The sequence below is a fragment of the Mesorhizobium sp. CNPSo 4670 genome, from assembly GCF_057784235.1.
This window is the reverse complement of the sequence record NZ_JBWJFQ010000006.1, coordinates 173,015-274,812: the sequence shown is the minus strand read 5'-3', so window position 1 is coordinate 274,812 and position 101,798 is coordinate 173,015. Positions and strand designations below refer to the sequence as shown.

General features: G+C 63.4%; 95 protein-coding genes, 1 pseudogene and 1 riboswitch (1 of these 97 cut by a window edge). Of the genes and pseudogenes, 41 read left to right on the top strand and 55 right to left on the bottom strand.

The features are described from left to right. Positions 1-113 precede the first annotated feature (113 nt). Positions 114-1,097, bottom strand: a complete 984-nt coding sequence (locus AC0ZT5_RS13785; protein WP_488496870.1) for an aldo/keto reductase — start codon at positions 1,095-1,097, stop codon at positions 114-116. Here AC0ZT5_RS13785 and AC0ZT5_RS13780 point away from each other — a divergent pair. The 8 genes from AC0ZT5_RS13780 to dapA all read left to right on the top strand — a co-directional run bounded on the left by AC0ZT5_RS13780 (position 1,001) and on the right by dapA (position 8,124). After that, positions 1,001-1,891, top strand: a complete 891-nt coding sequence (locus AC0ZT5_RS13780) for a LysR family transcriptional regulator (protein ID WP_488496869.1) — start codon at positions 1,001-1,003, stop codon at positions 1,889-1,891. The genes AC0ZT5_RS13785 and AC0ZT5_RS13780 overlap by 97 nt on opposite strands. Before the next feature lie 167 nt (positions 1,892-2,058). Beyond that, positions 2,059-2,628, top strand: coding sequence for a cytochrome b (locus tag AC0ZT5_RS13775; RefSeq protein ID WP_488496868.1), 570 nt, complete (start codon positions 2,059-2,061; stop codon positions 2,626-2,628). A gap of 71 nt (positions 2,629-2,699) precedes the next feature. After that, entirely contained in the window at positions 2,700-3,275 is a 576-nt protein-coding gene (locus AC0ZT5_RS13770; RefSeq protein WP_184873109.1) for a YceI family protein, read from the top strand. Between the two features lie 79 nt (positions 3,276-3,354). Then, the gene (locus AC0ZT5_RS13765) at positions 3,355-4,341 is read left to right on the top strand and encodes a Gfo/Idh/MocA family protein (RefSeq protein WP_488496867.1); all 987 of its coding nucleotides are present in this window, start codon (positions 3,355-3,357) and stop codon (positions 4,339-4,341) included. Between the two features lie 87 nt (positions 4,342-4,428). After that, the gene (locus AC0ZT5_RS13760) at positions 4,429-6,087 is read left to right on the top strand and encodes an FAD-binding dehydrogenase (protein ID WP_488496866.1); all 1,659 of its coding nucleotides are present in this window, start codon (positions 4,429-4,431) and stop codon (positions 6,085-6,087) included. 201 nt (positions 6,088-6,288) lie between these two features. Continuing rightward, positions 6,289-6,480 carry a hypothetical protein gene (locus AC0ZT5_RS13755; protein ID WP_488496865.1) on the top strand — a complete coding sequence of 64 codons (192 nt, stop codon included), beginning with the start codon at positions 6,289-6,291 and terminating at the stop codon, positions 6,478-6,480. Between the two features lie 20 nt (positions 6,481-6,500). Then, the gene (locus AC0ZT5_RS13750; RefSeq protein ID WP_488496864.1) at positions 6,501-6,722 is read left to right on the top strand and encodes a hypothetical protein; all 222 of its coding nucleotides are present in this window, start codon (positions 6,501-6,503) and stop codon (positions 6,720-6,722) included. A gap of 448 nt (positions 6,723-7,170) precedes the next feature. Continuing rightward, on the top strand, positions 7,171-8,124 hold the full coding sequence (gene dapA, locus AC0ZT5_RS13745) for a 4-hydroxy-tetrahydrodipicolinate synthase (protein WP_488496863.1): 954 nt from the start codon (positions 7,171-7,173) through the stop codon (positions 8,122-8,124). On the opposite strand, the gene AC0ZT5_RS13740 is transcribed toward dapA, so the two are convergent. The 8 genes from AC0ZT5_RS13740 to bcoG all read right to left on the bottom strand — a co-directional run bounded on the left by AC0ZT5_RS13740 (position 8,083) and on the right by bcoG (position 16,250). Continuing rightward, the gene (locus tag AC0ZT5_RS13740; protein ID WP_488496862.1) at positions 8,083-8,403 is read right to left on the bottom strand and encodes a hypothetical protein; all 321 of its coding nucleotides are present in this window, start codon (positions 8,401-8,403) and stop codon (positions 8,083-8,085) included. The genes dapA and AC0ZT5_RS13740 overlap by 42 nt on opposite strands. Before the next feature lie 132 nt (positions 8,404-8,535). Further along, entirely contained in the window at positions 8,536-9,465 is a 930-nt protein-coding gene (locus AC0ZT5_RS13735; protein WP_488496881.1) for an alpha/beta hydrolase, read from the bottom strand. Positions 9,466-9,496: 31 nt separating this feature from the next. Next, positions 9,497-10,279 carry a carnitinyl-CoA dehydratase gene (locus AC0ZT5_RS13730; RefSeq protein ID WP_258591248.1) on the bottom strand — a complete coding sequence of 261 codons (783 nt, stop codon included), beginning with the start codon at positions 10,277-10,279 and terminating at the stop codon, positions 9,497-9,499. Further along, positions 10,272-12,350 (bottom strand): acetate--CoA ligase family protein, encoded by a 2,079-nt coding sequence (locus AC0ZT5_RS13725; RefSeq protein ID WP_488496861.1) that lies wholly within the window; start codon positions 12,348-12,350, stop codon positions 10,272-10,274. Before AC0ZT5_RS13725 ends, AC0ZT5_RS13730 begins: the two co-directional genes overlap by 8 nt. A gap of 84 nt (positions 12,351-12,434) precedes the next feature. Continuing rightward, positions 12,435-13,598, bottom strand: a complete 1,164-nt coding sequence (locus AC0ZT5_RS13720; protein WP_457151090.1) for an acyl-CoA dehydrogenase family protein — start codon at positions 13,596-13,598, stop codon at positions 12,435-12,437. A gap of 4 nt (positions 13,599-13,602) precedes the next feature. After that, positions 13,603-14,685: a carnitine 3-dehydrogenase gene (locus AC0ZT5_RS13715; RefSeq protein WP_488496860.1), complete on the bottom strand. Its 1,083-nt coding sequence runs from the start codon at positions 14,683-14,685 to the stop codon at positions 13,603-13,605. Positions 14,686-14,687: 2 nt separating this feature from the next. Next, positions 14,688-15,311 carry an HD domain-containing protein gene (locus tag AC0ZT5_RS13710; protein ID WP_488496859.1) on the bottom strand — a complete coding sequence of 208 codons (624 nt, stop codon included), beginning with the start codon at positions 15,309-15,311 and terminating at the stop codon, positions 14,688-14,690. 21 nt (positions 15,312-15,332) lie between these two features. After that, positions 15,333-16,250: a 3-dehydrocarnitine:acetyl-CoA trimethylamine transferase BcoG gene (gene bcoG / locus AC0ZT5_RS13705; RefSeq protein WP_095084316.1), complete on the bottom strand. Its 918-nt coding sequence runs from the start codon at positions 16,248-16,250 to the stop codon at positions 15,333-15,335. A gap of 135 nt (positions 16,251-16,385) precedes the next feature. On the opposite strand from bcoG, the gene AC0ZT5_RS13700 reads away from it, so the two are divergent. After that, positions 16,386-17,369 carry a GlxA family transcriptional regulator gene (locus tag AC0ZT5_RS13700; protein ID WP_477302462.1) on the top strand — a complete coding sequence of 328 codons (984 nt, stop codon included), beginning with the start codon at positions 16,386-16,388 and terminating at the stop codon, positions 17,367-17,369. Here AC0ZT5_RS13700 and AC0ZT5_RS13695 read toward each other — a convergent pair. From AC0ZT5_RS13695 to xylA, 4 genes are all read right to left on the bottom strand, one after another. Next, entirely contained in the window at positions 17,347-18,111 is a 765-nt protein-coding gene (locus AC0ZT5_RS13695) for a TIGR01458 family HAD-type hydrolase (protein ID WP_488496858.1), read from the bottom strand. The two genes, AC0ZT5_RS13700 and AC0ZT5_RS13695, sit on opposite strands and share 23 nt — an antisense overlap. Positions 18,112-18,171: 60 nt before the next feature. Then, positions 18,172-18,375 (bottom strand): hypothetical protein, encoded by a 204-nt coding sequence (locus AC0ZT5_RS13690; protein ID WP_457151085.1) that lies wholly within the window; start codon positions 18,373-18,375, stop codon positions 18,172-18,174. Between the two features lie 174 nt (positions 18,376-18,549). Beyond that, positions 18,550-19,026, bottom strand: a complete 477-nt coding sequence (locus tag AC0ZT5_RS13685; protein ID WP_488496857.1) for a GNAT family N-acetyltransferase — start codon at positions 19,024-19,026, stop codon at positions 18,550-18,552. A 177-nt stretch (positions 19,027-19,203) separates the two neighbouring features. Beyond that, complete coding sequence (gene xylA / locus AC0ZT5_RS13680) at positions 19,204-20,529, bottom strand: xylose isomerase (RefSeq protein ID WP_477281472.1); 1,326 nt, start codon at positions 20,527-20,529, stop codon at positions 19,204-19,206. 113 nt (positions 20,530-20,642) lie between these two features. Here xylA and AC0ZT5_RS13675 point away from each other — a divergent pair, with 113 nt between their 5' ends. Then, positions 20,643-21,005, top strand: coding sequence for a nuclear transport factor 2 family protein (locus tag AC0ZT5_RS13675; protein ID WP_488496856.1), 363 nt, complete (start codon positions 20,643-20,645; stop codon positions 21,003-21,005). A 35-nt stretch (positions 21,006-21,040) separates the two neighbouring features. Here AC0ZT5_RS13675 and xylB read toward each other — a convergent pair whose 3' ends face one another. Continuing rightward, a complete protein-coding gene (gene xylB, locus AC0ZT5_RS13670) occupies positions 21,041-22,495 on the bottom strand; it encodes a xylulokinase (RefSeq protein ID WP_488496855.1) in 1,455 nt (484 codons plus the stop codon). A gap of 81 nt (positions 22,496-22,576) precedes the next feature. Continuing rightward, positions 22,577-23,899: a tetratricopeptide repeat protein gene (locus tag AC0ZT5_RS13665; protein WP_488496854.1), complete on the bottom strand. Its 1,323-nt coding sequence runs from the start codon at positions 23,897-23,899 to the stop codon at positions 22,577-22,579. Positions 23,900-24,125: 226 nt separating this feature from the next. On the opposite strand from AC0ZT5_RS13665, the pseudogene AC0ZT5_RS13660 reads away from it, so the two are divergent. After that, positions 24,126-26,982 (top strand): annotated as a pseudogene (locus tag AC0ZT5_RS13660) (autotransporter family protein). Between the two features lie 84 nt (positions 26,983-27,066). On the opposite strand, the gene AC0ZT5_RS13655 reads toward AC0ZT5_RS13660, so the two are convergent. After that, positions 27,067-27,690 (bottom strand): LysE family translocator, encoded by a 624-nt coding sequence (locus AC0ZT5_RS13655; protein ID WP_184873129.1) that lies wholly within the window; start codon positions 27,688-27,690, stop codon positions 27,067-27,069. 95 nt (positions 27,691-27,785) lie between these two features. Further along, positions 27,786-27,908, bottom strand: a complete 123-nt coding sequence (locus AC0ZT5_RS13650; RefSeq protein ID WP_488496853.1) for a hypothetical protein — start codon at positions 27,906-27,908, stop codon at positions 27,786-27,788. 240 nt (positions 27,909-28,148) lie between these two features. Here AC0ZT5_RS13650 and AC0ZT5_RS13645 point away from each other — a divergent pair, with 240 nt between their 5' ends. The 6 genes from AC0ZT5_RS13645 (at position 28,149) to AC0ZT5_RS13620 (ending at position 34,304) form a co-directional block, all read left to right on the top strand. Next, on the top strand, positions 28,149-28,913 hold the full coding sequence (locus AC0ZT5_RS13645) for a L,D-transpeptidase (protein ID WP_488496852.1): 765 nt from the start codon (positions 28,149-28,151) through the stop codon (positions 28,911-28,913). 186 nt (positions 28,914-29,099) lie between these two features. Beyond that, entirely contained in the window at positions 29,100-30,266 is a 1,167-nt protein-coding gene (locus AC0ZT5_RS13640; RefSeq protein WP_477225130.1) for a diphosphate--fructose-6-phosphate 1-phosphotransferase, read from the top strand. 33 nt (positions 30,267-30,299) lie between these two features. Continuing rightward, complete coding sequence (locus AC0ZT5_RS13635) at positions 30,300-31,019, top strand: MBL fold metallo-hydrolase (RefSeq protein ID WP_488496851.1); 720 nt, start codon at positions 30,300-30,302, stop codon at positions 31,017-31,019. Between the two features lie 257 nt (positions 31,020-31,276). Continuing rightward, positions 31,277-32,800: a DegQ family serine endoprotease gene (locus AC0ZT5_RS13630; protein WP_488496850.1), complete on the top strand. Its 1,524-nt coding sequence runs from the start codon at positions 31,277-31,279 to the stop codon at positions 32,798-32,800. 149 nt (positions 32,801-32,949) lie between these two features. Beyond that, a complete protein-coding gene (locus tag AC0ZT5_RS13625; protein WP_457151074.1) occupies positions 32,950-33,561 on the top strand; it encodes a sulfite oxidase-like oxidoreductase in 612 nt (203 codons plus the stop codon). Next, positions 33,558-34,304 (top strand): ferredoxin reductase, encoded by a 747-nt coding sequence (locus AC0ZT5_RS13620; RefSeq protein ID WP_488496849.1) that lies wholly within the window; start codon positions 33,558-33,560, stop codon positions 34,302-34,304. Before AC0ZT5_RS13625 ends, AC0ZT5_RS13620 begins: the two co-directional genes overlap by 4 nt. Before the next feature lie 63 nt (positions 34,305-34,367). On the opposite strand, the gene AC0ZT5_RS13615 is transcribed toward AC0ZT5_RS13620, so the two are convergent. Next, positions 34,368-35,468, bottom strand: a complete 1,101-nt coding sequence (locus AC0ZT5_RS13615; protein ID WP_488496880.1) for an FAD-binding oxidoreductase — start codon at positions 35,466-35,468, stop codon at positions 34,368-34,370. A gap of 80 nt (positions 35,469-35,548) precedes the next feature. After that, positions 35,549-36,796 carry an aromatic ring-hydroxylating oxygenase subunit alpha gene (locus AC0ZT5_RS13610; protein ID WP_488496848.1) on the bottom strand — a complete coding sequence of 416 codons (1,248 nt, stop codon included), beginning with the start codon at positions 36,794-36,796 and terminating at the stop codon, positions 35,549-35,551. Positions 36,797-36,910: 114 nt separating this feature from the next. Further along, a riboswitch (cobalamin riboswitch) is annotated at positions 36,911-37,112 on the bottom strand. A 511-nt stretch (positions 37,113-37,623) separates the two neighbouring features. Here AC0ZT5_RS13610 and AC0ZT5_RS13605 point away from each other — a divergent pair. Together AC0ZT5_RS13605 and AC0ZT5_RS13600 are read left to right on the top strand one after the other, a co-directional pair. Then, complete coding sequence (locus tag AC0ZT5_RS13605) at positions 37,624-37,824, top strand: DUF680 domain-containing protein (protein WP_095083078.1); 201 nt, start codon at positions 37,624-37,626, stop codon at positions 37,822-37,824. 68 nt (positions 37,825-37,892) lie between these two features. Continuing rightward, positions 37,893-38,132: a DUF680 domain-containing protein gene (locus AC0ZT5_RS13600; protein WP_488496847.1), complete on the top strand. Its 240-nt coding sequence runs from the start codon at positions 37,893-37,895 to the stop codon at positions 38,130-38,132. A gap of 75 nt (positions 38,133-38,207) precedes the next feature. Here the strand turns inward: AC0ZT5_RS13600 and AC0ZT5_RS13595 are convergent, their stop codons facing one another. The 5 genes from AC0ZT5_RS13595 to AC0ZT5_RS13575 all read right to left on the bottom strand — a co-directional run bounded on the left by AC0ZT5_RS13595 (position 38,208) and on the right by AC0ZT5_RS13575 (position 44,811). Beyond that, the gene (locus tag AC0ZT5_RS13595; RefSeq protein ID WP_488496846.1) at positions 38,208-39,320 is read right to left on the bottom strand and encodes an ABC transporter ATP-binding protein; all 1,113 of its coding nucleotides are present in this window, start codon (positions 39,318-39,320) and stop codon (positions 38,208-38,210) included. A gap of 41 nt (positions 39,321-39,361) precedes the next feature. Then, the gene (bglA, locus tag AC0ZT5_RS13590; RefSeq protein WP_488496845.1) at positions 39,362-41,026 is read right to left on the bottom strand and encodes a beta-galactosidase BglA; all 1,665 of its coding nucleotides are present in this window, start codon (positions 41,024-41,026) and stop codon (positions 39,362-39,364) included. A 4-nt stretch (positions 41,027-41,030) separates the two neighbouring features. Continuing rightward, positions 41,031-42,185, bottom strand: coding sequence for a carbohydrate ABC transporter permease (locus tag AC0ZT5_RS13585; RefSeq protein WP_488496844.1), 1,155 nt, complete (start codon positions 42,183-42,185; stop codon positions 41,031-41,033). Position 42,186: 1 nt separating this feature from the next. Further along, positions 42,187-43,200: a carbohydrate ABC transporter permease gene (locus tag AC0ZT5_RS13580; RefSeq protein ID WP_095083068.1), complete on the bottom strand. Its 1,014-nt coding sequence runs from the start codon at positions 43,198-43,200 to the stop codon at positions 42,187-42,189. Positions 43,201-43,455: 255 nt separating this feature from the next. Further along, positions 43,456-44,811, bottom strand: coding sequence for an ABC transporter substrate-binding protein (locus tag AC0ZT5_RS13575; RefSeq protein WP_477281506.1), 1,356 nt, complete (start codon positions 44,809-44,811; stop codon positions 43,456-43,458). A 363-nt stretch (positions 44,812-45,174) separates the two neighbouring features. Here AC0ZT5_RS13575 and AC0ZT5_RS13570 point away from each other — a divergent pair, with 363 nt between their 5' ends. Next, positions 45,175-46,206, top strand: coding sequence for a LacI family DNA-binding transcriptional regulator (locus AC0ZT5_RS13570; RefSeq protein WP_488496843.1), 1,032 nt, complete (start codon positions 45,175-45,177; stop codon positions 46,204-46,206). Positions 46,207-46,238: 32 nt separating this feature from the next. Here AC0ZT5_RS13570 and AC0ZT5_RS13565 read toward each other — a convergent pair whose 3' ends face one another. Further along, the gene (locus tag AC0ZT5_RS13565; RefSeq protein WP_488496842.1) at positions 46,239-47,147 is read right to left on the bottom strand and encodes a LysR family transcriptional regulator; all 909 of its coding nucleotides are present in this window, start codon (positions 47,145-47,147) and stop codon (positions 46,239-46,241) included. 78 nt (positions 47,148-47,225) lie between these two features. On the opposite strand from AC0ZT5_RS13565, the gene AC0ZT5_RS13560 reads away from it, so the two are divergent. Then, entirely contained in the window at positions 47,226-48,044 is an 819-nt protein-coding gene (locus AC0ZT5_RS13560; RefSeq protein ID WP_488496841.1) for a class I SAM-dependent methyltransferase, read from the top strand. A 23-nt stretch (positions 48,045-48,067) separates the two neighbouring features. Further along, entirely contained in the window at positions 48,068-48,598 is a 531-nt protein-coding gene (locus AC0ZT5_RS13555; protein WP_488496840.1) for a hypothetical protein, read from the top strand. Here AC0ZT5_RS13555 and AC0ZT5_RS13550 read toward each other — a convergent pair. The 13 genes from AC0ZT5_RS13550 to puuE form a co-directional block, all read right to left on the bottom strand. Continuing rightward, complete coding sequence (locus AC0ZT5_RS13550) at positions 48,570-50,009, bottom strand: S8 family serine peptidase (RefSeq protein ID WP_488496839.1); 1,440 nt, start codon at positions 50,007-50,009, stop codon at positions 48,570-48,572. The two genes, AC0ZT5_RS13555 and AC0ZT5_RS13550, sit on opposite strands and share 29 nt — an antisense overlap. Continuing rightward, on the bottom strand, positions 49,999-50,667 hold the full coding sequence (locus AC0ZT5_RS13545; protein ID WP_488496838.1) for an anti-sigma factor: 669 nt from the start codon (positions 50,665-50,667) through the stop codon (positions 49,999-50,001). The genes AC0ZT5_RS13550 and AC0ZT5_RS13545 overlap by 11 nt, the downstream gene beginning before the upstream one ends. Further along, positions 50,664-51,230: a sigma-70 family RNA polymerase sigma factor gene (locus tag AC0ZT5_RS13540; RefSeq protein WP_488496837.1), complete on the bottom strand. Its 567-nt coding sequence runs from the start codon at positions 51,228-51,230 to the stop codon at positions 50,664-50,666. Before AC0ZT5_RS13540 ends, AC0ZT5_RS13545 begins: the two co-directional genes overlap by 4 nt. Positions 51,231-51,359: 129 nt before the next feature. After that, a complete protein-coding gene (locus AC0ZT5_RS13535; protein WP_488496836.1) occupies positions 51,360-52,199 on the bottom strand; it encodes an alkaline phosphatase family protein in 840 nt (279 codons plus the stop codon). A gap of 208 nt (positions 52,200-52,407) precedes the next feature. After that, positions 52,408-54,063 carry an ABC transporter ATP-binding protein gene (locus AC0ZT5_RS13530; protein WP_488496835.1) on the bottom strand — a complete coding sequence of 552 codons (1,656 nt, stop codon included), beginning with the start codon at positions 54,061-54,063 and terminating at the stop codon, positions 52,408-52,410. Then, positions 54,063-54,887 (bottom strand): ABC transporter permease, encoded by an 825-nt coding sequence (locus tag AC0ZT5_RS13525; protein ID WP_488496834.1) that lies wholly within the window; start codon positions 54,885-54,887, stop codon positions 54,063-54,065. The genes AC0ZT5_RS13530 and AC0ZT5_RS13525 overlap by 1 nt, the downstream gene beginning before the upstream one ends. Before the next feature lie 9 nt (positions 54,888-54,896). Continuing rightward, positions 54,897-55,856: an ABC transporter permease gene (locus AC0ZT5_RS13520; RefSeq protein WP_184873155.1), complete on the bottom strand. Its 960-nt coding sequence runs from the start codon at positions 55,854-55,856 to the stop codon at positions 54,897-54,899. A gap of 16 nt (positions 55,857-55,872) precedes the next feature. Further along, complete coding sequence (locus tag AC0ZT5_RS13515; protein WP_477302420.1) at positions 55,873-57,459, bottom strand: ABC transporter substrate-binding protein; 1,587 nt, start codon at positions 57,457-57,459, stop codon at positions 55,873-55,875. A gap of 154 nt (positions 57,460-57,613) precedes the next feature. Beyond that, a complete protein-coding gene (locus tag AC0ZT5_RS13510; protein ID WP_488496833.1) occupies positions 57,614-59,599 on the bottom strand; it encodes a CocE/NonD family hydrolase in 1,986 nt (661 codons plus the stop codon). 82 nt (positions 59,600-59,681) lie between these two features. Further along, the gene (locus AC0ZT5_RS13505) at positions 59,682-60,275 is read right to left on the bottom strand and encodes a nucleoside deaminase (protein WP_488496832.1); all 594 of its coding nucleotides are present in this window, start codon (positions 60,273-60,275) and stop codon (positions 59,682-59,684) included. After that, the gene (locus AC0ZT5_RS13500) at positions 60,275-60,778 is read right to left on the bottom strand and encodes an ureidoglycolate lyase (RefSeq protein ID WP_488496831.1); all 504 of its coding nucleotides are present in this window, start codon (positions 60,776-60,778) and stop codon (positions 60,275-60,277) included. Before AC0ZT5_RS13500 ends, AC0ZT5_RS13505 begins: the two co-directional genes overlap by 1 nt. Further along, entirely contained in the window at positions 60,775-61,638 is an 864-nt protein-coding gene (locus tag AC0ZT5_RS13495) for a bifunctional allantoicase/(S)-ureidoglycine aminohydrolase (RefSeq protein WP_488496830.1), read from the bottom strand. The genes AC0ZT5_RS13500 and AC0ZT5_RS13495 overlap by 4 nt, the downstream gene beginning before the upstream one ends. 9 nt (positions 61,639-61,647) lie before the next feature. Continuing rightward, a complete protein-coding gene (puuE, locus tag AC0ZT5_RS13490) occupies positions 61,648-63,066 on the bottom strand; it encodes an allantoinase PuuE (RefSeq protein ID WP_488496829.1) in 1,419 nt (472 codons plus the stop codon). Between the two features lie 204 nt (positions 63,067-63,270). On the opposite strand from puuE, the gene uraH reads away from it, so the two are divergent. The 4 genes from uraH to xdhC all read left to right on the top strand — a co-directional run bounded on the left by uraH (position 63,271) and on the right by xdhC (position 68,434). After that, entirely contained in the window at positions 63,271-63,645 is a 375-nt protein-coding gene (gene uraH, locus AC0ZT5_RS13485; RefSeq protein ID WP_488496828.1) for a hydroxyisourate hydrolase, read from the top strand. Positions 63,646-63,648: 3 nt separating this feature from the next. Then, the gene (xdhA, locus tag AC0ZT5_RS13480; RefSeq protein ID WP_488496827.1) at positions 63,649-65,130 is read left to right on the top strand and encodes a xanthine dehydrogenase small subunit; all 1,482 of its coding nucleotides are present in this window, start codon (positions 63,649-63,651) and stop codon (positions 65,128-65,130) included. After that, on the top strand, positions 65,130-67,481 hold the full coding sequence (gene xdhB / locus AC0ZT5_RS13475) for a xanthine dehydrogenase molybdopterin binding subunit (protein ID WP_488496879.1): 2,352 nt from the start codon (positions 65,130-65,132) through the stop codon (positions 67,479-67,481). The genes xdhA and xdhB overlap by 1 nt, the downstream gene beginning before the upstream one ends. Positions 67,482-67,543: 62 nt before the next feature. Then, the gene (gene xdhC, locus AC0ZT5_RS13470) at positions 67,544-68,434 is read left to right on the top strand and encodes a xanthine dehydrogenase accessory protein XdhC (RefSeq protein ID WP_488496826.1); all 891 of its coding nucleotides are present in this window, start codon (positions 67,544-67,546) and stop codon (positions 68,432-68,434) included. Positions 68,435-68,447: 13 nt separating this feature from the next. On the opposite strand, the gene AC0ZT5_RS13465 is transcribed toward xdhC, so the two are convergent. The 3 genes from AC0ZT5_RS13465 to AC0ZT5_RS13455 form a co-directional block, all read right to left on the bottom strand. Then, positions 68,448-69,713 carry an LLM class flavin-dependent oxidoreductase gene (locus tag AC0ZT5_RS13465; RefSeq protein ID WP_488496825.1) on the bottom strand — a complete coding sequence of 422 codons (1,266 nt, stop codon included), beginning with the start codon at positions 69,711-69,713 and terminating at the stop codon, positions 68,448-68,450. Then, positions 69,710-70,723: an LLM class flavin-dependent oxidoreductase gene (locus tag AC0ZT5_RS13460; RefSeq protein WP_488496824.1), complete on the bottom strand. Its 1,014-nt coding sequence runs from the start codon at positions 70,721-70,723 to the stop codon at positions 69,710-69,712. The genes AC0ZT5_RS13465 and AC0ZT5_RS13460 overlap by 4 nt, the downstream gene beginning before the upstream one ends. 104 nt (positions 70,724-70,827) lie before the next feature. Further along, complete coding sequence (locus AC0ZT5_RS13455) at positions 70,828-71,748, bottom strand: LysR family transcriptional regulator (protein WP_488496823.1); 921 nt, start codon at positions 71,746-71,748, stop codon at positions 70,828-70,830. 137 nt (positions 71,749-71,885) lie between these two features. Here AC0ZT5_RS13455 and AC0ZT5_RS13450 point away from each other — a divergent pair, with 137 nt between their 5' ends. The 4 genes from AC0ZT5_RS13450 to AC0ZT5_RS13435 all read left to right on the top strand — a co-directional run bounded on the left by AC0ZT5_RS13450 (position 71,886) and on the right by AC0ZT5_RS13435 (position 76,273). After that, positions 71,886-73,103: a urate hydroxylase PuuD gene (locus AC0ZT5_RS13450; protein WP_488496822.1), complete on the top strand. Its 1,218-nt coding sequence runs from the start codon at positions 71,886-71,888 to the stop codon at positions 73,101-73,103. 1 nt (position 73,104) lies between these two features. Beyond that, a complete protein-coding gene (guaD, locus tag AC0ZT5_RS13445; protein ID WP_488496821.1) occupies positions 73,105-74,418 on the top strand; it encodes a guanine deaminase in 1,314 nt (437 codons plus the stop codon). 80 nt (positions 74,419-74,498) lie between these two features. Further along, positions 74,499-75,002, top strand: coding sequence for a heme-degrading domain-containing protein (locus AC0ZT5_RS13440; RefSeq protein ID WP_488496820.1), 504 nt, complete (start codon positions 74,499-74,501; stop codon positions 75,000-75,002). Further along, a complete protein-coding gene (locus AC0ZT5_RS13435; RefSeq protein WP_488496819.1) occupies positions 74,999-76,273 on the top strand; it encodes a glycerate kinase type-2 family protein in 1,275 nt (424 codons plus the stop codon). Before AC0ZT5_RS13440 ends, AC0ZT5_RS13435 begins: the two co-directional genes overlap by 4 nt. A gap of 2 nt (positions 76,274-76,275) precedes the next feature. Here AC0ZT5_RS13435 and AC0ZT5_RS13430 read toward each other — a convergent pair whose 3' ends face one another. The 4 genes from AC0ZT5_RS13430 to AC0ZT5_RS13415 form a co-directional block, all read right to left on the bottom strand. Beyond that, a complete protein-coding gene (locus AC0ZT5_RS13430; protein ID WP_488496818.1) occupies positions 76,276-77,739 on the bottom strand; it encodes a UdgX family uracil-DNA binding protein in 1,464 nt (487 codons plus the stop codon). 2 nt (positions 77,740-77,741) lie between these two features. Beyond that, positions 77,742-78,977 (bottom strand): putative DNA modification/repair radical SAM protein, encoded by a 1,236-nt coding sequence (locus AC0ZT5_RS13425; protein ID WP_488496817.1) that lies wholly within the window; start codon positions 78,975-78,977, stop codon positions 77,742-77,744. Positions 78,978-79,065: 88 nt separating this feature from the next. Next, positions 79,066-80,451, bottom strand: a complete 1,386-nt coding sequence (locus AC0ZT5_RS13420) for a glutamine synthetase family protein (RefSeq protein ID WP_488496816.1) — start codon at positions 80,449-80,451, stop codon at positions 79,066-79,068. A 46-nt stretch (positions 80,452-80,497) separates the two neighbouring features. Next, a complete protein-coding gene (locus tag AC0ZT5_RS13415; RefSeq protein WP_488496815.1) occupies positions 80,498-81,877 on the bottom strand; it encodes an aspartate aminotransferase family protein in 1,380 nt (459 codons plus the stop codon). Positions 81,878-82,036: 159 nt separating this feature from the next. Here AC0ZT5_RS13415 and AC0ZT5_RS13410 point away from each other — a divergent pair, with 159 nt between their 5' ends. Beyond that, complete coding sequence (locus AC0ZT5_RS13410) at positions 82,037-82,489, top strand: hypothetical protein (protein WP_488496814.1); 453 nt, start codon at positions 82,037-82,039, stop codon at positions 82,487-82,489. A 14-nt stretch (positions 82,490-82,503) separates the two neighbouring features. On the opposite strand, the gene AC0ZT5_RS13405 is transcribed toward AC0ZT5_RS13410, so the two are convergent. Continuing rightward, positions 82,504-83,478 (bottom strand): WD40 repeat domain-containing protein, encoded by a 975-nt coding sequence (locus AC0ZT5_RS13405; RefSeq protein ID WP_488496813.1) that lies wholly within the window; start codon positions 83,476-83,478, stop codon positions 82,504-82,506. A gap of 60 nt (positions 83,479-83,538) precedes the next feature. Here AC0ZT5_RS13405 and AC0ZT5_RS13400 point away from each other — a divergent pair, with 60 nt between their 5' ends. Beyond that, positions 83,539-83,838: a hypothetical protein gene (locus tag AC0ZT5_RS13400; protein WP_488496812.1), complete on the top strand. Its 300-nt coding sequence runs from the start codon at positions 83,539-83,541 to the stop codon at positions 83,836-83,838. Positions 83,839-83,890: 52 nt separating this feature from the next. On the opposite strand, the gene AC0ZT5_RS13395 is transcribed toward AC0ZT5_RS13400, so the two are convergent. Next, a complete protein-coding gene (locus AC0ZT5_RS13395) occupies positions 83,891-84,955 on the bottom strand; it encodes a CobW family GTP-binding protein (protein ID WP_488496811.1) in 1,065 nt (354 codons plus the stop codon). Positions 84,956-85,149: 194 nt separating this feature from the next. Between AC0ZT5_RS13395 and AC0ZT5_RS13390 the strand changes: the two genes are divergently transcribed. Together AC0ZT5_RS13390 and AC0ZT5_RS13385 are read left to right on the top strand one after the other, a co-directional pair. Continuing rightward, entirely contained in the window at positions 85,150-85,890 is a 741-nt protein-coding gene (locus tag AC0ZT5_RS13390; protein ID WP_488496810.1) for an intradiol ring-cleavage dioxygenase, read from the top strand. Between the two features lie 216 nt (positions 85,891-86,106). Beyond that, a complete protein-coding gene (locus AC0ZT5_RS13385; protein WP_488496809.1) occupies positions 86,107-86,577 on the top strand; it encodes a MarR family winged helix-turn-helix transcriptional regulator in 471 nt (156 codons plus the stop codon). Positions 86,578-86,599: 22 nt separating this feature from the next. Here the strand turns inward: AC0ZT5_RS13385 and AC0ZT5_RS13380 are convergent, their stop codons facing one another. After that, the gene (locus AC0ZT5_RS13380) at positions 86,600-87,472 is read right to left on the bottom strand and encodes an AraC family transcriptional regulator (protein WP_488496808.1); all 873 of its coding nucleotides are present in this window, start codon (positions 87,470-87,472) and stop codon (positions 86,600-86,602) included. Between the two features lie 49 nt (positions 87,473-87,521). Between AC0ZT5_RS13380 and AC0ZT5_RS13375 the strand changes: the two genes are divergently transcribed. The 5 genes from AC0ZT5_RS13375 (at position 87,522) to AC0ZT5_RS13355 (ending at position 91,699) form a co-directional block, all read left to right on the top strand. Beyond that, complete coding sequence (locus AC0ZT5_RS13375) at positions 87,522-87,929, top strand: DUF2000 family protein (RefSeq protein ID WP_488496807.1); 408 nt, start codon at positions 87,522-87,524, stop codon at positions 87,927-87,929. 240 nt (positions 87,930-88,169) lie between these two features. Continuing rightward, complete coding sequence (locus AC0ZT5_RS13370; RefSeq protein WP_488496806.1) at positions 88,170-89,054, top strand: DMT family transporter; 885 nt, start codon at positions 88,170-88,172, stop codon at positions 89,052-89,054. 124 nt (positions 89,055-89,178) lie between these two features. Beyond that, positions 89,179-90,201 carry a LacI family DNA-binding transcriptional regulator gene (locus AC0ZT5_RS13365; protein ID WP_184873355.1) on the top strand — a complete coding sequence of 341 codons (1,023 nt, stop codon included), beginning with the start codon at positions 89,179-89,181 and terminating at the stop codon, positions 90,199-90,201. Further along, the gene (locus tag AC0ZT5_RS13360; RefSeq protein ID WP_488496805.1) at positions 90,198-91,196 is read left to right on the top strand and encodes a 2-hydroxyacid dehydrogenase; all 999 of its coding nucleotides are present in this window, start codon (positions 90,198-90,200) and stop codon (positions 91,194-91,196) included. The genes AC0ZT5_RS13365 and AC0ZT5_RS13360 overlap by 4 nt, the downstream gene beginning before the upstream one ends. A 104-nt stretch (positions 91,197-91,300) precedes the next feature. Next, positions 91,301-91,699 carry a hypothetical protein gene (locus AC0ZT5_RS13355; protein ID WP_488496804.1) on the top strand — a complete coding sequence of 133 codons (399 nt, stop codon included), beginning with the start codon at positions 91,301-91,303 and terminating at the stop codon, positions 91,697-91,699. Here AC0ZT5_RS13355 and AC0ZT5_RS13350 read toward each other — a convergent pair whose 3' ends face one another. Further along, positions 91,700-92,473, bottom strand: a complete 774-nt coding sequence (locus AC0ZT5_RS13350; RefSeq protein ID WP_488496878.1) for a gamma-glutamyl-gamma-aminobutyrate hydrolase family protein — start codon at positions 92,471-92,473, stop codon at positions 91,700-91,702. It lies immediately after the preceding gene. Between the two features lie 264 nt (positions 92,474-92,737). Here AC0ZT5_RS13350 and AC0ZT5_RS13345 point away from each other — a divergent pair, with 264 nt between their 5' ends. Next, on the top strand, positions 92,738-93,847 hold the full coding sequence (locus AC0ZT5_RS13345) for a TRAP transporter substrate-binding protein (protein ID WP_477412385.1): 1,110 nt from the start codon (positions 92,738-92,740) through the stop codon (positions 93,845-93,847). Between the two features lie 66 nt (positions 93,848-93,913). On the opposite strand, the gene AC0ZT5_RS13340 is transcribed toward AC0ZT5_RS13345, so the two are convergent. From AC0ZT5_RS13340 to AC0ZT5_RS13330, 3 genes are all read right to left on the bottom strand, one after another. Beyond that, on the bottom strand, positions 93,914-94,288 hold the full coding sequence (locus tag AC0ZT5_RS13340) for a VOC family protein (protein ID WP_488496803.1): 375 nt from the start codon (positions 94,286-94,288) through the stop codon (positions 93,914-93,916). Positions 94,289-94,416: 128 nt separating this feature from the next. Continuing rightward, positions 94,417-95,325: a formylglycine-generating enzyme family protein gene (locus AC0ZT5_RS13335; RefSeq protein WP_488496802.1), complete on the bottom strand. Its 909-nt coding sequence runs from the start codon at positions 95,323-95,325 to the stop codon at positions 94,417-94,419. A gap of 128 nt (positions 95,326-95,453) precedes the next feature. Beyond that, entirely contained in the window at positions 95,454-96,959 is a 1,506-nt protein-coding gene (locus AC0ZT5_RS13330; RefSeq protein ID WP_488496801.1) for an arylsulfatase B, read from the bottom strand. 625 nt (positions 96,960-97,584) lie between these two features. Here AC0ZT5_RS13330 and AC0ZT5_RS13325 point away from each other — a divergent pair. Continuing rightward, positions 97,585-98,421 (top strand): AraC family transcriptional regulator, encoded by an 837-nt coding sequence (locus AC0ZT5_RS13325; RefSeq protein ID WP_488496800.1) that lies wholly within the window; start codon positions 97,585-97,587, stop codon positions 98,419-98,421. 134 nt (positions 98,422-98,555) lie between these two features. Here the strand turns inward: AC0ZT5_RS13325 and AC0ZT5_RS13320 are convergent, their stop codons facing one another. The 3 genes in view from AC0ZT5_RS13320 to AC0ZT5_RS13310 are tightly spaced (at most 19 nt apart) and all read right to left on the bottom strand, a layout consistent with a single transcriptional unit that may run on beyond the window. Continuing rightward, on the bottom strand, positions 98,556-99,584 hold the full coding sequence (locus tag AC0ZT5_RS13320; protein ID WP_488496877.1) for a zinc-dependent alcohol dehydrogenase family protein: 1,029 nt from the start codon (positions 99,582-99,584) through the stop codon (positions 98,556-98,558). A gap of 19 nt (positions 99,585-99,603) precedes the next feature. Beyond that, positions 99,604-101,379 (bottom strand): TRAP transporter large permease, encoded by a 1,776-nt coding sequence (locus tag AC0ZT5_RS13315; protein ID WP_488496799.1) that lies wholly within the window; start codon positions 101,377-101,379, stop codon positions 99,604-99,606. Then, positions 101,376-101,798: the 3' portion of a TRAP transporter small permease subunit gene (locus tag AC0ZT5_RS13310; protein ID WP_488496798.1), read on the bottom strand. Its footprint extends 162 nt past the window's final position; only the last 423 of its 585 coding nucleotides appear in the window; its start codon lies off the right edge, out of view; its stop codon occupies positions 101,376-101,378. The genes AC0ZT5_RS13315 and AC0ZT5_RS13310 overlap by 4 nt, the downstream gene beginning before the upstream one ends.

Genomic DNA, 101,798 nt, shown 5'->3' with positions numbered 1-101,798 from the left:
GCAGGACAGAGGGGGGTGTTTCGCGCCAACGTCTCACAACCTTTGCGTCGCACGGCGCTCAAAAAAAGAGGGCGCCGAAGGCGCCCCTTTCGAGTATCCGGCATGATCAGTTCTTACCCATTCACGAGCGCCAATAACTCCTCGGTGTAGCGCTTGCCGACAACCTTGTCGGGAGACAGCGCGTCGCCGATGGCTTGCACCTCGGCCGTGCTCAGCTCGATCCCGGCCGCCGCCGTGTTCTGCTCCAGATGGCGGATTTTTCGCGCGCCGGGGATCGGCACGATGAAATCGCCCTGGTGCAGCACCCAGGCCAGCGCCAGCTGCGCCGAGGTCACGCCCTTTTCAGCCGCCATCTTCTTCAGCGTGGCGATGACTGCGGCATTGGCCGCCATGGCGTCGACTTGGAAGCGCGGCAGGCCACGCCGCCAGTCGTCGTCACCCAAGGCTTCGGGCTTGGCGATCGTGCCGGTCAAAAGGCCACGGCCGAGCGGGCTGTAGGGGACGAAGCCGATGCCAAGTTCGCGGCAGACAGCGAGCACCTTGTCTTCCGGGTCACGGCTCCACAGCGAGTATTCGCTCTGCACGGCTGATATCGGATGCACGGCATGCGCCCGGCGGATGGTCGCGGCACTGGCCTCCGACAGGCCGAGTGCGCGCACCTTGCCCTCGCGCACCAGTTCGGCCATGGCGCCAACCGTATCCTCGATCGGCACGTTGGGGTCGACGCGGTGCTGGTAGTAGAGGTCGATGACATCGGTGCCCAACCGCTTCAGCGAGGCCTCGGCCACCGCCTTGACATGTTCGGGGCGGCTGTCGACGCCGGCCATGCGGTCGATGCCGGTGCCTTCCTCCAATATCTTGAAGCCGAACTTGGTGGCGATGGTCACCTTGTCACGCACCGACTTCAGCGCCTTGCCGAGCAATGCATGAGGAGATAGCGCCTTGCTTTCTGTTCGATAATCGTCTCTCATTTGCACGGGCTGTTCCAAAGAATAGATCAATGAACCGAGCGCATCTCTCCCAACTGGCCGTGCTGGCAACCGTTGCCCAATGCGGCAGCTTTCGCGGCGCGGCCAGGGAATTGGCCATCGCGCCATCGGCGGTCAGCCATGCGGTGTCCAGCCTGGAAGCGCGGCTCGGGGTGCGGCTGCTGGCGCGCAGCACCCGTAGCGTCGCGCCGACGGAAGAAGGCGCGCAACTCTTGGAGCGGCTGCGGCCGGCCCTTTCCGAGATCGACCTGGCTCTGGAGACGGCGGTCGAGTCGCGCGACCGGCCGGCCGGGAATCTGCGGCTCAGCGTGCCGCGCACGGCAGCACATCTGGTGCTGACGCCACGGCTCGGCGCCTTTGCCGCGGCCTATCCCGATATCGTGCTGGAGATCGTCATCGAGGACCGCTTCACCGATGTCGTCGAGGGCGGTTTCGATGCCGGCGTGCGGCTCGGCGAGAGCCTGCAGCGCGACATGATCGCCGTGCGCATAGGGCCGGACATTCGCGGCGCGGTGGTCGGCGCGCCAGCCTATTTCGCGGCCATGGCGAGACCGCATCATCCGCGCGACCTTGCCGATCATCGCTGCATCCGCTTCCGCTTCTCCAGTGGCATTCTCTACCGGTGGGAGTTCGAGAAGGGCGGCGAGGCGATCGAGATGGCCGTGCAGGGACCGCTTGTCCTCGACGAGGACCATCTGATCGCCCGGGCGGCCGTCGATGGCGCCGGGCTCGCCTTCGTCTTCGAGGAATATGTCGACACGCCGCTCGCCGACGGCCGACTGATCCGCGTGCTGGAGGACTGGTGCCCGCCTTTCGACGGGTTCTTCGTCTACTATCCCAGCCGCCGCCAGATGCGGCCGGCGCTGCGCGCCTTCGTCGATTTCTTCAAGGTGAGCGGATAACTTCACCCGCCCCCTTGTGGGAGGGTCGCGCAGCAAATGCCGCAAGGCGGCTTTTACGAAGCGGGGTGGCAGTCTCGTAGGGCGCACCCCCGTCTCGCAATCGCCGCTGCGAGCAAGGGGAGGGTGAAGCGAAGGAAGAAAGTCGCCCCGGCATTCGTTCACGTCCCATGCAGGCATCAATTACCAACAGCTATGGCTGGGGTGCGATCATTCTTCACTGGCTGATTGCGCTGATCTTCATCGGCCAGTTCGGGCTCGGCTTCATCATGGTGCGGTTGACCAGCCAGCGCACTGCCTTCGAACTGATCCAGCTGCACAAATCCTTCGGCTTTCTGCTGCTCGGACTGGTGATCCTGCGCATCGCCTGGCGCTTCGGCAATGCGGCGCCGGCGCTGCCGCGCTCGGTTGGAACCTTGGAGAGGCGGGCCGCGCCGGTCGCTCACATTGCGCTCTACACGTTTCAACTGGCCCTGCCCTTGTCCGGCTGGGCGCTGGTGTCGGTGTCGATGCTGGAGATCCCCAGCCTGCCGTTCAATCTTTTCCTCATGCCGAACCTGCCGCTGGCCGAATCCGATGCAGCCGAAAGCTTCTGGGTGTCAGCGCATTGGTATCTCGCCTATGCCGGCATGGCCCTGGTCGTGCTGCATGTCGCGGCGGCGCTGCGTCATCATTTCCAACTCAGGGATGGCGTGCTCACACGCATGATCACGCCTTCGTCAGAGGACAGTCCGGAATAGAGCGGCCGGGTCATTCGTTCATTGGGTGAGGGCGCGCAGGAAATGCGCTGCCTACAACAAGGAACACCTCAATGTACACGCGTATCCTCGGATTTGCGGCGGTCGCCGTTTGCCTTGCCATGCCGGCTTCAGCGGCAATAGCGCTTGGCGATGCCGCCGGCAGCTACGCGATCAGCCCGGCCAACTCCTCGATCCGCTTCTCCATCGGCAAGGTTGGTGGTGGCGGCCTCGATGGCGCCTTCGGCCGCTTCAAAGGCTCGATCCGCATTGACAACAGCGACGTCGCCCGCTCGCAGGTCAATTTCACCATATTTCCCGAAAGCGTCGGCACCGGCCAGGGCCGCATCGATGCCTTCCTGCGCTCCGACGCGGTGTTCGACGCCGCCGACAGCCCTGAGATCCAGTTCCGCTCGACCAGCGTGACCCGCACCAGCGACACCACGGCGCTCGTCAGCGGCCGGCTGACGGCGCGCGGCAAGACATTCCCGGAAAAGTTCACGGCCGAGCTTGGCGGTCTGAAGGCCGGCACGATAAAATTCCATGTCACCGGCCAGGTGCTCAGGTCACGCTACGGCATGGATGTCGGCACGCCGATCTATTCCAACATCGTCGACTTCGACATGACGCTGACGGGCAAACGGGGCTGAATCTAGGCAGCCCTGGTCATTGGCTTTTCCTGTGATTTCGGGCAAACCTCGTCGCCTGCAATCGCTATGGAGAAGCCTGATGTTCCGATGGGGTGTGTTGTCGACGGCCAAGATCGGCCGCGAGCAGTTGTTGCCGGCAATGGTCGACGCGGAGAACGGCGTTCTGTCGGCGATTGCCAGCCGCGATTTATCGAAAGCCAAGGCACTGGCAGAGCGCTTCGGCGCGCGCCATGCCTTCGGCTCCTATGAGGACCTGCTCGCCTCCAGCGAGGTCGACGGCGTCTACATCCCGCTGCCGACCTCCCAACACGTCGAATGGGCGGCCAAGGCGATCGAGGCCGGCAAGCACGTGCTGGTCGAAAAGCCGTTGGCGCTCGACGCCAAGGACATTCTGCCGCTGATCAAGCTGCGCGATGCCAAGAAGGTGCTGGTCTGCGAGGCCTTCATGGTCATCTACCACCCGCAATGGATCAAGGTGCGCGATCTCATCGCCAGCGGCGCCGTCGGCCGCCTGCGCCACGTCCAGGGCGCCTTCTCCTATTACAATGTCGATCCCAACAACATGCGCAACAAGCTCGATCTCGGCGGCGGCGCGCTGCCCGACATCGGCGTCTACCCCACCGTCTCGACGCGCTTTTCCACTGGCAAGGAGCCGTTGCGCGTCCAGGCGACGATCGAGCGCGACAAGACATTCGGCACCGACATCTATTCCTCGATCCGCGCCGATTTCGGCGACTTCGAGCTGTCCTTCTACCTGTCGACGCAGATGGCAGCGCGCCAGGTCATGGTGTTCCATGGCGAGGAGGGTTTCATCGAGGTGTTTTCGCCCTTCAACGCCGGGCTCTACGACCATCACCGCGTCGAACTGCACAACCAGAACCACACCGAGGCGCAGGTATTCCGCTTTCCCGGCACCCAGCAGTACCGGCTGGAGGTCGAGACCTTCGCGCGGGCCGCACAGGGCGGCAAGGAGCGAGTCTTCACGCTGGAAGAATCCGTGCTCAACCAGAAGGTCATCGACGCCATCTTCCGCGCCGGTAGCAAGGACGGTTGGGAGGCCGTCTAGCCAGCCCTTTGTTCGACGCAATTCCGGACGGAAGACCGTTTCAGGCTTTTCCCGGAATTGCTTTAGCCGGCTGATGGGAGGGGAAAGATGGCTGACGATGCGGACGTGATCATTGTCGGCGCCGGCCTCGCCGGGCTGGTCGCCGCCGCCGAGCTTGCCGAGGCCGGCAAGAAAACCGTCATCGTCGACCAGGAGCCGGAACAGTCGCTCGGCGGCCAGGCGTTCTGGTCGTTTGGCGGGCTCTTCCTCGTCGATTCGCCCGAGCAGCGGCGCATGCGCATCCGCGATTCCCATGACCTGGCGCTCGAGGACTGGCTGGGCACCGCCGCTTTCGACCGCCCGGAAGATCACTGGCCGCGCAAATGGGCCGAAGCCTATGTCGCCTTCGCCGCCGGCGAGAAGCGCTCATGGCTGATGCAGCGCGGCCTGAAATTCTTTCCCGTCGTCGGTTGGGCCGAGCGTGGCGGTGGCAATGCCATCGGCCACGGCAATTCGGTGCCGCGCTTTCACGTCACCTGGGGCACCGGCCCCGGCGTGCTTGAACCCTTCGTCCAGCGCGTCCGCGAAGCCGAGAAAAGCGGGCTGATCCGCTTCAAATTCCGCCACAGGGTCAACGAATTGACCCGCACGGGTGCCACCGTCGACGGCGTGCGCGGCGACATCCTGCAGCCAAGCGCCGTCGAGCGTGGCCACAAGAGCTCGCGCGACATATCAGGCGATTTCGAGCTTCATGCGCAAACGGTGATCGTTGCCTCCGGCGGCATCGGCGCCAACCACCAGCTTGTCCGGGAGAACTGGCCGCAGCGGTTGGGCGCGGCACCCAAGCGCATGATCACGGGCGTGCCCGACCATGTTGACGGCCGCATGCTGGCGATCACCGAAACGGCCGGCGGCAGCATCATCAACCGCGACCGCATGTGGCACTATGTCGAGGGCATCAAGAACTGGGCGCCGATCTGGACCGATCATGCGATCCGCATCCTGCCCGGCCCGTCATCCCTGTGGCTCGATGCCAGAGGCAAGCGGCTGCCGGTGCCGCTCTATCCCGGCTTCGACACGCTGGGCACGCTCAGCCACATCATGAGCACCGGCTTCGACTATTCCTGGTTCATCCTGACCAGGAAGATCATCCAGAAGGAGTTCGCACTGTCGGGCTCCGAACAGAATCCCGACCTGACCGGCAAGAGCTGGCGCCAGGTTCTCGGCCGCGCCACATCAGGCATTCCCGGCCCGGTCAAGGCGTTTATGGAAAAGGGCGAGGATTTCATCGTCGAGGCCGACCTGTCGACGCTGGTCGCCCGCATGAACGCGCTGGCCGGCGGCGAGCCGCTACTCGAACTCGCAAAGGTCGAACGCGAGATCCGCGCCCGCGACCGGCAGCTCGACAATCCGTTCTCCAAGGACATGCAGATCACCGCGTTGCGCGGTGCGCGTGCTTACCTTGGCGACAAACTGATCCGCACGGCCAAGCCGCACAAGATGCTTGACCCGGCAAACGGTCCGCTGATCGCGGTCCGCCTCAACATCCTGACCCGCAAGACGCTGGGCGGCCTGGAGACCGATCTCGACAGCCGCGTGCTGGGTGCCGACGGCCAGCCGGTGGTGGGGCTCTATGCCATCGGCGAGGCCGCCGGTTTCGGCGGCGGCGGCGTTCATGGATATGCGGCGCTTGAAGGCACATTCCTTGGCGGCTGCATCTTTTCCGGCCGCAGTGCCGGCCGGGCCGCGGCCGCCGCGGTGGCGTGAAACAGCGCAGTCGCGGTCCGATTTCCTGCTTGGGGGCCACATACGCCCAGGCGATAAACATATGACTTTTTTATATTTTTCAGTTTTTGGCCGCCTCGAATACAAATGCGGTTGCTTTTATCTTTCTGAGTGCAGCCGGTCCTGAGCCGCTGCAGGCAGTCGCCACCTCGTGGCGACAGTTAAGAAAGAAGGAAGTCTTCGATGTTCCTCTCGGACGGGCTCTATCTGCCCACCCATCGTCCGCTGCCGGCGTCGCAGCTCGAGCAAATCAGGCGGGCGGCCAACAACAATCGCCGGCCGGGCAGGCTGGTCGCGCCCTTCACTCCGACATGGTGGCTCCTGGTCGCCGGCGGCTTGCTGGTCGCGGCCACCATCGCTGCTCAAGTTTCCTGATCGCAAAGCAGAAGATTATCATGCAACGTTCTCATATCCCCCCTGACGGAAACGCCCTTCACCGCTTCGTGGTTGGGCGCGATGGCGAAGGCCACTGGATCGCGCGCGACGAAGAAGGCATGACCGGCGGTGTTTTCGCCGACAGGACCTCGGCTGTTCGTTTCGCCACGATGGAAAGCGGTCATCAGGCCGGCGCGATACGCTTCGCCCCGGCAAGCGTGTGCCTTTCCCTGTTCAACTGATCCTGTTTCCGGCTGCTTTCACCTTTCCGGAACGGTCTGACCATGGACACGTCCAACACTGCCGATCTGGCCGGATTGTTCGATCGTCTCCCGCATGTCGGCAGGCTGATCGAACACCAGCTGTGGGAGGCCGCACGCGGCCTGTCGCTCGACAGATCGTCCCGGCAAGGCCGGCGGTTTGCCGGCCTGGTCGAGGCCGGCGCCACACTCGACGCCGTCCTCCTGCTCGTCGCCCTGTCGAAACCGGAGCGCTCGGTTTCGTCGCTCAGCAGGATCGGCGAGCGATGGTTTTGCACCATTCAAACCCCGCCTGCAGGGACGCCGGGCAACGCCGGCAAAGTCGAAGCGGACCACACCGATCTGGCAGCAGCGGTGCTCTCGGCTTTGCTTCTTTCGCACCGTGAACAGGCGGCGTCCCCTAACAATCACCAAGGAGAATTTGATTCCCATGACACCCGAACAAGCACGAACGCGCCTGACCGGAGCGATGACCGCGCTGGTAACGCCATTCACCGACGGCGAGGTCGACCTGAAGCAACTGACCACGCTGCTGCGCTGGCAGATCGAACAAGGGATCAACGGGCTGGTGCCGTGCGGCACCACCGGTGAGTCCCCGACCTTATCGTGGGAGGAGCGCCTCGACATCATCGCGCTCTGCGTGAAAATTGCCGCGGGCACGGTGCCGATCATCGCCGGCACCGGGACGAACAGCACCGAGACGACGATTGCTCTTTCGACAGCCGCCGAGGCTTTCGGGGCCGACGCTGCCCTCATCGTCACGCCCTACTACAACAGGCCGAGCCAGGAGGGGATTTTCCGCCACTTCGAAGCCGTCGCCAGCAACGTCAAGATACCGATCATCGTCTACAATGTCCCGGCCCGGACGGGTGTCGACCTGTCGCTGGAGACGGTCGAGCGCCTGGCGCAGATTCCAACCATCGTCGGCATCAAGGACGCCACCGGCGATGTGAACCGCCTGTCCTCGCTTCCCGCTGTGCTGAGGCGTCGCTTCATCTGTCTGTCCGGTCACGACGCCACGTCGTTCGGCTTCAACACTATGGGCGGGCGTGGCACGATCTCCGTGGTCTCCAACGTCGTCCCTCGACTGTGCGTCGAGATGCATGATGCCTGCCGGCAAGACGACCACCATACCGCTCGGGCCATCCATCATAGGTTGCGGCCACTCATCGCGGCCCTCGAGCTGGAGAGCAATCCGGTGCCGGTCAAATACGCCCTGCACCTGGCGCTGGGGCTGAGCCCGGACGTCCGCTTGCCAATGACCGCTGTCCGTCCCGAAACCGCGACGGCAATTCGAGAGGCGATGGTGACTTTGAACGAGGGCGGATTCAGCGCAATGCAATCAGGACGGATCGCGGCCGCGCCTGCTCAGCAGCGGTTTTGACGGAGCGGCCTTGCCGTCAGCGGCATAAACCAGGCCCGGTTGGACGATCCATTCGCCAGCCCGCAGCGCTTCGACATCGAAGTGCCCATTGGCGTCGCGCGTTGCAACGCCGACATAGCGATATCGGGATCCGCTCGCATCGACGACCGTATCGGCGATCGGATGGCCGGCGAGCCGGCCGATGATCGCGCCCTGTTCTCTGATGTTTGCCAGGACAAAATATTCCGTCGGCACCCTGCGGCTGACCCTCGAGGTCAGCCAGACTGAATGTGATCTCATGTTTGAAGCCAGTCTGTCGTTCCGGCCGCCAGTCGAGCGGCCGTGAACTACATAGTCGCTGGCCGCATAGGAATTCGAGAGCAGGATCTGGCCTGAATTATATACGCCGCATATGGATGGCGCTCACGGGACCTATTCGCCCGTTCCCAAAGCGGCTACCGCATCGACGATCCGCGTAAAGCTGGCGCGGGCGCGGCCGACCGTGTGCCGGGCTCGCAGATAGCCATGCACCAGCCCAGGTTCCTCGAACCAATATGCCCGTCCGCCGGCGGCGGCGACGCGGTCGCGATAGGCCTTGCCGTCTGATGACAGGGGGTCGCACTCGGCAGTGATCAGCACCGTCGGCGGCAGATTGGCGAAGTCGGCGTCGGCGAGGGGCGACAGCGTGATGTCACCGGTCCCATCCACGCCGCCGGTGCGGATGTTCTTGTAGAACTCGAGATCGCGCATGGTCAGCATCGGTGCCTCGGCATGCGTCACATAAGAGCCGCGCGAGCGGTCGCCGCCGAGTCCGGGATAGATCAGCACCTGGCCGACCGGCTTGCGCGGATGGCCGCGTGTCGCATGGCTGACGGCAGCGGCAAGATTGCCGCCCCCGCTGTCGCCGCAAAGCACGATCGGATGCTCGCGATTGGCGGTGGCCCATTCGAAGGCGCTCATCACGTCGTCGAAGGCCGCCGGATGCAGGTGCTCCGGCGCCAGCCGGTAGTCGACCGAAACGACCTCATAGCCGGTGCGGGCGCAGAGCTCGGCGCAGACATCGTCATGGCTGTCCAGCCCGCCGAGGATGAAGCCGCCGCCGTGGAAGTAAAGCACCGTCGCCGCTGCCTGCGACGCGCTCCGGTAGATGCGGATCGGGATATCATGGGTGGGCGTTGAAATGGCAGAGGTCTCGACCACAACACCCTCGGGATAGCCGGCAAAGAATTCGCGGCACATGCGGTCATAGATCTCGCGCTGCTGCGCGATCGTGTAGTCGATCGTGTCAGGCGGATAATAGGAATTGGTCCGCTCGATGAAGGCCCAGGTCTCGGCGTCGATGAGGGTTTTGTAGTCGGTCATGGGGGCTTTGTAGTCGGCCATGGGGCCGCCACTACTTCCCCTTCCACACAGGCTCGCGCTTTTCGGCGAAAGCACGAAAACCCTCCATATTGTCTTCGGAGCCATAGAGGGCATCGACCGTCGGCAACTGGCGGCGCGTCACCTTGTTCATCGCGTCCTGGAAGGTGAGCGCCTCGGCTACCCGCGCCGTCTCCTTGATCGCGGCAAACACCAGTGGCGGGCCGCCGGCGAGCAGCCTGGCGATCTCCCAGACGCGGTCCTCGAGCTTCTCCTTGGGCAGCACCTCGTTGACCAGGCCCCAGCGATGCGCCTCCGCGACATCCATCCAGCGGCCGGTGAGCAAAAGGTCCATGGCGACATGATAGGGGATGCGCTTCGGCAGTTTGATCGTCGCCGCGTCAGCCAACGTCCCGGCGCGGATCTCGGGCAGCGCGAAAGACGAATGATCGGAGGCGTAGATGAGGTCGCACGATAGCGCCAGCTCGAAGCCGCCGCCCACCGCCATGCCGTTGACGCAGGCGATGACCGGCTTGTTGAGGTCGCGCAGTTCCTGCAGTCCGGCAAATCCGCCGACGCCATAGTCGCCGTCGACCGCATCGCCGCCGGCAGCCGCCTTCAGGTCCCAGCCGGCGCAGAAGAACTTGTCGCCGGCGGTCTTGACGATGGCGACGCGCAACTCCGGATCGTCGCGGAATGCTTTGAACGTTTCGCCCATCAGCCGCGAGGTCTTGAGGTCGATGGCGTTGGCCTTGGGGCGGTCGAGCGTGACCTCGAGGATGGTGCCTTCGCGGCGAGTCGAAATGACGTCAGACATTCTTCTTGTCTCCCAGCACCAGCAGCGCGTCGGCGATCCAGGCGCCCTTGCCCTCCGTGCAGACGATCAGCGGGTTGATGTCGAGTTCCTCGATCTCGCCGGCATTCTGTTGCACGAAGGCGGCAATACCCGAGATGGCCTCGATGGCCGCGGCGACGTCGGCCTTCGGCCGGCCACGATAGCCTGCGAGCAGCGGGAACAGTTTGAGGCCGCGCAACGCGGCCTCGATGTCGTCGCGGGTTGCCGGCAGCATCAGCGTGACGCTGTCGCGCAGCAGCTCGACCAGCACGCCGCCGGTGCCCAGCGTCATCACAGCGCCGAACATCGGGTCGCGGGTGAAGCCGACGATCAGTTCGGCGACGCCGTCGCGCACCATGCGCTCGACATAGAGGCCGGTGCCGAGCGGCAGCAGGTCATGCGCTGCCGTGCTGACCGATTCGGCGTCCTTGAGGTTGAGCCTGACAGCACCGACTTCGGACTTGTGGGTGACGCCCAGCGCCTTCAGCGCCACCGGAAAGCCGAGTGCCATCGACGAGATCACCGCCTCGACGGCATTGGCGGCGCGTTCGCCCTTGGGCACTGGCAGGCCGGCCTTGATCAGCCGCGATTTCGCCTCGGCCTCGTCGGGCGTGATGTGGTCGCCACCGGGCGCGCCGGAGGCGGATGTGTCGATCGGCTGCGCCTGTGGCTCGCGCCATGCCCAGCCGATGAAGGCTGCCGCCTGGGCGGCGTCCATGGCCTCGGAAATACCGAACAACGGCACCATGCCGCGCGCCATCAGCCCGGCCGTGTACTCCTCCGGCAGGTTCTCCGGCAGCGAGGAGACGATGGCGCCTTGCGCCTTGTTGGTCTTCAGCGCCGATTCGAAGGCGCGCAATGTCGCCCACCAGTCAGTGTCCGAGCAGCGGTCGGGGCGCGGAAAGTCCAGCACCAGCATGTTGAGGTCGAAACCGCCCGACACCATGGCGGTGAAGGTGGCGGTCATCGCCGGCTCGTTGTTCCAGATGAAGGTGTGGTAGTCGAGTGGGTTGGCCACCGCCACCAGCGGCCCGAGCGTCGATTTGACATGAGCGCGGTGCGAACCGGTCAGCTCAGGGAAATTGACCCAGCGGCCCTCGGCACTGTCGGCCATGACGGATGCCTCGCCGCCCGAGCAGCTCATCGACGACAGACGATAACCGGGCAGCGGACCGGTGACGTGCAGCAGCTTCAGCGCCTCGATAAAGGCGGGGATGGAATCGACGCGGGCAATGCCGAGCCGCCTCAGGAAGGCGCCCGAGGCCGCGTCCGAGCCGGCCAGCGAGGCGGTGTGCGAGACTGTCGCCTGCCGCGCCTGTTCGGAACGTCCGACCTTCATGGCGATGATCGGCTTCTTCAGTTCGCGAGCCCGGGCCGCCAGCCGTTCAAAGCCGGCCACCGAATCGAAGGCTTCGATGTGCAGGCCGAGCGACGTGACCCGCTCATCCTCGATCAGGCCAAGCGCCATTTCGGAAAGGCCGGTCTGCGCCTGGTTGCCGGCCGTCATCAGGAAGGCAATCGGCAGGCCGCGCTTCTGCATCGTCATGTTGATGGCGATGTTGGACGACTGGGTGATGATGGCGACGCCCTTGCCGCCCTCGGCCAGCCTGATGCCGCCATGCTGGTCGGGCCACAGGAGTGCGCCATCGGCATAATTGATCAGGCCATAGCAATTCGGCCCGATGATCGGCATCTGGCCCGCCGCCGAGACCAGCTCGGCCTGCAGCCGCTCGCCGTCGTCGTCATAGGCCTCGGTTTCGAGGAAGCCTGCGGCAAAGCAGACGGCGCCGCCGGCGCCGCGTTCGGCCAGCGCCTTGACCATCTCGATGGTCAGGTGGCGGTTGACACCGACAAAGGCGGCGTCAGGTGCGCCTGGCAGATCGGCCACCGAACGATAGGCCTTGCGGCCGGCCACCTCGTCCTTGGTCGGGTGTACCGGCCAGATCTCGCCGGCAAAGCCCATCTTGATCGATTGCGCGACGACGGCGGCAGCTTGCGCACCGCCGAAGACGGCGATCGACTTCGGCCGCAGGAGACGTTCGAGTTTATGCATGATGGTTTTCTCGTTGGAGCATGATCTCGGGACAAACGAGATCGTTTGTCCGAGAAAACCGGATACCACTTTTCGCGATCATGCTCAGGCTCCAAACGGGCGCAGCAGCGCCCGTGAAATGATGTGGCGCTGGATCTCGGACGTGCCTTCCCAGATACGCTCGACGCGCGCGTCTCGCCAGATACGCTCCAGCGGCAGGTCGTCCATCAGCCCCATGCCGCCATGGATCTGGATCGCTTCGTCGGCGACGAAGGCAAGCATTTCGGTGGCCTTCAGTTTGGCCATGGCCATGTCCTGGTCGGTGACGGTGCCCTGATCGTACTTCCAGCCGGCTTCGAACACCATCAGGTCGGCGGCTTTCAGTTCCGTCGCCATGTCGGCAAGCTTGAACGACACGCCCTGGAACTTGCCGATCTGCTGGCCGAACTGCTGGCGCTGGGCGGCATATTCGACGGCATGGCCAAGCGCCCGCTCGGCGCGGCCGAGACAGGTGGCGCCGACCTGGAGCCGGGTGGCGCCGAGCCATGAATTGGCGACGTCAAAACCCTTGTGGACTTCGCCGAGCACCTGGCTTGCGGGAAGCCGGCAATCGTCGAATTCGAGGATGGCGTTGGTGTAGCCGCGATGCGAGACGTTGCGGTAGCCGTCGCGCACGGCAAAACCCTTGGTGCCCTTGTCGACGAAGAAAGCGGTGATCTTCTTGCGCTTGCCGCGCGGCGAATCCTCTTCGCCCGAGGCCATGAAGACGATGGCGAAATCGGCGAGATCGGCATGGCTGATGAAGTGCTTGGTGCCGTTCAGCACCCAGTCGTCGCCATCCTGCACCGCGGTCGCCTTCATGCCGCGCAGATCGGAGCCGGCGCCCGGCTCGGTCATCGCCAGGCAGTCCCATTTCTCGCCACGGATGCAAGGGAACAGATATTTTTCGCGCTGCTCCGGCGTGCCGGCCAAGAGGATGTTGGACGGGCGCGCCACGCAGGTCCAGTGCAGCGCATAGTTGGCGCGGCCGAGCTCCTTTTCATAAAGCAGCCAGGTGACCGTATCGAGCCCGGCGCCACCGACATCCGCCGGCATGTTGGCGGCGTACAGGCCGGCTTCTATCGCCTTGACCTTGATCTCCTCGATCAGTTCGCGGCGCAGCACGCCGGTGCGCTCGACCTCGCGCTCATGCGGATAAAGCTCGTTCTCGACGAAGGCACGCGTCGTCTCGACGATGAGCTTCTGTTCCTCCGACAGCCCGAAATCCATGGGGTCAGCCCTTCTTCTTGCCGGTCTTCTTCTTCGGCTTGTTTGCCTTGGCCTTCTCTGCCGCCTTGGAGGCGGTCGGCTTCTTCGCCGCCAGTTTGGCCAACTGCTTGGTATAGTCCTTGTGCAAGGCGCCGGCGCCCCAGCCCTTGCCTTTGTTCTGCTTCGACAGCGCGTCCATGATCGCGACCAGATTGTCGTCGCGGATCTTTTCCAGCTCGCGGATCGACAGCCCATGCGCCTGGTCGTCCGACTGCGTTGCGATCAGGTCGACCAGCTCATCGTTGAACTCCGGCACGTCCATCAGCTTGGTCCACGGCCATTTCAGGCACGGGCCGAACTGCGCCATGAAGTGGCGCATGCCGGCCTCGCCGCCGGCGACGCGATAGACCTGGAACATGCCCATCTGCGCCCAGCGCAGGCCGAAGCCATAGCGCATGATGTCGTCGAGTTCCTCGACCGTGCAGATGCCGTCCTTGATCAGCCACAGCGCCTCGCGCCATGCCGCTTCGAGCAGGCGGTCGCCGACGAAGGCTTCGATTTCCTTGCGGATGACGACAGGTTTCATGCCGATCGAGGCGTAGATCTCCTTGGCGACTTCGATTGCTTCGGGAAAGGTCTGCTCGCCACCGACGATCTCGACCAGCGGCAGCAGATAGACCGGGTTGAACGGATGGCCGACGACCAACCGCTCAGGGTGCTTCTTCATCGCCACCTGCATGTCGGTCGGCTTGATGCCGGAGGTGGAGGAACCGACAATGGCATTGGCTGGTGCGTGGGCATCGATCTCGGCCAGCACGCGGTGCTTGAGGTCGAGCCGTTCCGGCACGCTTTCCTGGATGAAATCGGCGTCGGCCACCGCCTCGGCGATGGTCTTGGCAAAGGTCAGCCGGCCCTCTTTCGGCAGGCCCCCGGGCACCATCTGCTTGTAGGCGCGGCGCGCACCCTTCATCACTTCGCTGACCTTGCGCGACGCCTCCGGATCGGGATCGAAGATCGAAACGTCAATGCCGTTGAGCAGCAGGCGTGCCACCCAGCCGGCGCCGATGACACCGCCGCCGATGGCGGCCGCCTTGTTGATGATGCTCATGCTTAGGCTCCGGTTCTCTTGGTGGCAGTTTCGGGATCGAGGAGAGGCACGCGCTCGCCGGCGCGGATCACGGACGGGTCATAGGCCTCGCGGGCAAAGACTTCGAGCACGAACGGTCGGAAGAATTCGATCGGCAGCGTCTCATAGTCGGGGTCGAAACTCGACTGGTCCCAGCGTTCGCAAAACTGATCGCAATCGTCGAAATAGGCGTGGCCGGCGAAGCGGTCGCGGGCGTGGCGGTCGCCGCCAAGATGATGGGCATAGTAGAGCCGCTGGAAGTCGCCATGCTTCTCCACTACCCATGTGCATTGCTCGCGCACGAAGGGTTTCAGGATCGAAGCGGCGTATTCATCGTGATTGTAGGGTGCGTAGATGTCGCCGATGTCGTGCAGCAGCGCGCAGGCGATCCAGTCGGTGTCGGCGCCGTCGCGCCAGGCGCGCGTCGCCGCCTGCAGCGAATGGCCGAGCCGGGTGATCTTGTAGCCCGACAGGCCTTCATCGAGCTGGACCAGCGCGTCGAGCAGCCGCTCGCCGGTCTTCGCCGCATAGTCGATCTCATGCGCGTTTAGGAACTCGTAGTCTTGCCTGTCGCCATCCTTCATCGCCGTGAACTTGACGGTAGTCATGCCGACCTCCCAGCGATTGAGTTATGCCGCTATCGGCGCCCGCTTGGTCAGGTTCAGCTTCTTGCGCACTTCCTCGGGCCCGAGAATCCTGGCGCCCAGATTGGTGACGATGCTGGCGGCACGCTCTACCAGCTGTGCATTGGTTGCCAGCACGCCCTTGTCGAGCCAGAGATTGTCTTCCAGCCCGACGCGGACATTGCCGCCGGCAAGCACTGCTGCAGCTGCATAGGCCATCTGGTTGCGGCCGATGGCAAAGGCCGACCAGTTCCAGGTCGACGGCACATTGTTGACCATGGCCATGAAGGTGTTGAGGTCGTCAGGCGCACCCCACGGAACGCCCATGCAGAGCTGCACCAGGGCATCCGGGTTGAGAACTTTCTCTTCGACCAACTGCTTCGCGAACCACAGGTGGCCGGTGTCGAAGGCCTCGATCTCCGGCTTGACGCCGAGCGCCGTCATCATGCCGCCCATGGCGCGCAGCATGCCGGGCGTGTTGGTCATGACATAGTCGGCCTCGGCGAAATTCATGGTGCCGCAGTCGAGCGTACAGATTTCCGGCAGGCACTGGCGCACATGTTCCATGCGGTTGGTGGCGCCGCCCATGTCGGTGCCTTTTTCATTCAAAGGCAGCGGTGCTTCGGGCGAACCGAACACCATGTCGCCGCCCATGCCGGCGGTCAGGTTCAGGATGACGTCGACGTTTGCCGCGCGGATGCGCTCGGTCACTTCGCGGTAGAGATGCACGTCGCGACGAGGTTTGCCTGTTTCGGGGTCGCGCACATGGCAATGCACGATCGCGGCACCCGCCTTGGCCGCGTCGATGGCCGAATCGGCGATCTGCTTGGGCGAGCGCGGCACATGCGGGCTGCGGTCCTGCGAGCCACCGGACCCGGTCACGGCACAGGTAATGAAGACCTCACGGTTCATCGCGAGCGGCATCGAATTCTCCTCCCAATCGAAACAACCATGCATGCCGCCCAAAAGTGGCAACCGGTCTTGGGACACCGACATGCATAAGAACCAACCAACATTGCCTGACTTGCCGGAAACTGTTTTGCCTTTTACGAAGGACATATGATAAAAAGCGAAAAACCTGACATCTTTCGCGCCGAGCGCCTGCCGCTCAAGGTGACGCTGCTGGTGTTTTCCGGCTCGTCGATCATGTGCGTCGCGTCGGCTGTCGATCCCTTGCGCGCCGCCAACCGCATCTCCGGCGAGACCCTCTTCGATTTCAAGCTGGTCTCGGTGACTGGCGAGGCTCCAGTCACCACGTGCGGCCTGCCGGTGGCGGTCAGTGGCCGCTTCGACGCGGCCGATCCAACCGACGTCCTTGTCGTCGTCGCCGGCTTCGGCACCCAGAACTACGCAACGTCGGCTCTGCTTTCAGGCTTGCGACGGGCGGCACGGGCAGCGCGGGCCTGCGGCGGCGTCGAGGCCGGCACCTGGCTGGTGGCGCGCGCCGGCCTGCTGGAAGGGCGCAGTGCCACCACCCACTGGGAGGACATGGAGGATTTTTCGTCGGCCTTTCCCGGCGTCGATGTCCGCCCGGACCGCTATGTCATCGACGGACCGGTCTTCACCTCGGGCGGCGCGTCGCCGACCTTCGACCTGATGCTGCATCTCATTCGCACGCGCCTTGGCATGGCGGTGGCGCTCGATGTCGCCAGCGTTTTTATCTACGACCAGGCACGCGCGGCCACCGATGCCCAGCCGTTGGTCTCGCTCGGTCGGCTCGATGGCTACGATCCACGGCTGGCGCAAGCCATCCGATTGATGGAATCGCATGTCGACCAGCCGCTGACTATAGAAGCGGTGGCAAAACGCGCCGGAGTGACGGCACGAACCCTGGAAAGCATTTTCCGCAAGTCGATCGGCGAGACGCCGGGTGCCTACTATCTCAGGCTTAGGCTGGGGGCGGCCCGCCGGCTGGTGGTCGACACCCGGGTGGCGATGGCCGATATTGCCGGGCGGACCGGATTTTCGTCGGCCGCGGCGTTTTCCAGAGCGTTTTCGAGAGCTTTTGGCGAGGCGCCAGTCAGAGTACGGCGCGGTTGGTGAGTATCCAGTCGGTCGCGGCGGCGAGGTCATCTACAACAGCCGTGGGCGCCGGATTGAAACGTGTTTCGTCGTTTGGGCGATACTTGCCTGTCCGCACAAGCAGCGCCGCACCAAGCCCGGCGCGCAGCGCGCCGGCGACATCGCTCTCGGCATCGTCGCCGACCATGACCGCATCGGCGGCCGAGCAGTTCATACTGGCAAGCGCCGAAAGAAAGAAATCCGGTGACGGCTTGCCGAGCACGACAGGGCTTCGGCCACTGGCGAATTCGAGGGCGGCAACGAAGGCGCCCGTGTCGAGGCTGAGCAGACCGTCTGCATCCTTGAAGGTGCGATTGGTGGCGAGCGCCACAAAATCGGCGCCGGCCACCAGTTCGCGGAACGCCCGGTTGAGCCTGGCATGATCGAAGGCTTCGCCTGCATCTCCGACGATGACGGCCCGACCATTTGCACCGTCCAGTCCGGAAAACTCAGGCTCCAGGTTGGGATGGACGAGCAGATGCGGTGTGAGGCCGTGCCTGCGCAGCCATTCGACGGCGGCACGCGCTGGCGTCAGTAATTCCGCTTGTCCAACCTCGACGCCGAAAGCCGTAAGTTGCGCGATGATTGCCTTGTGTGGTGAGCGAGTAGTGTTGCTGACAAAGCGGAGCGGCAAGCCCGCATTGCGCAGGCGATCGATTGCCGAGACAGCGCCCGCTATCGGGGTGTCGCCATTGTAGACGACACCCAAAAGGTCCAGAAGCACCGCGCGTACCATCGGTGAAGGATGACGAAACAGGCTTCGTTCGTCAAACCACAGGGACCTTCAAGCGACATCGCGGTTTTCGTGGACAATGCGCGAGCGCATGCTCTTGGCCAGCACCGTTTCAAGTCGCGCTGCAACCGCGCGATCCCATTCGTTTGTGCGCTGCGTGCCGTCTTTCGGATGCGGCATTGCCATCAGCCGGTCGATGATCGATCCGGCCTCGCCAGGTGAGAGCAGGGCGTCGATTTCACGTTCGTTCTGCATATCGGTTCGCCTCCTTCTTCCTTCCCGCCACGAGCCAGTCTTATACGAGATACGTGACGGCAGTTTGAAGGCAAGAGCGAGGTCATTGAAGGGCGGGAAAGGGCCAAACCGTGCCGTCGGAGCCAGCCTTGCGCAAAGCCGTTCCTGCGTCTGGTTAGGCCAGGTCGGAGACTTCTACAGCCGCTTCTCGAACAGCACGGTGGTGAAGCCACTGTCCCATTCGTCGTCGGGGTAGCGATCTTTCTCGGCATAGCCGACCGCTTTGTAGAGCGTCTGGCTGCGCAGGTTGAACGTGTCGGTTTCCAGCCGCGCCTGCGCAAATCCGGCGGCAGCGATCGCCTGTTCGGCATGGGAAAGCAGCTTACGGCCAACGCCTTGGCCTTGGCGCGACGCCATGACGTGCAGGGCCTCGATGAAGTCCGCGCGCCAATGGATCAGGCCGGCAACGTTGCCATCGATCTCGGCAACGGCAAATTCCGGCCAGCTCTGGTCGACATAGCGCCCGCCAATATCCGATTCGACGTAGCGCTGCGCCGATTTCTCGGTGATGTTCGGCAGCCAGGTGCCTTCGAATGTTTCCTGCAGCACCTGCTTCAGCGCCGGGATATCGCTTGCCTGCGCCCGGCGCACGATGATTCGATCCTCTGCCATTTCCTCCTCCTGCCAGCCGCCGCGTCGCCTTTTCGGCGGGCGCGGCACTTTGAACTCGCACAGGCCAACAAAGATCCGTGCGATCTCTCGCGGCCCACGCGAAATGGGCTGACTAGCAGAAGGCGACCACGGCTGCTTTCAGCCAGAGGTGGTGGATGTCGGTCCAGAGATCAGGCTTCACACGTACCGGTTGACGATGTTTTCCAGCAGTTCCTGGCGGCCGGACCTTGGCTGCGGCTCAATCTTCTTCTTGACGACGCGCTCGGCGATCTCTTCCAGTGTGCGCTTGCCCGACAGCATCGCCTTACCCTCGGCCGTGTTCCAGCCGGCGTAGCGCTCTGCCAGCGGCGCCGACAGCGCCTTGTCCTCGACCATGCGAGCCGCGGCTTTCAGGCCGCGCGCGCACGAATCCATGCCGCCGATGTGGCCGATCAGCAGATCCTGGGGGTCGAGCGACTGGCGCCGCAGCTTGGCGTCGAAATTGGTGCCGCCGGTCTTGAAGCCGCCGGCCTGCAGGACCTGGTAATAGGCCAGCGCCATTTCCGGCACGTTGTTGGGGAACTGGTCGGTATCCCAGCCCGACTGGTAGTCGTTGCGGTTCATGTCGATCGAACCGAAAATACCGAGCGCATTGGCCAGCGCCAGCTCGTGCTCGAAGGAATGGCCAGCCAGGATGGCGTGGCCCTGCTCGATGTTGACCTTGACCTCCTTCTCCAGCCCGAAGCGCTTGAGGAAGCCATAGACCGTCGCGACATCATAGTCGTACTGGTGCTTGGTCGGCTCCTGCGGCTTCGGCTCGATCAGGATCGTGCCCTTGAAGCCTATCTTGTGCTTGTAGTCGACGACCAGGCTGAGGAAGCGGCCGGCCTGTTCCTGCTCGCGGGCAAGGTCGGTGTTGAGCAGTGTCTCATAGCCCTCGCGGCCGCCCCACAGCACGTAATTCTCGCCCTTCAGCCGCTTGGTGACGTCGATGCAGCTTTTCACCGTCGCCGCCGCATAGGCAAACACATCCGGATCGGGATTGGTGGCGGCGCCCGACATGAAGCGGCGATTGGAGAACAGGTTCGCCGTGCCCCACAAGAGCTTGACGCCGGTCTGCTTCATCTTGGTGGCGAAATAGTCCGCGATCTCGTCGAGGCGGGCAGCACTTTCGGAAAAGTCCTTGCCCTCCGGCCGCACGTCGGCGTCGTGGAAGCAGAAATAGGGCGCGCCGAGCAGCGAGAACATTTCGAAGGCGACATCGGCCTTGAGCTTCGCCAGTTCCATCGTGTCGACGCCACCCGCTTTCGGGAACCACGGACGGTCGAAGGTCTGGCCACCGAACGGGTCGCCGCCGGGCCAGGCGAAGGAATGCCAGTAGGCGACGGCGAAGCGCAGATGGTCTTCCAGCCGCTTGCCGGCCACCACCTCGTCGGGATTGTAGAACCGGTAGGCCAGCGGATTTGTCGAATCCGGCCCTTCATACTTGATCTGTTTGATGTCGCCGAAAAATCCGCTGCTCATGATCTTTGTCCTCTCTCGAATAGTTCGCGCTGATTACCTCAGGCGTAATTGGTTTCGTTCTTCCGCTGGTCGAAAAGGCTCATGTCAAAACCGTCAAACGAAGGAGACAGACCATGACCGACCTCATCAAGATCGCCGAAGGCTACATCAGCGCCTGGAACGAAAGCGACGCGGACCGCCGGACAGCCTTGCTCAAGGCGACCTTCACCGAGGACGTCAGCTATCGCGATCCGCTGATGCAGGGCGACGGCCATGCGGGTGTCGCGGCGCTGATCGACGGCGTGCAGCAGCGCTTTGCCGGCTTCCGGTTCTCGCTGAAGGGCACGCCGGACGGTTTTGCCGACAAGATCCGCTTTTCGTGGAATCTCGGCCCGGAGGGCACTCCTTCCGTCATCGAAGGCACCGATATCGGCGTCATCGAGAACGGCCGCCTGAAGAGCGTCACCGGCTTTCTCGACAAGGTGCCGGCGCAATAACGTCCTGACGGGCCGCGGCGTGGGCGAGAACGCACTCACTCCGTGGCGACCTTAATCGCCGGGTACAGCGCCCGGTAGCGTTCATAGGCATCGGCATAGACGCCGCCGAGTGCCGCATCCGGTTCGATCGTGGCATCCGTCCTGGGTGCGGTGCAGATGCTGAGCGGATCGGCACCTGTCGCAGCGATCAGGCCAAGCCGCGCCGCACCGAAAGCGGCGCCGAAATCGCCATCGGCGGGAATGTCGACAGGCAGGCCAAGCGCGGTTGCGATCGATTTCAGCCAATAGCGCGAGCGCGAACCGCCGCCGATCGCCGTCACCCGCGTCAAGGTGGTGCCGGCTGTAGCCAAGGCTTCGAGGCTGTCACGGAAGGCAAAGGCAACGCCCTCGAGCACGGCCTGCGTCAGCACCGCGCGGCTCGATTCATGCGCCAGTCCGCTGAACGCGCCGCGGATGGCAGCATCATTGTAGGGCGTGCGCTCGCCCGACAGATAGGGCAGGAAGGACACGCCGCTCGGCGCCTTCAGCGTATCGCCGAGTTCGGCGGTCAGTTCGCCTGCGCCTTTGCCCGTGATCTCCGCCAGCCAGTTCAGCGAATCGGTCGCCGACAGGATGACGCCCATCTGATGCCAGGTGTTCGGCAGCGCATGGCAGAAGGTGTGGACGGCGCTTGCCGGGTTGGGCAGATAGGAAGCATTGGCGGCAAACAGCACACCCGATGTGCCGAGCGAGACAAAGGCGTGGCCTGGACCGACCGTGCCCATGCCACATGCCGAAGCCGCGTTGTCGCCGGCGCCGCCGGCAATCGGTATGCCCGCCTGCATGCCCCATCTCGAAGCCAATTCGCTGCGCAATGCCCCGGCCTTCTCAGTACCCTCGACCAGCGACGGCATCTGCTTCTCGTCGAGCGATGTCGCCGCGAGCAGGTCAGCACTCCAGTGCCGCCTGCCGACATCGAGCCAGGAAGTGCCGGCCGAATCCGACATTTCCGAAATGTGTTCGCCTGAAAGCCAGAGCCGCAGGAAATCCTTGGGCAGCAGCACTTTGGCGACCTTGGCGAAGACCGCGGGCTCGTTGTTCTTCACCCAGGCAAGTTTCGGCGCGGTGAAGCCGGGAAAGACGATGTTGCCGGTCAGCTGGCGAAAGCGTGGGTCCGCGTCCAGCGCCGCCGCCTCGGCATGGCTGCGCGTGTCGTTCCACAGGATGCAGGGCCGCAGCACCTCGTCGGCGGAATCGAGCAACGTCGCGCCATGCATCTGTCCCGACAGGCCGATGCCCTTCACCGCGGCGAGCTGGCTTGGGTGGGAAGCCTTCAGTTCGGCAATTGCTTCTTCGCAGGCGCGTATCCAGTGAGACGGATCCTGTTCCGACCAGCCCGGATGCGGCCGCGATACGTCGAGCGATGCATGACCGGAGCCGATGACAGTCTGCCCGGCATCGATCAGCAGCGCCTTGACGCCCGATGTCCCGAGATCGAGGCCGAGATACATGATTTCCTCCCATGCCATTAATTTTTTCGGATCTCGAAAAAATCTGGCTTGGCCAGTTTTTAAGACAAGATCCGCTTCGGGTCAATTCTCTGACAAATCGGCGGCGCGCCGCGCAAGCAGCACTGAAAGCGGACTATCCGGCCGCGCCATCGAACGCTCGGCCGTGAGCGCCCTGGCGAGCGCGCCGTCGCCGGCCCGCAATGCCGCTTCGATCAGCGTCAGGTCGATGACGTCGCGCTGTGCGTGGCTGCCGCCGAAGCGGTTGGCGATCGCCCGGATCGGCCGTATCAGCTGCACGGTCTCGGTGTAGTTGGCCTCGCCGAATGCCTTGATTGCCAGCGTCAGCGGATGGCCGACATCCCGCGTGAAGGCGACGTTGTCGCCGCTGCCATCCATCGCCTCGCGCTGCGCCTCGAGCAAGGTCCGCGCCGGGGTGTCGAGCCCGGCGCCAACGAAGGCCATCATCGCATGCGCATCGTTGAAGGCATAATCGCCGGCCCCGGCCTTGGGCCAATTGGCGGCGAGCGCCGTCCAGCGGTCACCGACATCGATGCCGCCGAGATGCAGCCGCCACAGGATCGCCGACGCATCGACCATGTTCAGCGCCATGGCCGATGGCGTGCCATAGATCGGTCCATCATAGAGCGCCAGCACCTGGTCGGTCTCACCGAGATCGTAGTGGAACAGCGCCAGGTGCCACCAATTGTGCACCTGCAGGAAGCTCTCCCTTGTCCAGGCCTCGGGATTGGCGCGCATCCAGGCGATGCCGTCCCTTTGCCGGCTTTGCATTTCCATGACATGCGCGACCGCATGCTGCGCCCAGCCGTCGCGCGGCTCGATCTCGACCGCCGCGCGGCCAAGCTTTTCGGCCCTGGTGTAGTCGCCCATTTCCTCCAGCCCGAAGGCCTGCATGCCGAGAATGCCATGATAACCGGGCATATCGCTCCGCCAGGACGGCAAAGCGCGGGCGATGCGGTCACGCAACATGCGCGCATTGCCTGTGAAGAAGTCGATCTGGTGCCCGACCTGCAGCGCCAGCGCGTCGAGCGGGGTCTCGATGGCGATATCCTCGAGAATCCTGGCGGCGTCGTGCCAGCGCCCGTTGGCGAGGTGGCCGAGGGCCAAGACATGCGCCTCTTCGCGCGTCGTCGCGGCGAGCGGCAGCGCCGCCTGGTGGCAAGCCCTGGCTACCGCCGTCGCGTCGCGCTCGGTGGCGAGGCCGAAGAGATAGCCCTTGAAGACATGCGCCATGACGAAACCGGGATCCGCCGATATGGCACGGTCGATGGAGGCGACGGGATCGCCGATGAAGCACAGCAGTTCACGCACGGCCTGGCTGTAGGGCGTGAACCCCGCCTCCGTTGCGCCCGAAAGTGTTAGATCCAATGCGTCCCTGATGGCCATGCAATGTCCTTTGATCGGCTTGCGATGAGCGTCGAACCTTCGGCCCAAGGCGATCCTAAAGCATGGGCCACAGACTCGCCAACCACGCGCCGCGCCGGAACTATTCTAGTGGATTTTGCAGTTTATCAAACACGAGTCACAGATTAGGCTTTGTAAAAGCGAACGAATTGTGGCTTCATTGCGGCGCGGGTGGAGGGCTTGAAATCGCGATCTGAGAGGGGGCGCGATGCAGCATTTTGAAATTAAGCTTCCGAACAGCCGTTTGGAAGGGCGGGGCGACCCGATTGCTTTTCAACGGCGAAGGCAGCGCCACATTCATCCATGGTTTATTAGAGTTCTTGCAACTATAGCGCTGGCGTTGCTGCCCAATTCGGGAGCCTTCGCCGCGTGCGTGCTGGCGCCGACCCCCGGAAACGACACCTTCACTTGCGACAGTGGGGATTCAGGCGGCAGCCTCACCGACAATGGCGGCGACAACACGCTCAGTTTTCCCGCCGGCGGCACCGGGCAAATATCGGGCAATGTCACCTTTGGCGTCGGCACGGATCGCATCGACATGCAGTCCGGCACCATCACTGGCACTGTCGATCAGGGCGGCGGCACTGATTTCTTCACCGTCGGCGCCGGCACCGTCGCCGGCAATGTCCAGCAAGGCGCCGGCATCGACGACTTCAACATGAGCGGCGGCCAGATCGGCTCGCTCAACCAGGGCGACGGCCTCGACACCTTCACGATGACGGGTGGACGTATCGTTGATTTCTTCGACGATGGTGACCGTGCTGTCATGACCGGTGGCCGCATCGGCCGCGTCAACATGAAACTCGACAAGAACTATTTCAACATGTCGGGCGGCACCATCGACCGCAATCTTGTGACCGGCTTCGACCAGGACACGGTTATCCTGTCGGGCGGCATCATCGGCGGCAACATCAGCGTCAGCGGCGGCAATGACAGCGTCACGGTCACCGGCGGCACGGTCGGCGGCGATGTCCTGATGAGCTTTGGCGCCGACAGCTTCGTCTGGAACGGTGGCGGCATCATCTACGGCACCGTCGACCTCGGCGGCGACAACGACACCGCCAGGCTGGGCAACCTCACCAACGCCAATCTCGGCGCCACGGATGCAATAAGCGGTGGCCTCGGCACCGACGCACTGACCCTCGACAACGTCAAGCTGGATGGGATCAGCCGGCTCCAGAACTGGGAAAGCATCGGCGCCACCGACGATACCGAACTGACGCTGGACGGCAAGCTGGTGCTTGGCGACAGCGGCACCGGCACCGGCGCGCTCAACGTCGACGCGTCGAGCACCCTGTTTGGCGGCGGCGGCTTCAACGCCTCGATCCAGGCCTTTACCGCGGGCCAGTTGGCGCAGGTCACCAATGCCGGACGCATTGACCTGACCAACGGCGGCACCGGCGCGACCGATCGTCTGACGATCTCCGGCAACTACACCGGCGTGGGTGGCCTGCTGCTCATCCAGACCGAGCTTGGCGATGATTCCTCCGTATCGGACAGGCTGGTGCTGTCGGGCGGGACGGCGTCCGGCGCGACCGGCATCGCGGTATTCAATCTCGGCGGCGCCGGCGCGGAGACCACGCAGGACGGCATTATGGTCGTCCAGGCCGTCAACGGCGCCACCTCAGGCGCCACCGCCTTTGCCCTCGATACCCAGGTCGCGGCCGGCGCCTTCGAATATTATCTGTTCAAGGGCGGCGTCAGCGCCGGCAGCGAAGAGAACTGGTATCTGCGCTCGACGGTGACAACGCCGACCCCACCGGCACCGGCACCAGCGGCGGTCGAACCTGGGGTCGATCCCACGCCGCCGCCGGAACCCGAACCGCCCGCCGTCGAACCGCCGCCACCGCCACCCTTGGAGTTGCCCCCGACGCCACCGCCGACCGAGGGCAACATCAACACCCCGCCGGTCGATCCGACGCCGCCTGTGCAGGCCAGCGATCCTGCACCCACGCCGCCGCCACCGCCGCCACCGGCGCCGCCGGCGGACCCACCACCGCCCCCACCCGTGGTGCCAACGGCAGCCCCCGCGCTTCCAGTGCCGACGCTGCCTGGCCCGGCGCCTGCGCAGCCGGCGCCACCGACACCTGGAGCGAGCGCGGTGCAAGCCGCCGCGATCCCGCTCTATCGTGTCGAGGTTCCGGTCTATTCGGCCTTGCCGCCGGTGGCCGAGCATCTGGCGATGACGACGCTCGGCACCTTCCATGAACGGCGTGGCGAGCAGAGCCTGTTGTCGAATGCGGAGCTGTCGCCGGTCTGGGGCCGCGTTTTCGGCCAAGACACCAAGATGGGCTGGTCGGGAACGGTGTCGCCATCCTTCGACGGCACCCTGTTCGGCTTCCAGGCGGGTTTCGACCTGTTCGGCCGCGAGACCGCGTCAGGCCAGATCGACCGCGCTGGCCTGTTCGTTGCCTATGCCAGCATGAAGGGCGACGTGCGCGGCCAGGCGCTGGGATGGAACAATCTGTCCGTCGGCAGCATGGATCTCGACGGCACAAGTGTCGGCGGCTACTGGACCCGTATCGGCCAGGGCGGCTGGTATCTGGACGGCGTCGTCATGGCCACCTTCTTCGGCGGCAACGCAACATCGTCCCGCGACGTCGGCATCGACATCGACGGCACCGGCGTCACCGCCTCGCTGGAGGGTGGCTATCCCATTGCGCTGGCGCAAGGCTGGACGCTTGAACCGCAGGCGCAACTGGCCTGGCAGCATCTGTCGCTCGACGACACCAAAGACCTCGTCGGTTTCGTTCGATCCCGACGACAACGTAACCGGCAGGCTGGGCGTGCGGCTGCAGGGCGAGACCGCTGTCAACGGCATGGCGTTGCAGCCCTACCTTAATGCCAATATCTGGCACGATTTCGGCGGCACCAGCCATGTCAATTTCGACACCAACGACATCTCGACCGAGGGCAAATCAACCTTCTTCGAATTCGGCGGTGGTGTCGTCGCCAAGGTGACGGACAAGGTCAGCATCTTCGCCAGCGGCGACTACACCACCAATCTCGGTGGCGACAAGCGCCGCATCCTCGAGGGCAATCTCGGTTTCAGCGTCAAATGGTGACGCTGACAAAGGCCCCGAAACTGTCGTTCGGGACCTTGGTCAAAAAGAGAGAGCAATTCCGGACAACTTTTCCTGGAATTGCTTCTAATTGCCCGAACGCATCGCCACCGTGGCGATGCCGGCGCCGACCAGCAGCGTGCCGCCGGTACGGTTGAAGATACGGATCGCCTTGGGATTGCGCACGACGTTGCGCGCGCGCGCCGCGATCAGCGCATAGCCGAAGGCATTGGCGAAGGCGAGCGCCAGGAAGGTCGTCTCGAAGATCAGCATCTGCGTCCAGAAATCGGCATGCCGGTCGAGGAACTGCGGCAGGAAGGCGACGAAGAAGGTGATGCTTTTGGGGTTAAGCGCGGTGACCAGCCAGGCATGCGCCATCATCTTGGCCGAGGACACCACGTCGGTGCGCGGTTCGGCTTTCAGCGCGCCGCCGGCGCGAAACAGTTTCACGCCGAGATAGATCAGATAGCCGGCGCCGATCAGCTTCAGGACGGTGAAGACGGTCGCCGAAGCGGCCAGCAATGCGCCGATGCCCAGCATCGACAGCGTCATCGCGGTGAAGTCGCCGAGCGCCACGCCGACCGCCATCGGCAGAGCGGTACGCCAGCCTTGGCCCAGCGCGTAGGACACGACCAGAAGGATGGTCGGACCTGGAATGATGAGAAGGATCGTCGAGGCGGCAGCGAAGGCGGCCCAGTTTTCGAAGGACATGCTCGTCTCCTTTGAGCGTAAAGAAGAGGATAAATCCTTGGCGACGGGAGAATGTAAAGGGCGATTTCCCTAATTTCGCCAACGGCAGGTCGGTGTCAGTTCGCGCCGCTCAGCGTGCTCACGATATCGGCCAGGCGGACATTGGCACCGAGAACGATTGCTGCTGCGGCAATGGCCGCGGCAAAAAGCTTGATGTCGGTTTTTAAGGTCTTGCACATGGATCCCCCTCGGTAGCCGCCTGCTGGGGTAGGAAGCGCCGGCGCCGGGAATATGACCCGATGGAGGCCTTTTCGTGCAGCAGCCCTTCGGTCGACGGTCGGGCGGCGGCTCGAACGCCAGCAAGGCGACGCGCAAACGCAGGCAATGCAAGGCCTTCACGCTTTATCAACCATGAATGATGAAGATGAGTTCTATCCGGCCGGACCGTGCTTCCCGCCGACAGCGTAGGGTTTGGGTATATGCGTGAGTTGCCGCAAGGTCTGACGCCGCCGCGAAACGGCGACGCAATCGAAACCGATCATCATCTTTCCCGTCGCGCCATCCTGTCCGGCGCAGGGGCGCTGGCTTTGCTCAGCGCTGCCGGCTGCTCGACCTCGGGCGGCGGTCTTCCGGTGCTGGATCTCGACGACACGGTCACCAACTCAGTGCCGATCCGGCCGAGCATCAGCGTTGACAAGCACATCACCAGCCCCGACCTGATGTATGCCGGGCTGACCGATGGCGGCTTCAACGTGCCGGAAGTGCCCTATCTGAAGGTCAAGCCGGAGTTCCGCCGCCAGATCGTCGTCGACACGACCGGCGAGGCGCCCGGCACCATCGTCGTCCATCTGCAGGAGCGCATGCTCTATCTCGTCCAGCCGGGCGGTGATGCCATCCGCTACGGCGTCGGCATTGGTAAGGACGGCTTCCGCTGGTCTGGCCGCGCCAACATCCAGTACGGCCGGGAATGGCCGACCTGGACGCCGCCGCCCGAAATGATCGCCCGCAAACCGGAACTGGTGAAATGGCAGGCCGGCCAGCCCGGAGGCCTCACCAACCCGCTTGGCGCCCGGGCGCTCTATATCTATCAGGACGGCAAGGACACCGGCTATCGCATCCACGGTTCGCCCGAATGGTGGAGCATCGGCCAGGCGATGTCGTCGGGCTGCGTGCGCCTGATCAACCAGGACATCATCGACCTCTACAGCCGCGTCACCAAGAAAAATCCGGTCGTCGTCATGTGACCCTGCCGGCCGCCGGCGCGGCCGCTTCTCCTTATTGTTCGAGCATGATCTCTGGCGAAAGCCGGCACCCACCCTCGGGTTGAGCCCAGGGCGTGCTTTTCGGGATCATGCTCTGGTTCTCCCGTTGCGCGATGGCGAAAGACAGGCGAATGTGCCTGCGAATTCATCGCTCGGGAGACGTCAGGAATGGCCGGAACTTTCGTTATCGCACAAGGCGGCGGCCCGACCGCCGTCATCAACCAGACAGTGGTCGGGGCGACGCTGGAGATCCGCAAGCGGCATCCCGGTGCCAAGGTGCTGGGCTCCATCCACGGCGTGCGCGGCATTCGTGACGGCAACTATGTCGACCTCTCCGCCATCCCCGAGGACCGGCTGCGGCTGATCGCCGGAACGCCAAGTGCGGCCCTTGGCTCGACGCGCGACAAGCCGGACGCCGCCTATTGCGAGGTCATCCTCAACGGGCTGAAGAAGGCCGGCGCCGACGCCTTCATCTACATCGGCGGCAACGACACGTCCGGCACGCAGCAGATCCTGACCGACGCCGCCGGCGGCACGATCGCTTTCGTCCATGCGCCGAAAACCATCGACAATGATCTCGAGGAGAACGATCACACGCCGGGCTTCATCTCGGCGGCCGAGTTCGTGGCTGGCGCCTTCCTGTCCGTCGACCTCGATTTCCGCGCTCTGCCCGGCATCTATGTCGGCATCGTGATGGGCCGGCACGCCGGCTTCCTCACTGCTGCGGCCGCGGCCTGGCAACTCGACCCCGACAGCGGCCCACACCTCGTCTACGTGCCGGAACGGCCCTTCTCGGCGGCCGGCTTCATCGACGACGTGCGCGCCACGCTCGACCGCCACAAGCGCTGTATCGTCGCCGTGTCGGAAGGTGTCAGCACCGCCGATGGCAAGGCGCTGGTCGAAAGCCTGGTACCGCCGGAGAAGCTCGAGCGCGACGCGCATGGCAACGTCAAGCTGTCCGGCAGTGACCTGCCGGCCGCACTCGAGCGCGCGCTGGCCGAAGGCCTGCCCGGCAAGCGGGCCCGCGTCGATGCGCTCGGCTACATGCCTCGCGGCTATATCGGCGCCATCAGCGCGGTCGACGCGCAGGAGGCATTCGATGCCGGCGCCTTCGCCGTCAGCGTCGCCGAACAGGGCGGCGGCTCGGTGGCGCTGCAATATGACGGCGCCAAAACGGTGCTGAAGAAGGTGCCGCTGAAGAACGTCGCCGGCAAGACCCGCCATATGCCCGACGATTTCATGAAGCCCGATGTCAATCAATTGTCCGAGGCCGGCATGGCCTACCTCAAGCGGCTGGTGCCGGAAAAATACAAGGTCGGGAAGCCGTTCGTCTGATACAGGCTCACACGTGATGCGGGCGCACGCCTGATGCCGGGGTGGTTCAGTAAGAGCATCGTCGACGAGAAGACGACGATGCTGACCGAGCCGTTCGTGCATGACTACGTGCGCGCCAACATCTGGCATCTGCGCGGCCGCGATGTCGACCTGCTGGTCGATACCGGCATGGGCATCTGTCCGCTGGCGCCGGAGATCGAGTTGTCCGACGGCAAGCCGTTGCTGGTCGTCGCCACCCATATCCATCTCGACCATGTCGGTTCGCTGCACGAGTTCCCGTTGCGGGCCGGGCCAAGGATGAGTGCGGCGCAGTTCGACAGCATGGATGACGCCGCGACCTATGCTTACATGTTCCACGACCTCGAAGGTGCCGTCTCGAAACTGCCGGCACCAGGCTGGAAGGCAGCCGACTACAGGATCCCATCAGCGCCATTGACGCGGACCCTTGACGAGGGCGACGTGGTCGATCTCGGCGATCGTCAGTTTCGCGTGCTGCATCTGCCCGGGCATTCGCCGGATTCGATCGCGCTGCTCGACGAGGCCGATGGCCTGTTCTTCAGTGGCGACGCCATCTACGACGACACGCTGATCGACGACCTGCCGGACTCCGATCGAACAGCCTATCGCTGCACGATGCAGCGCCTGCTCGACATCCCGATCCGCATCGGCCATGGCGGCCACGGGCCGAGCTTCGACGGCAAACGCATGCACGAAATTGCAACGGCCTATCTAGCGCGAACCGGCGCGGACTGATGCCCCAGTGGGCTGGGAAGACCGCCTGGCCGCTCACCCCACGACATTGTGACCGGGCGCCGTCTGGATATTAAATCTTCGTAAGGTCGCCCGAAAACCCTAAATCGGGCCAATCCGCACCCTAGATGCAGGGCTGTCGATCCGGTCGGCTGCCATGCAAGGCGAGACGGGCAATCGCGACCCTCGACACGCGGGATGGCCAGTTTCCAAGAGAGGCGGCCACAGCGCAGGATCAACTCTCGCCCGGACAAACGACCATGTCAGATATCATTCGCAGACATCGCGTCGCGGCCTCGCTGGGCGCTGCGCTACTCATATCTCCCTTTGTCATCTCTTTCGCTCAAAGTGCGAGCAACGCCGTTCCGACAACCCAGACACCTGTCGCCGGCATCACGGCACCCAACGGCTCGTTCGCCCCCATCGTGGCCGCCGACAAGCCCGCGGTGGTGACAGTTACCACCGTCATGAAGGCACAGCCGGAAAGCACGGACGACGGCATGCCTCTCGGCAACTCGCCGTTCGACGAATATTTCCGTCAGTTCTTCGGCGACCAGGGCATGCCCGCTCCACAAACCCCGCCGCAGCAGGCTCCGCGAGCCGAGGCGCTTGGTTCGGGCTTCATCGTCGCTGCCGATGGCACCATCGTCACCAACAATCACGTCGTCGATGGCGCCTCTTCCATCAAGGTAACGCTCGACGATGGCACTGAGCTTCCCGCCAAGCTCGTCGGCCGCGATGCCAAGAACGATCTCGCCGTGCTCAAGATCAAATCCGACAAGCCCTTGCCGACCGTCAAATGGGGCGATTCCGACAGGCTGATGACCGGCGACCAGGTGCTGGCAATCGGCAATCCGTTCGGCATCGGCACCACGGTCACCGCAGGCATTGTCTCGGCGCGCGGCCGCGATCTGCACAGCGGGCCGTTCGACGACTTCATCCAGATCGACGCGCCGATCAATCACGGCAATTCCGGCGGTCCGCTGGTCGATGTCCGCGGCAATGTCGTCGGCATCAACACGGCGATCTATTCACCCAATGGCGGCAGTGTCGGCGTCGGCTTCGCCATCCCGTCCGACCAGGCCCAGAAGGTGGTCGCCAAGCTGATGAAGGACGGCTCCATCCAGTACGGCTACCTCGGTGTCGAGATACAGCCGGTGACGCCGGATGTGGCCAGCGCCATCGGGCTCGACCATCCTGGCGGCGCGCTGGTTTCGCAGGTCAATGAAGGTTCGCCGGCTGCCAAGGCCGGCGTCGAGACCGGCGACGTCATCACCAGCTTTGCCGGACAGGATGTGAAGGATCCCAAGGACCTGTCGCGGGCCGTCGCCGATGTCGCGCCGGGCGCCAGGGAGACGCTGGATATCTGGCGCAAGGGCAAGGCCATGAATGTTTCCGTCGATGTCGGGCGCAACGGCGACGACGTGAAGACCGCATCCGTGCCCGACGAATCCGGCGCGCCGAGTACCGAGCAGGGCTCGCGCGTCCCTGCAATCGGGCTTGGCCTGATGGACATCACCCCTGATGTCCGCCAGGAGTTGAACCTGGCGGCCAATCAGCATGGCGCCCTGGTCGCAAGCGTCAATCCCGACAAGCCGGCCTCGGCCTCGGGCATCCAGCCCGGCGACATCATCGTTGCCGTCAATCAGGCGCCGGTGAAAACTGCCAGGCAAGTGACGCAGGCGATCGCCCAGGCCGGCAAGTCCGGCCGCAAATCGGTGCTTCTGCTGGTCGAGCGCGACGGCAGCCAGATCTATGTCGCGGTGCCGTTTGCCAATGGCTGACGCAGGGGCGCTGACATGAAGGCAGCGATCGGCGGGCTCGGCGACGCGGGCCGCCGATCCCTGTCTATCAAGATTTTGGTTGCCCGCCACGGCATCTTCGAGAACATTGCATAAGGTCGATAGTGGTCTGATGCAGGGGGATTGCCGCGATGGTCACCCGAGGTTTTTCTTCAGGACGGCGCCCGCCGATCGACGGCGATGCGCGCATCCCGCCCGGGCAATATCTCGAGCAGGGATTTCCGGTCTTGTCAGCCGGCCCGACACCGCGGGTGCGCACCGAGGACTGGTCGTTCACGCTGAAGCACGGGCCGCGGCCGATCAAGAAATGGAACTGGGCCGAGTTCAACGCGCTGCCCTTGACCAAGATGACGCGCGACATCCATTGCGTGACCGCATGGACAAAATTCGACACGCCATGGCAAGGCGTGCTTGTTGACGACATCCTCGCCGATGCCGGCATCGAGCCGCCGACCGCCTTCACGCTGGCGCATTCCTTCGACGGCTATTCCACCAACGTGCCGACGAAGGACCTCACCGCCGGCAAGGCGATGGTGGCTCTGCTTTACGAAGGCAAGCCGATCACGCCTGACCATGGCGGCCCGGCGCGGCTGCTGGTGCCGCATCTCTATTTCTGGAAATCGGCCAAATGGCTGAACGGCCTGCAGTTCACCGAGCGCGATGAGCCGGGTTTCTGGGAATTGCGCGGCTATCACATCTATGGCGACCCTTGGCGCGAGCAGCGCTACACGAACGATCCATGAGCGACGCAGCGGCAGTACAATCGCCCTGGCAGACAGTCAGGATCGTCCGTGTCGAAAAGCGCACGCCGCGTGTCACCAGCTTCTTTTTCCAGCTATCGCGGCCTTTCACCTATCTTGCCGGTCAGCATGTAGACGTCAGGCTGACGGCGCCCGACGGCTATCAGGCTCGCCGCTCCTATTCCATTGCCTCCGCGCCCGGAGACGGCGGGGTGATCGAACTGGCGATCGAAAAACTCGACGATGGCGAGGTCTCGCCCTTTTTCCACGACGTCGCAGCAATTGGCGACGAGGTCGAACTTCGCGGGCCGCTCGGCGGGCATTTCATCTGGCCCGATGACGATGGCGGACCGGTCTTGCTGGTCGGGGGTGGTTCGGGCGTCGTGCCTTTGATGTCGATGGTCCGTCATCGCGCCAAGCGCAATTCGAGCGTGCCCGTCGCCCTGGTCTTTTCAGCGCGGGTCTGGGACGAAGTGATCTTTCGTGACGAACTGGTTGCCCTCGACGATCGCAAGGACGGCTTCGACCTGGTGCTGACCCTGACGCGCGAAGCCGCACGCCGTCCAGCCGATTATTCGCGGCGGGTGGACGTTGCCATGATGGTGCAATCCATGGCGCACCTGCCCGGACCGCCTGATATCGCCTTCGTCTGCGGCTCCAACGCCTTCGTTTCGGCCGCCGCCCAAGCACTGATCGATGCAGGCGTCGCAGCGGAGATCATCCGCACCGAGCGCTACGGGGTTTGAACGACACGGCCTTTCGAGGCGTTTCTCGTAGTCGTCGTTCTGAGGCCTGGCATCGCCCGCCGGTCACGCCTCGATTTCGAGCGCCGAAAGCGGCTTCGAGCAGCAGGCGAGGATAAAGCCGTCGTCGATTTCGTGATCGAGGATGCCACCATTGTGGCTCATCTCGGCATCGCCCGCGATCTTCTTCACCTTGCAGGTTCCGCAAAGGCCGAACTCGCAGGCGGCGGGAATCCGCACGCCCGAGGCGCGGGCCGTCTGCAGCACGGTCTGGCCGGCGACGCATTCGGCCTCGACATCCGAAAGCGAAAACCGGATCGGCGTCGCGGCTTCGACGACAACCGCGGCGCCGTCTTCCGCCGGCAAGGTGAACGGTGCCGGGATCTCCTCCACAACAGGCGCGGCAAAGCTCTCCTGGTGGTATTTCGTCATGTCGAAGCCGGCGGCGTCCAGCATGCCGCGCACGGCGCGCATGAAGGGATCGGGGCCGCAGCAGAAGATTTCGCGCTCGCGGAAATCGGGCGCCAGCAAGGGCAGCCGGATCGCGTCGATGCGGCCCATATGGCCGAACCAGCCCTCGCGGCTGGACCGCTCCTCGATCATGAAACCGAGCGACAGGCCCGGCATGCGGCTGCCGAGCAGTTCGAGCTCCTTGCGGAAAATGATCTCTTCCGGGCGCCGTGCGCAGTTGACGAAGCCGACATCGGTCCATGGCGCGCAGTCGTTCAGCCAGCGCAGCATCGACATCATCGGCGTCACTCCAGAGCCGGCTGAAATGAACAGGTACTTGGCCGCCGGGTGGCTGTGCAGCGAAAAGTCGCCGGTCGGCCCATAGGCCTTGACGTGCGAACCGGGCGTCAGATGGTCGAACATCCAGCGTGTGCCGATGCTGCCCGCTTGCGCCTTGATCGTCACTGCGATCGAGAACGGCCGCGATGGCGAAGACGACAGCGTATAGGTGCGCATCAGCGGTCCCTCGGCGGTCGGCAGTTCCAGCGTCACGAACTGGCCCGGCTTGTAGCGGAACCAGGTCTGGTTGTCGGAGCGGAAGGTGAAGGTCTTCACATCAGGCGCTTCGTCGCTGACGCCGATCACTTCCAGCACCTGGAGCCTGTCGTTCCAGGGCGTCATCTGGTCGAGATGGCGATAGAGGCCGAGATCCGTCATCGCATTCATCCTCTTGTCCTCACTCTTGCCCTGTGCTTGTCGAGGTCTCAAAACCGGTGCGCACTTTTGCGCGACATGCACTAGGCAACGCTGCGCAGCGCCGGCCGGCCGCCTTCGGCAAGGCGCGGACCTATGAACGACGCGTACCACTCGACGAACTGGATGACGCCGCCCTCATGCAGCTCCGAATAGGGGCCGGGCTCGTAGGCGGGCGACAGGATGCCGAAGGCGTTTTCCTCGACGATGCGGCGGTCCTGATCGTTGGTCTCGGTCCAGACATGGGTGAGTTCTTCGAGATCGTAATCGACGCCCTCGACCGCATCCTTGTGAACCAGCCATTTGGTCGTCACCGCGGTCTCCGTGGCGCTGATCGGCAACACCCGGAAGGTGACGGCGTGGTCGCCCAGAATGTGGTTCCAGGTCGTCGGATAGTGATAGAGCAGCAAGGAACCGATGCGGTCGGTTGAGACGTTGTCGGACAGGTTCTTCTTGACTGCACGCTTTCCCGTCATCGTGTAGCTGACGGCGTCGCGCAGCAGCGGCGCGCGGGTGGCGCGGTACTGTCCGGCCGGGTCGATGCGGAATTTGCTCGGCAGACCGGCTGCTTCGCATTTCGCCCAGTGCGCAAGCATTTCCGGGTCGCTGTCGGCGCCTTGCACGCCGGTCACCGTGGGTGCCTCCGGAAACGTCTTGCAGAGCTCCGGATGATTGCCGGCGCAATGATAGCACTCGCGGTTGTTTTCCCAGACCAGCTTCCAGTTGCCCTTCTCGACAATGGTCGACTCGAACGCCACCTTGGCCTCGCGCAGCTGGTGCGGCAAAAGGTAGGGCTCGATCATCGCGCGCATCGGTGCGAAATCCGCCGGCTCCTTGGCCAGGCAGATGAAAATGTAGCCACCGACGCTTTCGCAGGCGACTGGCTTCAAGCCGAACTGGCTCTTGTCGAAACCGTCGGCCATCTGCCTGGCAAACAACAGCCTTCCGTCCAGCTCATAGGTCCATTGGTGATAGGGGCAGACCAGCTTTGCCGCCGTGCCCTTGTCGGAATTGCAGACGCGGCTGCCGCGATGGCGGCAGGAATTGTGGAAGGCGTTGATATTGCCCTTTTGGTCGCGGACAAGCACGACTGGATAGTCGCCAATCTGCGCCGTGATGTAGCTGCCCGGCTTCGGCAACTCGCAATCATGACCGATGAACAGCCAGTCGCGATACCAGATCAGCTCCATGTCGAGCTTGAAATAATCTGGATCGGTGTAGAAGGGCTGTTCCAGCGAAAAGCCTTGCCGGCGCCCACTCAAGAGCCTCAGCATGTCGTTGCGAGCATCCATGTCCTGTCCTCGTTTCTAAGGACTGAACTGGTGGTGACGGAGGAAGGATTGGACGCAGGCCGGCGATCCGCCGGACATGCACTATCCACCTCTTGACCGCCCACCGCGATCAGTCGAGTCTAGACATCTCGGGCTGGTTTCCGGGCTCTGGAGTTGTCCTTGCGGACCATCGCGACACCTTCCCAGGCGATTGCCCAGTGGTCTCCCGTTGCGACTTGAACTCCACCACCGTTGCGGGGGCAGCGCCGGATTCTGACCGGCTTCCCAATTCTCCGCCTCGCCGTCACGAAGCGGCACCTGAGATGGCATGATCTAATCACGATCGCGGGCGCGCCATCGGCATGAAAACGACATCGTATCCATGCGGCGCGACACGTTTGAGAAACGTTCCGGTCGGCGATCGCGGAGCGGAAGCCCTATCTCTTGGGCAACCATAGCCGGCTGCAATATCGCCGAATCTGCCCGCTTGTCGGGAAGCAAAGAAGGCTATCGGTATCGAAAAGTGACTATTAGCAGCCTCTAAAATCGAACCGAACGGTTCGTTTCTGTTGACGGTGCGTGCAGGACGTGTGAACGCTGGGCCTCCGACACAGTTGGTGATCGGGGTGCCTGTTTTGTACAACTATTTGATATAACTAGAAAAACATTGAGTGTGGAAACCCCTGGCACAATTTCAAGTGGTGGATTCTTGGTCCACGCGGAACAACTTCGTGATTGGAAATGACTGGATGGCTCTCCCACATCGGGGCTGTCCGAACGACGCGATTTCTTCCCAAGACACGCCGCTAGACGGACGGCAAAAATAAGAAATACTGGAGTACCAAAAAATGAAAAAGATCATCCTCACTGCCGCCGCCCTTCTGGCCATTTCCGGCAGCGCCTTCGCGAACAGCGACCACTATGGTTCGAATGCCCCGGCAGCCACCGCTGCTGTCGACAGCTCGTACACCGCTTCGACCAAGAAGTCGGAGCCGGCTGCTCAGACGCCTGCCCAGGGTAGCAACCGTAACCTCTTCGGCAACAACTAACAGCCGATTCCCAGGGGCGGCGGGCTCTGCCGCCGTCCTGGCGAAAACCAGAATTCAGGAGACTTGAAATGAAGAAGATCATGCTTGCTGCTGCCGCCGTCCTGGCGATCTCCGGCAGCGCTTTCGCCGCCAGCGACAACTACGGTTCGAACGGCGCAAACCAGCCTGCGGTCGGTTCGGTTGACAACTCGCAGACGGGCTCGATCCGCAACAGCGGTGGGTTCGTCGGCAAGCTGCTCAATTTGTCGGGTGACGTAGAGAAGTCCGCCCCTCAGAGCGCCGACCGCGACCTCTTCGGCAATCGCTAACAGCCGAAGTTGATTTCCAAAAAAGAGCGGCGGGCCTGGCCCGCCGCTCTTTTCGTGTCGAGACTTGGTTCTGTCTCAAGCCGCCTTTACTTCCGGCTGACGGAGCGAGAAGGAGTGCCCGTCCGCGTCGAAGACGTGAAGGTCGTTCGCATCCGCGCTCAGCCGCAGCGTCGCACCGCGTTTGACCTCGACATTGCCAGGCAGCTTGGTCACCAGGGGCAGGTCGGCGCGGCCGATGTCGACATAGACAAGCTGGACCTCGCCGAGTTGCTCGACATAGTCGACCGTCCCCTCGAACAGATACTCCGTGCCGCTGGCGATGATCAGATCTTCCGGCCGCACGCCGAAACTCACCGCAGCACCCTTTGCCGAAGCCGGCGTCGCGATCGGCACGCTTGCCTTGCGCCCGCCGACATGGCTGACGACGGTCGGGTTTCCGGTCTTGTCGATGGTAGCCGGCAGAATGTTCATGGCCGGCGAGCCGATGAACTGGGCGACGAACAGGTTGCCGGGCTTCTTGTAGAGGTCCATCGGCGTGCCGACCTGCTCGATATGACCTTCCTTGAGCACCACGATGCGATCTGCCAGCGTCATCGCCTCGACCTGGTCGTGGGTGACGTAGATCATGGTCGTGTTGGGCATCGATTCCTTGAGCTTGGCGATCTCGATGCGGGTGGCGACCCGCAGTGCCGCGTCAAGGTTCGACAGCGGCTCGTCGAACAGGAACACTTTCGGATTGCGCACGATGGCGCGGCCGATGGCGACGCGCTGGCGCTGGCCACCTGACATCGCCTTGGGCAGGCGGTCGAGATATTTGGTCAACTGCAGGATTTCCGCCGCCTGCTTCACGCGGCGGTCGATCTCGGCCTTGTTCTCCTTGCCGATCTTCATCGAGAACGCCATGTTGTCGTAGACGGTCATGTGCGGGTAGAGCGCGTAGGACTGGAACACCATGGCGATGCCCCGCTTCGATGGCGGCACGTCGTTGACGACCTCGCCGGCGATCTTGAGTTCGCCGGAGGTGATTTCCTCCAGCCCGGCGATCGACCTCAGCAATGTCGACTTGCCGCAGCCCGACGGGCCGACAAAGACGATGAACTCGCCCGATTTGATATCGAGGTCGATGCCGTGGAGAATGTTCAGATTGCCGTAGGACTTCTTCACTTGTCTTAGCGTGACATCGGCCATTGGTTTCCTCCCAGTGATTTGAAATTCAAGTGATCTGAAATTCAGTCGATGCGCCCGAACCAGGCGCCGTAGCCGTCGAGCTGTATGGAGCCACTGCTCGCCTGCCCCGAAAATCCGTGTCCCGGCAAAGGGTGCAGCGATCGGTTGCCAAGGTCAATCTTGGTTGGCCTGGCTCCCAGATTGAAGACGCAGACGACCTGCTCATTGCCCGCTCGGCGTGTGAAGGCGACCGTATCGCCCTCACTTTCGATGAATGTGATGTCGCCCTTGGCCAGCGCCGGATGGGCGCGGCGGAAGGTGAGAAAGCGCCGGTAGTGCTCAAGCAGCGAGCTCTCGTCGCCCTGCTGGACATTGACCGCTTGCGACAGGTGCTTGGCCGGCACCGGCAGCCATGGCTTGGCCGAGGAGAAGCCGCCATTCCTGGCACTGCCGTCCCACACCATCGGTGTGCGGCAGCCGTCGCGGCCCTTGAATTCCGGCCAGAAGCGAATGCCGTAGGGGTCCTGCAAATCTTCGAAGCGGAGGTCGGCCTCACCGAGCCCAAGCTCCTCGCCCTGGTAGATGCAGACCGAGCCACGCAGCGACATCAGCAGCGCTGAGATGACCTTGAGATACGCGGTCGGGTCGGTTTCGCCTGCCGCCCAGCGCGAGGCCGGGCGCATCACGTCATGGTTGGAAAAGGCCCAGCACGACCAACCGTCGCTGGCAACCTTGCCGAACGATTCCAGCACAGAGCGGACCTTGGCTGCACTGATTTTCTCCGGCGCCAGGAAGTCGAACGAGTAGCACATGTGGACGCGCTTGCCGCCGGCCGTATAGGCCGCCACCACTTCCAGCCCACGCTGCGAATCGCCGACTTCGCCGACTGCGGCGGTAGCCGGATATTCATCGAGCAAGGCGCGGAAGCGTTCGAGGAAGCCGAGGTTTTCCGGACGGCTCTTGTCGTAGAGATGGTCCTGGTAGTTGTAGGGATTGACCGCGGGTGCGGTCTGGTCGTTGCGCTGCTCGGGCGGCAGCGGCGGATTGTTTTCCAGGCCCTGGCTGTGGAAGTAGAAATTGATGGTGTCGAGGCGGAAGCCGTCGACGCCGCGCTCCAGCCAGAAGCGGGTGACGTCGAGCAACGCGTCCTGGACTTCGTGGTTGTGGAAATTAAGATCGGGCTGCTCGGCCAGGAAGTTGTGCAGGTAATATTGCTGACGGCTGGTGTCCCATTGCCACGCCGAGCCGCCGAAGATCGACAGCCAGTTGTTGGGCGGCGTGCCGTCCGGCCTGGCGTCCGCCCAGACATACCAGTCCGCCTTCGGGTTGGTGCGGCTCGACCGGCTTTCCTTGAACCATGGGTGGTTGTCGGCAGTGTGCGACAGCACCTCGTCGATCATCACCTTCAAGCCCAGCCTGTGTGCCTCGGTGGTCAGCGCGTCGAAGTCGGCCAGCGTGCCGAACATTGGATCGACGTCACAGTAATCGGTGACGTCGTAGCCGAAATCCTTCATCGGCGATTTGAAGAATGGCGAGATCCAGATGGCATCCGCGCCGAGAGCCGCGATGTAGGGGAGTCGGCCGATAATGCCCTTCAGGTCGCCGATGCCGTCGCCGTTCGAGTCCTGGTAGCTGCGCGGATAGATCTGGTAGATCACCGCACCTCGCCACCAGTCGCGATCGACGGCGAGGTCAGGCTTCGAACTGGCCTTCAAAGCGGATTGCATGGTCTCAGCCTCCTTTCACCGAGCCGGCAAGCAGCCCGCGGACAAAATAGCGCTGCAGCGAGAAGAACACGATCAGCGGCACGATGATGGTCACGAAAGCCGATGTCGTCAGGATCTCCCAGTCGCCGCCACGTGAGCCAAGCAGCGCATTGAGCTTGGCGGTCAGCACGATCTGGTCTGCTTCCGTACCCAGGAAAACCATCGCGACCAGCAGATCGTTCCATACCCACAGGAATTGGAAGATGGCAAACGAGGCCAGCACCGGGAACGACAGCGGCAGCACGATCTTGACGAAGATCTCGAAATCGCTGGCGCCGTCGATACGCGCCGATTCCATGATTTCGCGTGGCAGGCCGGCAATGTAGCTGCGCAGCAGGTAGATGGCGAAGGGCAGGCCGAAGCCGGTATGCGCCAGCCAGATGCCGAGATAGGTTTTCGACGGCATGCCGAAGAAAGCGCCGACGCCGTTGTATAGCTTCAACAGAGGGATCAGCGACATCTGCAGCGGCACCACCAGCAGGCCGATGATGACCGCGATCAGCAGCGCCCGGCCGGGAAAGCGCATCCAGGCTAGGGCGTAGGCGGCAAAGGCGGCGATCAGGATCGGGATGACGGTCGCCGGTATGGTGACGGTCAGCGAGTTCATGAACGACCGTCCGATGCCTTCCGAAAACAGCACGGTCTTGTAGTTGTCGGTGGTGAATTTCGGCGGCGCCGAGGAAGCGTAGTAGATGCGCTGGCCGCGATCGCCTTCGAAGGCTTTGGGCGACTGCATGATGAAACTGCCGTCGGCATTGAGCTGCAGGGTGACGCCGTCGCCGAGATCGGCCGATGTGCCGGCGGGGTATTGCGTCGGTGCTGCCGACTTGACGCCGAAAGCGCTGATGTTGCGGACAGCGCTGTTGCCGAAGACGTTGCCCTGAAGGACGAACTTGCCGTCCTTTTCGACTTGCATCGAGGCAGCCGGCAGCCGGCCGGCTTCCGTCTGGGTGGAACTTGAGAACGAATTCCACCAGCCCGAGGCGATGATCTGGTCCTTGTCGCGCAGCGACGAGACCAGGATGCCGAGCGTCGGTATGGTCCAGATGGCGACGAAGATGAGGACGGCAATATGGACGCCGAAGCGGCTGGCGAAGGAATTTCCGGTCGCAACGGCCATCTCAATGTCCTCCCGTCTCTTTGTTCGCCTGGCGGATGTTCCAGACCATGATCGGAATGACCGCGATCATGATGATGATGGCGATGGTGGCGCCGCGGCCGAAATCGCCGCCGCCACGGAACATCCAGTCGAACATCAGATTGGCCAGCACCTGGCTGTTCCACTGGCCGTTGGTCATGGTCAGCACGATGTCGAACACTTTGAGCACCAGGATGGTGATCGTCGTCCAGACGACGGCGATCGTGCCCCAGATCTGCGGCACCATGATCTTCCAGAATATCTGGAACGGATTGGCGCCGTCGATGACGGCGGCTTCCAGCGTCTCTTCCGGGATGCCGCGCAAGGCCGAAGACAGGATGACCATGGCAAAGCCGGTCTGGATCCAGATCAGGATCACCATCAGGAAGAAATTGTTCCAGAACGGCAACGATATCCAGACCTGCGGCTGGCCGCCGAAATGCTGGATGATGGCATTGAGCAGGCCGATCTGGGTCTGGCCCTCGCCACGGTACTCGTAGATGAATTTCCAGATCACGCTGGCGCCGACGAAGGAGATCGCCAAAGGCAGGAAGATCAGGCTCTTGGCGACCGTGCCCCACCAGATCTTGTCGGTGAGCACGGCGATGATCAGCCCGAGGAAGGTGCAGGCGGCCGGCACCACCGCCAGCCAGACGATGTTGTTGAGGATCGAGTTGCGGAACTCGCGATCGCCGAAGGCCCATTCATAGTTGGCGAGGCCGACGAAGTTTATGCCGCCGCGATCGAGGAACGACAACCGCAGCGTCTCGACCACCGGATAGATGAGGTAGATGGTCAGGATGATCATCGCCGGACCGACGAACAGCCACGGCCTGACCAGCCCTTGCCGGCGCAGATTGTCGATGGCAGCGGCGCCGGCGACGCCGCGCGACGGGAATATCAGGTCGACCAGCTTGTTGGCGCCCCAGAAATAGGCGACGCAACCGCCGACCCCGACGATGATGACGAATATGGCCGAGAAAATCTGAGCCGCCATGGGTCCCTCTCCCTGCGCATGATCCGACAAGGAATGACCTTGGTGACGGGACCAGGCGCCGATTCAGTTGTTGGAGCGTCTTCGGCGGCGGAAACCTGCTCGCATGCCGATCGCGCTTTATGTCGATGCGCTCATGACGAAAGGCTGCAGCACGGGCCGCCGTCGGATCCGGGCCGGCAGGTCCGGATCCAGTGCGAGAATGGCAGGCTCGGCCGTTTGATCGCCGAGCCGGACGGGCCGCTACTTGACAGCCGCCTACTTGATCGCGTCCCAACTCTTCTGGATGTCGGTGGCGACATCCTGCGCGGACTTGCCGCCGACCAGGTCGATCATGCCGGTCCAGAAGGCGCCGGCGCCGATCTTGCCGGGCATCAGGTCGGAACCGTCGAAGCGGAAGGTCGAGGCATTGGCGAGGATTTCGCCTTGCTTCCTCAAAGCGTCGCTGGCATAGGCAGCCTTGTTGACGCCCTTGAACGGTGTCACGAAACCGCCCTCGGCCATCCAGATCTCGTGAGCGAGCGGCATCTTCAGGAATTCGATGAAGGCGCGCGCGGCCTTTGAGTCCTTGGTGATCATCGCCAGCGTACCGGCGCCGAGCACGGGCGTGCCCAGTTCAGGCTTGGAGGCATAGGGCGGGAAGTAGAAGAAGTCCGCGTCCTGGCCGACCTTGGTGCCTTCCGGGAAGAAGGTCGGGATGAACGACGCCTGATGGTGCAGGTAGCACTTCGGCGGCACTGAGAAGAGGCCCTTCGGGCTGTCGCGGAAATCGGTCGCCGCAACCGCCTTGGCGCCGCCGTCGACCATCTTGTCGTCGGTCGCGATCTTGCCGAAGATGTCGATGGCGTTCACCACGGCGGGATCGTTGAACGGGATCTCGTTCTTCACCCATTTGTCGTAGACGTCAGGCGCCTGGGTCCGCAGCATCAGGTCTTCGACCCAGTCGGTCGCCGGCCAGCCGGTGGCGCCGCCGGAGCCGAGGCCGATGCACCACGGCTTGCCGCCATCGGCGATGATCTTCTTCTCGAGATCGGCGAGTTCTTCCTGCGTCTTCGGTACCTTGTAGCCGGCTTCCTCGAAATTGTCCGGCGAGTACCAGACCAGCGACTTCACGTCGGCCTTGTAGGGGAAGGCGAAGAAGCCCGGCTTGCCGTCCTTGTCCTTGAAGGTGCCGAGATCGACCCATGACTGGCCGGCGCCGTAATTGTCCTTGACCCATTTGGCGGTGTCGTCGCCGAGCGGCGTCAGCAGGCCCTTCGATGCCAGGTCCTGGATCAGGCCGGGCTGCGGCAGCACTGCGATGTTGGGCGGGCTGCCGGCCTGCGTGTCGATGACGATCTGCTGTTCATAGTTCTCCGAGGAGGAGTATTTGATCTCGACGCCGGTGGCTTCCGAGAAATAGTCGAGAACGCCGCGCACCAGGCCTTCGTCCTCACCGCGCCACGGTCCGAAGATCGACAGCGTCTCACCCTTGAGATCGACTTTCTTGAGCTCTTCGTAATTCGCCCAGTTGAAGCGGGGATCCTCGCCCGGCTTGAACTTCAGTTCGGCATGCGCGGGCGCGTTCAGGGCGAGCGTGGCAAACGCAGCACCCAGCAAAAGCATTTTCTTCATCGGTATTCCTCCCAGTGGGCCACAAACACCGGACGGAACCTCCATTCCGCCCGCCGACGCCGCAGGACTGTGACTCAGTCAGAAAGGAACCGCAACCTTTCGAAGAGTCTTCCAAAGCGCTTTGGCTTTTTTGATCTCGCCATTGAATCCCTCGGAAGTCAAGAGGGTGGGCGGCTAATCGATTTAATTTTGGGCTTTCGACGCGTAAAAAGTGCGCTGCAGCATGTATTTATGGCGGTGCAGCAGCAAATTTTTGTTTCAAACTCACCCAAAGCGCGCCTATGCTTGTCTTCATATCGCTGCGTCCCACGTGGCGCTCGGATCCAATCGAATTAAAAGCGCTTTGAGGCGCGGAGGCCTCCTGTGAACCTCAAGCAGCTCGCCCATATGCTGGCGCTTTCGCAGACCACGGTAAGTCGTGCCTTGAACGGCTATCCCGAGGTCAACGAAGAGACGCGCCGGCGGGTGATGGACGCCGCCAAGCGCCACGGCTATCGTCCCAACCCCAGCGCACGCCGGCTGGCGACCGGCAAGACCGGCATGATCGGCTATGTCCTGCCGACCGGTGCGTCCGTCGACATCGATCCGCATTTCGTCGAGTTCCTGTCCGGCCTCGGCGACTATGCCCGCTCGCATGAATTGGACCTGGTGCTGTCGCCGGCCGACGCCGACGACCAGGAAACGACCTACCGGCGTATCGTCGCCAACCGGCAGGTCGACGCCGTCTATATCTCCTCGCCGAGACCCGCCGACCGCCGCGTGGCGCTGGTCAACACGCTCGGCATTCCCTTCATCGTCCATGGCCGCAGCGAAGGCTTCGATTTCGACTATCCCTTCACCGACATCGACAATGAAGGCGCCTTTCACGAGGCGTCGCGGCTGCTGATCCAGCTCGGCCACCGGCGGCTGGCCCTGATCAACGGTGACGACCGCGAGACCTTTGCCATCCATCGCGAGCGCGGCGTTCGCCGGGCGCTGGCGGCGAGCGGGCTGGCATTGGGCGAACGCTATGTCTGCTCGGTGGTCATGACCGAGGAGAACGGCTATCGCGCCACCAGGCGCTTGCTGGAGGCGGGCGATGCGCCGACGGCGATTGTCTGCTCCAGCCTGATCATGGCGCTGGGCGTCGTGCGCGCGGTGCGCGATCTCGGCCTGACCATTCCAGGCGACATGTCGCTGATCGCCCATGACGACGTTTTCCCTTGGCTCAGGCCGGAGAATTTTTCAGTGCCGCTGTCGACGACGCGCTCGTCGATCCGTCTGGCCGGCGCGCGTGTCGCCGAGCGGCTGGCAGCACGGATTTCAGGGCTGGAAGAGGGCGCTCGTGGCGAGGTCTGGCCCGTCGACCTTGTGGTCAGGGGTTCGGTCGCCGGCGCGCCTGCCTTAGGGGACTGAACAACTCCGAACGATGGTTGGCCGGCTGTTGTTCAGGCCGCGGATTTGAGGTGATCGATGAAGGCGCGCAGCTTCGGCAGGACCTGGCGCCTGCCGGGATGATAGAGGAAGACGCCCGGCGTCGAGCCGGCAACTCCGTCCAGCACCGGCTCGAGTTTTCCTTCGGCGATCGCACCTTCAGCGACAGGTCGAGGCGTCTGCGCCAACCCGACGCCCTGCATGGCGGCACCGAGCAACGTCGGATAGTCGTGCGCAATCAACGGGCCTGAGACCATCGCCTCGATCGCCTCGTTGCCGTCGACGAAGGACCAGGGCGCGATGGCGCCGTTCGAACGGCGCAAGCGCAAGCAGGCGTGGTGGCGCAAGTCGTCGACACGCTCGGGGCGGCCGTGGCGCTCGAGATAGTCAGGGCTGCCGACGACCACGAACGCGAACGGCGGCGTGAGCCGTACCGCCACCATGTCGACCGCGATGAACTGGCCAAGGCGGATGCCGGCATCGAACCCGCCGGTCGCCAGATCGACCATCTCGTCGCTCGCGGCTATCTCCAGCTCGATCTCGGGATAGGCTCGGCAGAACGACGCGATCATCGGCTCCAGGATCAACGGCACGACGGCGCGGGGTACGGACAGGCGCAGCAGCCCGGTCGGCCGCTGGCTGGCGTGGCGCACGGCCTCGCCGGCCGCAACGAGCTCCTGGAAGGCAGGGCCGGCACGGTCGAGGAAGCGCTGGCCAGGCTCGGTCAAGCCGACGCTGCGCGTCGTGCGCACGAACAGCGCCGTGCCCATACGCGCTTCCAGCGCGCGCACCGCCTGGCTCACGGCGGACGGTGTCACGCCGAGTTCGGCTGCGGCGCGGCGGAAGTTGCGGTGCCTGGCGACAGCCAGAAACGCCTCGACGCCCTCCAGCGCACCGTGTCGGACTGTGTAGTTCTGCTTCATGGGTTGTTGTGATTACAGCGGATAGTCGAATTATGGAAGCGGGCTTAGGTAGGAGGTGAAGCTAGGAGACATCTTGCAATGACCGATGAATTTGATGGGGTGCGCGACCACTATCGCGCGACCGGCCTGACTGAGCGGCTGAAGACGGTGCTGGCTGCCCTTGGCCCGGGTGATCAGCTTCTCACGCCCCAGCAATTGGGCGCCCTTGACCAATTTCACACCCGTGGGCTTGCCGCCACCTTCGAGCTTGCCCAATTGACGGGGATCGCTGCCGGCATGTCAGTACTGGACGTCGGCTCGGGCATCGGCGGGCCGGCGCGTTTTCTGGCCGCGACCTATGGTTGCCGGGTCACTGGCGTGGATATCAGCGAGCCTTTCGTGGATGCCGCGCGTTATCTGACCGACCGCACGGGACAGAGCGGACAGCTGTCGTTCCAGACCGCCAGTGCACTGGAGCTCCCATTCGATGATGGCCGTTTCGACATCGTGCTGCTGCAGCATGTGGCGATGAACATCTCCGACCGGGCGCAGCTCTATCGCGAGATTCGGCGCGTGCTGAAGCCAGGCGGCAGGTTTGCCACCTTCGACCTCGTGTCGGCCACGGGCGAGCCACACTACCCGCTCCCATGGGCGCGAACGCCGGCGACGAGCTTTCTCATGACCATCGGTGCGACGCGCGAGGCGATCGAATCAGCCGGCTTCCGCATACTGACATGGCAAGACGACACCGAGGTTGCCAAGGCGTGGTTCGCACAGCTCCGCGTTTCGGGACCGCCGCCTTCGCCAAATCTCGGCGTGGTGATGGGGCCTGACTTCGCGGAGCTTGCGAGCAACCTGGGACGAAATCTCGTGGAGGGCCGGCTCGGCGTCCTGACCGCGGTGTTTGAGGCTGCGTGAACCAATCGTTGAGAGGAGACCAAATGTCCACGGAAGTCCTGTTCCAAACCCATCTCGTTCTGGGCTATGTCGCGTGGCTGCTTTGCCTCAGTGCCTACGGTCTGCCGTGGCTGAGATCGATGGACCGGGTCGCGGCGCAACGCGCTATTGCTACCTTGCACAGCTTCCGCTTCTTCGGGCTCGTCTTCCTCGTCCCGGGCGTCGTCAGCCCCGATCTGCCGGCCAGCTTCGCCGTGTTCGCCGCCTATGGCGACTTCGCAACCGGGGTGCTGGCCATGCTGGCGCTGCTCACGGTGAGGATACCTCAGCTGTTCTGGGCGTTCGTCGTCGCCTTCAATCTCGTCGGGATAGTCGACCTCATCGTCGACTATTACCATGCCGTCCAGATCGACCTTCCCGCTCGCGCGGGGGAATTGGGCGCCACTTACGCGATCCCGGTCATCTACGTGCCGCTGCTGATGATCACGCACATCGCCGCATTCTATTTTCTGGCGCGTCCCAAACCGCGACTTGAGCCGTCGCGGACTACTCCTTCGCCGCCTCGGCGGCCTTGATGTCGAGCAGGCCGTAGCCGAAATCATTGTCGCGCCCCTTGGGACCGAGATCCCTGGCCGTAGCCGCCAGCGCCTTCACGATGCCGTCGGCCGAGCGGTCGGGTGCGGCATGGATGAGATTGGCAATGGCTCCGGTCACGATCGCCGCCGCGAACGAGGTGCCGGTGACCACGTCCGAGCCGGCGCCGCTCGGCGCCACCATGTCGACACCAGGCGCCGAGATGAACACATAGGCGCCGCGATTGGCTTGCGGCATCAGCCCGTCCTTCGCATCGGTGGCGGTCACCGCGATGACGCCGTCGAAGGCCGCCGGGTAGCCATAGGGCGCCTTCGGCCCGTTGTTGCCGGCGGCGGCGACCAGCACGATGCCGAGCGCCCGCGCATTGCGGCAGGCGACGCCGAGCAGGTCGTTCTTCGGCCCGACGAAGCTCATGTTGATGATGCGAACGTCCTGGCTCGCCGCCCAGTCGAGCGCCGACAGGATGACGTCCATGGTCGACTTGCCGCCCTCGAAGGCGCGGGCGTGATAGATCCTGGCGCCGGGCGCCATGCCCTCGAGCGCGCCGACGCCGGCGATCAGCCCGTCGACCGAAGTGCCGTGATCGCGTTTTTCGATAGGCACGTCGGGCATGGCGTCGAACTGCCCGGCGATAACGCCTGAGAGCGCCGGATTGCTGTCGTCGATGCCGGTGTCGATCACCGCGATGCGGACGTTTTCGCCGCTCGCCTGTTTGGAATCGAGCGCGATGCGCTCGAAGGCATAATTGACGATGCCGGCGGCCTGCTGCAGCGAATAGACATGGTTGGGTTCGCGCCGCTGGGTGCGGCCGTCTGCGGCCAATTGCGCCAGCACGACACCGACGGGGCGGCCATCGGGAATGCCGAACCGCACCAGCGTGGTGCCAAGCAGCCGCGACTGGCGCTGCGAGCGCACCTGGAGGCCGAAGGACGCGGCGATCTGCTGCACCGCGCCGGCATCGCCGTCGACGGTCACCAGCACCTCGTCGGGCACGAAATCGCCGGCCACTGCGCGCGGCGGCTGAACGGCGATGAGATCGGTCGGCGAAACGATGGGGCCGCCAGGCGGCGGGCCGGCCTGGTTGTTGGCAGGCGGCGTCGCAGGGTCCGGCCGTGGCGTCGGCAGCGGTGCCGGGGGCGCAACAGGATTGGGGAACAGGTCGACGATCAGGGCCGGCAGGAAGACAGCGCCGGGCTGCGCCGCGCCCGACCCATTCTTTGTGTCGCGGCCATCCTTGGCGCAGTCGGCGCTTGCCGCATTGCTCGCGTCGCTGCAGTCGATTTTCGCCGGGTCGGGATTGGGGGCGTTGGTCTGCGCCGACGCAGGCACGGCGGCGATTGTCATCGCCGCCGCCAGGATTGCAAATCGAATGACCGCCGCCTCAGCCGCCATCAACCGGTTTCCTTCCCTCGATCACAGTCTCGGTGAAGGGCTGGGCGGCAATAAGGCCGAGCTGCTTGGTGTAGTCGGCCGCCTTGGCGGCGGGAATGCCAAGCCGGAACACGCCATCGGCGGTCGGTCCGCCGATGATCTTCAGCCCGTTGTTGCCCAGAAAGCCTGAAATATCCGACATCCTTGCATCCGGCTTGAACTTGACCAGGGCGAACGGCATTTTCGCCAGATCGCCTTCCGCCCCGGCAATCTCGAAATCCCTGCCCTTGCCGCCGGGCTGAACAAACGACTGGACCATGATCAGCGCCAGCAGGACCGCGGCCGCCGCCCAGGCAACACCGACCGGCACCGCCATGAAGCGGCCCCAGGCCTGCGCCAGCCAGGACGCGCTTGCCGGCGCGCGCGCAGGTCCGGCCTCGGCGTCGAGCGCCTTGGCGAAGCGGCTCAGCGCATCGGCCGGCGGGCGGATCGCTTCGTTGGCGGCCGTCGTGCCGGAAAATTCGGCCTCGGCCTCGCCAAGGGCGGCCAGCGCCGCGGGATCGCTGGCCAGCCATTCCTCGACGGCTTCCAGGTCGGAGCCTTCCAGCGAGCCGTTCAGATAGAACGGCAGCAGCGTTTCCATTTCGTCGCGGCGCGACATCTTTTCAGCGGCGCTCATGGCCACCCCCTGTCGTAACCGGCGGCCTTGAGGGCCTCGCCGAGTTTCTTGCGGGCGTAGAACATCCGGGTCTTGACGGTAGCGACCGGAATGCCGAGCACCTCGCCGATCTCGCCCACCGACTGTCCATGATAATAGGCAAGGTCGATCACCGTGCGATGCTCTTCCGGCAAGTCGTCGACGAAGCGTCGCAAGGCGGCAGCCTTGTCTTCCTTCATGGTGACGACTTCCGGCGTGTCGGCGCTGTCGGGCACTGCGGCTGCAGCCTCGTCGTCGATCCAGTCTTCCCTTTTCTTGCGCAGCGAAGACAGCGCCTTGAACCGGGCGATGCCGAGCAGCCATGTCGAAACTTCGGAGCGTCCTTCGAAGCCTGGCGCCTGCCGCCACAGTTCGAGGAACACCTCGTTCGCGATGTCGTCTGCCATCATTTCCGATCCCGTCTGGCGCGCCACGAAGCGGTAGACCCGCGCGTGGTGACGCATGAACAGGAGCCGCACGGCGGCACGGTCGCCCTTCGCGACCCGGTCGACAAGAGCGCGATCGGTCTCCGTCGCTGCCGTCATGGCCGGTCGAGCCGCCTGGCTCCTGTCTGCTCTGTCGCTGATCGGTCCAAAAAGGTTCATCCTCCGCCAAGGAATTCGCGGAGGCTAACCGAAGAGTGGGGCGGTTGCCAGAGGAGGGAAGGCGCCCACTCAACTCAAAAACGACTTCGCTTTCATTGTCGCCGGCACCGGCACGCCGAGGCGGCTCAAGATGGTCGGCGCCAGTTGCAGCTGGTCGAGCAGCATGTCGGCCTGCGGTCCCCTGCCGGGCCCGAAATAATACAGCGCGAAATCCTGCATCTCGTCGTCATGGCCGCCATGATGGCCGCGATCGGTCTGGCCGTGGTCGGCGGTGACCATCACCTCGTAGCCAGCCTCGATCCAGCGCGGCAGGAAGGCCGCCAGCATGCCGTCCATCGCATAGACGGCATGATCCATCTCGTGGCAGTCGTGGCCGAAGCGGTGGCCCATCGAGTCCAGCGTGCAGGTGTGCAGGATGCCGTAGTCGATGCCGTGGCGCCTGGTCAGCATGGTCAGCGTCGCGAACAAATCGACGTCGCTCGGCGTCATCTGGTTGCGAAGATTGTAGCCGGTCATGGTGTGGAATCGGCCATGCGTGATCGGCCCGCCCGGCTCGTCGAATTCCATGTCCTCGACCAGGTCAAAGGGATAGGCACGGAAGAATTCCGACCAATAGGAATGGGTCACCGCACCCGTCCTGCCACCGGCCTTGCTGACTTCGGAGAAGATGTCGGGTTGTTCGACGCGGAACCGGTTCTCGTTGGACAGGATGCCATGCACCTGCGGCGAAACCCCGGTGTGGATCGAGGCGTAGCAGCAGGCGGAGGTCGACGGCAGCACCGAGCGCATCTTCCAGACGCTTGCCTCGCCCGATTGCACCCAGCCCTCGAGATTGCCCATCAGCCGGCGCCAGTTCCTGTAGGGGACGCCATCGAGGATGATCAGCAAAAGTTTTGTCTTGAGCGCCACGGGCGGCTCCCTGCGATTGACCAGTTGAAATCAGAACGCCGTGCACCGCTGGGGCACACGGCGTTCCGTTTATGAACCAATAGGCAGGATAGGCTAGACTAGTGTTGCATGCGGATGACGGCAGCCGTGCCTGGACCAACGGGTCGGGTCCATCGCTGCTCTGACGCATTCCGGACGGAAAACCGTTTCACACTTTTCTGGAATCGCCCTAGTTCCCCGCGCTGGCCATGCGCCGTCCCTTGATCGCCTTTTCCAGCCAGCCGATCTCCATCTCGGGGACCGACGACAGCAGAAGGTCGGTATAGTCGTCGAAGGGTGGACTCAGCACCTTGCTCTTCGGCCCGTAGCGCACCACTTCGCCGCGATACATCACCGCGATCGAATCGGCGATCGACTTCACCGTGGCGAGGTCATGGGTGATGAACAGATAGGCGACGTTCTCCTCCTTCTGTAGCTCGAGCAGCAGCTTCAGGATGCCGTGCGCCACCAGTGGATCGAGCGCCGAGGTCACCTCGTCGCAGATGATCAGCTTCGGCTTGGCGGCGAGCGAACGGGCGATGCAGACGCGCTGCTTCTGGCCGCCGGAAAGCTCGGCCGGGTAGCGGTCGGAAAAGCCCTTGCCCATCTCGATCTTGTCGAGCAGTTCGGCGACGCGTTTGTCGCGCTCGCGGCCGCGTATGCCGAAATAGAATTCCAGCGGCCGGCCGATGATGGTGCCGACGGTCTGGCGCGGGTTCATCGCCACGTCGGCCATCTGGTAGATCATCTGCAACTGGCGCAGATCCTCTTTCGGCCGGTCGGCCAGCCGGTTTGCCAGCGGGCGCCCGTCGAAGGTGACGGTTCCTTCCTCGGGCGGCAAGAGGCCGGTGATGGCGCGCGCCAGCGTCGACTTGCCGGAGCCGGATTCGCCGACCACGGCCAGCGTCTGGCCCGGATAGATGTCGACCGAGACGTTCTTCAGCACCTTGATGTGGCTGCGGCCATAGGCGGCGGTGACGTTCTTAACCGACAGGAACGGCGTCGAGCCGGGCTTCTGCTCGGCGTGCTCGATCTCATGCACCGACACCAGCGCGTTGGTGTATTCCTGGCGCGGCTCCTTGATGATCTGGCGCGTGCCGCCCCATTCGACCAGCCGGCCATGCCGCAGCACCATGATCTCGTCCGAGACCTGGGCGACGACGGCAAGGTCGTGGGTGATGTAGAGCGCGGCGACATGGGTGTCGCGGATGGCGTCCTTGATCGCCGCCAGCACGTCGATCTGCGTCGTCACGTCGAGCGCCGTGGTCGGCTCGTCGAAGACGATCAGGTCCGGCTCGGAGCAAAGCGCCATTGCCGTCATCACGCGCTGCAACTGGCCACCCGAGACCTGGTGCGGAAAGCGCTCGCCGATAGTTTCGGGGTTGGGCAGGCTGAGCTTCTTGAACAGCGCAACGGCGCGCTTCTCCGCCTCGGCGCGTGTCGCCGTGCCGTGCAGGAGGGTGGCTTCCACCACCTGGTCCATCAGCTTGTGCGCCGGGTTGAAGGCGGCGGCCGCCGATTGCGCGACGTAGCAGACCTCACGGCCGCGCAGCTTGCGGAAGCCGTCCTTGCCGCCCTTGAGGATATCGCGGCCGTTGAGGATCACCTCGCCGCCGGTGATGCGCACACCACCGCGGCCATAGCCCATGGACGAGAGGCCGATGGTCGACTTGCCGGCGCCGGATTCGCCGATCAGGCCAAGCACCTTGCCCTTCTGCAAAGTCAGCGAGACATCGTGCACCAGCACGATGTTCTTCGGCGGCTCGCCTGGCGGGAAGACAGTGGCCTCGATGCGCAGATTGCGGATGTCGAGCAGAAGGCCAGAGTTCGCTTTGCTGTCAGCCATCACCCGCGTCCTCCCTTCAGGCTGGTCGTCCGGTTGAGCACCCAGTCGGCAACCAGGTTGACGGAAATCGCCAGCATGGCGATTGCCGCCGCCGGGATGAGCGCGGCTGCGATGCCGAAGACGATGCCGTCCTTGTTTTCTTTGACCATGCCGCCCCAGTCCGCATCCGGCGGCTGGACGCCAAGGCCGAGGAACGACAGTGTCGACAGGAACAGCACGGCATAGATGAAGCGCAGGCCGAGTTCCGAAACCAGCGGCGAAAGCGCATTGGGAAGGATCTCGCGGAAAATGATCCAGACCTCGCCTTCGCCGCGCAGCTTGGCCGCCTCGACATAGTCCATGACGTTGATGTCGACGGCCACAGCCCGTGACAGGCGATAGACGCGGGTCGAGTCCAGAACGCCCATCACCAGGATCAGCGTCACCAGATTGGTCGGCAGCACGGAGAGCACGACAAGGGCCATGATCAGCGTCGGGATCGACATCAGGAGATCGACGAGGCGCGACAAAAGCGTGTCGAACCAGCCGCCGAACACCGCCGCGGAGAAACCGAGGATGGCGCCGAGCGAGAATGACAGCGCCGTGGCAAGCACGGCGATGAAGAGCGTGATGCGGGCGCCGTAGATCATGCGCGACAGGAGATCGCGGCCGAGATTGTCGGTGCCCAGCCAGTGCGTCGCCGACATAGGTTCCCAGACGTCGCCGACGATTTCGCCATTGCCGTGCGGCGCGATCCACGGTGCGAAGAGCGCCGCCAGCACGAACAGTGCCGTCAGCACGATGCCGATCAGCGCGGGGATGGGGATGCGTTTGATATCGAGCATATCCGCCCCCTATTTCGGATGTCTGAGACGCGGATTGGCGACGATAGCCCCTATGTCCGCAATGATGTTCAGGCTGATGTAGACGGCGGCGAAGATCAGGCCGACCGCCTGCACCACCGGCACGTCGCGCTTGGTGACGTGGTCGACAAGATATTGCCCCATGCCCGGGTAGACGAAGATCACCTCGACGACGACGACGCCGACGATGAGATAGGCGAGGTTGAGCATCACGACGTTGATGATCGGCGCGATCGCGTTGGGGAAGGCGTGCCTGCGGATGACGTTGAACGCCGACAGGCCTTTCAGTTCCGCCGTCTCGACATAGGCCGACTGCATGACGTTGAGGATCGCCGCGCGCGTCATGCGCATCATATGGGCCAGCACCACCAGCGTCAGCGCCGTCGCCGGCAAGGCGATCGCCTGCATGCGTTCGCCGAACGGCATGCCGTCATAGACGGTCGAAATACCGGGGAAGATCTGCCACTTCACGGCGAAGAAATAGACCAGAACATAGCCGATGAAGAATTCGGGAAACGAGGTCGAGGCCAGCGCCAGTCCGGAGATCAGCTTGTCGACCCAGCCGTTGCGGTAGCGCACGGCGATCAGGCCAAGGATGATCGCCAGTGGTACGGCGACGATCGCCGCCCAGAAGGCGAGGAACAGCGTGTTCCACAGCCGGTCCTTGATCGACGTCGCGATATCCTGGCCGCTCGACATGGCTGTGCCGAGATCGCCGGTGAGCACGCCGCCGAGCCAGCGGAAATACCTGATATAGGCCGGATCGTTGAGGCCGAGTTGCTCGCGCAAATTGGCGAGCGACTCCGGTGTTGCCGATTGCCCGAGAATGGCTTGCGCGACGTCGCCGGGCAGGATCTGAGTGCCGGCGAAGATCAGGACCGAAACGGCCAACAACAGGACGATGCCCAGCGCAACGCGCTGGGCAATTAGCTTCAGGATGGGTGAAGACATATCCGCAAAGCCGGGCTCAGGCCTGGAGCCAGCACTTCGCCAGGGCGTAGCCGTTCATCAATTCCTGATGCGGATCATCGACCCAGCCATCGACCTTGGCGCCTGTCGCATCGATGAACTGGTTGAACATCGGCAGGATCAGGCCGCCTTCGTCGCGCACCAGGACAGCCATGTCATGATACATCTGCTTGCGCTTGGTCTCGTCGAGTTCGGCGCGCGCCGCCAGCACCATCTTGTCGAAGTCCGGACGCTTGAAGCGCGTGTCGTTCCAGTCGGCGGTCGACAGATAGGCGGTCGAGTACATCTGGTCCTGCGTCGAGCGGCCGCCCCAGTAGGAGGCACAGAAGGGCTGCTTGTTCCAGACCTCGTTCCAGTAGCCGTCGCCGGGCTCGCGCTTGAGCTCGATCTTGATGCCGGCCTTGGCCGCGCTCTGCTGGAACAGCTGCGAGGCATCGACAGCGCCCGGGAAGGCGACATCCGAGGTCCTCAGCAGCACGGTGCCGTCGTGACCCGACTTCTTGTAGTGGAACTTGGCCTTGTCGGGATCGTACTTGCGCTGCTCGATCTCGGTGAACAGCGGATAGGACGAATTGATCGGGAAGTCGTTGCCGAGCGAGCCGTAGCCGCGCAGGATCTTGTCGAGCATTTCCTCGCGGTCGATGGCCAGCTTGAGTGCCATGCGCAGATCGTTGTTATCGAACGGTGCCGTGTTGCAATGCATGATGAACACGTAGTGGCCAGGACCCGCGTGGTTGCGGATTGTGACGCCCGGCAGGCGCTTGATCAGGTCGACGATCTTCGGCTCGACGCGGTTGATCATGTTTACCTGGCCGCCCTGCAGGGCCGCCGTGCGCGCGGTCGCATCGTTGATGACGATGACTTCGATCTGGTCGGCATGGCCCATCTTGTCGCCCTGCCAGTAATTGGCGAAGCGCTCGCCGCCATGGCGCACGCCTGGCTCGTTGGTCTTGACGACGTACGGGCCGGCCGAGATGCCGGCATCCGGCTTGTCCTTGCCGCCGTTCGGCTGGACGATCAGGTGATAGTCGCTGAGCAGATAGGGCAGGTCGGCGTTGGCCTCTTTCAGCGTCAGCACAACTTCCTTGCCGCTCGCCTTGATGGTCTCGATACCCTTCATGTAGCCGAGCGCGCCGGATTTCGACTTTTCGTCCGAATGGCGCTCGAGCGTCGCGGCGACGTCTGCCGCGGTCACCGTCTTGCCATTGTGGAATTCGACGCCGTCGCGGATCTTCAACGTCCACACCTTGGCGTCGTCCGAGGAGCCGATCTCCTCGGCGATGCGGTTCTCAAGCTTGCCTTCCGGCGAAAGCTCGACGATCATTTCGCCCCAGCACTTGCCGAAGGCGAACGGCACCTGCGTCATCATCAGCGCCGGATCGAGGCTGTTGGTGGATTCGCCGCCGACGAGGCCGGCCTTCAGCGTGCCGCCCTTGATTGGGCCGGCTGCCCGCGCCGCACCTGAAAGCAGCGAGTTGGCGAAGGTCGCGGTGACCCCGAGCGCTGCCGCCCGACCGAGAAAATCGCGACGGCTCAATTTGCCGGAAGCGACTCGCCGGCTAAGGAATTCCAGTTCGTTCGACATGTTGAGTTCCTCACTCTGTTGGTTCGACTCTGCGGTCGTTTTTCTTGTTTCTTGTGAGGAGAATAATGACCGCAAGGGAAAGCGGTAAGCAAGACCGAATGCGACATGCCGTGGCGTAAATCGTACGTCGCATTTGGACCAACCAACTCCGTGGTCACAGGAGGACGCGCGGCACCCTCTCCTCGAAGTTACGCTCGAAAACGAGAGTTTCGCCCTCATAGGCCTCGATTCTGGCGCTGACGATGAAGTTTTGCGCGTCCGATCTCATTTCGGCGAATGTTTCGGTGCGCACCGACCATCCATTTCGCGACAGGGTCTGCGTCCAGTGCGTTTTTCCTGAAGCCGCCAGGGGATCGTCCGGATGGATCGTCCAGGTCTCGCGGGCGATGCTGCCATTGGCCAGGCCATGGGCAAGATCGCGCACCTTGCCAAAATCATCCGTTATGGAAAGCGTCACAATTCCGGTCTTCTCGTCGCGATCGACATGACGCTCGGAATTGGCGGCGCGGATCGTCTCGGTCGCCCAGGGAGTGGCGCTTTCCGGCTCGGCAAACGTCACTTCGTTCCCGGTCGCCAGCGGCCGCAGCGGCAATGCCAGCACGGCGGCCGACAAGGCGAGCCGGACCGGCTCCGGCGACGGCCAGATCATCGGCCAATAGGCATTCGACACGGCGATGCGCAGATGGTGGCCTGCCGGCACGCGATAGCCGCATTGATCGAGCACCACGCGCGCGGACACGATTTCGCCCGGTACCAGCGCCTCGGGGAATTCGTGCGAATTGCGATGCGTCAGATTGAGCACGCCGTAGGAAATCAGTTCCGAGGCACCGTCAGGGTGCACGTCGCACAGCCGGATCGCGATGTTGGCCTGCGGGCGGTCGGAGGACAGCCGCACCTCGACTTCGGGCGCGCCGACGATGTCGATCGCCTCAGTGAGTTCCGGCTGGTCGAAACACACCGACAAAGCGTCGTCGGGGCGCTGGTCGCCGGGCAGTTCGGGGCCGAAGGTGAACGGAAAATACTCGCCGCCGGCAAGGCCGCAGCTCTGCGGCGAGGCAACGATGGCAGGCTTGCTACCGTCGGCGACAAGCTCGATCGATTGCGTCTTGATGGCAGGCGACGGCCATTCCTGCTCAGCCACCCAGCGACCGGGCCGCTTGGGATGCCAGCGCGCGGGGCGGACACTGTCCATGACATAGGCACGATAGGCTGGATCGGCCTCGATACTGGTGTCGATATCCTTCAGCCAACGGTCCCACCAGCGCAGGGCCTCCTGCAGGAAACCGATGCGCGGTGCGGGTGCCGCGTAATGCGGGTATTTGTGGATCCACGGTCCGATGATGCCCTTCACCGGCGCTTCGATGTTGGTGGCCAGATGCGAGACGGTGTTGCGGTAGCCGTCGTGCCAGCCGCCGATCGACAGCACCGCGGCCTGGATGGCCGAATAATCCTCGCAGATTGAGCCGCGCTTCCAATAGGCGTCGCGGTGCTGGTGCTTCAGCCACAGTGGCGCGAGAAAAGGCTGGTTCTCCAGCCGGGTCAGCCAAAGGTCGCGCCACCTTTTGTCGCCGGTGAAGAGCGGGTCCGGCGGCCGCGACGAATAGGACAGCATGGTCGACGCCCAGCCGAAATTCTCGATCAGCAGGCAACCGCCCTTGTAGTGGATGTCGTCGGCATAGCGGTCGGAGGTCGAGCACAGGCTGATAACAGCCTTCAGCGCCGGCGGCTGCTTGGCCGCCACCTGCAGGCAGTTGAAGCCGCCCCAGGAGATGCCCATCATGCCGACATTGCCGTTACACCAGGGCTGCGAAGCCGCCCAGGCGATGACGTCGCAGGCGTCCTGCAATTCCTGTTCGGAATATTCGTCGTCCATCAGCCCTTCGGAATCGCCGTTGCCGCGCATGTCGACGCGGATCGAGGCGTAGCCGTGGCCGGCGAAATAGGGATGCGTCAGCTGATCGCGAAAGATGGTGCCGTCCCGCTTGCGGTACGGCAGGTGCTCGAGGATCGCCGGTACCGGGTCGTCGCCGGCGTCTTCCGGCATCCACACCCTCGCCGACAGCCGGCAGCCGTCCGGCATGACAATCTCCATTACTGGAAATTCGACGATTTTGCGGGGGAACTCGGTGACGATTTTCATGCGGGACTCCAGGATCGCCAGATGATGGAGCCCCTGGCATCGCGTCGTGGGCCAGTCAACGAATTCGGCTGGTCAATCCGCGTCAATTCAGCGGAATGTCGTTGTCGCCCTTGCTCGCCTGGTAGGCGCCGGACAGGTCGTCATAGCGGGCCGAGATCTTGCCGATTCGCGTCTCCAGGCGGTGGCGGTCGGCCTCGGGCAGCGCTCGCACCAGCCTGCGGATCGAAAAGCTCTTCCAATAGGCATTCTCGGCATTGTAGCCGCCGGGGTCGAGGGTGAAGACCTCCTTCAGGATCTTCAGATCATGCGGGATGGCGAAGCTGTCGCGCGAATCCTCATGGCTGAACAGATAGTAGAAATTGTCGAAGCCGGTCCAGGTGATCGCCGACAGGCAGAGCGAGCAGGGTTCATGCGTGGCGATGAAGATGGCGTCTTTCGTATCAACGCGCTCGGCCTTCGGCATTTCGTAGAAGCGCTTCAGGCAGTGCACCTCGCCATGCCAGAGGGGGTTTTCCATCTCGTTGTTGGTCTCGGCCAGCACCAGCGAACGGTCGTGCTTGCGCAGGATCGCCGCGCCGAACAGCTTGTTGCCGTGGGCGACGCCGTCGGCCGTCATTGGCACGATGTCTTGCTCGATCACATCGAGCAGGCGGTCGATCAGGGAAATGTCGGTCATTACAGGCTCTCGTCGGGGAGATGGATCTCGTAGGCGTGCGAAAAATGGAATTCTTCCAGGTTGGAACCGTCGCCGCCCCGGTCGACGATCAGGAAATCCTGCGCCTCGCCGAGCGGCGTCAGCACGCCGTGCCACAGGTTGCGGGAATAGTTGATGCCTTGTCCGGGCGCGGTGATGAAGGCCTGCGGTTCACCCGGTCCCCCATCGCCGTCGTGGCAGACGACGACCAGGAACGGCCGGGGCGACAGCGGAATGAAAGCCTGGGTGCCGAAGGGATGGCGCTCGACCATGGTCAGCTTCAGCGGCAATTCGTAGGGCGTGCCGCGCACCATCGAGATCAGCACGCGGGCGTTCGGCCCTGTCGCTTGCGCCGTGGCAAGATCGTGGTAGCGCTCGGCCCTGCCGCCATTGATCGGATAGTGGTTGTCGCCGCCCATGTCGATGACGTCGCCGAAGGCGGCAAAGTTCTCGCGGGTCAGCGGCCGCGCGACGATGCGGGTCACGGCGCCCGCCTTGCAATGCCGGCGCCGCCGAGCTTGGCATGGCGGTTGACGTCCTTGTAGAGAAGATAGCGGAATTTGCCCGGGCCGCCGGCATAGCAGGCCTGCGGGCAGAAGGCGCGCAGCCACATGTAGTCGCCGGCCTCGACCTCGACCCAGTCCCGGTTGAGGCGGTAGACCGCTTTGCCTTCCAGCACATAGAGCCCGTGCTCCATGACATGCGTCTCGGCGAAGGGAATGACCGCGCCGGGCTCCAATGTGACGATGGTCATGTGCATGTCGTGGCGCAAATCGGCCGGATCGACGAAACGGGTCGTCGCCCAGCGGCCTTCAGTGCCGGGCATCGGCGTTGGCGCGATGTCCTGTTCGTTGGTGAAGAAGGCTTCCGGCGCCTCTAGACCGTCGACCGCCTCGTAAGCCTTGCGGATCCAGTGGAAGCGGACGTCGGCCTTGCCAGTGTTGCGAACCGTCCAGCCGCTGGCCGGCGGCAGGAAGGCGAAGCCGCCCGGTCGCAGCACATGCTTCTTGCCGGCAAGCAGAACGGTCAACTCGCCTTCGACCACGAACAGGGCCCCTTCGGCTCCGGCATCGGGCTCCGGACGCTCGCTGCCGCCACCGGGTGCGACCTCGACAATGTATTGCGAGAACGTCTCGGCAAAGCCGGACAGCGGCCGCGACAATATCCAGACGCGGGTCTTGTCCCAGAACGGCAAGGCGCTGGTGACGATGTCCTGCATCACCCCCCTGGGGATGACGGCATAGGCTTCAGTGAAGACGGCGCGGCCGGTCAGCAGCTCACTCTGGCCGGGGTGGCCGCCATGCGGCGCGTAATAGGTTCGGTCGGGCATCCTGATCGTATCCATGGGTTAAACCTATTGCGGAAGCATGTCCTTGAGGCGGAGCAGCGCGATGCGCTCCACCTGTTTGCAGGCGGTCTCAAATTCAAGGCCGCGGCTGTTGCCGATGCGCGCCTCGAATTCCGCCAGGATCTCCTCCTTGGTCTTGCCCTTCACCGCGATGATGAAAGGAAAGCCGAAGGTGGTGACGTAGGCGGCATTGAGCTTGGAAAACAGTTCGCGTTCCTTGTCGGTCAGAGCGTCGAGGCCGGCCGAGGCCTGTTCGCGGGTCGATTCCGCCGTCAGCCGTTTGGCCTTGGCCAGTTTGCCGGCAAGGTCGGGATGGGCGTTGAGCACTGAAAGCCGCTCTGTCTCGCTGGCGGAACGGAAGACGCGGCAGAGCGCGTTGTGCAGGCCGCCGGATGAGTCATGCGCCGGGCCCAGCTCCAACTCGTAGGCGCGTTCGGCAATCCATGGCGAATGCTCGAAGACGCCGCCGAATGTGTGGACGAACGCCTCGAATTCCATCTTCGATGGCCTGAGTGCCGCGGGTCGATAGGGATGGTTCTCTTGCCAGTGGTGGGCGATATCGATGCGCCGTGCCAGCCAGACCTTGTCGTGCGACTTCACATAGTCGACGAATCGCTTCAGCGCCGCCACCCGGCCCGGGCGCCCGACGAGGCGGCAATGCAGACCGATGTTCATCATGCGCGGCCGGCCGGCCTTGCCCTCGGCATAGAGCGTGTCGAAACTGTCCTTCAGATAGGCAAAGAACTGGTCGCCTGAATTGAAGCCTTGTGGCGTCGCGAAGCGCATGTCGTTGGCGTCGAGCGTGTAGGGGATGATGAGCTGCGTGCCGCCCCCATGCTCGAACCAGTAGGGCAGTTCGTCGTCATAGGTGTCCGATACATAGGCGAAGCCGCCTTCTTCAGCCACCAGCCGGACCGTATTGACCGATGTGCGCCCCGTGTACCAGCCGGTCGGGCGCTGGCCGGTCACCTCGTAGTGCAGACGGATCGCCGCTTCGATGTCGCGGCGCTCGTCCTCGGGGCTGTGGTCGCGATAGTCGATCCATCTCAGGCCGTGCGAGGCGATCTCCCAGTCGGCTTCCTGCATCGCCGCGACCTGGTCGGGCGAGCGGGCGAGCGCGGTGGCGACGCCGTAGCAGGTCACCGGCACTTCGGCCTCGGTGAACAGCCTGAGCAGCCGCCAGAAACCGGCGCGGGCGCCGTATTCGTAGATTGATTCCATGTTCCAGTGGCGCTGGCCCACCCAAGGTGCGGCGCCGACGATCTCCGACAGGAAGGCTTCCGACGCCTTGTCGCCATGCAGCACGCAGTTCTCGCCGCCCTCTTCGTAGTTGACCACGAACTGAACGGCGACATGCGCACCACCAGGCCATTTCGGATCCGGCGGATTGGCTCCATAGCCGCGCATGTCTCTGATGTAACGCATCGTCCCTCCCGCCGGGCATTGCCCGATGTAATGCTCAGGATATCGAAAGGGCTGCTCTCGCATTCCCCCGAAAATTTTTGAAAGTGTTTTTGTCGCACTCCGCTCGACCGGGACTTATGCATCGCCTTTAATTGGCGCACAATTCATCAGCAATGTTCGACTGTACCGGGCCAGTTCGCTCGTACAGGAAATGGGAGGCGGCCAGTGGCAGAAACGTCGAAAGCCGATGGCGGGCGTCTGACGACCCATGTCCTCGACACGGCGACCGGCATGCCGGCGGCGGGATTGTCGATCGCGCTCTATCACCTCGAGGGCGATGCGCGCACACATCTGAAGACCGTTGTCACCAATGATGATGGCCGTTGCGACGCACCGCTGCTTGTCGGCGCAGAGTTCCGCACCGGCGAATACGAACTGATCTTTGCCGCAGGCGACTATTTGCGCCAGCAGGGGACGAACTTGCCCAAACCGGCCTTTCTCGACGTGATACCGATCCGTTTCGGCATGGCCGAACCGGTGCACTATCATGTGCCGCTGCTTGTCTCGCCCTATGGCTATTCGACCTACAGGGGGAGCTGAGGCATGGCCAAGGTCCGTATCCGCAACGAGATACGCTTCATTCTCAATGGCAGGGACGTCGCGCTTTCGTCGGTGGCGCCAGACGCGACCCTGCTCGACTGGCTGCGGCTCGACCGTTCGCTGCGCGGCACCAAGGAAGGCTGCGCCGAGGGCGATTGCGGCGCCTGCACCGTGCTGGTCGGAAAGCTCTCGGCAGGCGGTCTCGTCTATGAAAGCGTCAACGCCTGCATCCGCTTCCTTGGCTCGCTGGACGGCACCCATGTTGTGACCGTCGAGCATTTGCGCGGTCTTCCCGGCCAGTTGCACCCGGTGCAGCAGGCGATGGTCGATTTCCACGGCTCGCAGTGCGGCTTCTGCACGCCGGGCTTCGTCATGTCGCTCTATGCCCTGTGGATGAAATCATCAGACCCGTCGAATGAAGCTATCGAAAAGGCACTGCAAGGCAATCTCTGCCGCTGCACCGGCTACGAGGCGATCGTGCGCGCGGCCCGCGCCATCTCCAGCTACGGCAAGGCGGCGAAGGACCCGCTGGCGGTCGAGCGCAAGGCAATCACGGCAAGGCTCCAGGCCATGCATGACGGCGCGCGGATCGAGATCGGCGCCGGCAAGGAGCGGCTCGTCGTGCCGGCCAACGTCGACGATTTCGCCGCCGTGCTTGACAAGGAACCCGGCGCCACCATCGTTGCCGGCTCGACCGATGTCGGCCTGTGGGTGACCAAGCACATGCGCGATATTTCGCCGGCGATCTTCATCGGTGATCTCGACGGGCTTTGCACCATCGCCGAAGACAAGGGCGTCATCACCATCGGCGCCGGCGTCACCTACACCGACGCGTTCTCGACGCTCGCCAAACGCATCCCGGCGATGGGGCCGCTGTTCGATCGCATCGGTGGCGATCAGGTGCGCAACATGGGCACCATCGGCGGCAACATCGCCAACGGTTCGCCGATCGGCGATACGCCACCGCCCTTGATCGCGCTCGGCGCGCGTCTGACGCTGCGCAAGGGCAAGAAACGGCGGACGATCCCGCTGGAAGCCTTCTTTGTCGCCTATGGCAAGCAGGACCGGCAGCCTGGCGAGTTCGTCGAGGCGGTGCACGTTCCCATCCCCGCCAAAGGCACGAAATTCGCTGTCCACAAGATCACCAAGCGCCGCGATGAGGACATCACGGCTGCCCTTGGCGCCTTCTTCCTGAACCTGGCCAAGGATGGCACGGTCGCCGATGTGCGCATCGCCTATGGCGGCATGGCGGCGATACCGAAGCGGGCGTCGGCTGTTGAAAAAGCGCTGCTCGGCAAGCCATGGACCGAACAGACGGTTGTGACTGCGATGGCGAAGTATGCCGACGATTTCACCCCGCTGACCGACATGCGAGCCTCGGCCGAGTATCGCGCCCTGGCGGCGCGCAACCTTTTGCTGCGCTTCTTCGCCGAGACCAGCGGCACCAGGGAGCCGATCCGGGTTTCAAGGCATGAGGCGGCATGATGAACAAGCACGCCACCCCCAATATCAGGGCTGAAAAGATCACCGGTGGCGTCGCCACCGACCAGCGGCATGATTCTGGCCACAAGCATGTCAGCGGCACCGCCGTCTACATCGACGACATGCCGGAACCGGCCGGCACGCTGCATGGCTGCCTTGGGCTGTCGGCTGCCACCCATGCCACCATCACCAGTATGGACCTGTCGGCGGTGCGCACCGCCCCTGGGGTCGTCGACGTGCTGACGGCCAAAGATGTGCCTGGCGAAAACGACATTTCGCCGACGGGGCGCCATGATGAGCCGGTGCTGGCTGACGGCAAGGTGCAGTTCTACGGCCAGCCGATCTTCTGCGTCATTGCCGAGACGCGCGAGCAGGCACGCCGCGCCACCAGGCTGGCCAAGGTCGAATACAAGGAATTGCCTTTCGTCACCGACATCGGCGAACTTGATCCCCGTAAGGACAAGTTGGTCACGCCGCCACTGACCCTGAAGCGCGGCGACGCCGCGGCAGCGATCAAGGCCGCGCCCCGCCGGCTCAAAGGCCAGATGCGCGTCGGCGGTCAGGAGCATTTCTATCTCGAGGGCCATATCGCCATGGTCGTGCCCGGCGAGGACGAGGACGTCACCATCTATTCCTCGACCCAGCATCCGAGCGAAGTCCAGCACATGGTCAGCCATGCGCTCGGCGTGCCGAGCAACGCCATCACGGTGGAAATCCGCCGCATGGGCGGCGGTTTCGGCGGCAAGGAAACGCAAGGCAACCAGTTTGCGGCATTGGCCGCCATCGCCGCGAAAAAGCACCATCGCGCCGTGAAAATCCGGCCCGACCGCGACGACGACATGATCGCCACCGGCAAGCGTCATGACTTCCTCGTCGACTACGAAGTCGGCTTCGATGACGAGGGCAACATTCTCGGCGTCGATTTCATGTTCGCGGCGCGCTGCGGCTTCTCCTCGGACCTGTCGGGTCCGGTGACCGATCGCGCGCTGTTCCACTGCGACAACACCTATTTCTGGCCGGCGGTGCATGCCCAGTCGGCACCGCTCTACACCAACACCGTGTCGAACACCGCCTTCCGCGGTTTCGGCGGTCCACAAGGCATGGTCGGCGCCGAGCGCGTCATCGACGAGGTTGCCTTTGCCGTCGGCAAGGATCCGCTCGAAATCCGCAAGAAGAATTTTTACGGCACAAGCGACCGCAATATCACGCCCTACCACCAGACGGTCGAGGACAACATCATCCAGCCCATCGTCGCTGAGCTTGAGCAAAGCGCCAGCTATGCGCGGCGGCGGCGTGAGATATCGGCCTTCAATGCCAACAGCCGTTTCATCAAGCGTGGCCTGGCGCTGACGCCGGTCAAGTTCGGCATCTCGTTCACGGCCACGCACTACAACCAGGCCGGCGCGCTGGTGCATGTCTACACCGATGGCTCGGTGCATCTGAACCACGGCGGCACGGAGATGGGGCAGGGCCTCTACGTCAAGGTGGCGCAGGTGGTGGCGGAAGAGTTCCAGATCGATCTTGATCAGGTGAAGATCACCGCGACGACGACCGGCAAGGTGCCGAACACCTCGGCCACCGCAGCGTCATCCGGTTCCGATCTCAACGGCATGGCGGCGCATAATGGCGCTCGCCAGATCAAGGAGCGGTTGACCGATTTCGCCGCCGAAAAATATCAGGTGCCGCGCGACCAGGTGCTGTTCCTGCCCAACCGGGTGCGCATCGGCAACCAGGAGATCGCCTTCGCCGACCTCGTCAAACAGGCCTATATGGCCCGTATCCAGCTTTCGGCGGCGGGCTTCTACAAAACGCCAAAGATCCACTGGAACCGTGACAAGGGCCAGGGCCGCCCCTTCTACTACTTCGCTTATGGCGCCTCCTGCTCGGAAGTTTCGGTCGACACGCTGACCGGCGAGTACATGGTCGAGCGCACCGACATATTGCATGACACGGGCCGCTCGCTGAACCGCGCCATCGATATCGGCCAGATCGAGGGCGGCTTCATCCAGGGCATGGGCTGGCTGACGACCGAGGAACTGTGGTGGGACGGCAAGGGCCGGCTTCGCACGCACGCGCCATCAACCTACAAGATCCCGCTGGCGTCGGACCGACCGAAGATCTTCAACGTCACCTTGGCCGACTGGCCGGAAGCCAGCGAGCCGACGATCCACCGCTCCAAGGCGGTCGGTGAACCGCCGTTCCCGCTCGGCATGTCGGTGCTGCACGCGCTGTCGGACGCGGTGGCCAGTGTCGCCGACCACAGGATCTGCCCGCGTCTCGATGCGCCAGCAACGCCGGAACGGGTGCTGATGGCGATCGAGCGGCTGAAGAACGAGGTCAAGGCCGGCGCCTGAATCCGGCAAAACGTGCAATTCAGGCCGGAAAAGCCTACATTTGCCATTCGGGAAAGCGAAAAATGAACTCGAGAGTGCAAAGCCTGAAAGCCTTTCTCGCCAGCGCCGGCCGGGTCGCCCTGGTCGAAGTGGCGGGCACCAAAGGCTCGACGCCACGCGAGAAGGGCGCTTTTATGCTCGTCTCGCGGGCGGCGATCTTCGGCACGATCGGTGGCGGCCAGCTCGAATACATGGCTATCGACAAGGCGCGGCAGATGCTTGTCTCCCCCTCAAGGGATGCCCGCATCGAGGTCGACGAGGTCTGCGCGACCCTCAATGTACCGCTCGGCCCCGAGATCGGCCAATGCTGCGGCGGGCGCGTCGAAGTGCTGATCCGGCTCGTCGACGCAGGGCTGGCAGCCGAGCTGGTCGCGGCGGCTGAAGCCGAAGACGCTGAACTGCCTTATATCTATATCTTCGGCGGCGGCCATGTCGGCCAGGCGCTGGCCTCCGCGGTGGCCCTTCTCCCGGTGCACGCCGTCGTCATCGAGACGCGGCCCGAGGCGCTCGAAGGCATGCCGGAAACCGTCGAGATCCGGTTGACACCGATGCCCGAAGCGATGGTGCGCGATGCTCCGGCTGGCACCGCTTTCGCCATCCTCACCCACGACCACGCGCTTGATTTCCTGATCGTCGCCGAAGCGCTGAAGCGCAACGATACCGCCTATGTCGGCATGATCGGCTCGAAGACCAAGAAAGCGACGTTCAAGAACTGGTTCCTGAAATCGGCGGACGGCAGCGAGGCCGAGTTTGCCCGCCTCGTCTCGCCGATCGGCGGCGATGCCGTAAAGGACAAGCGCCCGCCTGTCATCGCCGCACTCGCGGCCGCAGAAATCATGACCGCGATGGTCATTCACAGCGCGCAGCGTCAAACGCCGGTCGTCAGGTCCAGCGACAGGGTGTTAGCCGGCTAATCTTACATCGCAGCTACATCGGCCGCTTCAAGCCCAGATGGTCGCGCAGCGTGCGGCCTTCATAATCCTTGCGAAAAAGGCCACGCCTCTGCAGTTCCGGCACGACCAGTGTCGCAAAGGCATCGAGTTCGCCGGGGAAATATGAGGGCATGACGTTGAAGCCGTCGGCAGCACCTCCCTCGAACCGCGCCTGCAGCTCGTCGGCGATCTCGGCCGCCGTTCCGACGATGCGCCAATGGCCGCGGGCGCCGGCGAAATGCCGCGCCAACTGGCGGATGGAGAGGTTGTCGCGGCGCGATTGCTCGATGACCAGCGCTTGCCGGCTCTGCATGCCTTCGCTGGGCGGCAGCTCGGGCAGCGGCCCATCGATCGGATAGCGCCAGAGATCGGCGATGCTGAGATAGCTGGACAGCAGCGCAACGCCGACATCGTCGGGGATGAGCTCCTGCAATTCCTCGTATTTTTCCTGGGCTTGCGTCGCGGTTTCAGCCACTACGGGCGCGACGCCGGGCATGATCTTGATGTCGTCCGGCTCGCGCCCATAGGCCGCCAGACGCCCCTTGAGATCGTCGTAGAAGGCTTTCGCTTCCTCCAAAGTCTGCGCCGCCGTGAAGACGACATCGGCGGTGCGGGCGGCAAGGTCGCGTCCGACATCCGAAGCGCCGGCCTGAACCATCACCGGTGCGCCCTGCGGCGAACGCGGCAAGTCGAGCGCATCGCGCACGGAAAAGCTCTGGCCTTCATGACCGGAAGCCTCATCGAACTTGCCGCGCCAAAGCCCGGTGACCACCTCTGCGAACTCACGCGCCCGCTCATAACGGTCGGCATGTGGACGCAATCCGGTCGAACCGAAATTGGCGGCCTCGATGGGGCTGGCTGATGTCACCAGGTTCCAGCCGGCACGGCCGCCGCTCAGATGGTCGAGCGACAAGAAGGTCCGGGCCAGCCCATAGGGCTCGTTGTAGCTTGTCGACGCCGTCGAGACGAGGCCGATGCGACTGGTCTGCACGGCCAGCGCCGAAAGCAGGCTGATCGGCTCGAAGCCGATCGAGCGCGAGGTCTGGCTGGCAATGGCGACATTGGCCTCTCGCAAGCCAGCGGCGTCCTCGCAGAAGATCATGTCGAACTTCGCCGCCTCCGCGGTGCGCGCCAGCTGGATGTAATGGTCGATGTCGATGCCGGCCGTCACATGCGCCTTGGGATGGCGCCAGGCGGCGATATGGTGGCCCGTCGCCCACAGGAAGGCACCGAGCTTCATTTGAGGGGACGCGGCGGTCATTGATCACCTCCGCCAGCAAGTCCGAGATGCGAGCGTAACGTCGCGCCACGGTAGCTTTCTCGAAACAGGCCGCGCCGCCGCAGCGCCGGCAAAACCAGATCGACAAAATCGTCGAGTGCCGAAAGCTGCGCCGGCATCAGCATATTGAACCCGTCGCAGCTTTTCGCCCGGAACAGGTCTTCCAGCCTGTCGGCGATGATGGCCGGCTTATCATTCGTGACCGGCGAGACATTCATCAGCACCTTCACGGCGCCCGGGTCGCGTCCGCAGGCGGCAACAAGCCGCTTCAGATCGTCATAACGTGTTTTCGCGCTCTCGATCGGTTCGTTGTCCAGCAGGACGACATCGCCACTGCGGGCGGCAATATCCATGTCGGATACCGACAGGCCGGACAGCATCAGCACAGGTCTGTCCTGTGGCGATCGCGCGACGTTCAGCGGCCCGCGCACCGAAAAGAATTCGCCCTTGTGGTCGAGCAGATGCATCCTTTCGGGATCGTGGAAGCGTCCCCCGCTCTTGTCGAACAGCAGCGCATCCGCGTCCCAGCCTTGCCACAAGTCCTGAACGATGCCGATATATTCCTCAGTGCGGCGGTGAAAATCGTCGCTGGAAAATCCGTCCGGCCGGCTGAAATTGGCTGCTTCACGTGGCGCCTGCGCCATGGTCGCGTTCCAGCCGGTGCGGCCATGGCTGATGATGTCCAGCGAAGCAAAGCGGCGGGCCAGATTGTAGGGCTGGTGGGCGACCGTCGAGGCCGCGGCGACCAGGCCGATCCTGCTCGTTACCGTCGCAAGGGCTGCCAGCAAGGTCGTCGATTCGAAGGGCAGCGTCGCGGCATCGCTGCCGGGAGCCGGCGCGGAATCGGCGAAAATCACCATGTCCAGCCCGGCCGCTTCTGCACTTTGCACAAACCGCGCCAGAAGGCTGAAGTCTGTGTCGGGTGCTGGTGATGGCTCGGCGATTCCCGGAAACGGCGAAACGGCAAGATGCATTGTGGCGCCGTCGTCCATCGATGGTCCCTGCAAGGCGAAATACCATCGGAACTATGTTCGTCACGTCCAGCGATGGCAACCGCTGGCGCTGGGCCAACGGCCGGTCACTTGCCAGCCAGCCTTTACTTGCCGGCAAGAAGATCCTTGATCAGCCGCTGGCAGCGCTCGGCCATGAAGTCGAGCAGCAGCCGCACCTTGGGATCCTGCAGCTTCTTGTGCGGATAAACGGCAGCGAACTGCACCGGCGTTGGCGGCGTGCTGCTCAGGATCACCTTCAGCCGTTGGTCGCGGATGAACGGCTCGACCTCGAAGCGCGGCTTGTTGATGATGCCGCGGCCGGACAGCGCCCAGCCGGTCAGCACGTCGCCATCGTCGGTGTCGTAGGGCCCGTGCACCTCGAATTTCTGCGGGCCGGTAGGGGTCTGCAACGTCCACACATATTCGCGCGCGCCGGAATAGCGCAGCATCAGGCAGTCGTGCTTCTTGCCGATCAGTTCCTGCGGCTCAACGGGTTCGCCGCGCGCCTCCAGATATTTCGGCGCTGCCACCAGCACGCGTTCGCATTCCATGATGCCGCGCATCCTGAGGCTGGAATCCTCGATGATGCCGAGCCGGAAGGCGACGTCGATGCCTTCCTTCATGATATCGACATTGTGGTCCGAGAGCCTCAGCCGTACTTCGATGTCGGGATATTTGTCGTGGAAATCGGGGATGCCAGAGGCCACCAGCCGGCGGCCGAGGCCGAGCGGTGCCGTGACGCGGATGGTGCCGCGCGGTTGTCCGGACAGTGCCGAAACGGCGGCTTCCGCTTCGGTGATCGCCTCCAGCACCTGCTTGGCGCCCGAATAGAACACCGTACCATGCTCGGTCGGCATCAATTGCCGTGTGGTGCGGTTGAACAGCCGCACGCCCAGATGCTTCTCCAGCTCCTTGATGCGGTTGGAGGCGACCGCCGGCGAAATGCGCATGTCGCGGCCTGCCGCCGACAGATTGCCGAGTTCGACGACGCGAACGAAGACGGCGATGTTGTCGAGATAGGCCATGCGGTTTCGTGGCTCTCATGCGGCTGCGTCTAGCAACCCTAGTATTTTCCATTTTTTTTTGAAAGTCATCGCGCACCTCGCCTCTTTCCGTTTGCGCCCCAGCCCGTAAAGTCACCCTATCGGCAGGGACGACCTCAATGATGGATTTCGCGATTTTCTGGGACTGGCTGAGCTTCGCCGTGCGTTGGCTGCATGTCATCACCGGCATCGCCTGGATCGGCTCGTCTTTCTACTTCGTGGCGCTCGATCTCGGCCTGCGGCAGCGTCCGGGCATGCCTGTCGGCGCCTTCGGCGAGGAATGGCAGGTGCATGGCGGCGGTTTCTACCACATCCAGAAATATCTGGTGGCGCCGGCCGAGATGCCTGAGCACCTGACCTGGTTCAAATGGGAATCCTACGCCACCTGGCTGTCCGGTTTTGCGATGCTGTGCGTGGTCTATTATGCCGGAGCCGATCTGTTCCTGATCGATCCCAACGTGCTGCCGATGTCGGTGCCGGTTGGCATCTTGCTGTCGCTGGCGACGATCGGCGTCGGCTGGGTGGTCTATGATCTTTTGTGCCGCTCGCCGCTGGGAAAAAGCGACACCGGCCTGATGCTAGTGCTCTACTGTGTGCTGGTGTTCATCGCCTGGGGGCTCACCCATCTGTTCACCGGACGCGCCGCCTTCCTGCATCTGGGCGCCATCACCGCGACGATCATGTCGGCCAACGTCTTCATGGTCATCATCCCCAACCAGAAGATCGTCGTTGCCGACCTGATCGCCGGCCGCAAACCCGATCCGAAATACGGCAAGATCGCCAAGCAGCGCTCGCTGCACAACAACTACCTGACGCTGCCCGTGCTGTTCCTGATGCTGTCGAACCACTATCCGCTGGCGTTTGGCACGCAGTTCAACTGGGTCATCGCCTCGCTGGTGTTCATCATCGGCGTGCTGATCCGGCACTATTTCAACAGCGTCCATGCACGCAAGGGCAACCCGACCTGGACCTGGCTGGGAGCCCTTGTGCTGTTCATCATCATCATCTGGCTGTCGACCGCGCCGAAGGTGCTGACCGGCGAACCCAAGACTTCCGCCGCGGCGCAGGTCTATGTGGCATCAGCGCATTTCCCGGCCGTGCGCGACACGGTGCTCGGCCGCTGCTCGATGTGCCACGCGGCGGAGCCGGTCTATGAGGGTATCTACCACGCGCCCAAGGGGGTGATGCTCGACACCGACGCCGACATCGCCAACCATGCCCGCGAGATCTATCTGCAGGCCGGTCGCAGCCACGCCATGCCGCCGGCCAACGTCTCGCAGATCACCGACAAGGAACGGGCGCTGCTGGTGGCCTGGTTCGAAGGCGCAGGGAAATAGCATGACCTCGACACTTCTGCGCGGCCGCACGCTGTCCTTCGTGCGCTGGCCGCAAACCATCGATGACCATTCCGCCTGGCGCTACGAGGAGGATGGTGGCCTGCTGATCCGCGACGGCCGGATCGTCGCCGCCGGTGCCTATGCAGACGTCGAGAAACAGGCCGGCGAGGGAGCAAAAAAAATAGACCATCGGCCGCACCTGCTGCTGCCGGGCTTCATCGACGCGCATGTGCATTTCCCGCAGATGCAGATCATCGCCTCCTATGGCGCCGAACTGCTCGACTGGTTGAACACCTATACCTTCCCGGAAGAGACAAAATTCGCCAATGCGCAGCATGGCCGCCGCATTGCACGGCTGTTCCTCGACGAGATGGTGCGCCACGGCACCACGACGGTGGCCGCCTACTGCTCGGTGCACAAGGCATCCGCCGAGGCCTTCTTTGCCGAATCGCATGACCGCAACATGCTCAACATCGCCGGCAAGGTGATGATGGACCGCAATGCGCCCGACGGCGTGCTCGACACGCCGCAATCCGGCTACGACGACAGCAAGGCCCTGATCGCGCAATGGCACGGCAAGGGCCGCCAGCACTATGCGATCACACCGCGCTTTGCCATCACCTCGTCACCGGAACAGATGGAGATGGCCGGCGCGCTGTGCCGGGAGCACCCCGACCTGCACATGCAGACGCATCTGTCGGAAAACCACGCCGAAATCTCCTTCACCCAGGAACTCTATCCGTGGTCGCGCGACTACACCGACGTCTACGAGCATTACGGGCTGTTGGGAAAAAAGAGCCTTTTCGGTCATTGCATCCATCTGTCGGACCGTGAGGCGGATGCGCTGTCGGACAGCGGCTCGGTCGCGGTTTTCTGCCCGACCTCGAACCTGTTCCTCGGCTCTGGCCTTTTCGGCTATCAGCGCTTCCGCCGCCGCGACAAGCCGATCCGGATCGCCGCCGCTACCGATGTCGGCGGCGGCACCAACTATTCCATGCTGCGCACTATGGACGAAGGCTACAAGGTGATCGCGCTGAATGGCGAGAAGCTCAATCCCTTCCAGTCCTTCTGGCAGATGACGCGCGGCAATGCCGAAGCTCTATCGGTGGCGGAAAAGGCCGGCACGCTGGATGAAGGCAGCGACGCCGACATCGTCGTGCTCGATGCCAGGGCTACACCGGCGATGCGGCTCAGGATGGAAACGGTCGAGACGTTGGCACAGGAATTGTTTCTCTTGCAGACGCTGGGTGACGATCGCGCCGTGCGCGAGGTCTATGTGGCAGGGCGGGCTGCCAAATCCGACATGGCGATTTAGGCACGCTCCTATGTGTTTCCTTGCTTGACCCGGCGGCAGCCATCGGTCAAAGCGTGCGGCGAAGTTGACAGGGGAACGATATGGCCGTTGCCGAAGACATCGCTCTGATCAAGAGACAGGAAGACGTTCTTGTCTTTCCTGCCTTCGATGAGGCCGTGGCCTTCAAGATCGGCTCGGCCATCCGTGATCGAGCCTTGGCCGAGAACCTGCCTGTTATCGTCGACATCCGGACTTTCGACCGGCCGCTATTCTATGCCGCGATGCCAGGTTCGAACGCCTCCAATCCCGACTGGGCACGGCGCAAGATCAATGTGGTCAAGCGGTTCCTAAAAAGCACCTACCGCATGGTGCTGGAACAGCAGCGCCCCGATCGCACCTTCAAGATCGGCGAAGGCCTGGATATTGCCGATTATGTGCTGGCCGGCGGGGGTTTCCCGGTCACGGTCAAGGGCGCCGGCGTGATCGGTGTGATCGCCGTCTCCGGCCTGCCGGAGCGCCAGGATCATGGCGTCGTGGTCGAGGCGCTATGCAACCATTTGGGCATCAATGGGCGCGAACTCGCGCTGCCGCCGGAAGAAAAATGAACGATCCGAAGACCTTTCTGACCTCCATCTTCAACGCCGCCGTCGCCGCCGCGGATCCCGAAAGAACCATCAGGGATCATTTGCCGGCGAAGCCCAAGGGCCGCACCATCGTCATTGGCGCGGGAAAAGGCTCCGCGCAGATGGCGGCGGCCTTCGAGAAGGTCTGGGACGGGCCGATCGACGGGCTGGTCGTCACCCGCTACGGCTATGGCGCGACATGCGAGCGCATCGAGATCATCGAGGCGGCGCATCCGGTGCCGGACGCCGCGGGCCTGGAGGCCTCGCAACGCCTGCTTGCCAAGGTCCGAGGGCTGTCAGCGGATGATCTGGTCGTGGCGCTGATTTCCGGCGGGGGTTCGGCGCTCTTGCCATCGCCGGCCGGCAGCCTGACGCTGGCCGACGAGATTGCCGTCAACGAGGCGCTGCTCGCGTCTGGTGCGCCGATCGCGGCGATGAACACCATCCGCAAACATCTTTCCACCATCAAGGGTGGACGGCTGGCTGCCGCCGCCTGGCCGGCCAAGGTGGTGTCCCTGGTCGTTTCCGACATTCCCGGCGACAATCCCGCCTTGGTCGCCTCCGGTCCGACCGTCCCGGATAACGGTAGCCGTCAAGACGCGCTGGCGTCGATCGCAGCCTATGGGATGAAACTGCCGGCAGCGGTGATGGCACATATCAACACGCCTGCCGCCGATGCACCAAACCCCGACGATCCGCGCTTTTCACGCAACGAGGTACATTTGATCGCCTCGGCCGGGGTCTCGCTCGAAGCAGCGGCTGCTGAAGCGAAACGGCAAGGCGTCGAAGCCGTCATCCTATCCGATGCCATCGAAGGCGAGGCACACGAGGTCGGCGGCGTCCATGCGGCCATCGCGCGCGAAGTGGCGACGCGCAACCGGCCGTTCCGCAAGCCGGTGCTGATCCTGTCCGGCGGCGAAACCACGGTGACGCTCCGCGCCCCAATCAATGGCATAAGGGGCAAGGGTGGCCGCAATTCGGAATTCCTGCTCGCCTTCGCCATCGGCATCAACGGCGCGCAAGGCATTCACGCCCTGGCCGCTGACACCGACGGCATTGACGGTTCGGAAAACAATGCCGGGGCCTTCGCCGACGGTTCGACCGTGTCGCGCATGCGCGCGGCCGGCGTCGATGCCAAGGCGATGCTGGCCGGCAACAATGCCTGGACGGCCTTCAATGCGATAGGCGATCTATTCGTACCCGGCCCGACTGGCACGAATGTCAACGACCTGCGGGCAATTCTGATCCGGTAACCTCAAGCGGCCATCAGCCGCTTCACCTGCTTCATGTCTTGCAGGAACCGCTGGCGTTCAGCTTCCTTGTCCGCGGGCTCTTGGATGCGCAGGATAAAGGAGGGGTGGATGGTGATGAAGACACGCAAGCCGTCCTCGCGTTCGATCACCTGGCCGCGCATCTTCGTCACCGGGATCGCCTTGCCCAGCAGCGACATCGCCGCCGTTGCGCCGAGTGCCACGGCCAGATGCGGCTTGATCAGCTCGAACTCCTTGTCGATCCACCAGCGGCAGGCCTGAACCTCGCCGGCATTCGGTTTGGAATGGATGCGCCGCTTGCCGCGCGGCTCGAACTTGAAGTGCTTGACTGCATTGGTGACGTAGACCTTCTGGCGGTCAACCCCCGCGTCGTCGAGGATGGCATCGAAGACCTTGCCCGCCGGACCGACGAAAGGTTTGCCGGCCAGATCCTCCTGGTCGCCAGGCTGTTCGCCGACGAAGATCACCTTGGCGCCGTCAGGCCCTTCGCCGAACACGGTCTGCGTGGCGTCGCGCCAGAGCGGGCAGCGCCGGCAACCTTTTGCCGCCTCCCGCAATTCGGAAATGGTGTTGGCGGCCTGCTCTTCCAGGGCTTCAGCCGGCTCATTCTTCGACCAATGCTTTGCCTGCAGCTTGGCGTGGTGCGGCGCGGGCGTCGTCGGCATTCTGGCAATCATGTCCTTGGCGGCCTTGTCCGCTCCTGCGATCAGTTCCGGAATGAGCGAGGCCTCGGGAAGGTTCCGCCAATATTTCTTCGGCATCTCCTTCTGCATGGCTTTCACCTTCAGCCGCGCCGGATTGAAGATGTTCTCGAAATAGGTGCGCCATAGGGCTTCGGTATCGTCCTGCGCCGGGGCATCGCCCTTGATGGCGCCAGGCCCGATCGCCAGCCTCTCGCCATCCCAGTCGGCGGAGGCATGCGGCGTCAAAATGGTCCAGCGCATGCCGGTGAAGCGCCTGACGAAGAAAGCTGCGTTGCGCTCGACGATAAAATGATCCGGCTCGAACCAGGCGACATAACGCTCCTCATCGCCATCGCCGATCTTCCGGAAGCGTACAAAGGCGCGCATCTTGTGGATGTCGCGCCGCACCGCTTTCTCCATGGTGTCGAGACGCCTGATGTCTGGATCCGATGCAATCGCCAGCAGCTTCGGCTCCGTGCGCAATCGCCAGAGCAACCGGTAGAGAAAAGCGAACCGGCCGGGGTCCGAATGGCAGAGGACGATTTCGGCATGCTCGACGAAGTCGCTCGGGACCACGAGTTGCACGCCCGCCGGCACGGCCGGCAAATCGGTTTGATTGGAGCCCGGCTCGACATGCCAGCTGATGTCATCGGGCCTGACCTCATTCAGGGCCAGCCGGCGCGCCGCGTCGCGCCAGCCGGAAAAATCGGTCTCGGCGTCGAGCCGCACCGTATATCTGCCAAGATCGAGCTGCGCCGGCCGCATGGTCAAAACAGGGACAGTTGTTCGCAGGAACGCACGATCTTGCCGCGCAAACCGGCTTTGTCGGTGAGCGCGCCCGGCGACCAGCCTTCGGCGACGATGAAAGGCCTGAGCTTGGCGATCGACTGGCAGAGACGGCCGATATCTTCCAGCCGCAGCCGCCGGTGTCGGCGGGTCTCCAGGATCTTAGCGATCACCTTGGTGCCGAGACCGGGCACGCGCAACAGTGCCTCTCGATCAGCGCGGTTGATATCGACGGGGAACCGTCCCCGGTTGCGCAGCGCCCACGCCAGTTTCGGATCGATGGCGAGGTCGAGCATGCCGTCGCTGCTGCCGGCCAGGATCTCCGGCTGCGAAAATCCGTAAAACCGCATCAGCCAGTCGGCCTGGTAGAGCCGGTGTTCGCGCATCAGCGGCGGTTTCTGCAAGGGCAGGGACGACGACGAATCCGGGATCGGGCTGAACGCGGAATAGTAGACGCGCCTCAGATGGTAACTGCCATAGAGCCGCGCGCTGGCGTGAAGGATGCCGTCATCGGAGGTCTTGTCGGCGCCCACGATCATCTGCGTCGACTGCCCACCCGGCGCGAAGCGTTCGCGCTTTTTGGTCCTCAGCGTCGGCTCGGCCTTTTCCTCCATCTTCTGACGCAGCCTGGCCATGGAAAGCCGGATCGTTTCCGGCTTCTTTTCCGGCGCCAGTCTCTTCACGCCTTCGTCGGTGGGCAGCTCGACATTGATCGACAACCGGTCGGCGTAGAGGCCTGCTTTCTCGACCAGTTCCGCTGAACTTTCCGGAATGGTCTTCAAATGGATATAGCCGGAGAACTTCTCTTCCAGCCGCAGCCTTCGCGCCACCTCGACCATCTCGCCCATCGTCTCGTCGGGCGAGCGGATGACGCCTGAGGACAGGAAAAGGCCCTCGATGTAGTTGCGCCGGTAGAAATCCATGGTCAGCTTCACCACCTCGTCAACGGTGAAACGGGCGCGCCGCACATTCGACGACGAGCGGTTGATGCAATAGCTGCAATCGTAGATGCAGAAATTGGTCAGCAGGATTTTCAGCAGCGAAATGCAGCGCCCATCCGGCGCATAGGAATGGCAGATGCCCATGCCTTCGGTGGAGCCGATCCCGCCGGATTTCAGTGAATCCTTTTTCGCCGCACCGGATGAGGCGCAGGAGGCGTCGTACTTGGCGGCATCGGACAGGATCGCTAGCTTTTCGCGGACGGTAAGTGCGCTCATATGTTCATGATATGTTCTCGAGCGCGAACACGCCACCTCATTTGATGCAGGCGGCGAAAAAGTGATTCACCGAATGATCACAGAGCTCTCAGACCTCGTGCAGGTAGAGATGATAATCCAGTTCGCTCACCGTGCGCGCCACGCGCAGGTACTCGGATTGCTTGATCGCCACGAAGGTGCGGTGCAGGTCTTCGCCGAGCGCGCCTTTCAGGAAGCTGGATGCCCTGGCAGCCTCGATGGCGGCGCGCCAGTCGACCGGCATCGTCGTGCGCGTCACCGCTGCCTCATAACCGTTGCCGGTGGTTTCCGGGCCGGGATCGAGCCCTTCGTCGAGCCCTTTGATGATGGCGGCGAGCACGGTCGCGGCGATCAGGTAGGGGTTGGCGTCGACGCCCGATGGCCGATGCTCGATGCGCCGGTTCTTCGCGTCTCCCGCCGGCACGCGCAGCGCCACCGAGCGGTTGTTGACGCCCCAGGTCGGCGCCACCGGCGCATAGGATTGCGAGACGAAACGCCGCCAGGAATTGGCATGCGGCGCAAACACCAGCATCGATTCGGCCATCGTCTGGATCAGGCCGCCGAGGCCGCGCAGCAGGGGCAGCGACCAGCTCTCGCCGCCGGCTTCGGCAAAGACGTTTCGGCCCGCTCTGTCCTGCAGCGAGACGTGGAAATGCATGCCCGAGCCGGCATATTTTTCGATCGGCTTGGCCATGAAGCAAGCGGTGACGCCGTGTCGGCGCGCCTGTGCCCGCACCAGCCGCTTCAGCATGACCAGGTCGTCGGCCGCCCGCGTCACGTCCTTGCGGTAGTTCAGCGTCAATTCGTACTGGCCAGGCGCATATTCGGAAATCACCGTCTCGGCCGGAATGCCTTGTGCCTTGGCGGCCGCGTAGATGTCGGAGAACAGCGGCTCCATGCCGTGCAGGTGATCGACTGAATAGACTTCCGTCTTGCCCGAAACGCGGCCGTCGAGCACGGCGCGCGCCGGCTGCACCTTGCCGTCGGCATCGCGCTCGTTGGCCAGGAGAAAAAATTCCAACTCGAAGGCGCCGGCGGGATAAAGACCCTTGGCGGCCAGGATCCCCACTTGCCGTGCCAGCGCCAGGCGAGGATCCGACGACATTGGCTGGCCGTCGAGGTGATACATCTCCATCAGCAGCTGGCCGCGTGGCGGGTTTGTGCCGTAGAGGGGCACCAGCGTGCCGGGGATAGGCCAGGCCCTGAGGTCGCCGTCACCGGTCGTCCAGATCAGCCCGGTCTCGTGCACATCCTCGCCGGTGATATCGAGGCCGAGGATCGAGATCGGCATGTGCCGCCCGCCCTCGAAGATGCTTTTCAGCTCATGCCGGCGCACGATCTTGCCGCGGCCGACGCCATTGGCGTCGGTCAGCACGATATCGAAGGCTTCGATCTCGGGATGGGCCTCGAGGAAGGCTTGCGCCTCGGTGGGCGTCGAGCCCGAAGGTGAGGTCATGATCTGTCCGGCTTTTCTTCGCGCGCCCATTTGTTAGCCGCTTGTCTCATGCCGCAAGCTTTGCCGCAACCGCGCCGAAGGCGGAGATCAGCCGGCTGACCTGGGCACCGGTGGTCGCCGGCGAGATCAGCATCATGTTGTGGAAGGGCGCAATCAGCACGCCGCGATTGACCAGCGCGACATGGATGGCGGCTTCCAGCTCCGGCGCATGCGCCGTCTCGGCCTCGGCGCCATTCCGCAGCGGGCCGGGCGCGCAGATGAACTCGACGCGGGCGCCGACGCGGGCAACATGCCAGGGCAGGCGATAACGGTCGATGACGCCGGTCAGCCCGGCGTCGAGCCGCCGCGCCAGATCGTCCATGCGGGCATAATTGTCTTCGGTCATTACCTCTTCGAGCGTGGCGCGCATCGCCGCAAACTGCAGCGGATTGGCCGAGAGCGTCGTGCCCATGCCGGAATAACCCGGCTCCTTCTCCCTGTTGTAGGCGGCATAGCGCGAGGCGACGCCATCGCTCATGCCCCAAACACTGGCCGGCACACCGCCGGCGATCGGCTTGCCGAGCACGAAGAAGTCCGGGTCCAGCCCGTATTTCCTGGTGTAGCCGCCTTGGCCGGTCGAGATCGTATGCGTCTCGTCGATCAGAAGCAGTGTACCGGCTTCGCGCGTCAGCCTGCGCAACGCGTCATGGAAGCCCGGATCGGCCAGCACCATGCAGGAATTGGTAAGCACCGGCTCGGCGATGACGCAGGCGACATCCTTATCCCTAAGCACGGCCTCCAGTGCGGCGACATCGTTGAACTCGATCACCTTCGCCGTGCGGGTCAGGTCGCGGAATTCGCCCGCCAGTCCCGGCCGGTTGACCGGAACACCATCCACCAGCCGCACCATCGTCTCGTCGACCGAGCCGTGATAGCAGCCGTTGAAGACCAGGATCTTTTTGCGTCCGGTGACGGCGCGGGCGACCCGCAGCGCAAAGCGGTTAGCATCGGTCGCCGTCGTCGCGATCTGCCAGAACGGCAGGCCGAAATGCTGCTGCAGCAATGGGCCGATGGCGAGTGCGTCTTCGGAGGGCAGCATATAGGTCAGGCCCCGTCCGGCCTGGCGGCGAATGGCGCGCGCCACCGGCGGCGGCGAATGGCCGAACATCGAGCCGGTGTCGCCAAGACAGAAATCGTCAAGCCTGATGCCGTCGATGTCGGTGATGGTGGCGCCCCTGGCGCTGTCGACCAGGATCGGAAACGGCGTCGGCCAGTCGTTCATCCAGTGCATCGGCACGCCACCGAAGAAGCCTGGCAGGCCATTGCCGACCTTCGCCTGCGATTTCGGCCGTGCCTTGCGGAAGGCTGCCGCCTCGATCTCGCGCAGGTCGGCAATACGGTCGCGATCAATGCCGCCGATGGACGTCCTGGAACTGTCGCTGTGCATGAAAACCCCTCTGGTCGTCCCTCTTAGCCAATCCATGTCCGCGACCGCAATCGGCCGCGCGTCTGTCCTGCATTGGCTCAGCCGCTGGTGCCAGCGCTTGACGCTGCTGGCGAAACCAGGGCCAATAAGGGGGGGGGCAATTTGGGGTGCGGGGGAAAAATGCGGACGATCATCTGCGCGGCGGGGTTGCTTTTGTCGGCCAACATGGCCTGCGCCTCCGGTGGCATCTGGTGCAACGTCGACGATGCGGCGGTCGCATTCGAGGTCGGCGCCGGCGTCACCAGAGGCATGGGCGGCCCGACCTTCAACTTTCGCGGCGACCTCGAAATCAAGGCAAGGCCCGCTGACGACCAGCTGCGCAAGACCGTGTTCGAGGATTCCAACCTCACCCAGTACTGGCTCGACGACAAGGAGTTGCGCCTGAACATCTATCATGAGCACGAGGTGGCCAAGACCTTCAGTTCCGTCGAACTGACGATCCTGACCAAGGCCAGCGATGAAGGTATCTATGACGGGCAGTATACGCTTGCCGTCTATGACAGCACCGCCGACAAGGACGGTGATGGCAAGACCGCCGATCTGACCGGCAAGGTTTCCTGCGGCGCCGAGTGATCCGTCTTTTGAAATTATGCCGTGATGTCGATGACGCCGCAATCGCCGGCCGCGCTGCCGAAGGCGACGCGGCGCTCTTCCTTGTCCCACATCATCGAGGTGATGGTGCCCTTGCCCGGTCGCCGCAACAGCACTTCCTTGGCGTCCGAGAAGCGTACCGCCATCACCATGCCGTCATCATAGCCGACAGCTACGACATCCTGGCTCGGATGGCAGGCGACCGCCGTCACCATGGCGTTGCCGCGCGTGCCGAGTTCCAGCGGCGCCTTGCCCATCGGGCCGTCCTTGCCTGAAAACGGCCAGACGATCGCCGCCGGCGCACCGGAGCTCGCCAGCCACTTGCCTTTCGCGCTCCACGACAGGCTTTTGACCTTGCCGGGATAGCCGCTCATGCGCATGTGCTTGCCATCGGCAAGCTTCCAGCCGTGCAGGGCGTTCTCCTGCATCGTGGTGACAAGGAACGCACCGTCGGGCGAGAAGGTGATGCCGGTATGGGCGCCGGCCCATTCGAGCTCCGCCGGCTTGCCTTCCGTGGCCGGGAAATGCAGCGTCGCGCCATTGTAGCGGGCAACGCCGAAGCGCATGCCCTTGGGCGAGAACGCCAACCCCTCGACCGAACGCGGATGGGCAAATTCCCTGGTCTTGCCGTCGGCGAAGCGCACGAAGGCGGTCTTGCCCGTCGCATAGGCGATGGCGCCCTGCGGTCCGGCGGCGACGCTTGTGATCCATTTTTTCCCGGCGCTCGCCAACTCCTGGACGTTGCCGCCTGCGGTGACAGAAAAAATCTTGCCATCCTCGCCGCCGGTGATCAGCCGGTCATTGGCCGCATCGTGGAAAGCGGCGAGCAGCCCGTCATTGGCTTGCACCGTCTTGTGGCCATGATCGAGCCGATGGACGGTGCCATCGGCCTGCGCGAAATGCGGCACGTCACCGAGGAAGACGGCGGCGATGCAATGGCCTTCGAGATCAAGCGGGGCGACGGTGGGCATGGGCTAGTTCAATTTCCTGCTTTTGGCGAACAGAGGTGAGTAGGTTTCCAGGTAGGCTTCATGCATGACGACGTAGAACCTCGTCCAAAGATCCGAAGTGTCGATGAAGTTGACGATTCGCTGATCGTCATCGCCATCGAGGGAACCCCAGCAAACCACGATATTCTCGCCAGACCGCGCCAACTCGGGAGCAAGGTCAACAAGGCGGAAGAAGCGTCCTCTCTCTCGCGAAAAAAGTTGGATGACGTAAGGATAGTATTCTATCTCGGTTGCGAAATTGGCGCACAAGTCCGACCTGCGCACTCGCTTTGTCATGAAATTTGCCGGGCATCCGGCACGCAGTTTGCCAACAAGGCGTAAGGCTATCGGCCTTTAGACCGATAGTTTCTTTTTCACACTGCCCTGCTTGGCGTCAAGCTGCTGCGTGGCAGGCGTCAAAACTCTTCTTCAGCCGCTCTGCGTCGAGTTCGCGGCCGATGAAGACCAGCCGACTCTCATGTTTCTCGCCGTCTTTCCAGGCGCGCTGGTGGTCACCCTCGATGATCATGTGCACGCCCTGGATGACGTAGCGCTCGTCATCGCCCTTGAGCGCGATGATGCCCTTCAGGCGCAGGATGTTGGGGCCTTCCATCTGGGTGATCTTCTCGATCCACGGGAAGAACTTCTTCGGGTCCATCTCGCCGCCGCGCAGCGACACCGACTGCACCGTCACGTCATGGATGTCGGAAGGATGCGCGTGATGGTGGTCATGCCCGTCATGATCATGGTGATCGTGGCCGTCATGGTCATGATGGTCGTGGTCGTGATGATCGTGATCGTCATGCGCCTCGAGGAAATGCGGATCGTTTTCCAGCGCCCTTGAAAGGTCGAAGGCGCCGCGGTCGAGCACTTCCGACAAGGCGACGCCGGCGCGCGTCGTGCGATGGATCTTCGCCGCCGGATTGATGGCACGGATCGTCGCTTCGACCTTGGCGAGCTCTTCGGGGGTGACGAGGTCGGTCTTGTTGAGCACGACGACGTCGGCGAAGGCGATCTGGTCCTCGGCTTCTCTGGAATCCTTGAGCCGCAGCGGCAGATGCTTGGCATCGACCAGCGCCACCACCGCGTCGAGCCTGGTCTTGGAGCGCACGTCGTCGTCCATGAAGAAGGTCTGCGCCACCGGCACCGGATCGGCGAGGCCGGTGGTCTCGACCACGATGGCGTCGAAACGGCCGGGCCGGCGCATCAGGCCCTCGACGACGCGGATCAGGTCGCCGCGCACCGTGCAGCAGACGCAGCCATTGTTCATCTCGTAGATTTCCTCGTCGGATTCCACGATCAATTCGTTGTCGATGCCGATTTCGCCAAACTCATTGACGATGACGGCGTAACGCTTGCCGTGGTTTTCCGACAGGATGCGGTTGAGCAGCGTCGTCTTGCCGGCGCCGAGATAGCCGGTGAGAACGGTTACGGGGATCTGCGTCTGTGCGTCGCTCATGGCTTGCCTCGAAGAATCTGCGCCTTGAAAAAGGCCTCGAAAAAGGATTGTCGGCTCCATATAGGATGTGTGCCGGGCTTTTGCACGAGGCAAACCGATGGGCCAAACGGCTTGCTGCCATTGCCGAATTTTGTTGGCGAGAGCCGCTGTCACAGCCTAGATCTGGACACGGGAAGCCATTCGAGAGGCACGATATGTCCGGCAAGCCATTCTCCTTCTCATTGAGCCGGCGCAAGGCCCTCGGCTTGATCTCGGTGACCGCTGGCGGTGGTGCCTTCCTGCCGGCCGCGGCAATCGCCGCCCAGTCTTCCGCCGCCCAGTCCTATGCCGGGCTGACCCTGTTCCAATCCGGCGCCGGCGTCTGCGCCATCACACCCGAGGTGACCGAAGGGCCATTCTATTTCGACCCGAAACTCGAACGTGCCGACGTCACTGAAGGCAAGAAGGGCGTTGCCCTCACCGTAAGGCTGCAGGTTGTCGACGCGACCTGCCGCCCGCTTGCCGGCGCCCGCGTCGATATCTGGCATTGCGATGCGCAAGGTGCCTATTCGGGCTACCCGGGACAAGGTGACGGCCGTGATGTCGACACGTCGGGCCAGACGTTCCTGCGTGGCTGGCAGAAGACCGATGCAAGCGGCATCGTTTCCTTCGCCACCATCTATCCCGGCTGGTATCACGGCCGCACCACCCATATCCATTTCAAGGTCTTCCCTGACGAGAATTCCGTGATGACCGGGCAGTTGTTCTTCCCCGACAGCGTCAGCGACCAGATCTTCACCACTGTCGCGCCGTACAACGACCGGCCCGGCAAGCGTGACACCTCGAACGCCGGCGACGGCATCGCCAGGCAGGCCGGACCGCTGTCGCGGGCCGCACTGCACGAGGTGGAGGATGCCTACCAGGCGCTGATGATCGTCGCGGTGAAGCCCGGTTGAGCGACATCCCTCATGCATGTGCCCCGCGGCGAAAACCCCGGTCGCGGAAAGTCGTTTGTCATCTAACTGAAATAAACATCTGGCATTAGCCACGGCGGACACCGCAATGCTTGCCGGCAAAGCTGTTTGGAGCGCCGGAATCTTTTTGATCGTCGATTGCCAACCGGCCGGCTGCGTCTATGCTGACCGCACCGGTACGGCCGAAGAGGGATGACCATGGCCAAGGCGGACAAAACTGCAACAATGAGCCGGCTGCATTCGGCGGCAAGGCTGGCAAGAACCGCGCTCGCTGCGCGGCTTCTGGCGCATGGCTTCTATGCCGGCCAGGACCAGATCATGCTGGCCCTCGATCGTGAAGACGGCCAGACGCCGGGCAATCTCGCCGGACGCCTCGGCGTGCGCCCGCCGACCATCACCAAGACCATCAACCGCCTGCAGGCGCAGGGCTTTCTGGAAAAGCGCGCCTCGTCGGCCGATGCTCGCCAGGCACATATTTTCCTAACCGACACGGGCCGAAACATCATCCACGCTATCGAGAAATCGGTGAAGAAGACCGAAAAGCAGGCGCTGAAGGGCCTCGACAAGAAGGACCAGAAAGCGCTGTTCAAGCTGCTTGCCCGCATCGAGGCCAACCTCTCGAACGAGGAATTGGTGTTGATCGACGACGACGCCGAGACGGACGACTGATCGCCTGATCCCGGCGCAGCAATCAAGCGGCCTCAGCCGCAGCGCCCTGGATCAGCGAGGACCAGCGCCCCGGCGTCATGCCGAACGCCTTCTTGAATTGCCTGATGAAATGGCTTTGGTCGCTGAAGCCGGCCTCAATGGCGATCTGCGCCAGGGGCTCGCCGGCGGCGATCATCCGCCGCGCGCTCTGAAGCCGGCGCATCACCAGGAAGCGATGCGGGCTGGTGCAGAAGGCGGCCCGGAAATGCCGTGACAAGGCATAGCGGTCGAGCCCGGTGATCGCCTCCAACTCGCCCGAAAGCACCGGGCGGCCGAAACTCTCCGTGAGATAGTCGCGCGCCAGCGTAGCTGCTCGCCATGCCGTTCTGGCCATCGGCTTCGCCGGCTGTCCGGCATGCCGGGTCAGGCTTTGCATCAGCTGGGCTAGGAAGTCGGCAACGAACAGCTCATCGAGTTCCTCCTCCAGCGGCCCCAGCGCCGAAAGCAGCGTCGTGCAGAAGCCTTCATCCGTCAGCACGCCGTCCCTGACAAACGGCAACGACGCGCCGCCAAGGCAGTCGAGCATCAACGAGGGTTCCAGGTAGAGCATCCTGTAGCGCAATCCGTCCTCGGTGCCGGCACCCCCGTCATGCAATTCGTCGGGATGCAGCACGATGATCTGGCCAGGCAGGCTGTGGCGCGTCGCGCCGAGGTAGCGAAACCGCTGCACGCCATGCAGCGTCACCCCGATCGCATAGGTGTCGTGGCGGTGCAGGTCGAAGGCGCTGCCATGGAACCGCGCCTCGATCCGCTCCATGCCGGCAGGGTCGGAGGCGGAAATGATGCAGTTCTCCGCCGCGTCAACGCACAAACGTCCAAGACCCTCGAAGGCCTGGCTGTTTAGATCGTGCGACATCTTCTCCTTCAGCCTCGCGTTGGGGCACAGCTCGAATGGTCAATGTCTCATGTTCGACACGAAATTTGCAATCGTGCTCAGGCACGATCTGCCGGTCTGGCAGAAACTCAACGTCACCGCCTTCCTGACCAGCGGCATCGTCGCCCAGTTCCCGGACATCATCGGCGAACCCTACCGCGACCGCGACGGCAATCCCTACAATCCGCTGTCGATCCAGCCGGTCATCGTGCTGTCCGCCGACCAGGCGACGCTGGCCACAATCCACCGGCGCACGTTGGAGCGTGGCGTGACGACCTCGCTCTATGTCGAGGAGATGTTCGCGACCGGCCACGACGCGGCCAACCGTGCAGTCTTTGCCGAATTCGCACCTGAAGACGCCATGGTGGTCGGTATCGCGCTTCGCGCCGAGAAGAAGGTGGTCGACAAGATCACCAAGGGCGCCCGTATGCACGACTAGGGTGCGCTGAATATGCCGGCCTGATTGAGGTTTCGACGCACCTTCGCTCCAAAAGACTAAGCCTGCCGGGCGCTGTTGTTGTGCCAGCCGGCTTTGGCGCGGTGGCAGCCGACAATTGGCTTGCCGGCAAGCGGCATTTCCCGCAAAGGTGGGCTCCAGCCCAGCTTCCCATCCGGCCTGCAAGTGAGCGCTCCCCAAAGACATCCAGAAAGCGCAACGCCCCCGGTGGCGATCCTCTGCATGCTTTCCACCTACATCTTCTTCACCTTCCTCGACACCAGCAGCAAATATCTCGTCCTGGCCGGCGTATCCGTACTGATCGTGGCCTGGGTACGCTTTGCCGTGCATGTGGTGCTTGTCGGCGCGCTATTGCGCGGCTGGCGCCAACCGGTACGGTTTCGCCCGGTCAACCTGCCGGCCCATGTCCTGCGCGGTCTGTTCCTGTTCGGCTCGACCATGTTCAACATCCTGGCACTACGCTCCCTGCAACTGGCAGAAACCACCTCGATCTATTTCTTCGGGCCGATGGTGATCACTGCACTTGCCGGCCCGCTGCTTGGCGAATGGGCCGGCTGGCGGCGCTGGCTGGCGATCCTTGCCGCTTTCGCCGGGGTTCTGATCATCACCCGGCCAGGTGTCGGCGTTTTCGGCATCGGGCATCTCTTCGCGCTCGGCTCGATGCTGTCGAACTGCTTCTACGTCATCATGACGCGCCGCATGTCGGCGACCGAGACGTCGGAAAGCCTGATCCTGTTTTCGGCACTTGCGCCGGCGGTGCTGCTTTTGCCCATGCTGCCGTTTTCGTTTTCCCTGCCGCATGATGGCTGGCACTGGTTCGTCCTGCTCATGCTTGGCGTGTTCGGCGGCGTCGGCCACTGGCTGCTGGTCCAGGCCTACCGGCTTGCGACGACCACCGCATTGGCGCCCTATCCCTATTCGCAGATGGTGTGGATGATCATTTCCGGGTGGATCGTCTTCAAGCAGTTTCCCGACCGTTGGACATTGGTCGGCGCCGCCATCATCGTCGCCAGCGGCCTCTACATCGTTCATCGCGAGCATCGGCTTCGGCTGCAGAGCCGCGCGGCCTCCGATGTCGAAGCGGAGGCGTTGGCAAAAAAACTTTGATTTACTGCCGATCGATGGCATAACGCCGGCTTTAAACTGTTTAATGCATGTCGCCCAAAAGTGGGAACCGGTTTCGGGACAACGACGTGCATAAGGACTGAAGCCGGTCGGGGAGCACAGGTCGCTGGCACAGAAAATCAAGCTTTCGACGATCGCGGATGCGCTCGGCGTGTCCACGGCCACGGTGTCACTGGCGCTACGCGACAGCCCGCTGGTCGCCGGCACCACCCGCGACCGCATCAAGGAACATGCCCGCGCCATCGGCTATATCTACAACCGGCGCGCCGCCAGCCTGCGCACCTCGCGTTCGGGCATTGTCGGTGTCGTCGTCCACGACATCATGAACCCGTTCTTCGCCGAGATCCTGCGCTCTATCGAAAGCGAGCTCGACCGCAGCCGCCAGACCTTCATCCTGTCCAACCACTATGACCAACTCGAGAAGCAGCGCACCTTCATCGATACGCTGCTGCAGCTCGGTGCCGACGGGGTCATCATGTCGCCGGCCATCGGCACGCCGGCTTCCGACATCCTGATGGCCGAGGAGAACGGCCTGCCGGCGGTGCTGATCGCCCGCACGGTCGAGGGCGCCGACGTGCCGGTCTTTCGCGGCGACGATGCCTATGGCACCGGGCTCGCCACCAACCATCTGATCTCGCTCGGCCACAAGCGCATCGCCATGATCGGCGGCACCGACCAGACCTCGACCGGCCGCGATCGCTACCAGGGCTATGTCAACGCCATGGAGGCGGCCGGGCTTGAGGTCAGGCCGTCCTGGCGCATCGCCGGCCCGCGCACCAAGCAGGCCGGCTTCGAGGCCGCCGGGCAGTTCCTGGCGCTCAAGGACAAGCCGACGGCCGCCTGCTGCTGGAACGACCTTGTCGCCATCGGCCTGATGAACGGCATCGCGCGTGCCGGGCTGGTGCCGGGCGTCGACATCTCGGTCACCGGCTATGACGATCTAGAAGAGGCGGCGATTGCGACGCCTGCGCTGACCACCGTCTGGAACGGCCAGCGCGAGGTTGGACGCCGCGCCGCCAGCGCGCTGCTGGACAAGTTGAACGGGCAGACGGTGCGGCCGTCGCAGGAACTGATCAAGCCGGAACTGCATGTGCGCCAGTCGACCGGCAAGCCGGTGGAGCGTGCATGACCAAGGCCGAGCAATTGCAGACCGTCGGCATTCTGGTGCCGGGCGATTTCAACGATCATGCCATCAAGCGCATCGACAGCACCTTCAAGCGAGTCAAGATCGAACGAGCCGATCCGGCGCTGGTCACCGACGAGATGCGCAGCAACGTGCGTGGCATTGCCTCGTTCGCCGGCATCAATGCGGCGATGATGGATGCATTGCCCAATCTCGAACTCATCGCCTCCTTCGGCGTCGGCTATGATTCGGTCGATGTCGGCCATGCGGCTGCCAAAGACATCATGGTCACCAACACACCCGACGTGTTGACCGAAGAGGTTGCCGACACCACGATCGGGCTGCTGATCAACACCATCCGCGATCTGCCGCGTGCCGAGACCTGGCTGCGTGACGGCAGCTGGCTGCGCAAGGGCAACTATCCCCTGAGCCGGCTGACCTTGCGCGGGCGCCGCGCCGGCATTTTCGGCATGGGCCGCATCGGCCAAGCGATTGCTCGGCGGCTAGAAGCTTTTGGCCTACCGATCGCCTACCACAACCGGCGCCGGGTCGAAGGCGTGAGCTACCAGTACCATCCGACGCTGAAGGGCCTTGCCGGAGCGGTCGACACGCTGATTTCGGTAGCGCCCGGCGGCGCCTCGACGGAGAGGGCGGTCAATGCCGAAATCCTGTCGGCGCTTGGCGCCAACGGCGTCTTCGTCAACATCGGCCGCGGCAGCACGGTCGACGAGGCAGCGCTGGCGGCAGCGCTCGCCAATGGCACCATCGCCGCCGCGGGCCTCGATGTCTTCGCCGACGAACCGAACGTGCCCAAGGCGCTGCTCGATGCACCGAACACCTCGCTGTTGCCGCATGTCGGCTCGGCCTCGGACCATACACGCCGCGCCATGGCGGATCTGTGCGTCGACAATCTGGTCTCGTGGTTCGCAGAACGTCGTCCGCTGACGCCGGTACCGGAGACTGTGAATGTGAAGGCCAAAGCAATTCGAGGAAAAGTGTGAAGCGCCTTTCCGTCTGGATGGAACGGCACGCTGCCACACTTATTAACGTCCGTTTAACCATCTGAAATCATTCTTCATCTTGTCCGTGTGCGTGGATGAAGATGATGAAAACGCTTTCCATGGTGATCGCTGCCGCCGCGCTGTTTGGCGGCATCCAGCTGTTTCATCCCGGCAACGGTGAAAGTACAGCCGATGCGGTCGCGCCATCCAACAGCTACAGGCTGGTGGCCAATGGCGACCAAGGCAATTGCGCGGTCACGCGCGGTGCCGCGGTTTCGGATGACCTGTCGCTGTTGACGGTGGGGCCGAACTGCCGCCGGCTCCTGCCCGGCATCGAGCAGGCAAAGTTCTGGCAGCAGGAACAGGACGGCACGGTCGCCTTCAGCGCCAGTGGCGTCGATCCGATCGTCACCTTCGCGGTTGCTGACGGTGACGGCTACGAGTCCAACGCCCCGGCAGCGCCATTGCTGTCGCTGGCGGCCACCGGTGGGTTGGGGGACTGATTATTCCGCAGCGGCGCGCGCACCGGCTTTCGCTGTGGCGTGCAGCCGCACGGCATCGCCGAAGGCACGGAAAATCTTGACCGAGTTGCTGTCCGAGTTGACCCAGTATTCCGGATGCCATTGCACGCCGACGGCGAAGGCGCGTGAGTCACGCACCGAAACCGCCTCGACCGTGCCGTCGCCGGCGACCGCCTCGATCTGCAGTTTCGGGCCGAGCCGGTCGATCGCCTGGCGGTGCAACGAGTTGACCTTGATGTCGCCGGCACCGAACACGCCGGCCAGGCAGCTGCCCGGCTTGATCGAAATGGTCTGGTGGATGGCGAAGCGCTCGTCCTGATTGTCGCTCACCGGCGCGCGGTGGTCGAACGAACCCTCGCGCTCCTGGATCTCGGTGCCCAGCGTGCCGCCGAGCGCCACGTTCATCTCCTGGATACCGCGGCAGATGGCGAGCAGCGGTACGCCGCGCACTATCGCCCTGCGAATCAGCGGCAGCGTTGTGGCGTCGCGCGCCGTGTCGTAGGGGCCATTGGCTTCGCTGGCGTCGCCGCCATACAGCGAGGGGTGCACATTGGATTTCGACCCGGTCACCATGACCCCGTCGACCGACGACAGAAGTTCATCGAAGTCGAGCCTGTCGCCGAACGATGGCACCAGCACCGGGAACACGCCGGCACCGGCAATCGCCGCCTCCAGATATTGCTGCGGGGCGGCATGCCAGGTGTAGTTGTCGAACTGACGTACGTCGGTCGATATGGCGACGAGCGGCTGATGCATTTTGGCTCTGTGTTCCATCTGCAAAGGGTATCCTGCCTCCAAAATAGGCGATCCGCCGGCATTTTTCCATGACAAGTTTCACGTGTCGCATGGGCCACGAAACAGCCTGTTAGACTATAGTTGCAAGGCAGCAGGGCTTCGCCGTCAAATCGGGCCGCCGCGCTGGACTCGACTTCTTGCCTGTGTATTGTTTTGCGCCAACCGGCACGGGAATCGAGGTATTTCCCGAACGTCGGTCTATCTGGTCCAAAAGGGAGGAACTTCATGGATCGTCGTTCATTCATTCGCAAGGCTGGTGTTACCGGCGTCGGTGCTGCGGCGGCGGCGGCCACGCTCGCGGCGCCGGCGATAGCCCAGTCCAATCCCAAGGTGACGTGGCGGCTGGCGTCTTCCTTCCCGAAGTCGCTCGACACCATCTATGGCGGCGCCGAGGTCTTCTCCAAGATGCTGTCGGAAGCCACCGATGGCAACTTCCAGGTCCAGGTCTTTGCCGCCGGCGAGCTCGTGCCCGGCCTGCAGGCCGCCGACGCCACCACGGCCGGCACGGTCGAGGCCTGCCACACGGTGGCATATTATTACTGGGGCAAGGACCCGACATGGGCGCTCGGTGCGGCGGTTCCCTTTTCGCTCAACGCGCGCGGGATGAATGCCTGGCACTACCATGGCGGCGGCATCGACTTGTTCAATGAGTTTCTCGCCACGCAGGGCCTTTTCGGCCTGCCGGGCGGCAACACCGGCGTGCAGATGGGTGGATGGTTCCGCAAGGAGATCAACACGGTTGCCGACCTTTCCGGCCTCAAGATGCGCATCGGCGGCTTTGCCGGCAAGGTGGTGCAGAAGCTTGGCGTCGTGCCGCAGCAGATCGCCGGCGGCGACATCTATCCGGCGCTGGAAAAAGGCACCATCGACGCCGCCGAATGGGTCGGCCCGTATGACGACGAGAAGCTCGGCTTCTACAAGGTCGCACCCTACTACTACTATCCCGGCTGGTGGGAAGGCGGTCCGACCGTCCACCTGATGTTCAACAAGGCGAAATACGACGAGCTTTCGCCGGCTTACAAGTCGCTGCTGCGCACCGCCGCCCAGGCTGCCGATGCCAACATGCTGCAGAAGTACGATTATCTGAACCCGGCAGCGGTGAAGCGGCTGGTGGCCGGTGGTGCGAAGCTGCGCCCATTCAGCCAGGACATCATGGCCGCCTGTTTCGAGAAGGCCAACGAGGTCTATGCCGAAATGGAAGCCTCCAACGCGCCGTTCAAGAAGATTTGGGAATCGATCAAGGGCTTCCGCAAGGAGCACTATCTCTGGGCGCAGGTGGCCGAATACAATTACGACACTTTCATGATGGTCCAGCAGCGCAACGGCAAGCTGTAGGCCCTGTAAACGACTCCAATGCATTCATTCAAGGACCCCGGGCTTGTTCGCCCGGGGTCTTTCTTTTCAGGCTGGCGAGGAACTGACTTCGACCAGTATTCCGCCTGGGGCAAGGCAGTAGAAGGTGGTCGAATTGACGCCGCCGCGTGTCAGCTCCTGGACCTCGCCCGGCGCGAGGCCCGCATCGGCAAGCTCGGCCTGCTTTGCGTGCACAATATCCGGTTTGCCCACCAAGAAGCCGACGTGAAAACCGTCGGGATATCGGGCCGCCTCTCCCTTGCCCGGCATCATCAGGTTGAGGATGAAGCCGTCCGTTCCGCGCAAAACCGCGAAGGCGTCCTTGCCGCGCATGGCGACAAGCTCGAAGCCGAAATGGCTGGTGAAGAAGCCGGCAAGAGCCGCGACTTCGGTGGCAATGAGATTGGCATGGTTCAGTTTCATGGTCTTTGTCCTGTCGCCGGTTGAAACGCGGACAGGCTTGGCTGCAGACCGTGAACCGGCGTGACCGTGGCATCAGGAAAACTGGCCAAGACCTCGGAACGCTCACAGCCAACGACGTAAAACTGCCATCACACTGGGCGCACTATACAACGGAAGCCGAGGTGACAAGTCGAAGTGTCGATCGCCTGCGCCATGCGCGCGGCCGGCCGGTAACGGCGGCAGTAGCTGGGAGCGCACAGGAAAGACCCGCCCTTGGTCACCTTTCGCGGGATCCTGATGTCGGGCGTCAGCGGGTCGTAGCTCGCCTCACGCTCACCGCCACGCGGATTGGTCATCGTGCAGCAAGGGCTCTCGATGCGGCGGTGCTCCTGGTACCAGTCAGTCGTCCACTGCCAGACATTGCCGGCCATGTCATAGAGCCCATAGCCGTTCGCCGGAAAGGAGCCGACCGGCGCAGTCCATTCGTAGCCGTCCTCGCAATCGTTGCGGAACGGGAACTCGCCTTGGTACGTGTTAGCCATATGCTGGCCGTCAGGGGTTAGTTCGTCGCCCCATGCGAACTCGGCTCGATCCAGCCCTCCGCGAGCGGCAAACTCCCATTCGGCCTCGGTCGGCAGCGCCTTTCCGGCCCAGTTCGCATAGGCTTGCGCGTCCTCGCATGCGATATGCACGACAGGATGGGTTTCAAGGCCCTTGAGGCTACTGGCGGGCCCGCGCGGATGTCGCCAATTCGCGCCGCGCACGTAGGCCCACCAAGTGTAGTGATTGCTGCGATCGATGCCGCGCGGAGGCTTGACGAACAAGGCTGAAGCCGGCGCCAATGAATCGACGCTGGCTCCGGGATAGTCCGCGGCATTTGCCGGACGCTCGGCCAGCGTGACGTAACCGCTAGCCTCCACAAAGTGCCTGAATTCACCATTGGTGACAGTCATGCGATCCATCCAGAAGCCGTTGACCACAACGCGGTGCGCCGGCGCCTCTTCCGGATAGTGGTGGTCCGAGCCCATCAGGAATTCGCCGCCGGGAACCTGCACCATATTTTTAAGCGGCGGGCTACGCCCAGGAACGGAACGGACACGTTCCAAATCCTCTGTGGATGGCACATCCGCGCCCGCGTCATTCATGATTTCAGTTCCATGGAATTCCGGACTTTGATCTGACGCAGCTAGTCTCCAAGCTCATTAAACAACGACGACGGATCGGCCGAGATTGGCGGTGCGCCGAAGGTCAGTTTGATCGCTTCCATCATCAGCAGGGGCGGCGCCATTTGTTTGGCGAGATCCACGATTTTCCCTTTCAATTCCTTGACCTTATCGGGACTCTTGTCGGCCAGATTGGTACTCTCGGATTTGTCGGCGGCAAGGTCGAACAGTTCGACACGCTCCAACACGCCGGCCGACCATACAAGCTTCATATCGCCTTCGCGGACTGCGCCGCCGGTCGGGTCAACATTGTAGACCATCTCGGTGCGAGGCGAGGGTTTGCCTTCGCTGATCGTATCCCAGACATTCATACCGTCGAGCGGCTTGTTCTTGGTCAGTTTCGTCCCGGCAAGCGACGCAAGAGTCGGATACATGTCCGAGACGTGTATCATGCCGTTCACATCACCGGCCTTCACCTTGCCGGGCCAGTTCACCAAGCCGCAGACGCGGGTGCCGCCTTCGTAAAGCGTTCCCTTGCCATCGCGGTACGGCCCGTTGTCGGCTGGGAGGTTGCCGCCAACCTTCGATTCGCCCGCGAACATGGCCGAGCGGACGCCGCCATTGTCGCTCTGAAAGACGACGATGGTATTGTCGCGCATGTTCTTCTTCTCGAGCGCGGCAACAACCCGGCCGATTTCCTCGTCCATGACTGAAACCATAGCGGAGTAGAGCCGCCGCTGCTCATCGGCGACATGAGCATATTTTTTGACGTGCTCTTCAGGGGCCTGGTAGGGCGAATGCGGTGCGGTGAATGCGAGATACAAGAATAGTGGCGCCTTGCCATCGTGTTTTTCGATTACCTTGGCGGCTTCCATGCCGAACAGAGCGTTATCGTAGCCGGGCTCCTTCAGCGGCTTGTTGTTGCGGTACCAGTCCCTCACGCCATGGGAAGCGTGCTTGAAATGATCGATTTCGCCAACTAGGGCGCCGTAGAAGGAATCGAATCCCCGCTGACGGGGCCAGTATTCAGTCTTCGCGTGACCCAGATGCCACTTGCCCACCATCGCTGTCTTGTATCCCGCGTCCAAGAGCATCTGCGGCAGAAGATACTCGTCAGTGGCGAGCCCGTAGCTGCCACCCGACGGGATAACGCCCATCTGCAGCCCGTAACGCAACGGATAGCGTCCTGTCATCAACGCGCGGGTGGGCGTGCACATCGGCTGGACATAGAACTGCTCCAAGCGCGCGCCTTCGGCGGCGAGCTTGTCGATGTTCGGCGTCTTGATGTCGGAACCGTGGAAGCCCACGTCCTTCCAACCTTGGTCGTCGGATATGATATAGACGATGTTGGGGCGGGCCGGATGGGCCGCCGCCGGCTGAACGCCGGCAAGGCCAGCGAGCGCGCCCGAGAGGCCGACCGGTGCAGCCAGCCGCGAAACGACGGCCGCCGTGCCGGCCATCAACGCGTCCCGTCGCGTGATGTTGTTGCCGATACCGGCCTCTGCCGGGAAGTTTCGATTACTACTCATCTTTCCCCCTTGTTCTTGTTGAAGCAGATGATGCCACTCTACTCATAGCCCCGGCATGTTGGGTCTTCGCCGTCGATCATTTCCCCGCAACCCAAAGCGGAAAGGCAACAGTCAAAAAGGCCGAGCGCCTTCGAGGCGGTTCTCGACGTCGAACTCGTGAAAGTATTTCAACCTGGTTGAAATCGGCAGCTTGCCGACCTTGAAAGTGTAGCCAACGGTGGGGTGAAGCCCGCCATAGGACCGCGCGAGCCGAGCAGATAGAAGCTCGCGCCGCCTTCCGCAGCGAGAAGGCTCGGTACCACCGCCAAACTGGCCAACACCGTCACGGCCGCACCCAGAAGGCGGCCGGCTCCACAACGTCCCGTACCCCAGGCGAGGGCATTTAATGTCCTCGGCGCAGCCTTCCGAAAGAGGTCTTGTCTCTCCATAGTCCCCCACCAGCCGTGCGTCGGCAACATTTTGGCGCCAAATTGATCTCGCGCAATTTGCGAGTAAGCTATCCCTAATACAACCGTCGCGCTATCCACTTTGCGCAAGGGACGTATTTTTGACCTCTTGGCCTTCATCTCACAGGGATGTGTTGCTTGGCCCAGACCAGCTTGCCAATGCAGCCTCAGGAATGCTGGTGAAGGTCGACACGCTCTCGGCCGGGGGCTTGCCTTCGCGCATCCGGCAAATCCAGTCCCACGGCAAGTGGGCAATTGAGTTGGCAGAATTCAACCGCGCCTTGCGGGCCAGTGGCGGGCTCGATCGTGGCTCTGTGGTGGTTTTGGCTGTCGAGCGCGCTTGCGAATCGACAATCTACGGCATTCCGCTCGAAGACGACATGATCGTGACAATCCCCGCCGGCACGACTGTGACGGCAACCGTCAAGCCCGGCCTCCGCTATGCGGGCGCGGTTGTTTCGACCGCGATCTGGGCGGATATCCAGGCGGCTGCCGCGGGGGTGATGGTCGAGCAGGCAGCCGACCACCCCGGCGCCGTTCGGCTCTCTGCAAGCGAGGGGCAAGCCATCCGCGGCCAGATCGAGTTGCTGGCAGATCGCTTCGCGGCAGCAGACAATCCGACTCGACTGGAGCACCCTCCCATCGCGTTCATTGAATATCTTGCAGCACTGGCTGAAGCTCGTGACGTCGCAGACGATCGTGCCCGCGGAATAGATCGTTCTGCAGGTAGGCATCTCCGCCATGCCTGGACGGCTGAGGATTTCATTCGCGCCCACATTCGGGAAGAAATTCCGATTATTCGGCTGTGCAGGGAAGTCGGCGTGAGCCGCCGGCAGCTGGAGTACGCTTTTCGCGCTATCTTCAGCGTAAGTCCGTTGGAATTCATCAACGTGCTCCGCCTCAATGAAGCCAGACGGCAACTGATGACCGCGCGTGTGAAAGGTTTAAGCGTCACAAGGATTGCGATGGACGTCGGGATCACCCATCTCGGTCGTTTCGCGACGAGCTATTGCTAACTCTTCGGCGAGTCCCCCAAAGGAACATTCTTGCGTGCCGACAGATCGTGAACGGCCGCTCGAGGCCACCGGCTGGATAGACGATCCGTGCACCAGCGGCAGCGGTTCGTCGATGGATCAGCACCGAGTGCAGCTCAGCCCGCGTGCGGCACCACCAGCACCTTGACCTCGCCGGGCGCCGGCGGATTGGCGATCACCGCTGCCGCGTCTTCGAGGTCCACTTGCCTGGAGATCAGCCGGTCGATCTCGATTGTGCCCGATGCAATGAGTTCGGCGGCGCGGCGATGCGTGTAGGGATTGAGGAAGGAGCCGAGCACTTTCAGTTCCCGGAACAGCAGGTCGAAGGGCTCGAATTCCGCTTTCATGCCTTGCGGCGTCACGCCGACGATGACGACCGTGCCGCCGGCGCGGGCCAGCCGCATCGACTGCTCGACGGTCTCCCGCACGCCCGCGCATTCGAAGACGACGTCGACACCGCCTGGCGCCAGGCCCGTTGGCCCGGCGACGCCGTCGATGACGTCGGCGGCGGTCGGATCGACCGTCGCCGTGGCCCCGAGATCCTCGGCGAGCGCGCGCCGCGAGGCTTGCCTGGTCGACAAGATGATGGTCGTGGCACCGGCCAGACGCGCCAGCTGCACGGTGAGCAGGCCGATCACGCCGCCGCCAAGCACGGCCACCGAACTGCCTGGCCTGATTTCGGCCAGGTCCACGCCATGCAGGCAACAGCCGAGCGGTTCGCAGAAGGCACCATGCGTCGGCTTCAGGTCGGCAGGCAGGATGAAGGCCTGCTTCTGCGGCAAGGCAAGGTATTCGGCAAAGCCGCCATCGCGATGAATGCCGATGGCGCGCAAGTTGCTGCAGAGGTTGACCCGCCCGGCATGACAGTGCGCGCAACGCCCGCAGGCGATGTTGGGGTCGCCGGTGACGCGGTCGCCGACGGCAAAGCCGGAGACGGATTCTCCGATCGCCTCGACGATGCCGGAGAATTCATGCCCGGGCGTCACCGGTGGCGTGCACGGGAATTCGCCGTGGAACAGATGCCGGTCCGTGCCGCAGACGCCGCAGGCTTCAACGCGCACCAGAAGCTCATCCGGCCCGATGTCGGGCTTGTCGACGTCGCGCAGCGCGATGCTGCCCACCGCTTCCAGCCGCACCGCTTTCATGATCCTGGCCATGCCGGGTTCAGTTGAAGCTTGGCGGTTGCGACAGGTCCGGCTGCGGCGCCGCCGGTTTGGCCGGCGGCGTGTCGCCGAAACTCGGAGGTTGCGACAGATCGGGGGCGGCAGGAGCGGCCGGCGCGGTGCCGCCGTCGGCCGGCGGTGTGCCAAGCGGCGACAGGCCGGGGACTTCCGGCACCTTGTAGTCGATCGTGCCGGGATCGACCACCGTGCCCTTGTAATGCATCACCATCTGCGGGAAGGCGATGGTCAGCCCGATCATGATCACCTGGATGCAGACGAAGGGCACCGCGCCCCAGTAGATCTGCCCGGTGGTGACGGGTGCGATCTGTTTGCCGGTGATGCGGTCGAGATAGGGCACGCGCGCGGCGACCGAGCGCAGGTAGAACAGCGCGAAGCCGAAGGGCGGATGCATGAAGCTGGTCTGCATGTTGACGCCCAGAAGCACGCCGAACCAGATCAGGTCGATGCCGAGCTTGTCTGCGGCCGGCGCCAGCAGTGGCACGATGATGAAGGCGAGTTCGAAGAAGTCGAGGAAGAACGCCAGGAAGAAGACCAGCATGTTGACGCCGATCAGGAAGCCGACTTCGCCACCTGGCAGCGAGGTCAGCAGGTGCTCGACCCAGATGTGGCCGTTGACGCCGTAGAAGGTGAGCGAGAACACCCGCGCGCCGATCAGGATGAACAGAACGAAGGACGACAGCCGCGTCGTCGAGGTCAGGGCCTGCTTGACCACGTCCAGCGACAGCCGCCCCTTTGCCGCCGCCATGATCAAGGCGCCGACAGAACCCATGGCGCCGCCCTCCGTTGGGGTGGCGATGCCAAGGAAGATGGTGCCGAGCACCAGGAAGATCAGCGCCAGTGGCGGAATCAGCACGATGATCACCTGCTGCGCCAGCCTGGACATCATGTTGAAGTTCAGGCGTTTGTCGGCAATTGCCACGACGTAGATGAAAAGGACGCCGGCAGTGGCGCCGAGAATGTCGGCATTGTCGCCATGCGCCGGCGCGAGATAGCGATACGCCGCGTAGGAAACCGCCAACGTGACCAGCAATGCCGCCAGCAGCGACAGAACGCCGTGGCCGAGCGTGCGGGCCTCCAACGGCAGTGCCGGCACCGACGCCGGCCGGACGATCGACATGATCAGGATGTAGAGCGCGTAAAGGCCGGTCAGCACCAGGCCCGGGATCAGCGCGCCCGCATACATGTCGCCGACCGAGCGGCCGAGCTGGTCGGCCAGCACGATCAGCACCAGCGACGGCGGGATGATCTGGGCGAGCGTGCCGGATGCCGCGATGACACCGGATGCCAGCCTGCGGTCATAGCCGTAGCGCAGCATGATCGGCAGCGAGATCAGGCCCATGGCGATGACGGACGCCGCCACCACACCGGTGGTTGCCGCCAGCAGTGCACCGACGAAAATCACAGCGTAGGCAAGTCCGCCGCGGATTGGTCCGAACAGCTGGCCGATCGTGTCGAGCAGGTCTTCGGCCATGCCCGATCGCTCGAGCACGATGCCCATGAAGGTGAAGAACGGAATGGCAAGCAGCGTATCGTTCGACATCACCCGGCTGCCGTAGAAATTATCCGGCAGGGCGTGCAGAAGCGGCCAGGCGAGATTGATCGATCCACCGGAATAGGGCGAGAGAAGCACACCGATGAAGAAGAACATCAAGCCGTTGGCGGCCAGCGAAAAGGCGACGGGGTAGCCGATCAGCAGGAAGATGATCAGCGAAGCGAACATGATCGGCGCCATGTTCTGGGCGATCAACTCCATCATGAGCGCACCTCGTCGGCCAGCGCCTTGGCCTCGAGTTCGGCCTGCTCATGTGCCGATATGAACGGATTGGGGTCGTCCATGTCGCTGCGCATGATGGCGATCTTCTTGATGATCTCGGAGATGCCCTGCAGAGCGAGCAGGAAAAAGCCGACCAGCAGGATGGCCTTGGCCGGCCAGATGATCAGTCCGCCGGAGTTGTTGGACATCTCGCCGCTTCGAAACGACAGCGACACATAGGGAACGAAATAGATCACCATCAGCGTCACGAACGGCATCAGGAAGAGGATGTGGCCGAGCAGGTCTATCCAGTGCTGCACGCGGCGCGAAAACATGCCGTAGACGATGTCGATGCGGATATGTTCGTTCTGCTTCAGCGTATAGGCGGCAGCCAGCATGAAGGCGGCGCCGAACAGATACCA

What these genes read in the sequence shown, in the direction of transcription:
- AC0ZT5_RS13780 (WP_488496869.1), top strand. Translation starts at nt 1,001, where the DNA reads ATGAACCGAGCGCATCTCTCCCAACTGGCCGTGCTGGCAACCGTTGCC.
- AC0ZT5_RS13785 (WP_488496870.1), bottom strand. Translation starts at nt 1,097, where the DNA reads ATGGCGCGATGGCCAATTCCCTGGCCGCGCCGCGAAAGCTGCCGCATT.
- AC0ZT5_RS13775 (WP_488496868.1), top strand. Translation starts at nt 2,059, where the DNA reads ATGCAGGCATCAATTACCAACAGCTATGGCTGGGGTGCGATCATTCTT.
- AC0ZT5_RS13770 (WP_184873109.1), top strand. Translation starts at nt 2,700, where the DNA reads ATGTACACGCGTATCCTCGGATTTGCGGCGGTCGCCGTTTGCCTTGCC.
- AC0ZT5_RS13765 (WP_488496867.1), top strand. Translation starts at nt 3,355, where the DNA reads ATGTTCCGATGGGGTGTGTTGTCGACGGCCAAGATCGGCCGCGAGCAG.
- AC0ZT5_RS13760 (WP_488496866.1), top strand. Translation starts at nt 4,429, where the DNA reads ATGGCTGACGATGCGGACGTGATCATTGTCGGCGCCGGCCTCGCCGGG.
- AC0ZT5_RS13755 (WP_488496865.1), top strand. Translation starts at nt 6,289, where the DNA reads ATGTTCCTCTCGGACGGGCTCTATCTGCCCACCCATCGTCCGCTGCCG.
- AC0ZT5_RS13750 (WP_488496864.1), top strand. Translation starts at nt 6,501, where the DNA reads ATGCAACGTTCTCATATCCCCCCTGACGGAAACGCCCTTCACCGCTTC.
- dapA (WP_488496863.1), top strand. Translation starts at nt 7,171, where the DNA reads ATGACACCCGAACAAGCACGAACGCGCCTGACCGGAGCGATGACCGCG.
- AC0ZT5_RS13740 (WP_488496862.1), bottom strand. Translation starts at nt 8,403, where the DNA reads ATGAGATCACATTCAGTCTGGCTGACCTCGAGGGTCAGCCGCAGGGTG.
- AC0ZT5_RS13735 (WP_488496881.1), bottom strand. Translation starts at nt 9,465, where the DNA reads ATGACCGACTACAAAACCCTCATCGACGCCGAGACCTGGGCCTTCATC.
- AC0ZT5_RS13730 (WP_258591248.1), bottom strand. Translation starts at nt 10,279, where the DNA reads ATGTCTGACGTCATTTCGACTCGCCGCGAAGGCACCATCCTCGAGGTC.
- AC0ZT5_RS13725 (WP_488496861.1), bottom strand. Translation starts at nt 12,350, where the DNA reads ATGCATAAACTCGAACGTCTCCTGCGGCCGAAGTCGATCGCCGTCTTC.
- AC0ZT5_RS13720 (WP_457151090.1), bottom strand. Translation starts at nt 13,598, where the DNA reads ATGGATTTCGGGCTGTCGGAGGAACAGAAGCTCATCGTCGAGACGACG.
- AC0ZT5_RS13715 (WP_488496860.1), bottom strand. Translation starts at nt 14,685, where the DNA reads ATGAGCATCATCAACAAGGCGGCCGCCATCGGCGGCGGTGTCATCGGC.
- AC0ZT5_RS13710 (WP_488496859.1), bottom strand. Translation starts at nt 15,311, where the DNA reads ATGACTACCGTCAAGTTCACGGCGATGAAGGATGGCGACAGGCAAGAC.
- bcoG (WP_095084316.1), bottom strand. Translation starts at nt 16,250, where the DNA reads ATGCCGCTCGCGATGAACCGTGAGGTCTTCATTACCTGTGCCGTGACC.
- AC0ZT5_RS13700 (WP_477302462.1), top strand. Translation starts at nt 16,386, where the DNA reads ATGATAAAAAGCGAAAAACCTGACATCTTTCGCGCCGAGCGCCTGCCG.
- AC0ZT5_RS13690 (WP_457151085.1), bottom strand. Translation starts at nt 18,375, where the DNA reads ATGCAGAACGAACGTGAAATCGACGCCCTGCTCTCACCTGGCGAGGCC.
- AC0ZT5_RS13685 (WP_488496857.1), bottom strand. Translation starts at nt 19,026, where the DNA reads ATGGCAGAGGATCGAATCATCGTGCGCCGGGCGCAGGCAAGCGATATC.
- xylA (WP_477281472.1), bottom strand. Translation starts at nt 20,529, where the DNA reads ATGAGCAGCGGATTTTTCGGCGACATCAAACAGATCAAGTATGAAGGG.
- AC0ZT5_RS13675 (WP_488496856.1), top strand. Translation starts at nt 20,643, where the DNA reads ATGACCGACCTCATCAAGATCGCCGAAGGCTACATCAGCGCCTGGAAC.
- xylB (WP_488496855.1), bottom strand. Translation starts at nt 22,495, where the DNA reads ATGTATCTCGGCCTCGATCTCGGGACATCGGGCGTCAAGGCGCTGCTG.
- AC0ZT5_RS13665 (WP_488496854.1), bottom strand. Translation starts at nt 23,899, where the DNA reads ATGGCCATCAGGGACGCATTGGATCTAACACTTTCGGGCGCAACGGAG.
- AC0ZT5_RS13655 (WP_184873129.1), bottom strand. Translation starts at nt 27,690, where the DNA reads ATGTCCTTCGAAAACTGGGCCGCCTTCGCTGCCGCCTCGACGATCCTT.
- AC0ZT5_RS13650 (WP_488496853.1), bottom strand. Translation starts at nt 27,908, where the DNA reads ATGTGCAAGACCTTAAAAACCGACATCAAGCTTTTTGCCGCGGCCATT.
- AC0ZT5_RS13645 (WP_488496852.1), top strand. Translation starts at nt 28,149, where the DNA reads ATGCGTGAGTTGCCGCAAGGTCTGACGCCGCCGCGAAACGGCGACGCA.
- AC0ZT5_RS13640 (WP_477225130.1), top strand. Translation starts at nt 29,100, where the DNA reads ATGGCCGGAACTTTCGTTATCGCACAAGGCGGCGGCCCGACCGCCGTC.
- AC0ZT5_RS13635 (WP_488496851.1), top strand. Translation starts at nt 30,300, where the DNA reads ATGCCGGGGTGGTTCAGTAAGAGCATCGTCGACGAGAAGACGACGATG.
- AC0ZT5_RS13630 (WP_488496850.1), top strand. Translation starts at nt 31,277, where the DNA reads ATGTCAGATATCATTCGCAGACATCGCGTCGCGGCCTCGCTGGGCGCT.
- AC0ZT5_RS13625 (WP_457151074.1), top strand. Translation starts at nt 32,950, where the DNA reads ATGGTCACCCGAGGTTTTTCTTCAGGACGGCGCCCGCCGATCGACGGC.
- AC0ZT5_RS13620 (WP_488496849.1), top strand. Translation starts at nt 33,558, where the DNA reads ATGAGCGACGCAGCGGCAGTACAATCGCCCTGGCAGACAGTCAGGATC.
- AC0ZT5_RS13615 (WP_488496880.1), bottom strand. Translation starts at nt 35,468, where the DNA reads ATGACGGATCTCGGCCTCTATCGCCATCTCGACCAGATGACGCCCTGG.
- AC0ZT5_RS13610 (WP_488496848.1), bottom strand. Translation starts at nt 36,796, where the DNA reads ATGGATGCTCGCAACGACATGCTGAGGCTCTTGAGTGGGCGCCGGCAA.
- AC0ZT5_RS13605 (WP_095083078.1), top strand. Translation starts at nt 37,624, where the DNA reads ATGAAAAAGATCATCCTCACTGCCGCCGCCCTTCTGGCCATTTCCGGC.
- AC0ZT5_RS13600 (WP_488496847.1), top strand. Translation starts at nt 37,893, where the DNA reads ATGAAGAAGATCATGCTTGCTGCTGCCGCCGTCCTGGCGATCTCCGGC.
- AC0ZT5_RS13595 (WP_488496846.1), bottom strand. Translation starts at nt 39,320, where the DNA reads ATGGCCGATGTCACGCTAAGACAAGTGAAGAAGTCCTACGGCAATCTG.
- bglA (WP_488496845.1), bottom strand. Translation starts at nt 41,026, where the DNA reads ATGCAATCCGCTTTGAAGGCCAGTTCGAAGCCTGACCTCGCCGTCGAT.
- AC0ZT5_RS13585 (WP_488496844.1), bottom strand. Translation starts at nt 42,185, where the DNA reads ATGGCCGTTGCGACCGGAAATTCCTTCGCCAGCCGCTTCGGCGTCCAT.
- AC0ZT5_RS13580 (WP_095083068.1), bottom strand. Translation starts at nt 43,200, where the DNA reads ATGGCGGCTCAGATTTTCTCGGCCATATTCGTCATCATCGTCGGGGTC.
- AC0ZT5_RS13575 (WP_477281506.1), bottom strand. Translation starts at nt 44,811, where the DNA reads ATGAAGAAAATGCTTTTGCTGGGTGCTGCGTTTGCCACGCTCGCCCTG.
- AC0ZT5_RS13565 (WP_488496842.1), bottom strand. Translation starts at nt 47,147, where the DNA reads ATGAAGCAGAACTACACAGTCCGACACGGTGCGCTGGAGGGCGTCGAG.
- AC0ZT5_RS13560 (WP_488496841.1), top strand. Translation starts at nt 47,226, where the DNA reads ATGACCGATGAATTTGATGGGGTGCGCGACCACTATCGCGCGACCGGC.
- AC0ZT5_RS13555 (WP_488496840.1), top strand. Translation starts at nt 48,068, where the DNA reads ATGTCCACGGAAGTCCTGTTCCAAACCCATCTCGTTCTGGGCTATGTC.
- AC0ZT5_RS13550 (WP_488496839.1), bottom strand. Translation starts at nt 50,009, where the DNA reads ATGGCGGCTGAGGCGGCGGTCATTCGATTTGCAATCCTGGCGGCGGCG.
- AC0ZT5_RS13545 (WP_488496838.1), bottom strand. Translation starts at nt 50,667, where the DNA reads ATGAGCGCCGCTGAAAAGATGTCGCGCCGCGACGAAATGGAAACGCTG.
- AC0ZT5_RS13540 (WP_488496837.1), bottom strand. Translation starts at nt 51,230, where the DNA reads ATGACGGCAGCGACGGAGACCGATCGCGCTCTTGTCGACCGGGTCGCG.
- AC0ZT5_RS13530 (WP_488496835.1), bottom strand. Translation starts at nt 54,063, where the DNA reads ATGGCTGACAGCAAAGCGAACTCTGGCCTTCTGCTCGACATCCGCAAT.
- AC0ZT5_RS13525 (WP_488496834.1), bottom strand. Translation starts at nt 54,887, where the DNA reads ATGCTCGATATCAAACGCATCCCCATCCCCGCGCTGATCGGCATCGTG.
- AC0ZT5_RS13520 (WP_184873155.1), bottom strand. Translation starts at nt 55,856, where the DNA reads ATGTCTTCACCCATCCTGAAGCTAATTGCCCAGCGCGTTGCGCTGGGC.
- AC0ZT5_RS13515 (WP_477302420.1), bottom strand. Translation starts at nt 57,459, where the DNA reads ATGTCGAACGAACTGGAATTCCTTAGCCGGCGAGTCGCTTCCGGCAAA.
- AC0ZT5_RS13510 (WP_488496833.1), bottom strand. Translation starts at nt 59,599, where the DNA reads ATGAAAATCGTCACCGAGTTCCCCCGCAAAATCGTCGAATTTCCAGTA.
- AC0ZT5_RS13505 (WP_488496832.1), bottom strand. Translation starts at nt 60,275, where the DNA reads ATGACCGACATTTCCCTGATCGACCGCCTGCTCGATGTGATCGAGCAA.
- AC0ZT5_RS13495 (WP_488496830.1), bottom strand. Translation starts at nt 61,638, where the DNA reads ATGGATACGATCAGGATGCCCGACCGAACCTATTACGCGCCGCATGGC.
- puuE (WP_488496829.1), bottom strand. Translation starts at nt 63,066, where the DNA reads ATGCGTTACATCAGAGACATGCGCGGCTATGGAGCCAATCCGCCGGAT.
- xdhA (WP_488496827.1), top strand. Translation starts at nt 63,649, where the DNA reads ATGGCCAAGGTCCGTATCCGCAACGAGATACGCTTCATTCTCAATGGC.
- xdhB (WP_488496879.1), top strand. Translation starts at nt 65,130, where the DNA reads ATGAACAAGCACGCCACCCCCAATATCAGGGCTGAAAAGATCACCGGT.
- xdhC (WP_488496826.1), top strand. Translation starts at nt 67,544, where the DNA reads ATGAACTCGAGAGTGCAAAGCCTGAAAGCCTTTCTCGCCAGCGCCGGC.
- AC0ZT5_RS13465 (WP_488496825.1), bottom strand. Translation starts at nt 69,713, where the DNA reads ATGACCGCCGCGTCCCCTCAAATGAAGCTCGGTGCCTTCCTGTGGGCG.
- AC0ZT5_RS13460 (WP_488496824.1), bottom strand. Translation starts at nt 70,723, where the DNA reads ATGGACGACGGCGCCACAATGCATCTTGCCGTTTCGCCGTTTCCGGGA.
- AC0ZT5_RS13455 (WP_488496823.1), bottom strand. Translation starts at nt 71,748, where the DNA reads ATGGCCTATCTCGACAACATCGCCGTCTTCGTTCGCGTCGTCGAACTC.
- AC0ZT5_RS13450 (WP_488496822.1), top strand. Translation starts at nt 71,886, where the DNA reads ATGATGGATTTCGCGATTTTCTGGGACTGGCTGAGCTTCGCCGTGCGT.
- guaD (WP_488496821.1), top strand. Translation starts at nt 73,105, where the DNA reads ATGACCTCGACACTTCTGCGCGGCCGCACGCTGTCCTTCGTGCGCTGG.
- AC0ZT5_RS13440 (WP_488496820.1), top strand. Translation starts at nt 74,499, where the DNA reads ATGGCCGTTGCCGAAGACATCGCTCTGATCAAGAGACAGGAAGACGTT.
- AC0ZT5_RS13435 (WP_488496819.1), top strand. Translation starts at nt 74,999, where the DNA reads ATGAACGATCCGAAGACCTTTCTGACCTCCATCTTCAACGCCGCCGTC.
- AC0ZT5_RS13430 (WP_488496818.1), bottom strand. Translation starts at nt 77,739, where the DNA reads ATGCGGCCGGCGCAGCTCGATCTTGGCAGATATACGGTGCGGCTCGAC.
- AC0ZT5_RS13425 (WP_488496817.1), bottom strand. Translation starts at nt 78,977, where the DNA reads ATGAGCGCACTTACCGTCCGCGAAAAGCTAGCGATCCTGTCCGATGCC.
- AC0ZT5_RS13420 (WP_488496816.1), bottom strand. Translation starts at nt 80,451, where the DNA reads ATGACCTCACCTTCGGGCTCGACGCCCACCGAGGCGCAAGCCTTCCTC.
- AC0ZT5_RS13415 (WP_488496815.1), bottom strand. Translation starts at nt 81,877, where the DNA reads ATGCACAGCGACAGTTCCAGGACGTCCATCGGCGGCATTGATCGCGAC.
- AC0ZT5_RS13410 (WP_488496814.1), top strand. Translation starts at nt 82,037, where the DNA reads ATGCGGACGATCATCTGCGCGGCGGGGTTGCTTTTGTCGGCCAACATG.
- AC0ZT5_RS13405 (WP_488496813.1), bottom strand. Translation starts at nt 83,478, where the DNA reads ATGCCCACCGTCGCCCCGCTTGATCTCGAAGGCCATTGCATCGCCGCC.
- AC0ZT5_RS13400 (WP_488496812.1), top strand. Translation starts at nt 83,539, where the DNA reads ATGCATGACGACGTAGAACCTCGTCCAAAGATCCGAAGTGTCGATGAA.
- AC0ZT5_RS13395 (WP_488496811.1), bottom strand. Translation starts at nt 84,955, where the DNA reads ATGAGCGACGCACAGACGCAGATCCCCGTAACCGTTCTCACCGGCTAT.
- AC0ZT5_RS13390 (WP_488496810.1), top strand. Translation starts at nt 85,150, where the DNA reads ATGTCCGGCAAGCCATTCTCCTTCTCATTGAGCCGGCGCAAGGCCCTC.
- AC0ZT5_RS13385 (WP_488496809.1), top strand. Translation starts at nt 86,107, where the DNA reads ATGGCCAAGGCGGACAAAACTGCAACAATGAGCCGGCTGCATTCGGCG.
- AC0ZT5_RS13380 (WP_488496808.1), bottom strand. Translation starts at nt 87,472, where the DNA reads ATGTCGCACGATCTAAACAGCCAGGCCTTCGAGGGTCTTGGACGTTTG.
- AC0ZT5_RS13375 (WP_488496807.1), top strand. Translation starts at nt 87,522, where the DNA reads ATGTTCGACACGAAATTTGCAATCGTGCTCAGGCACGATCTGCCGGTC.
- AC0ZT5_RS13370 (WP_488496806.1), top strand. Translation starts at nt 88,170, where the DNA reads ATGCTTTCCACCTACATCTTCTTCACCTTCCTCGACACCAGCAGCAAA.
- AC0ZT5_RS13360 (WP_488496805.1), top strand. Translation starts at nt 90,198, where the DNA reads ATGACCAAGGCCGAGCAATTGCAGACCGTCGGCATTCTGGTGCCGGGC.
- AC0ZT5_RS13355 (WP_488496804.1), top strand. Translation starts at nt 91,301, where the DNA reads ATGAAAACGCTTTCCATGGTGATCGCTGCCGCCGCGCTGTTTGGCGGC.
- AC0ZT5_RS13350 (WP_488496878.1), bottom strand. Translation starts at nt 92,473, where the DNA reads ATGCATCAGCCGCTCGTCGCCATATCGACCGACGTACGTCAGTTCGAC.
- AC0ZT5_RS13345 (WP_477412385.1), top strand. Translation starts at nt 92,738, where the DNA reads ATGGATCGTCGTTCATTCATTCGCAAGGCTGGTGTTACCGGCGTCGGT.
- AC0ZT5_RS13340 (WP_488496803.1), bottom strand. Translation starts at nt 94,288, where the DNA reads ATGAAACTGAACCATGCCAATCTCATTGCCACCGAAGTCGCGGCTCTT.
- AC0ZT5_RS13335 (WP_488496802.1), bottom strand. Translation starts at nt 95,325, where the DNA reads ATGGTGCAGGTTCCCGGCGGCGAATTCCTGATGGGCTCGGACCACCAC.
- AC0ZT5_RS13330 (WP_488496801.1), bottom strand. Translation starts at nt 96,959, where the DNA reads ATGAGTAGTAATCGAAACTTCCCGGCAGAGGCCGGTATCGGCAACAAC.
- AC0ZT5_RS13320 (WP_488496877.1), bottom strand. Translation starts at nt 99,584, where the DNA reads ATGAAAGCGGTGCGGCTGGAAGCGGTGGGCAGCATCGCGCTGCGCGAC.
- AC0ZT5_RS13315 (WP_488496799.1), bottom strand. Translation starts at nt 101,379, where the DNA reads ATGATGGAGTTGATCGCCCAGAACATGGCGCCGATCATGTTCGCTTCG.